85 protein-coding genes (2 of these 85 cut by a window edge) are annotated in these 115,343 nt (G+C 73.2%); 35 read left to right on the plus strand and 50 right to left on the minus strand.

Annotated features, from left to right (window positions below; translation table 11 throughout):
* Together SAM23877_RS04365 and SAM23877_RS04370 are read left to right on the plus strand one after the other, a co-directional pair.
* Window positions 1-1,910, plus strand: the 3' portion of a protein-coding gene (locus tag SAM23877_RS04365) for a penicillin acylase family protein (RefSeq protein ID WP_053127125.1). 508 nt of this gene lie to the left of the window's left edge; the window shows 1,910 of its 2,418 coding nt (coding positions 509-2,418); its start codon lies off the left edge, out of view; its stop codon occupies window positions 1,908-1,910.
* Window positions 1,911-2,073: 163 nt separating this feature from the next.
* Window positions 2,074-3,849 (plus strand): serine hydrolase domain-containing protein, encoded by a 1,776-nt coding sequence (locus tag SAM23877_RS04370; protein WP_053127128.1) that lies wholly within the window; start codon window positions 2,074-2,076, stop codon window positions 3,847-3,849.
* A gap of 30 nt (window positions 3,850-3,879) precedes the next feature.
* Here the strand turns inward: SAM23877_RS04370 and SAM23877_RS04375 are convergent, their stop codons facing one another.
* The 5 genes from SAM23877_RS04375 to SAM23877_RS04395 form a co-directional block, all read right to left on the minus strand.
* Complete coding sequence (locus SAM23877_RS04375) at window positions 3,880-4,071, minus strand: DUF2795 domain-containing protein (protein WP_053127130.1); 192 nt, start codon at window positions 4,069-4,071, stop codon at window positions 3,880-3,882.
* A gap of 108 nt (window positions 4,072-4,179) precedes the next feature.
* Window positions 4,180-5,778 carry a phytoene desaturase family protein gene (locus tag SAM23877_RS04380; RefSeq protein WP_079030016.1) on the minus strand — a complete coding sequence of 533 codons (1,599 nt, stop codon included), beginning with the start codon at window positions 5,776-5,778 and terminating at the stop codon, window positions 4,180-4,182.
* Between the two features lie 347 nt (window positions 5,779-6,125).
* Window positions 6,126-8,342, minus strand: a complete 2,217-nt coding sequence (locus tag SAM23877_RS04385; protein WP_053127134.1) for a serine/threonine-protein kinase — start codon at window positions 8,340-8,342, stop codon at window positions 6,126-6,128.
* A 61-nt stretch (window positions 8,343-8,403) separates the two neighbouring features.
* Window positions 8,404-9,264, minus strand: a complete 861-nt coding sequence (locus SAM23877_RS04390; RefSeq protein WP_053127136.1) for an oxygenase MpaB family protein — start codon at window positions 9,262-9,264, stop codon at window positions 8,404-8,406.
* Between the two features lie 40 nt (window positions 9,265-9,304).
* Window positions 9,305-9,682, minus strand: coding sequence for a four-helix bundle copper-binding protein (locus tag SAM23877_RS04395; protein WP_053127138.1), 378 nt, complete (start codon window positions 9,680-9,682; stop codon window positions 9,305-9,307).
* 129 nt (window positions 9,683-9,811) lie between these two features.
* Here SAM23877_RS04395 and SAM23877_RS04400 point away from each other — a divergent pair, with 129 nt between their 5' ends.
* Entirely contained in the window at window positions 9,812-10,168 is a 357-nt protein-coding gene (locus SAM23877_RS04400) for a DUF6479 family protein (protein WP_053127139.1), read from the plus strand.
* Window positions 10,169-10,253: 85 nt separating this feature from the next.
* Here the strand turns inward: SAM23877_RS04400 and SAM23877_RS04405 are convergent, their stop codons facing one another.
* The 4 genes from SAM23877_RS04405 to SAM23877_RS04420 all read right to left on the minus strand — a co-directional run bounded on the left by SAM23877_RS04405 (window position 10,254) and on the right by SAM23877_RS04420 (window position 16,005).
* Entirely contained in the window at window positions 10,254-13,052 is a 2,799-nt protein-coding gene (locus tag SAM23877_RS04405) for an alpha/beta hydrolase family protein (RefSeq protein ID WP_053127142.1), read from the minus strand.
* 144 nt (window positions 13,053-13,196) lie between these two features.
* Window positions 13,197-13,811 (minus strand): hypothetical protein, encoded by a 615-nt coding sequence (locus SAM23877_RS04410; RefSeq protein WP_244902915.1) that lies wholly within the window; start codon window positions 13,809-13,811, stop codon window positions 13,197-13,199.
* Entirely contained in the window at window positions 13,808-15,304 is a 1,497-nt protein-coding gene (locus tag SAM23877_RS04415) for a sensor histidine kinase (RefSeq protein WP_053127144.1), read from the minus strand. Before SAM23877_RS04415 ends, SAM23877_RS04410 begins: the two co-directional genes overlap by 4 nt.
* An 11-nt stretch (window positions 15,305-15,315) precedes the next feature.
* Entirely contained in the window at window positions 15,316-16,005 is a 690-nt protein-coding gene (locus tag SAM23877_RS04420; protein ID WP_053127146.1) for a response regulator transcription factor, read from the minus strand.
* A 113-nt stretch (window positions 16,006-16,118) separates the two neighbouring features.
* Here SAM23877_RS04420 and SAM23877_RS04425 point away from each other — a divergent pair, with 113 nt between their 5' ends.
* Window positions 16,119-17,036, plus strand: a complete 918-nt coding sequence (locus tag SAM23877_RS04425; RefSeq protein WP_079030634.1) for a DUF3152 domain-containing protein — start codon at window positions 16,119-16,121, stop codon at window positions 17,034-17,036.
* Window positions 17,037-17,093: 57 nt separating this feature from the next.
* Here SAM23877_RS04425 and SAM23877_RS04430 read toward each other — a convergent pair whose 3' ends face one another.
* From SAM23877_RS04430 to rhaI, 12 genes are all read right to left on the minus strand, one after another.
* Window positions 17,094-17,288: a hypothetical protein gene (locus SAM23877_RS04430; RefSeq protein ID WP_053127147.1), complete on the minus strand. Its 195-nt coding sequence runs from the start codon at window positions 17,286-17,288 to the stop codon at window positions 17,094-17,096.
* A 98-nt stretch (window positions 17,289-17,386) separates the two neighbouring features.
* A complete protein-coding gene (locus SAM23877_RS04435; RefSeq protein WP_053127148.1) occupies window positions 17,387-18,397 on the minus strand; it encodes a TerC family protein in 1,011 nt (336 codons plus the stop codon).
* 65 nt (window positions 18,398-18,462) lie between these two features.
* Window positions 18,463-19,500, minus strand: coding sequence for an SPFH domain-containing protein (locus tag SAM23877_RS04440; protein WP_053127149.1), 1,038 nt, complete (start codon window positions 19,498-19,500; stop codon window positions 18,463-18,465).
* Window positions 19,501-19,502: 2 nt separating this feature from the next.
* The gene (locus tag SAM23877_RS04445) at window positions 19,503-19,934 is read right to left on the minus strand and encodes an NfeD family protein (protein ID WP_053127150.1); all 432 of its coding nucleotides are present in this window, start codon (window positions 19,932-19,934) and stop codon (window positions 19,503-19,505) included.
* Window positions 19,935-20,151: 217 nt separating this feature from the next.
* Window positions 20,152-21,156: a LacI family DNA-binding transcriptional regulator gene (locus SAM23877_RS04450; RefSeq protein ID WP_244902916.1), complete on the minus strand. Its 1,005-nt coding sequence runs from the start codon at window positions 21,154-21,156 to the stop codon at window positions 20,152-20,154.
* A 413-nt stretch (window positions 21,157-21,569) separates the two neighbouring features.
* Window positions 21,570-22,163, minus strand: coding sequence for a VOC family protein (locus SAM23877_RS04455; RefSeq protein ID WP_053127152.1), 594 nt, complete (start codon window positions 22,161-22,163; stop codon window positions 21,570-21,572).
* 155 nt (window positions 22,164-22,318) lie between these two features.
* A complete protein-coding gene (locus tag SAM23877_RS04460) occupies window positions 22,319-22,960 on the minus strand; it encodes a LutC/YkgG family protein (RefSeq protein ID WP_053127153.1) in 642 nt (213 codons plus the stop codon).
* Complete coding sequence (locus SAM23877_RS04465; RefSeq protein ID WP_053127154.1) at window positions 22,957-24,381, minus strand: lactate utilization protein B; 1,425 nt, start codon at window positions 24,379-24,381, stop codon at window positions 22,957-22,959. Before SAM23877_RS04465 ends, SAM23877_RS04460 begins: the two co-directional genes overlap by 4 nt.
* Window positions 24,378-25,133, minus strand: a complete 756-nt coding sequence (locus SAM23877_RS04470) for a (Fe-S)-binding protein (RefSeq protein ID WP_053127155.1) — start codon at window positions 25,131-25,133, stop codon at window positions 24,378-24,380. Before SAM23877_RS04470 ends, SAM23877_RS04465 begins: the two co-directional genes overlap by 4 nt.
* Window positions 25,124-26,632, minus strand: a complete 1,509-nt coding sequence (locus SAM23877_RS04475; protein WP_053127156.1) for a rhamnulokinase — start codon at window positions 26,630-26,632, stop codon at window positions 25,124-25,126. The genes SAM23877_RS04470 and SAM23877_RS04475 overlap by 10 nt, the downstream gene beginning before the upstream one ends.
* Before the next feature lie 286 nt (window positions 26,633-26,918).
* Window positions 26,919-28,964, minus strand: a complete 2,046-nt coding sequence (locus SAM23877_RS04480) for a bifunctional rhamnulose-1-phosphate aldolase/short-chain dehydrogenase (protein ID WP_053127157.1) — start codon at window positions 28,962-28,964, stop codon at window positions 26,919-26,921.
* 68 nt (window positions 28,965-29,032) lie between these two features.
* Entirely contained in the window at window positions 29,033-30,199 is a 1,167-nt protein-coding gene (rhaI, locus tag SAM23877_RS04485) for an L-rhamnose isomerase (RefSeq protein WP_053127158.1), read from the minus strand.
* Between the two features lie 283 nt (window positions 30,200-30,482).
* Here rhaI and SAM23877_RS04490 point away from each other — a divergent pair, with 283 nt between their 5' ends.
* The 6 genes from SAM23877_RS04490 to SAM23877_RS04515 all read left to right on the plus strand — a co-directional run bounded on the left by SAM23877_RS04490 (window position 30,483) and on the right by SAM23877_RS04515 (window position 36,762).
* Window positions 30,483-32,012 carry a sugar ABC transporter ATP-binding protein gene (locus tag SAM23877_RS04490; protein ID WP_053127159.1) on the plus strand — a complete coding sequence of 510 codons (1,530 nt, stop codon included), beginning with the start codon at window positions 30,483-30,485 and terminating at the stop codon, window positions 32,010-32,012.
* Complete coding sequence (locus SAM23877_RS04495) at window positions 32,009-33,064, plus strand: ABC transporter permease (RefSeq protein ID WP_053127160.1); 1,056 nt, start codon at window positions 32,009-32,011, stop codon at window positions 33,062-33,064. The genes SAM23877_RS04490 and SAM23877_RS04495 overlap by 4 nt, the downstream gene beginning before the upstream one ends.
* Window positions 33,057-34,088, plus strand: a complete 1,032-nt coding sequence (locus SAM23877_RS04500; RefSeq protein ID WP_053127161.1) for an ABC transporter permease — start codon at window positions 33,057-33,059, stop codon at window positions 34,086-34,088. Before SAM23877_RS04495 ends, SAM23877_RS04500 begins: the two co-directional genes overlap by 8 nt.
* A gap of 89 nt (window positions 34,089-34,177) precedes the next feature.
* Entirely contained in the window at window positions 34,178-35,263 is a 1,086-nt protein-coding gene (gene rhaS, locus SAM23877_RS04505; protein WP_053127162.1) for a rhamnose ABC transporter substrate-binding protein, read from the plus strand.
* A gap of 64 nt (window positions 35,264-35,327) precedes the next feature.
* The gene (locus SAM23877_RS04510; RefSeq protein WP_053127163.1) at window positions 35,328-35,648 is read left to right on the plus strand and encodes an L-rhamnose mutarotase; all 321 of its coding nucleotides are present in this window, start codon (window positions 35,328-35,330) and stop codon (window positions 35,646-35,648) included.
* An 85-nt stretch (window positions 35,649-35,733) separates the two neighbouring features.
* A complete protein-coding gene (locus SAM23877_RS04515; protein ID WP_053127164.1) occupies window positions 35,734-36,762 on the plus strand; it encodes a LacI family DNA-binding transcriptional regulator in 1,029 nt (342 codons plus the stop codon).
* Window positions 36,763-36,787: 25 nt separating this feature from the next.
* Here the strand turns inward: SAM23877_RS04515 and SAM23877_RS04520 are convergent, their stop codons facing one another.
* The 3 genes from SAM23877_RS04520 to SAM23877_RS04530 all read right to left on the minus strand — a co-directional run bounded on the left by SAM23877_RS04520 (window position 36,788) and on the right by SAM23877_RS04530 (window position 41,217).
* On the minus strand, window positions 36,788-39,466 hold the full coding sequence (locus SAM23877_RS04520; protein ID WP_053127165.1) for a SpoIIE family protein phosphatase: 2,679 nt from the start codon (window positions 39,464-39,466) through the stop codon (window positions 36,788-36,790).
* 190 nt (window positions 39,467-39,656) lie between these two features.
* Window positions 39,657-40,709 (minus strand): DUF6215 domain-containing protein, encoded by a 1,053-nt coding sequence (locus SAM23877_RS40000; protein WP_053127166.1) that lies wholly within the window; start codon window positions 40,707-40,709, stop codon window positions 39,657-39,659.
* 133 nt (window positions 40,710-40,842) lie between these two features.
* Window positions 40,843-41,217: a winged helix-turn-helix transcriptional regulator gene (locus tag SAM23877_RS04530; protein ID WP_053127167.1), complete on the minus strand. Its 375-nt coding sequence runs from the start codon at window positions 41,215-41,217 to the stop codon at window positions 40,843-40,845.
* A gap of 78 nt (window positions 41,218-41,295) precedes the next feature.
* Between SAM23877_RS04530 and SAM23877_RS04535 the strand changes: the two genes are divergently transcribed.
* The 5 genes from SAM23877_RS04535 to SAM23877_RS04555 all read left to right on the plus strand — a co-directional run bounded on the left by SAM23877_RS04535 (window position 41,296) and on the right by SAM23877_RS04555 (window position 45,617).
* Complete coding sequence (locus SAM23877_RS04535; protein ID WP_053127168.1) at window positions 41,296-41,706, plus strand: RidA family protein; 411 nt, start codon at window positions 41,296-41,298, stop codon at window positions 41,704-41,706.
* 240 nt (window positions 41,707-41,946) lie between these two features.
* Window positions 41,947-43,242: an MFS transporter gene (locus SAM23877_RS04540; RefSeq protein ID WP_342342856.1), complete on the plus strand. Its 1,296-nt coding sequence runs from the start codon at window positions 41,947-41,949 to the stop codon at window positions 43,240-43,242.
* A gap of 303 nt (window positions 43,243-43,545) precedes the next feature.
* Window positions 43,546-44,538, plus strand: coding sequence for a dihydroxyacetone kinase subunit DhaK (dhaK, locus tag SAM23877_RS04545; protein ID WP_053127170.1), 993 nt, complete (start codon window positions 43,546-43,548; stop codon window positions 44,536-44,538).
* 76 nt (window positions 44,539-44,614) lie between these two features.
* The gene (gene dhaL, locus SAM23877_RS04550; RefSeq protein ID WP_053127171.1) at window positions 44,615-45,214 is read left to right on the plus strand and encodes a dihydroxyacetone kinase subunit DhaL; all 600 of its coding nucleotides are present in this window, start codon (window positions 44,615-44,617) and stop codon (window positions 45,212-45,214) included.
* Window positions 45,207-45,617 (plus strand): PTS-dependent dihydroxyacetone kinase phosphotransferase subunit DhaM, encoded by a 411-nt coding sequence (locus SAM23877_RS04555; protein WP_053127172.1) that lies wholly within the window; start codon window positions 45,207-45,209, stop codon window positions 45,615-45,617. Before dhaL ends, SAM23877_RS04555 begins: the two co-directional genes overlap by 8 nt.
* Before the next feature lie 213 nt (window positions 45,618-45,830).
* Here the strand turns inward: SAM23877_RS04555 and SAM23877_RS04560 are convergent, their stop codons facing one another.
* On the minus strand, window positions 45,831-46,475 hold the full coding sequence (locus SAM23877_RS04560) for a TetR/AcrR family transcriptional regulator (RefSeq protein WP_053127173.1): 645 nt from the start codon (window positions 46,473-46,475) through the stop codon (window positions 45,831-45,833).
* A gap of 135 nt (window positions 46,476-46,610) precedes the next feature.
* Between SAM23877_RS04560 and SAM23877_RS04565 the strand changes: the two genes are divergently transcribed.
* Window positions 46,611-47,372, plus strand: coding sequence for an SDR family NAD(P)-dependent oxidoreductase (locus SAM23877_RS04565; RefSeq protein ID WP_053127174.1), 762 nt, complete (start codon window positions 46,611-46,613; stop codon window positions 47,370-47,372).
* Window positions 47,373-47,401: 29 nt separating this feature from the next.
* Here SAM23877_RS04565 and SAM23877_RS04570 read toward each other — a convergent pair whose 3' ends face one another.
* The gene (locus SAM23877_RS04570; RefSeq protein ID WP_053127175.1) at window positions 47,402-48,250 is read right to left on the minus strand and encodes a glycoside hydrolase family 75 protein; all 849 of its coding nucleotides are present in this window, start codon (window positions 48,248-48,250) and stop codon (window positions 47,402-47,404) included.
* A 446-nt stretch (window positions 48,251-48,696) separates the two neighbouring features.
* Between SAM23877_RS04570 and SAM23877_RS04575 the strand changes: the two genes are divergently transcribed.
* The gene (locus SAM23877_RS04575; RefSeq protein WP_053127176.1) at window positions 48,697-49,701 is read left to right on the plus strand and encodes a fibronectin type III domain-containing protein; all 1,005 of its coding nucleotides are present in this window, start codon (window positions 48,697-48,699) and stop codon (window positions 49,699-49,701) included.
* Window positions 49,702-49,865: 164 nt separating this feature from the next.
* The gene (locus tag SAM23877_RS04580) at window positions 49,866-50,414 is read left to right on the plus strand and encodes a hypothetical protein (RefSeq protein ID WP_053127177.1); all 549 of its coding nucleotides are present in this window, start codon (window positions 49,866-49,868) and stop codon (window positions 50,412-50,414) included.
* A gap of 27 nt (window positions 50,415-50,441) precedes the next feature.
* On the opposite strand, the gene SAM23877_RS04585 is transcribed toward SAM23877_RS04580, so the two are convergent.
* From SAM23877_RS04585 to SAM23877_RS04600, 4 genes are all read right to left on the minus strand, one after another.
* On the minus strand, window positions 50,442-50,993 hold the full coding sequence (locus tag SAM23877_RS04585) for a PadR family transcriptional regulator (protein ID WP_053127178.1): 552 nt from the start codon (window positions 50,991-50,993) through the stop codon (window positions 50,442-50,444).
* A gap of 40 nt (window positions 50,994-51,033) precedes the next feature.
* Entirely contained in the window at window positions 51,034-53,049 is a 2,016-nt protein-coding gene (locus SAM23877_RS04590) for an NADPH-dependent 2,4-dienoyl-CoA reductase (protein WP_053127179.1), read from the minus strand.
* 122 nt (window positions 53,050-53,171) lie between these two features.
* Window positions 53,172-53,540, minus strand: a complete 369-nt coding sequence (locus SAM23877_RS04595; RefSeq protein ID WP_053127180.1) for a hypothetical protein — start codon at window positions 53,538-53,540, stop codon at window positions 53,172-53,174.
* Between the two features lie 86 nt (window positions 53,541-53,626).
* Window positions 53,627-54,580, minus strand: a complete 954-nt coding sequence (locus SAM23877_RS04600; RefSeq protein WP_053127181.1) for a hypothetical protein — start codon at window positions 54,578-54,580, stop codon at window positions 53,627-53,629.
* Between the two features lie 254 nt (window positions 54,581-54,834).
* Between SAM23877_RS04600 and SAM23877_RS04605 the strand changes: the two genes are divergently transcribed.
* Window positions 54,835-56,913, plus strand: a complete 2,079-nt coding sequence (locus SAM23877_RS04605) for a SpoIIE family protein phosphatase (RefSeq protein ID WP_053127182.1) — start codon at window positions 54,835-54,837, stop codon at window positions 56,911-56,913.
* A 325-nt stretch (window positions 56,914-57,238) separates the two neighbouring features.
* Here the strand turns inward: SAM23877_RS04605 and SAM23877_RS04610 are convergent, their stop codons facing one another.
* Window positions 57,239-58,060, minus strand: a complete 822-nt coding sequence (locus SAM23877_RS04610; protein ID WP_053127183.1) for a putative protein N(5)-glutamine methyltransferase — start codon at window positions 58,058-58,060, stop codon at window positions 57,239-57,241.
* Between the two features lie 317 nt (window positions 58,061-58,377).
* On the opposite strand from SAM23877_RS04610, the gene SAM23877_RS04615 reads away from it, so the two are divergent.
* The 6 genes from SAM23877_RS04615 (at window position 58,378) to SAM23877_RS04640 (ending at window position 63,600) form a co-directional block, all read left to right on the plus strand.
* Window positions 58,378-58,866, plus strand: a complete 489-nt coding sequence (locus SAM23877_RS04615; RefSeq protein ID WP_053127184.1) for a MarR family winged helix-turn-helix transcriptional regulator — start codon at window positions 58,378-58,380, stop codon at window positions 58,864-58,866.
* A 110-nt stretch (window positions 58,867-58,976) separates the two neighbouring features.
* Window positions 58,977-59,582, plus strand: a complete 606-nt coding sequence (locus SAM23877_RS04620) for a sulfite oxidase-like oxidoreductase (protein ID WP_053127185.1) — start codon at window positions 58,977-58,979, stop codon at window positions 59,580-59,582.
* 49 nt (window positions 59,583-59,631) lie between these two features.
* Window positions 59,632-60,351 carry a ferredoxin reductase gene (locus tag SAM23877_RS04625; protein ID WP_053127186.1) on the plus strand — a complete coding sequence of 240 codons (720 nt, stop codon included), beginning with the start codon at window positions 59,632-59,634 and terminating at the stop codon, window positions 60,349-60,351.
* Between the two features lie 324 nt (window positions 60,352-60,675).
* Window positions 60,676-61,260, plus strand: a complete 585-nt coding sequence (locus SAM23877_RS04630; protein ID WP_053127187.1) for an Rv1733c family protein — start codon at window positions 60,676-60,678, stop codon at window positions 61,258-61,260.
* A gap of 227 nt (window positions 61,261-61,487) precedes the next feature.
* Complete coding sequence (locus tag SAM23877_RS04635; protein WP_053127188.1) at window positions 61,488-62,456, plus strand: acetylxylan esterase; 969 nt, start codon at window positions 61,488-61,490, stop codon at window positions 62,454-62,456.
* Window positions 62,457-62,856: 400 nt separating this feature from the next.
* A complete protein-coding gene (locus SAM23877_RS04640) occupies window positions 62,857-63,600 on the plus strand; it encodes a GntR family transcriptional regulator (RefSeq protein WP_053127189.1) in 744 nt (247 codons plus the stop codon).
* A gap of 12 nt (window positions 63,601-63,612) precedes the next feature.
* On the opposite strand, the gene SAM23877_RS04645 is transcribed toward SAM23877_RS04640, so the two are convergent.
* Window positions 63,613-64,338, minus strand: a complete 726-nt coding sequence (locus SAM23877_RS04645) for a class I SAM-dependent methyltransferase (protein ID WP_053127190.1) — start codon at window positions 64,336-64,338, stop codon at window positions 63,613-63,615.
* Between the two features lie 4 nt (window positions 64,339-64,342).
* A complete protein-coding gene (locus SAM23877_RS04650; protein WP_053127191.1) occupies window positions 64,343-64,930 on the minus strand; it encodes a PadR family transcriptional regulator in 588 nt (195 codons plus the stop codon).
* 87 nt (window positions 64,931-65,017) lie between these two features.
* Here SAM23877_RS04650 and SAM23877_RS04655 point away from each other — a divergent pair, with 87 nt between their 5' ends.
* The 4 genes from SAM23877_RS04655 (at window position 65,018) to SAM23877_RS04670 (ending at window position 69,474) form a co-directional block, all read left to right on the plus strand.
* Window positions 65,018-65,428: a nuclear transport factor 2 family protein gene (locus SAM23877_RS04655; RefSeq protein WP_053127192.1), complete on the plus strand. Its 411-nt coding sequence runs from the start codon at window positions 65,018-65,020 to the stop codon at window positions 65,426-65,428.
* Between the two features lie 351 nt (window positions 65,429-65,779).
* Window positions 65,780-66,919, plus strand: a complete 1,140-nt coding sequence (gene rho / locus SAM23877_RS04660) for a transcription termination factor Rho (protein WP_053127193.1) — start codon at window positions 65,780-65,782, stop codon at window positions 66,917-66,919.
* A 176-nt stretch (window positions 66,920-67,095) separates the two neighbouring features.
* Window positions 67,096-68,274: a D-alanyl-D-alanine carboxypeptidase family protein gene (locus SAM23877_RS04665; protein ID WP_053127194.1), complete on the plus strand. Its 1,179-nt coding sequence runs from the start codon at window positions 67,096-67,098 to the stop codon at window positions 68,272-68,274.
* 141 nt (window positions 68,275-68,415) lie between these two features.
* Window positions 68,416-69,474, plus strand: a complete 1,059-nt coding sequence (locus SAM23877_RS04670; protein ID WP_053127195.1) for a fatty acid desaturase family protein — start codon at window positions 68,416-68,418, stop codon at window positions 69,472-69,474.
* Window positions 69,475-69,508: 34 nt separating this feature from the next.
* Here the strand turns inward: SAM23877_RS04670 and SAM23877_RS04675 are convergent, their stop codons facing one another.
* From SAM23877_RS04675 to SAM23877_RS04685, 3 genes are all read right to left on the minus strand, one after another.
* On the minus strand, window positions 69,509-70,345 hold the full coding sequence (locus tag SAM23877_RS04675) for an undecaprenyl-diphosphate phosphatase (RefSeq protein ID WP_053127196.1): 837 nt from the start codon (window positions 70,343-70,345) through the stop codon (window positions 69,509-69,511).
* A gap of 87 nt (window positions 70,346-70,432) precedes the next feature.
* A complete protein-coding gene (gene crcB / locus SAM23877_RS04680) occupies window positions 70,433-70,807 on the minus strand; it encodes a fluoride efflux transporter CrcB (RefSeq protein ID WP_053127197.1) in 375 nt (124 codons plus the stop codon).
* Complete coding sequence (locus tag SAM23877_RS04685) at window positions 70,804-71,307, minus strand: fluoride efflux transporter FluC (RefSeq protein WP_053127198.1); 504 nt, start codon at window positions 71,305-71,307, stop codon at window positions 70,804-70,806. Before SAM23877_RS04685 ends, crcB begins: the two co-directional genes overlap by 4 nt.
* 258 nt (window positions 71,308-71,565) lie before the next feature.
* On the opposite strand from SAM23877_RS04685, the gene SAM23877_RS04690 reads away from it, so the two are divergent.
* The gene (locus tag SAM23877_RS04690) at window positions 71,566-71,958 is read left to right on the plus strand and encodes a MarR family transcriptional regulator (RefSeq protein WP_053127199.1); all 393 of its coding nucleotides are present in this window, start codon (window positions 71,566-71,568) and stop codon (window positions 71,956-71,958) included.
* Window positions 71,959-71,971: 13 nt separating this feature from the next.
* Here the strand turns inward: SAM23877_RS04690 and SAM23877_RS04695 are convergent, their stop codons facing one another.
* A complete protein-coding gene (locus SAM23877_RS04695) occupies window positions 71,972-72,373 on the minus strand; it encodes an SseB family protein (RefSeq protein ID WP_053127200.1) in 402 nt (133 codons plus the stop codon).
* A 211-nt stretch (window positions 72,374-72,584) separates the two neighbouring features.
* Between SAM23877_RS04695 and SAM23877_RS04700 the strand changes: the two genes are divergently transcribed.
* Window positions 72,585-74,039: a glyceraldehyde-3-phosphate dehydrogenase gene (locus tag SAM23877_RS04700; protein ID WP_053127201.1), complete on the plus strand. Its 1,455-nt coding sequence runs from the start codon at window positions 72,585-72,587 to the stop codon at window positions 74,037-74,039.
* 151 nt (window positions 74,040-74,190) lie between these two features.
* On the plus strand, window positions 74,191-76,422 hold the full coding sequence (locus tag SAM23877_RS04705; RefSeq protein ID WP_053127202.1) for a PI-PLC domain-containing protein: 2,232 nt from the start codon (window positions 74,191-74,193) through the stop codon (window positions 76,420-76,422).
* Window positions 76,423-76,522: 100 nt separating this feature from the next.
* Here the strand turns inward: SAM23877_RS04705 and SAM23877_RS04710 are convergent, their stop codons facing one another.
* From SAM23877_RS04710 to SAM23877_RS04725, 4 genes are all read right to left on the minus strand, one after another.
* Entirely contained in the window at window positions 76,523-79,906 is a 3,384-nt protein-coding gene (locus tag SAM23877_RS04710; RefSeq protein WP_053127203.1) for a CARDB domain-containing protein, read from the minus strand.
* 374 nt (window positions 79,907-80,280) lie between these two features.
* The gene (gene argG / locus SAM23877_RS04715) at window positions 80,281-81,726 is read right to left on the minus strand and encodes an argininosuccinate synthase (RefSeq protein WP_053127204.1); all 1,446 of its coding nucleotides are present in this window, start codon (window positions 81,724-81,726) and stop codon (window positions 80,281-80,283) included.
* A 46-nt stretch (window positions 81,727-81,772) separates the two neighbouring features.
* Window positions 81,773-83,212, minus strand: coding sequence for an NAD-dependent succinate-semialdehyde dehydrogenase (locus SAM23877_RS04720; protein WP_053127205.1), 1,440 nt, complete (start codon window positions 83,210-83,212; stop codon window positions 81,773-81,775).
* A gap of 59 nt (window positions 83,213-83,271) precedes the next feature.
* Entirely contained in the window at window positions 83,272-84,540 is a 1,269-nt protein-coding gene (locus tag SAM23877_RS04725; protein WP_053127206.1) for an aspartate aminotransferase family protein, read from the minus strand.
* Between the two features lie 226 nt (window positions 84,541-84,766).
* Here SAM23877_RS04725 and SAM23877_RS37115 point away from each other — a divergent pair, with 226 nt between their 5' ends.
* On the plus strand, window positions 84,767-86,575 hold the full coding sequence (locus SAM23877_RS37115) for a PucR family transcriptional regulator (RefSeq protein ID WP_053127207.1): 1,809 nt from the start codon (window positions 84,767-84,769) through the stop codon (window positions 86,573-86,575).
* Between the two features lie 5 nt (window positions 86,576-86,580).
* Here SAM23877_RS37115 and SAM23877_RS04735 read toward each other — a convergent pair whose 3' ends face one another.
* On the minus strand, window positions 86,581-87,213 hold the full coding sequence (locus SAM23877_RS04735) for a DUF6629 family protein (RefSeq protein ID WP_053127208.1): 633 nt from the start codon (window positions 87,211-87,213) through the stop codon (window positions 86,581-86,583).
* A gap of 391 nt (window positions 87,214-87,604) precedes the next feature.
* Here SAM23877_RS04735 and SAM23877_RS04740 point away from each other — a divergent pair, with 391 nt between their 5' ends.
* On the plus strand, window positions 87,605-88,177 hold the full coding sequence (locus SAM23877_RS04740) for a dihydrofolate reductase family protein (RefSeq protein ID WP_053127209.1): 573 nt from the start codon (window positions 87,605-87,607) through the stop codon (window positions 88,175-88,177).
* A 96-nt stretch (window positions 88,178-88,273) separates the two neighbouring features.
* Here SAM23877_RS04740 and SAM23877_RS04745 read toward each other — a convergent pair whose 3' ends face one another.
* Genes SAM23877_RS04745 through SAM23877_RS04760 form a run of 4 tightly spaced genes read right to left on the minus strand, consistent with a single transcriptional unit; the run spans window position 88,274 to window position 93,738 of the window.
* Window positions 88,274-90,655 carry a beta-xylosidase/alpha-l-arabinosidase gene (locus tag SAM23877_RS04745; protein ID WP_079030023.1) on the minus strand — a complete coding sequence of 794 codons (2,382 nt, stop codon included), beginning with the start codon at window positions 90,653-90,655 and terminating at the stop codon, window positions 88,274-88,276.
* Complete coding sequence (locus tag SAM23877_RS04750; protein ID WP_053127210.1) at window positions 90,652-91,470, minus strand: carbohydrate ABC transporter permease; 819 nt, start codon at window positions 91,468-91,470, stop codon at window positions 90,652-90,654. Before SAM23877_RS04750 ends, SAM23877_RS04745 begins: the two co-directional genes overlap by 4 nt.
* Window positions 91,467-92,423, minus strand: a complete 957-nt coding sequence (locus tag SAM23877_RS04755; RefSeq protein WP_053127211.1) for a carbohydrate ABC transporter permease — start codon at window positions 92,421-92,423, stop codon at window positions 91,467-91,469. Before SAM23877_RS04755 ends, SAM23877_RS04750 begins: the two co-directional genes overlap by 4 nt.
* A 10-nt stretch (window positions 92,424-92,433) precedes the next feature.
* Window positions 92,434-93,738 (minus strand): ABC transporter substrate-binding protein, encoded by a 1,305-nt coding sequence (locus SAM23877_RS04760; RefSeq protein ID WP_053127212.1) that lies wholly within the window; start codon window positions 93,736-93,738, stop codon window positions 92,434-92,436.
* Window positions 93,739-94,301: 563 nt separating this feature from the next.
* Here SAM23877_RS04760 and SAM23877_RS04765 point away from each other — a divergent pair.
* A complete protein-coding gene (locus SAM23877_RS04765; RefSeq protein ID WP_053142164.1) occupies window positions 94,302-96,704 on the plus strand; it encodes a glycoside hydrolase family 84 protein in 2,403 nt (800 codons plus the stop codon).
* A gap of 172 nt (window positions 96,705-96,876) precedes the next feature.
* Here the strand turns inward: SAM23877_RS04765 and SAM23877_RS04770 are convergent, their stop codons facing one another.
* The 4 genes in view from SAM23877_RS04770 to SAM23877_RS39620 are tightly spaced (at most 20 nt apart) and all read right to left on the minus strand, a layout consistent with a single transcriptional unit that may run on beyond the window.
* Entirely contained in the window at window positions 96,877-111,315 is a 14,439-nt protein-coding gene (locus tag SAM23877_RS04770; RefSeq protein WP_053127213.1) for a lonely Cys domain-containing protein, read from the minus strand.
* Entirely contained in the window at window positions 111,316-111,663 is a 348-nt protein-coding gene (locus SAM23877_RS04775) for a hypothetical protein (RefSeq protein ID WP_053127214.1), read from the minus strand.
* Between the two features lie 2 nt (window positions 111,664-111,665).
* Window positions 111,666-112,178, minus strand: coding sequence for a YbaB/EbfC family nucleoid-associated protein (locus SAM23877_RS04780; RefSeq protein ID WP_063796769.1), 513 nt, complete (start codon window positions 112,176-112,178; stop codon window positions 111,666-111,668).
* Window positions 112,179-112,198: 20 nt separating this feature from the next.
* Window positions 112,199-115,343, minus strand: the 3' portion of a protein-coding gene (locus SAM23877_RS39620) for an AAWKG family protein (RefSeq protein WP_053127216.1). Its footprint extends 254 nt past the window's final position; the window shows 3,145 of its 3,399 coding nt (coding positions 255-3,399); the start codon falls outside the window, past its right edge; it ends in the stop codon at window positions 112,199-112,201.

The following is a 115,343-nucleotide window of genomic DNA, read 5'->3' on the forward strand; positions in this document are numbered from 1 at the left end:
GTGGCGCCGCCTGGGTGCGCCCGGTGACCTCGCTGGACGTGGCCGTGCGCGGTTTCGCCCTCTCCGTGCTCGGCGGTCAGGGACGGGCCGTGGACGGCATCACGGCCGCGCGGCCGCCGGCCGGGAACGCGGCGGCCGCCCCCGGCCCCGACGCGGAATCGGCGGCGCGTGCCGCCCGGGAGCTCTTCGCCGCCGACGGCGCCGACATGGGTTCCAACGCCGTCGCCTTCGGTGGACGCACCACGGCCGACGGCCGCGGGCTGCTGCTCGGCAACCCGCACTACCCGTGGCACGGCGGACGCCGCTTCTGGCAGTCGCAGCAGACGATCCCGGGCCGGCTCGACGTCGCGGGCGGCTCCCTGCTCGGCTCCGCCACGGTGTCCATCGGCCACAACGCGCACGTCGCCTGGAGCCACACCGTCGCCACGGGCGTGCCCCTCAACCTCCACCAACTGGCGCTCGATCCGGCCGACCCGACGGTCTACCTGGTGGACGGCAGACGCGAGCGGATGACGAAACGGTCCGTGACCGTCCCGGTGAAGGACGGCGCACCGGTGACCAGGACCCAGTGGTGGACCCGGTACGGCCCGGTGGTGACCTCGCTCGGCGCCTCGCTGCCCCTGCCGTGGACCGCGACGGCCGCGTACGCGCTGAACGATCCGAACGCCGCCAACCTGCGCGCCTCCGACACCGCGCTCGGCTTCGGCCGGGCCCGCGGCACGGGTGACGTACTGGACTCGCTGCGCCGCACGCAGGGGCTGCCGTGGGTGAACACGATCGCCGCCGACTCGCGGGGCCGCACCCTGTTCACCCAGTCGCAGGTCCTCCCCCGCATCACCGACGAACTGGCCGGGCGCTGTTCCACACCGCTCGGCAGGGCCACCTATCCGTCCTCCGGGGTCGCCGTCCTGGACGGATCGCGCGGCGACTGCGCACCGGGCCGGGACCGGGACGCCGTACAGCCGGGGATCTTCGGTCCGGCGCGGATGCCGACACTCGAGGACGCGCCGTACGCGGAGAACTCCAACGACAGCGCCTGGCTGGCCAACGCGGACCGGCCGCTGACCGGTTACGAGCGGGTCTTCGGCACCGTCGGCACCCAGCGGTCGATGCGGACACGGGGCGCGATCGAGGACGTGGCGGCGATGGCCGGACGGGGCGGGCTGACCGTACGGGACCTTCAGCGGCAGCAGTTCGCCGACCGCGTGCCCGCCGGCGACCTGGCCGCCGCCGACGCGGCACGGGCCTGCGCGGCGCTGCCCGGCGGCGCGGCGACGGACAGTAAGGGCGGTGCGGTGGACGTGCGCGAGGCCTGCGGCGTCCTCGCCCGCTGGGACCGCACCGTCGACACCGGCAGCCGGGGCGCGCTGCTCTTCGACCGGTTCTGGCGGGCCCTCACGAGGACGGTGCCGTCCGATCGGTTGTGGAAGGTGCCGTTCTCGCCCGCGGACCCGGTCCGCACCCCGCACACCCTCGACACCGCCGCGCCCGGCTTCGCCACCGCCCTCGCGGACGCGGTCGGCGAACTGCGGGCGGCGGACATACCGCTCGACGCCCGGCTGGGTGAGCACCAGTTCGTGGTGCGGGGCGGCAAGCGCATCCCCGTGGGCGGCGGCACGGAGTCGCTGGGCGTCTGGAACAAGATCGAGCCCGTCTGGGACCCGGCCGGCGGCGGCTACACCGAGGTGACCACCGGCTCCAGCTACATCCAGGCGGTCGGCTGGGACGGGAGCCGGTGCCCGGTGGCCCGTACGCTCCTGACCTACTCGCAGTCCGCCGACCCCGCCTCCCGGCACCACGCCGACCAGACCCGGCTGTTCTCCGGCGAGCGGTGGGTGACGTCCCGCTTCTGCGAGCGCGACATCCGGGCGTCGCCCGCTCTGCGCGTCGTCCGGGTGCGCGAACGCTGAGACCGCGCCCGTCCCGCGACCCGCCCGGCGCCGAGCCGGGCGGGTCCGGTGTCTCGCCGGCTCCGTACGCCCCATTGACACGACCCGTCACTGACAGGAAAGTTTCACTCCGCACGGCGATCCGGGAAAGATACTTTCAGCTTCGGCGGCGGGAGACCCTTCGATGGCCGGACAGGCGACCAACGGATTCACACGGCGTCAACTGGGCGCCGGTGCCATGGCGCTCGGGGGCGCCCTGGCCATCGCCCCGTTCGCGGCCGGACCGGCCGAGGCCGCTGCGGACGCCGGCCGCCGCCCCACCCTGCGCCGTGGCACGGCCGAGCGCGCCGGACTGCTCCCCGGCCATCTGCGCCGCCTCGTCACCGACGCCGAGACCTACCTCGGCCCCTCCCCCGAGCACCCGTGGTACGCGGGCGCCGTGCTGCTCGCCGGGCGGGGCGGCACGGTGGCGCTGCACGAGCCGATCGGCATGGCGGTGCGCTACCGGGGCTACGACGAAGCGACCGACACCGGCGTCGAGTTCCCCGCGGAACAGCAGATCCCCATGGCCGAGGACACCGTGTTCGACCTCGCGTCGATCTCCAAGCTCTTCACCTCCATCCTCGCCGTCCAGCAGCTGGAGCGGGGCGCCCTGGAGCTGGAGGAGCCGGTCGCCTCGTATCTGCCGGACTTCGGACGGGCCGGCAAGCAGGACGTGACGGTCCGGCAGCTGCTGACGCACACGTCGGGGTTCCGGGCGTGGATCCCGCTGTACGGCGCGCCGACCCGCGAGGAGAAGATCGAGCTCGTCTACGACCAGGCACCGGTCAGCCCGCCCGGCACCGCGTACCTCTATTCGGACCTGAACCTGATCTCCCTCCAGCTGGTGCTGGAGGAGGTCACCGGCCGCCCCCTGGACGTCCTGCTGCGTGCGGAGATCACCGCTCCGCTCGGTCTCCGTCGCACCCGCTACAACCCGCCCGCGTCCTGGAGACCGCGCATCGCCGCCACGGAGGACGCGCGCCTGCCCTGGTCCGGCCTGGACCGGGGGCTGGTGTGGGGCGAGGTGCACGACGAGAACGCCTTCAGCCTCGGCGGCGTCGCCGGGCACGCGGGCGTCTTCTCCTGCGCCTGGGACCTGGCGGTCCTCGGCCGCGCGCTGCTCAACGGCGGCTCCTACGGACGGGAGCGCATCCTGCGGCCGGAGTCGGTGGAGCTGATGTTCACCGACTTCAACACCGACTTCCCGGGGGACGAGCACGGCCTCGGCTTCGAGCTCTACCAGCACTGGTACATGGGCGCGATGGCCACCCCGCGCACGGCGGGGCACACCGGCTTCACCGGTACCTCGCTGGTGCTCGACCCGACCACCGACTCGTTCCTCGTCGTACTGGGCAACTCGGTTCATCCGGTGCGCAGCTGGCGTTCCGGATCGGCTCCCCGGGTCGCGGCCGGCACCAACATGGCGCGGGCGGTGCCGGTGCGTCCCGCGCACGGCCGTACGGCCTGGTTCTCCGGGACGGCGAGTTCCACGACGGCGACGCTGACGCTGCCCGCGCTGGACACGTCCGGCGGCGGGGCGCGGCTGGGCTGCGCGCTGTGGTGGGACGTCGAACCCGGTTCGGACACCCTCGTCCTGGAGGCCACGACGGACGGCGGCGCCACCTGGACGAGCGTCCCGTTCACCACGACGCGCCGCGGCGAGGAGCCGCGGGAGCACCCGGCGGGCTCGGCCACCGGCTGGTCGGGCCGCGTCTGGCACCGGCTGACGGCCGCCCTCCCGGCAGCGCGTGGACTGACGTTGCGCTGGCGGTACACGACCGACCGGCTGTACGTGGGCCGCGGGGCGTACGTCGACGGGTTGCGCGTCGAGGCGGCCGACGGCGTCCTCTTCCACGACGCGCGCCCCGCGGACGCGGCGCGGATCGCGGCGGTGGGATGGGCGGCGTCGGCCGACTAGACGTCGTGCGCGTCGGCAGGGGCAGTACGGCTAGCCGTTGAAGACGGCCTTCTGCACCTCGTTCGGTCCGTCGAAGCTGTCCTCCTTCAGGCCGTCGAGACGGCTCACGACCTTGTCGTCCGCCTGGTTCTTGCGGGCGCGGTCGACGAGCGACTTGCGGTCGGCCGGGTAGTCCGCGCCGCTGAGGGCCTTCTGCAGGTCTATGGGGCTGAGGTCCGCCATGGCAGGCTCCCTGTGGTGTCGGTTCTCGGGGTCGTGGCACTGATCCACGAGTGCGGAATGTCCGCTATGTCGCGGTACCCGGCCCCGGCCGGCGCATGCGCCCTCAGCTCACCGTCCGGTCAGCACGGCCATCGCCGCGTTGTGCCCCGGCACCCCGCTGACCCCTCCCCCGCGGACCGCGCCCGCTCCGCACAGCAGGACGTTCGGTTGCCCCGTCTCGACGCCCCAGGGACCGGTGCCCTCCTGGGTGTGCGGCCAGGCCGGCTCGCGGTGGAAGATGTGGCCGCCGGGTAGGCGCAGGTCGCGCTCCAGGTCGAGCGGCGACCGGGCCTCGATGCAGGGCCGCCCGTCGGCGTCGGCCGCCAGGCACTCCGCGAGGGGCTCGGCCAGGTGGGCGTCGAGTCGGGCGAGGGTGGACGCGAGGAGCTCCTCGCGGACCGCGTCGTTGTCGCGGGCGAAGAGCCGGGCCGGCGTGTGCAGACCGAACAGGGTCAGCGTGTGCATGCCCTTCGCGGCCAGGTCGGGTCCGAGGATGGTGGGGTCGGTCAGCGAGTGGCAGTAGATCTCGGAGGGCGGTTCGGCGGGCGGCTCGCCGGCCGCGGCGCGGGCGTACGCGGTCGCCAGTTGTTCGTAGCCCTCCGCGATGTGGAAGGTCCCGGCGAAGGCCTCGCGCGGGTCGGCCTCGGGGTCGCGCAGTGCGGGCAGCCGCGTCAGCAGCATGTTCACCTTGAGTTGCGCGCCCTCGGCGGGCGGCGGGGGCGTCCGTCCCGTGAGCGTCGCCAGTTCCCGCGGTGAGGCGTTCACCAGGACGTGGCGTGCCGCGGCGACGCCCTCCCCGTCGGCGCAGCGGTAGGTGACCTCGGCCGCGCGCCCGTCCGTGTCGATCCGCACCGCCTCGTGCCCGGTGGCCAGCACCGCGCCTGCGGCGCGCGCCGCGTCGGCCAGGGCGTCGGTGAGGGCGCCCATGCCTCCGACCGGTACGTCCCAGGCGCCGGTGCCGCCGCCGATCACGTGGTAGAGGAAGCAGCGGTTCTGGCTGAGGGCGGGGTCGTGGGCGTCGGCGAAGGTACCGATCAGGGCGTCGGTGAGGACCACTCCCCGTACCAGGTCGTCCGCGAAGTGCTCCTCGATCGCGACACCGATCGGCTCCTCGAACAGCGCCCGCCAGGCCGTCTCGTCGTCGACCCTGCGACGCAGTTCGTCCCGGGTGGGCAGCGGCTCGGTGAGGGTCGGGAAGACCCGCTGGGCGACGCGGCCGGTCATGCCGTAGAACCGCTGCCAGGCCGTGTGCTCCCGGTCCGAACCCGTCAGCCGGGCGAAGGACTCCCGGGTCCGCCGCTCGCCCCCGCCGACGAGGAGCCCGGTGGGCCGGCCCTCCCGCTCGACGGGCGTGTACGAGGAGACGGTGCGCCCCCGCACCCGGAAGTCGAGGTCCAGGTCTCGCACGATCTTCTTCGGCAACAGGCTGACCAGGTACGAGTAGCGCGACAGCCGCGCGTCGACCCCGGCGAAGGGGCGCGTCGACACCGCCGCGCCCCCGGTGTGGTCCAGGCGTTCCAGCACGAGCACGGAGCAGCCGGCGCGGGCCAGGTAGGCGGCGGCGACCAGCCCGTTGTGGCCGCCGCCGACGATGACGGCGTCGTAGGCGTGGGAGGCGTGGGACACGTGGGATGCCCTGGCTGCGTGGGGCGGGGTGGGCGGGGTCATGGCTCTTGGTAACACGGGGCCGCGACGGGCTGCCAGAGGCGCGGTGGGCCGGGTGGGCGAGCACCTGCGAGGGCTGCGACGCCCGGGCACGGCCGAGGCGTCGCGGCGACCAGGACCGCCCGCCGCACTCGGCACCCGACTCCGGGCCCCGCCTCCGGCTCGGGTGCGGGAACAGCCCGGCACGGGAACCGCCCGGCACGGGAGCTGGCCAGCACGGGAGCAGGCCAGCACGGGAGCAGGCCGGCGCTGAAGTGCCCCGGCGCGGAAGCACCCCCGGCGCAGAAACAGCCCGGCGCGGACGCACCCCGGCGCGGGAGCCCCCCGCCCGGGTTCCGTGGCGCCTCGGTTCAGTGTGCTTCCGCTCTGCGCTGTACCGCGACCCTGCGGTACAGCTCCACCGCCTCGGCGCCGCGGCCGAGTTGTTCCAGGCAGTGGGCCTCGTCGTCGCGCGCGGCGAGGGTGTCGGGGTGGTCGGGGCCCAGGACGCCCTCGCGGGCGCGTGCGACCCGGCGGTACTCGGTGAGGGCGGCGGACCAGCGGCCCAGCCAGCCGAGTCCGACGGCGACCTCGCGGCGGCTGACCAGGGTGTCCGGGTGGTCCGGGCCGAGAACGCGCTCGCGGAGGGCGCACACCTCGCGGGACTCGACGAGGGCCTCCTCCCAGCGGCCGAGCCGGCCCAGGTTGACGCCCAGGCCGTGGCGGGCGCGCAGGGTCTCGGGGTGCTCGGGGCCCTGGGCGCGGGTGCGGTCGCCGATCAGCGTCTCGTAGAGCGCCAGGGCCTCGGCACTGCGGCCGAGGCGGCCGAGGCTGATGCCGATCTCGTGGCGGGCGGCGAAGGTGTCCGGGTGGTCCGGGCCGAGTGCGCTCGCGCGGGCCTCGGCGACCTCCCGGTAGGTCGACAGGGCCTCCTGCCAGCGGTCCAGCCGGCCGAGCTCGTAGGCCACCTCGAAGCGGGTGACCAGGGTGTCCGGATGGTCGGGGCCGAGCACGCGGGCGCGGGCCGCCGCCACCTCGCGGGCCATCCGGTGGGCGTCCTCGGGGCGTCCGAGCCGGCCGAGGTTGAAGGCCAGGTTGTGGCGGCAGCGCAGGGTGTCGGGGTGGTCGGGCCCCATGACACGCTCACGGGCGGCGAGGACCGAGGTGTAGACCTGGTGCGCGTCGGCGTGCCGGCCCAGTCGGCCCAGGACGTACGCCATCTCCTGGCGGACGGCGAGGGTGTCGGCGTGGTCGGCGCCCAGCACCCGGATCCGCGCCTCGGCGACGCGTTTGTACGCGCGCAGCGCGTCGGCGGCATGACCGGTGCGGCTGAGCGTGAAGGCGGCCTCGTAGCGGCTGGCGAGCGTGTCGGGGTGGTCGGGGCCGAGCAGCCGCTCGCGCTCGCATGCCACCGCACGGTGCACCTCGCCCGCCTCCGCCCAGCGGCCGAGCCGCCCCAGGCTCAGTCCCGCGTGGTGCCGTTGTGCCAGCGCGCCGGCCGTCGTGGGCGCGGGGCCGGGCCGCTCGCCCGGGGCGGGTGCGATCCCGTCGTCGGGCCGCGCGACCCACTCGCCGGACAGGCCGGCGGCGGGGTCCGGGGGCGTGGAGCGCGGCCCGGTGCCGGTCGCCTTGTGACCGGTGGTCATGCCGTGGGTCCACAGCGGCAGCGCGGCCCGTCCTCCTGTGGGCCGGGGCGTCCGCGACCGGGGCACCGCACCGGCCGGCACAAACCCCGGTGCGGTGCGGCCGGCGGCGATGCGGCGGCCCAGTTCGCGGGCGTCGTCCGGACGCTCCTCGGGCCGCTTGGCCAGCAGGTCCAGGATGATCCGGTCCAGGTACCCGGGCAGCTCGGCCCGGTGGGTGCGGGGCGGCTCGGGCGCCGTGTCGCGGTGGCCGACGAGGACCGCCCAGGCGTCGTCCAGGTCGAACGGCGGTACGCCGGTGGCGATCTCGTAGAGCACGCAGCCCAGCGAGTACAGGTCGCTGCGCCGGTCGACCTCGTCCCCGCCGATCTGTTCCGGCGACATGTAGTGCGGGGTGCCCATCGCGATACCGGTGCCGGTCAGCCGGGCGGTGAAGCCGACGTCGTGGCCGAGCCGGGCGATGCCGAAGTCGCAGATCTTCACGGTGCCGTCGGCGAGCCGCACGATGTTCGCGGGCTTCAGGTCCCGGTGCACGATGCCCTGGTCATGGGTGTAGGCGAGCGCGGAGGCGACCTGTTCGGCGATGTCGACGACGTCGGGAACCGGCAGCGGATGGTGCTTGGCGTCCTCCAGCAGCCGGCTCAGGTCGCGTCCCTCCAGCAGCTCCATGACCAGGAAGAGCACGCCGTCGCTTTCGCCGAAGTCGTGCACCACGGTCACCCCGCGGTGCTGGAGCGCGGCGGCCACCCGGGCCTCGCGCCGGAACCTCTCCCGCAGGACGCGGGTGAAGGAGTGGTCGTGGTGCGTGCCCAGCGGTTTGAGGCACTTGACGGCGACACGACGGCCCAGTGACTCGTCGCGTGCCCGCCACACCTCGCCCATACCGCCGCGCCCGATCCGCTCCAGCAGCCGGTACCGGCCCTGGATCAGCGTGCTGTCCCCCATCGCGCTGCCCGCCCCCGTAGCAGTCCGATACGCCCTCCCCTGGCCGGTCCAGTATGGCGGTCTACGGTCCGAGTTTGTATGGCGCCGGGCGCGCGGCCGGCCCGAGCCGGGCCATGGCACGCAGGATGTGTTTGGGCGGCAGCTGCCAGCGCAGACGTGCGGGAACGCCGCGCAGCAGGGTGCCCGTGGCGCGCAGCCGCCGGGTGACGGTGTCGGGCGCGGGGGCCGGTCTGCCGTAGAGCTCGTGCGCGTACGGCGGTAGGGAGTCGTACGCCAGATGTGCCACTCGGCGCCACAGCAGCTCGCGTGCGGGGACCAGGAGGGGGTGCGTGGGCGGGTGGAGCAGGAAGTCGTCCACCTCGCGTGCCTCGGGTCCCGCGGCCAGTTCGGGCCGCACCCGCGCGAAGTAGGCGGCCAGCTCGGCCCGGGTCGCGGGCACGGTGCCGGGGTCGAGGCCGACCAGACGGGCGCTGTGCCGGTGTTCGGCGAGGTAGCGGTCGGCGTGGGCGTCCGTGAACGGGAACCCGGAGCGGCGCAGGACGTGGAGGTAGGAGCCGATCTCGGCGCAGTGCACCCACAGCAGCAGCGCGGGTTCGTCGACGCCGTACCGCTCGCCGGTGGCGGGGTCCGTCGCGCCGAGTCGGCGGTGGATCTTCCGTACCCGGGCGCCGGCCCGCTCCGCCGCCTCGGTGGTCCCGTACGTCGTCGTGCCGACGAAGCTCGCGGTGCGCATCAGCCGGCCCCAGGCGTCGCGCCGGAAGTCGCTGTTCTGCATGACGCCGCGCACGGCGCGCGGGTGCAGTGCCTGGAGGTACAGGGCGCGGATGCCGGCGATCCACATCATCGGGTCGCCGTGCGCCTGCCAGGTCACCGAGTCCGGGCCGAACAGCCCCGGATCACCGGTCGTCCGCGTCGCCGTCATACCGGCAGGCTAACGCGCCGCACCCGGCGGCCCCAGGGCCTCAGCGCAGGGTGTCGAGGAACTCGCCGCAGGCCCGGGCGCAGTCCCGGCACGCCTGGGCGGCCTCCTCCGCCCCGGGGTGCCCGTCGAAGACGTGCGCGCTCTCCAGGCACACCTGTCGGCACCACTCGAGCTGGACGCGGATCGCGCCCTCGTCCACCTGGTTCTGCTCGGACAGCACCCGGCAGGTCGCGTCGCAGACCTCCGCGCACATGATGCCCTTGCGCCGTACGAGCTCCTGGTTCTCGGTCCCGTCCGGGTCCACGAGGCTCGCCCGCAGCGCGCACGCCCTCGCGCACTCGGTGCACGCCTGTGCACAAGCGAAACGGTCCTCCAGGAAGCGGAACAGTTCCTGCTGGGAAGTCGTCGTCGATGTCACACCGCGCGGGTTGCCGCTGCGGTCGCCGCCAAACCGCCGGGCCGCCGCGGGGCCCGTGATCCGGCGGTGGCGGGAGGTGTGTTGCCGCTGAGCAGGTTGGTCGCGCGAAGCCGGGGGTACCCGCGCTGCATGACCAACGCATGGATGGACCTGGCCGCGGGCTCCGGTGGGATCGGCATCGGTATCGGCGTCGCGGCCGTCGTGGTGGTGGCCCTGCTGATCGGCGCGTTCGCTTTCGGGAGCCGGCAGAAGCGCAAGGAGTCGCCGCCGCCGCGCCCGGAGGAGCAGCCCCGTATGCCCGAGGGCGGGCCCGTTCGGGAGACCCGGGAGCGCCGGGAGCCCGACGAGATGCCGCAGAGCGACGACCGGACGCTGCCGCACGACCTCGGTCATCAGGGCAGCCGCCCCTCCTCCGGGCAGGAGCGGCCCCGCTGGGACGAGGGCAGCAGCGGTTCCTTCGGGAGTGGCGGACCGGGCGGACGCTGACCCGAACATGCCGTGACCGCACGTGGCCGCGCACGTGGGCCCGGACCGGAGTGACTCCGGTCCGGGCCCACTGCCGTGTCCGGGGCTACGACGCGTCGCGCACGGTGCCGGTCAGCACCGGGCCCTGGGGCTCGCCCTCCTCGTCGGTGAGCCGGAAGCCGATGTGCTCCGCGGGCTCGGTGACCTCGTCCCGGACGGTGGGCACCGTCGCCTCGGCGCTCGTCCCGCCGGGCGGCACCGAGGTCCACAGGGAGAAGTACTCCAGCCGGGAGAGCGGAACCTCTCCGTCGGGGACCTCCCCCACGGTCTCCAGCAGCCAGTCACGGTCGACGTCCTCGGTGGACAGCTGCGGGCGGGTGTCGTCCGGCACCGGCACGAGCGCCGCGCCGAGGTCCACGTCGGCCGGCTCGGACAGCGAGATCCGCCAGCGCAGGGGCTTCCCCTCGGTGACGGTGCCGGCGACCGGGGTCACGCTGACCGCGGGCATCGGGTCGTCGTTCGTCACGGTGACGCCACCGGCGTACGTGCCCACGACCGAGCCGCGGACCGCCTTCACGAGGACGTCGTGGGAGACGTCCCAGGCGTAGCGCTCGTTGCCGGCCACCTCGACGGTGACGTCGATGCCGGGGCTGCCGGGACGGACGGAGACCAGACGGGTCTCGGTCGCTCCCGTGGCCGGATCCGTGACGTACGTGCGGACCGTGCCCCCTCCCTTGCCGGAGACCCGCACCGGGACCGTGTACGTACGCACCCCCGAGTCGCCCTCCTCGACCTTCGTCCGGCCGACGTCGACACGGGCCAGCGGGGCCGGCCGGACGCCGGGCGTGCCCGGCTGCCAGGCGTGGGCGTCCATCAGCCATGCCCGGCCCGTGCGGGTGCGGGGCGTCAGTTCCAGCGAGGCGACGCGGCGCAGGTCGACTCCGGCGCGGCCCGCCGCGGTGAGCGGTACGCGCACCTCCTGCGCCCAGTAGGACGCGGTGCGTTCGCTGCCCGGCAGTCCGTCGACGCGGACCGCGCCGAGTGTGGCCCGCCTGCCCGCGGTGTCGGTGACGGAGACGTCGAGCCGGGTGCCGGTGCTGTTGGGCGGCACGATGACGCGCAGGGCCAGACTCTCCGCTCCCTTCAGGGACAGGGGCGCGCCGGTCCGGATCCGGGTCGCGGTGCCCGGTGCCGACCAGTTCAGGGCGATCGCGCTGCGGCCGGCCTCGCGCTCCGGCTGCCAGTACGCGAAGTGCGGTGCCCAGCCGACGGCGTCCTCGCCGAGGCAGGCGGTGGCCGGGTCGGGATCGACCGCCGAGCACAGGCGTCCGCCGGTCACCTTCACCCCGTCGTCCGGCAGGAGTCCGGCGCCGCGGCCGGCGCCCACCGCGTGGGTCAGGACGCGTGCCGGGTCCGCGGAGGGGGCCCGGCGGCCCGTTCCGTCGACCAGCTCGCGCACCCGGTCGTCACCGGCGACGAACAGCCGTGCCGCGGCGGCGACGTAGGTCGCGCCCGCGCGGTGCTGCTGTTCCGCGGTGAGCCGGGTCGGGCTGCCGGGCGAGCACACCGGGTCGCGGTCCTCGGGGTCGTCCCAGAAGTCGTCACTGGCGGGCGCCTGCGCCAGGCCGGGCGTCCACTCGCTGTTGAAGTAGTTGTGGTTCGCGCCCGTGATGTGGACCGCGCTGTGCAGCGCCCGGCCGCGGCTCACCCCGCGGGTGCCGTCGACGTACAACTGCCCCTGGAGGTCGGAGACGTCACCGTCACAGCCCGGCAGGATCGTCAGCGACGGCACGTCGGGCACCGGGTTCTGGCCGAAGGCGGTGGGGCCGACGAGTACGGTTCCGCGGATCTTCCAGCGGGCTCGTGCCGGGTGGCCGTCCTGGCTCGCGGGCGGCGGGTAGAGGCTGTCCATGGCGGCCCGGTCGACGCCTTCGCCGCCGCGCGAGTGACCGACGAGCAGGACGCGCGACAGGTCGGCCCGCGGGCCCCGGCGAACGGCCGTCGGCGCCGCGGCGGGCCCGGTGGACCAGTCCGCCCAGCGGGCCAGGTGCGAGCGCACCAGCGACGAGCGCGCCTGGGCACCGCCGTCCTCCAGGTCGCCGTCCTGGCCGTTGATGCCGTTGGCGGAGATCGAGACGGTCACGTAGCCCTGGGAGGCCAGTAGCTTCTGGTCCTCGAGATAGCCGCGGTGGCTCGGGATCGGCTGGGTGCCGCGGGCACAGGGCCAGTCGATCGTGACGGCATCCTCGCCCTCGCCGGGGACGTAGCAGGTGGCGTGCCGGCCGTGCAGGAAGAGCGCGAGCGGGCGCTTGCCGGTCGCTCCCTTCGGCGCGACGACCAGGCCGCGCATCTCGACCGGGGCGGCGAGGCCGGGCAGCCGGACCGGGTCGAGCGTGTACGCGCCGGTCGTGGTGGCGAACCGGCCGGGTCTGCCCGGGTCGACCGCGCCGGCCGGGAGGCGGGCCGGGGGTTTCGCCGGGGGCGTGTCGTCGGGGCGGCGCTCACGGGCGGCGGCGCCGGCTTCCCGGTCCAGCCGGCGGCCGGCCGCGAGGACCTGGAGGTCCGTCAGGCCGTGCCCGGCGGCCGGATCCGTGTCGTCCAGGGGTAACCGGAACGTCCGTCCGTCCGCGTCCTGTTCGGGTATGCCGAGCAGGCGGCCGGTGGCGTGGAACTCCACCCGGGCGTCGCCGGGCGGCACGGTCCGCGGGGAGCGCCACTCCAGGGCCTTCGTCTCACCGCTGCCGGTGAGACGCCAGCCGGGCGGCAGGTCAGCGGTGGTGTGCGGGGTCGTCGGGGCGGAAGCGGCGCCGGGCGGTTGCGGCCGGGCGTGGGCGGCGGCGGGCGCCACTCCCACCAGGGTCAGCGCCGCTGCCACGGCGGCCCACGTCTTTCGCGCACGTATCAAGAACTGCTCCTCAACACCTCGGTCGGGGCTCCGCCCGTGCGGACGCCCCCTCGTTCGAGGAGGAGGGAAAGCCGGACCTCGCGGTTGCCTGGGGGAGGTGAGGCGCCGCCCGAAGCGCCCGCGTCGGCGCCGCCGTTCGGGCGTTCACCGGTTCCCGCGGGCCGCGTCGGCCGGGCAGTCCTCGCTGGACCGGCCCGCGAGTCGGCCGCCGGGCTGTTCCACCGTCACCTTCGCGCTCGTGAGTGCCGGGTCCTGGCGCAGCCGGGCGACAGCGACCGTGCAGGCGAGCTGGTCGACGGCCAGGGCGCTGAGGCTCCCGGCGTCCTCGGGGAGCTGGACGCCGACCGCCGCTCCGTCGGTCCGGATGGTGGGTGCCGCCATGGAGGGCGGCAGTTCGGTCGTCAGCCCGTTCCTGCGTTCCTCGGCGTCCGGCCCCTCGAACAGCATGAGGACGGTGCTGCTGAGGTCGGCCCCCGCGCCGGGCACCGCACGGGGAACCGTGGTCAGCTCGCCGTCGGCGACGAAGTACAGCGGCACCACGGTGTCGGGAACGGCCTCGGGCCGGGTCTGTGCCGGGCTGGGGCCAGGACCGGGCTCGAGGACCCCGGTCGCGGGTTCGCCCGCCTCCACCACGCCGGTGGCGGGGATGCCGCAGGCGGCGAGCGGGAGCAGGGCGGCGAGCAGCAGCGGGCGCCGGCGGTGGGCGCGCGTGCCGCTGCGACGGCAGGCTTTGGCGGGGTCCGGGGCCGGCGGTCTCATGGGCGGTGATCCTTCGCGGAGTGCGTCGTCGGTTCCTGTGCGTCGTCCGGTCGCAGGGGGAGGACGACCGTGAAGACGGCGCCGCCTCGCGGATGGTTGGCCGCACGGACGGTGCCGCCGTGCAGCGCCACGTTCTCCGTGGTGATGGCCAGCCCGAGGCCGCTGCCCTCGCTCCGGGTCCGGGCGCTGTCCGACTTGTAGAAGCGGTCGAAGACGTGCGGCAGGACGTCGTCGGGGATGCCGGCCCCGCCGTCGGCGACCGTGACGACCGCCCGCCTTCCGGCACGGGGGTCGTCCTCCTGGCGCAGGCTCAGCCGGACGGGGGGCGCCCCGTGGCGGAGGGCGTTGGCGACGAGGTTCGCGACCACGACGTCGAGGCGGCGCGGGTCCACCCGGCCCCGCAGCGTGCCCGGTTCGGGAAGGTCGGTCTCCACGGTGTCGAGCCAGCCGCGGGAGGCGAGCGTGCGCCGCAGGGACTCCGCGAGGTCGATCTCGTCCAGGTGCAGGGCGGCGGCGCCCGCGTCGAAGCGGGAGATCTCCATCAGGTCGTCCACCAGGCCGGCCAGCTTCGTGGTCTCCTCGCTGATGAGGCGTACGGCCATGGCGGTGTCGTCGTCCAGGCCGGCCGCGTCCTCGTCCAGCACGTCCGTCACCGCCGACATCGCCGCGAGCGGGGTGCGCAGTTCGTGCGAGACGTCCGCGGCGAAGCGCCGGGCACCGGCCTCCATGCGCCGCAGTTCGGCCACCGAGCCCTCCAGCGCGGCGGCCGTCTCGTTGAACGTGCGGGACAGATCGGCGAGTTCGTCGGAGCCCTGCACCGTGAGCCGGGTGTCCAGCCGGCCCTCGGCGATGCTGCGGGTGGCCCGCCGCAGGGCCCGCACCGGCCGCAGCACCCCGCGCGCGGCCAGGAGGGCGATCAGGACGGCCAGGGCCAGGGCGGGCACGGTGGCCCGTTCGATGGCGGTGACCAGCGCGTCGACGTAACCCTGCTCCTCCTGCTGCGGCACGGTCAGGTAGACCTCCAGGCCGGAGGCGGGCCGCGAGGTCGTGTACGGGCCGGCGAAGGTGACCGGCATGCCGACGACGAGCGCGGAACGGCCGTCGCGCGACACCCGCTGGAACACCGTGGCCAGGCGGGTGCGGACCGACTCGCGCATCGCCGGGGACAGTTCGCGGAACGCGTCCCCGGGGGCGGACGTCGCGCTCGCCTCCCCATAGGTCACCAGGACCCGCCAGGTCTGGGAACGTCCGCCGCGCGACACATCGGCGGCGAACGACCGCAGGTCGGACTCGCCGGGTGGGAACCGGTAGTGGGGGACGATGGTGTCGACCCGGTGCCGGAAATCCTCGATCACCGTGTCCTGGCTCTGCTGGAGGACCCTGGTGCGGGCCTCGCGGAAGGTCAGCGCTCCGGTGGTCACCGTCGCCACGACCGCGACGAGGGTGAAGGCCATCACCAGCCGCACGCGCAGCCCGTTCAGGGCGCGCGGCACCCGGGGAGCTCTCACCGGGTCCCGAACCGGTAGCCGAAGCCGCGCACGGTGTGCACGTAGCGCGGTCGGCCCGCGGGCTCGCCGATCTTGGAGCGCAGGCGTTTCACACAGGCGTCCACGAGGCGTGCGTCCCCGTGGTAGTTGTGCTCCCACACGGCTTCCAGGAGCTGCTGGCGGCTGAAGACCTGCCCGGCCGAGGCGGACAGGGTCAGCAGCAGCCGCAGTTCGGAGGGGCCGAGGGCGACGGGCCGCCCCTGGTGGGTGACGGTGAGACCGGCACGGTCGATGACCAGGTCGCCGTGGTGTTCCGGACGGGTCGTGCCGTGGTCGTCCGGGGCGCCGCCCACGCGGCGCAGCACCGCGCGGATGCGTGCGTCCAGTACCCGGGCACGGACCGGTTTCACGACGTAGTCGTCCGCTCCGGCCTCCAGTCCGACGACGATGTCGGTGTCGTCGCCGCGGGCCGTGGCCATGATGATCGGCACCTGGTGGTGGGCGCGTATCCGTCGGCACACCTCCAGTCCGGGCATGCCCGGCAGCATCAGGTCGAGGATGACGGCGTCGGGCCGGAAGGACCGCAGGAGCTCCAGTCCGTCCTCGCCCGTCGCGGCCGCGGCGACCTCGTGCCCCTGACGGCGCAGGGCCAGCCGCACGCCCTCCCGGACGGCGCGGTCGTCTTCGATGATCAGGACCCGTGGCATGGATCTCAGTATGCGTATGAACGTGCGAACACCGGCTCCTGGGGCAGGGCTGTTACACAGCGGTCCACATGCGGTCCCCGGGCGATCACACGGCGGGGGCACGCTGCGTGATCATGAACGAGCATCGATCGACGTCCTCGCCGGTCCCCGAGAGGGGCCGCCGACGCCGCGGCAGGAGCCGCGTCCGCCGCGGGCGGGGCGGGCCTCCACCGCTGCTGTGGGCCGGGATCCTGGCGGGTGTCGTGCTGCTCATCGCCGGCGGGCTGGTCCTGAGGGAGCGGACGGAGCCGCCCGGCCGCTCCGCCGACGCCGGCGGACGGTCGGCGGCTCCCGGGCGCCCGGCTCCGCGCGAGGTCGTCGAGACCGACGGGGCCCTGCGGGAGGGGCGGGTGACCGGGGGCGAGCAGGGGGTCGAGGTCGAGGAGGACGGGCAGGAGGAGAAGGCCCCGGATCCCGGTTCGATCCCGTCGTCGGGACCGGGCACGTTCGCCACCGCGCCGGGCGGCGGCGCACGGGTCGGGGGGCGTGAGCGGACGCTGACCTACGTCGTCCAGGTCGAGGACGGCATCGGGATTCCGGCGCGGGACGTCGCCGCCGAGGTCGAGCGCGTCCTCGCCGGCCCGCGTGGCTGGACGGCCGACGGGAGGGTGGGGTTCCGGCGGGTGTCCGGCGGAGCCGCCGACTTCCGGGTGCGGCTCGCCACGCCGGCGACGGTGGACGACATATGCGGCCGGTACGGCCTCGACACCGGCGGTGAGGTCAACTGCAACGTGGGGCAGGACGTCATGGTCAACCTCAAGCGGTGGCTGCTGGCGACCCAGTACTACGCGGACGACGTGACGTCCTACCGGGCCCTCGTCATCAACCACGAGGTGGGGCACTTCCTCGGCCACGGTCATGTGGGCTGCCCGGGCGCGGGGCGGCCCGCGCCGGTGATGATGCAGCAGATCAAGGGGCTGCACGGCTGCCGCACCAACGTCTGGCCCTACGACGCCGAGGGCCGGCTCGTCACCGGGCCGGCCCTCGGCTGAGCGGCTCGGGCGGCGTCCGCCGCACGGACGCCCGCGTCGTCGCCCCGGGGCGAGCGGTCACGGGCGCCGGTCGGGTACGGCCGCCGCGCAGTCCGGGTTGTGGCAGGTGCCCCGGCGCCAGACCGGGACGTAGATCCCGAGGGTCTTGTGCCGGGTGACCTCCGCGGGGACGGTGTGGCCGCAGGACGGGCAGACGTCCTCGCGCTCCGCTGTGGTCTGCGGTGTCTTCGTTCGCTGGGTGTGATGGATCATGATGCTCACGTCCGCGGCGATAAGGGGCTTTGGTAACTCTTTGCCCGTAATTGACGTGCGTATGTGCGAGGGAGCGGGCCAATGCCGTGCCGGCCGTTTCACTGGTCGTCCCGCTCGCCTCGCGGTGAGGTGAGCGTCTCCTCCCGGGAGTCACCGCCCGTGTCCCCCTCCGGCGCGTCCGCGGGCCGTCTCAGGCTCAGGATCACGGACCCCGCGAGCACCACCACGATCACCGCCAGGCTCACCGGTGACGGGATCTCCGGCACGGACGGACTGACCAGCTTGTGCGTCGCCTGGAGGATGAGCTTGACGCCGATGAACCCGAGGATGATCGCCAGGCCCTTGCTCAGATAGTGGAAGCGGTCCAGCAGCCCGGAGAGCATGAAGTACAGGGCCCGCAGGCCGAGGATGGCGAAGGCGTTGCTGGTGTAGACGATGAAGGCGTCGTCGCTGACGGCGAGCACGGCCGGCACGCTGTCGACGGCGAAGATCAGGTCGGCGGCCTCGATGGCGGCGACGACGGCGAGCAGCGGCGTCGCCACGAGCTTGCCCGCCTCTTTCACGAAGAACTTCGGGCCCGCGTAGGTGTCCCGGACGGGGATCACCTTGCGCAGCAGCCGGACGGCGAAGCTCCGGCCGGGGTCGAAGCTCTCCTCCTCGCCCTTGAGGATCTTGTAGACGCTGTAGAAGAGGATGGCCGCGAAGACGAACAGGACGGCGGTGAACCGGCTGACCACGGCCACGCCGGCGGCGAGGAAGACGCCCCGGAACACCAGGGCGCCGATGACACCGAAGAAGAGGACCCGGTGCTGGTAGGCGCGGGGCACCTTGAAGTAGGCGAAGATCAGGGCGAAGACGAAGAGGTTGTCGACGGAGAGGCTCTTCTCCAGCAGCCACGCGGTGGTGTACTCGGTGCCCGCCGTCCCGCCGAGCACGAGGAAGACGACCGCACCGAAGGCCAGAGCGAGTCCGACCCACAGTCCGCTCCAGGCCGCCGCTTCCTTGAAGCCGATGACGTGGGCGTGGCGGTGGGCCAGCAGGTCGACGGCGAGCGACACGACCACGGTCGCGGCGAAAACCGCCCAGAGCCAGAACGGCACATCGAACATGCGGGCCTCGCAGTGGTGTGCGGAGAGATCCCCCTACACCCGAGTGTGCACCACGTCGTCGTTCCTCACCGGTCCTCGGGCACGGGGGCGGGACGCGGCGTCGTCCCGTCGGCCTCGGCGGCGTCGGCGAGTGCCTGTGCGGCGGCCTCCGCGGCCTGGGCCGTGTCGTTGGCGGCCTGTGCGGCGCCGTCGTCGGAGCGGGTCTCGCGGGTGGCGGGCGACTGCGGCAGCGCCTCGGTGAAGGCACGGGACACGCCCTGCAGGGCGGAGGTGACCTCGCTGGGGATGACCCAGAAGGTGCTGCCCGAGCCCTGCGCGAGCTGCGGCAGCACCTGGAGGTACTGGTAGGCGAGGAGCTTGGGGTCGGGGTCGTTGCGGTGTACGGCCTGGAAGACCTCGTCGATGGCCCGGGACTGGCCCTCGGCCTTGAGGATCTCGGCGGTGCGGTTTCCCTCCGCGCGCAGGACCGCGGCCTGCTTGTCGCCCTCGGCGGTGAGGATCTGCGACTGGCGCTGCCCTTCCGCGCCGAGGATCGCGGCCCGCTTGTCCCGCTCGGCACGCATCTGCTTCTGCATCGCGTCCTTGATGGACTGCGGGGGGTCGATGGCCTTGATCTCCACCCGGTTCACCCGCAGTCCCCATTTTCCGGTGGCCTCGTCGAGTACCCCGCGCAGTTGGCTGTTGATGGTGTCCCGTGACGTGAGCGTCTTCTCCAGGTCCATGGACCCGACGACGTTGCGCAGGGTGGTGACGGTGAGCTGTTCGACCGCCTGGAGGAAGTTGGCGATCTCGTAGAAGGCCGCGCGCGGATCCGTGACCTGGAAGTACAGCACGGTGTCGATCTCGACGACCAGGTTGTCCTCGGTGATCACGGGCTGCGGTTTGAAGGAGACGACCTGCTCCCGCAGATCGATCACCGGGTACACGCGATCGATGTACGGGATGACGAGGCTCAGGCCGGGTTTCAGGGTGCGGTGGTAGCGGCCGAGCCGTTCGACGTTGCGGGCGCGGGCCTGGGGCACGATGCGTACCGCTCGCACCACGGTGAAAACCGCGAGAAGCGCGACGATCACACCTGCGACGAGGAACGCCGAGACTTCCATGGTCACTCCCGGGGGTAGACGAGGGCGGTGCTGCCGCTGATCTCCATGACGTCGACGGTCGCCCCTGGGGGGATCACCAGCGTCTCGTCGTAGGAACGGGCCGTCCACTCCTCACCGCCGATGCGCACCCTGCCCTCCCTGCCCGTCACCTCCGAGACGACGTAGGCGGCCCGGCCGACGAGCGCGTCCACACCGAACCGCTCCGTCTGGGGCTGGAGGAGGTGGCGCAGGGCCACGGGGCGCACGAACAGGAGGGTGACCGTGGCCACGGCGGTGAACACCGCGAACTGGAGAGGCCCGGCCAGTCCGGCCGCGGCGGCTCCGGACGTGATCAGCGCGGCCGCTCCCAGCATTCCGAGCGCGGCGGTGAGAGTGAAGATCTCCGCCACGATCAGAACCGCCGCGACGATCAGCCAGATCAGCCACGGGTCCATTACGACCCCCTCCGTGACGGTGCGGGTGCGTGCATGGCAGGACGCCTGCTTTGAAGCGATTTTACCTGCTTACCGGAGAAGAGAACCCCCTCGGTCGGCGAGCAGGGCGCCCTTGTGCCGGCTCCGGGAACGAGCCTCCCGTCCGCCCGTTCCCGTCTCTCCCGTCCGTCCGTTCCGTCTCTCCGGTGCGCGCCCGCCGCCGCCGTACGCGGAGCGCTCAGGCCCGCGTACGGGCGCGTCCGCCGAGCGGCGCGGTGCTGGCGCGGACGATCAGCGCGGGCTCGACGGAGGCGGGTTCCGGTGCCGCGCCCGGATCCGCGATGTGCCGCATCAGGTGGGCGACCGCCAGGGCTCCCATCTCGGCGAAGGGCTGGGCCACCGTGGTCAGTGAGGGCGAGCAGTACTCGGCCAGCGCGATGTCGTCCACCCCCACGACGGAGATGTCCTCCGGGACCCTGCGGCCGAGTTCGTGCAGCGCCCGGATCACCCCGAAGGCCATCTCGTCACTCGCCACGAACACCGCGGTGACGTCGGGGATGTTGCCCAGGATCAGCCCGTTCCGGTAGCCGGAGGCGGGTGTCCAGTCGCCCTCCAGCACCGGGGGCACGGACAGTCCCGCCGACTCCAGTGTGTCGCGCCACCCGGCACGGCGGCTGGCGGCGTCGAGCCACTCCTCGGGCCCTGACACGTGCCAGACGGTCTCGTGGCCCAGGTCGATCAGGTGACGTGTCGCCAGGCGGGCCGCGAGGCTCTGGTCGACCGCGACGACCTCCGTGGCCGGCGTCCTCGATCCGTCGACGGTGACGGTGGGCACCGAGCGGGTGAGCTGCTCGATCCTCGGGCTCACATGGACCAGCGGCACCGACAGGATGACGCCCTCGACGCCCTGCTCCGCCAGCCGCGACAGCGCCCCCTCGATCGCCGCCGTGTCCAGCGAGGCGGTGGTCGCCGTGCTCACCGCGTACCCGGCCCCGCGCGCCGCGGTCTCGATGCCGAAGGTCAGGTTCGTACGCGAGGAGAAGTTGGTCTGCAGGGTCACCACACCGATCGTCCGGCTCCGTCCCGAGGACAGCATCCGCGCCGCGTTGTTCTTGCGGTAGCCGAGTTGTTCGACGGCGGCGAGCACCTTCGCCCGGGTCTTCGGCTGCACGTGGGGATGACCGGACAGGGTGCGGGACACCGTCTGCGCGGAGACCCCGGCGAGCCGGGCGACGTCGGTCATCCCGGGCTGTCGCCCGGCGCCGTCTGCTCCGGTCCCCTTCACCGTGGGCCGGTTGCCCGCTCCCTGTGTTTCCGATGACATCGCTCGCCTCTCCGGAGAAACCGGGGTCCGGGCGTGTCGCCGCAGCTGGTGCCCTGCGGGCAGTCTAGCCAAGCGAGGACCACTGGCATCGATAACAAGGTCTGCCAATAGTTCTCGCCATCTGGACCGACAACCTGCCGACCGCGTTCCCCCAGCACTACCAGCTGACCGAACTGGGGCCGCGGCAGATCCGCGCGGCTCACCGGTGGCGTCCGCGTCGAGTCCGTCGACGGCGAACGGCGGATCTCCACGGGGGACACCGTCGCCTCGAGGGCGACACCTACCTGTTCTGGGGGAGGCATCGCGTCCGGTGAGGAGGCGGGCCGCCGGAGTCAGTGCACGACGTGGAACTCGTTCCCGCCGGCGTCGAGGTACTCGCCGGGCGTCCGGTCGCGTCGGGTGACCTCCGGCCGCAGTCTGTTCCGCGCCGTCTTCCGCGCCGCCGGCGGCCCCATCACCAGCGAGACGGTACTGGTCGGCCCGCGCCGCAACCGGACTCCCCAGTCCTCGGACTCGGTCACCTGCCAGCCGGCCCGGTCCTGCCAGAAGGCGGACTGCGCGCGGCGATCCTCCTCGGCGACGTCGAGACAGACGGCGACGAGGCCGGAGTCGGCGAGCACGCCGGGGTGACCGGGGCGCAGCACACAGAACTCGTTGCCCTCCGGGTCGGCCAGCACGTCCCACGGGACGCTCCCCTGACCGATGTCGGCCCGCGTCGCTCCGAGCGCGAGCAGGCGCGCCACCTCGGCCTCGTGGTCCGGCCCTCCGGCCAGATCGAGGTGGAGCCGGTTCTTGCGCGCCGTCTTGGGCCCCGCGGCCCGCTCGAAGCGCAACCGCAGGCCGCCCGCGCGACCCCGCGTGGCGTCCAGCCAGAAGCGTTCCATGCCCGCCGCGTCCAGTGCGTCGATCACGATCCCGGTCAGCATCCCGTCGCCTCTCCCGTGCCCGTGCCCCGTGCCCCGTGCCCCGTGCCCCGTCCCGTCGTATCTGTCGGGGGCCATTGTCGCTGTGCGCGTCGGCACGGTGGCCCGCCCGGGCGGGCCGGGCGCCGGACCACCGCCGGACCGCGGCTCGTCCGGTCTCAGTCCACCACCAGCACGACCTCCAGGGTCCGCGGGCCGTGGACGCCCTCCACCCGGTCGAGTTCGATGTCGCTCGTGGCGGACGGGCCGGAGATCCACGTGGTCGGGCGGGTGGGGTCGAGGCGCGGCAGGGCCTGCGGAAGGGAGGCGACCACCTGGCCGGGTACGTCGACGACGCAGATGTGCAGGTCCGGGATGAGGGTGAGGGCACGACGGCCCTGCCCCGGGCCGGCGTCGAGGACGACGGTGCCGGTCTCCGCTACGGCGAGGGCGCAGCCGGTGACCACGGCGTCGGCGGAGTCGAGCTCGGCGGGGGTCAGGGGGACGTCGTCCGGCAGTCGCCGGGTGTCGGACGCGGCCAGCCAGGCCTCGGGCAGTCCCGGGGGCACGACGACGGAACCCGCGCCGTGCCCGGCGAGGAGGCGGCCGATGACGGCCGGCAGGTCACGCCGGGTGCTGCGCTGCACGCCGGCCCGGTAGTCGGCGAGGTTCCCGTGGAGCAGGTCGAGCACCGTGGCCGGGTCGTCGGGCGTGTGGCTCGCGCGGTAGTCACGCGTGATCTCGGGGGCCTCGGGCGCGTCGGCGAGTGCCCTGCGCACTCGTCCGAGGACGCGGTCGCGGGAGGAGGACTCGGGCGTCATGCGCGGTTCTTCTTCCACCAGTCACGGAAGGGTTCGGCCGGCAGGTCCGGCAGGTCACGGCTGTTGGTCCACTGGCGCGCCCCGGGTCCGGGGAGCCGTTCGGGATGCAGCTTGCGGGTCTTGGAGGCGAGACGTTCGCCGGCGGTCAGGGCGGCGGGATGGTCCAGGAGCCAGGTCGCCGCCCGCATCGCGGCCCGTTCCAGGCGGTGCCCCTTCCCGCCCTGGTCGGCGACCTTCTCCCGTAGGTGGACGAGGACTTCGGGGATGTCGATGGCGACCGGGCAGACGTCGTAGCAGGCGCCGCACAGGGAGGAGGCGTAGGGCAGGGAGGCGTCGATGGCGCTGGCCGTGCCCCGCAGCTGGGGGCTGAGGATGGCGCCGATCGGGCCGGGGTAGACGGAGCCGTAGGCGTGGCCGCCGGCCCGCTCGTACACCGGGCAGACGTTCAGGCAGGCCGAGCAGCGGATGCAGCGCAGGGCCTGGCGGCCGACCTCGTCGGCGAGGGTGTCGGTGCGGCCGTTGTCCAGCAGGACCAGGTGGAAGGCGCGGGGGCCGTCGCCGTCGGTGGTGCCGGTCCACATCGTGGTGTAGGGGTTCATGCGCTCGGCGGTCGAGGAGCGGGGCAGCAGCTGGAGGAAGACCTCCAGGTCGCGCCAGGTGGGGATCACCTTCTCGATGCCGACCACCGAGATCAGTGTCTCGGGCAGGGTCAGGCACATCCGGCCGTTGCCCTCGGACTCCACGACGACCAGCGTGCCGGTCTCGGCGACCATGAAGTTGGCGCCGGAGATACCGACCCGGGCCCGCAGGAACTTCTCCCGCAGGTGCAGCCGGGCCGCCTCCGCGAGTTCGGCGGGGGTGTCGGTCAGGCCCTCGGGTGCCGGGCGGCCCCACTCGCTCATCTCGGAGCGGAAGATGTCCCGGATCTCACCGCGGTTGCGGTGGATGGCCGGGACCAGGAGGTGCGAGGGCCGGTCCTTTCCCAGCTGCACGATCAGCTCGGCCAGATCGGTCTCGTAGGCGCGGATGCCGTGTGCCTCCAGCGCCTCGTTGAGGCCGGTCTCCTGCGTGGCCATCGACTTGACCTTGACCACCTCCGACTCGCCGGTCTCCTGGACCAGCCGGGTGACGATCGCGTTGGCCTCGGCAGCGTCGGCGGCCCAGTGCACCGTCCCGCCGGCCGCCGTGACCGCCTCCTCCACCTGCACCAGATACCGGTCCAGATGACGCAGCGTGTGGTCCTTGATCCGCTTCCCGGCCTCCCGCAGCCGCCCCCAGTCGTCCAGCTCCGCGACCGCGCCGGCCCGCTTGTCCCGGATCGTGTGCGTCGCACGGCGCAGATTGCCCCGCAGCGTCACATCGCGCACCGCGTCCCGCGCCGCCTCGGGAAAGGACGGCATCCCCAGATACGTCCCGCTCATCGCAGCGGCTCCTCTTCCGTGCTCGCGAGAATCTCCGCGAGGTGCAGTGCCCGCAGCGGGGCGTCCTGGCGGCGCAGCATCCCGCCGATGTGCATCAGACAGGAGTTGTCGGCGCCGCACAACACGTCCGCGTCGGTGGACAGGGCGTTGCGGATCTTGTCGTCGCCCATCGCCTCGGACACGTCGGCGTTCTTCACGGCGAACGTGCCGCCGAAGCCGCAGCACTCCTCCGCGCCCGGCAGCTCGACCAGCTCCAGTCCCCTGACCGCTTCCAGCAGCCGACGCGGCCGGTCGCCCAGGCCCAGCATGCGCAAGCCGTGGCACGAGGGGTGGTAGGTGACGGTGTGCGGGAAGTAGGCCCCCACGTCCGTCACCCCGAGCACGTCGACGAGGAACTCCGTCAGCTCGTACGTCTTCGGCACGAGGGAGGCGGCGGCGCCCGACAGTTCCCGGCCCCGGCCCTCGGCCAACGCCTTGGCGCCGATCCTGGGGTAGTTGTCGCGGACCATGGCGACACAGGAACCGGAGGGGGTGACGACATGGTCGTAGCCCGCGAAGGCGCGGGCCGTGCGGCGCACCAGTGGCTCGGTGGCGCGCCGGTAGCCGGTGTTGTACTGCGGCTGGCCGCAGCAGGTCTGCTCGGCCGGGAAGTCCACCTCGACCCCGAGGCGTTCGAGCACCTTGACGGTGGCGACGGCCGTGGACGGGTAGAGGGCGTCGTTGACGCAGGTGGCGAAGAGGGCTACGCGCATGGGGGTTCCGTTCGGGCGGGGGTGAGCCTGGCGGCTGCCGCGTCCCAGGCGGCGCCGTCGCCTCGCGGGGTGTAGCGCCTGAGGTGCTGGGTGGCGGCGACGAGCCGGCGCATCGCGGCCAGGTCGGCCACCCGTCCGGCGGCTCTGGCCTGGACGAGGATGTTGCCCAGGGCGGTGGCCTCGGTGGGCCCGGCGATGACGGGCAGTCCGGTGGCGTCGGCGGTGAACCGGCAGAGCAGGTCGTTGCGCGAGCCACCGCCGACCAGGTGGATGTGGGTGATGTCGCGGCCGGCGAGTTCGGCCGCCTGCCGCAGCGTACGGCGGTGTGCCAGGGCCAGGCTCTCCAGGATGCAGCGGACGAGGGCACCCTGGCTGTCGGGAGCCGGCTGGCCCGTACGGCGGCAGTACTCCCGGATGCGTCCGGGCATGTCGCCCGGGGCGAGGAACACCGGGTCGTCCGGGTCGACGACCGCACCGAACGCCTCACACCGGGCGGCCTCGGCGAGGAGCCGGGGAAGGCCGGTGGGCAGGCCCTGCGCCTCCCAGGTCCGACGGCACTCCTCCAGCAGCCACATGCCCATGATGTTACGGAGGTAGCGGACGGTGCCGTCCACGCCCAGTTCGTTGGTGAAGTTCGCGGCCCGGGACGCCTCGGTCAGCACCGGGGCGTCCAGTTCGAGACCGGCCAGGGACCAGGTGCCGCACGAGATGTAGGCGAAGTGCGGTGCGGTGGCCGGGATCGCGGCGACGGCGGAGGCGGTGTCGTGCGAGGCGACGGTGACGACCGGGGTGCCCGCGTCGAGACCGGTGTGGGCGGCGACGTGGGGCAGGAGGGTTCCGGCCGGGTCGCCGGGGTGGCGCAGGGGCGGGAGCAGGCCGGGGTCGAGGGAGAGCCGTTCGAGGAGTTGCGCGGACCAGGTACGGGTGCGGGCGTCGAAGAGGCCCGTGGTGGAGGCGTTGGTCGCCTCCGCCCCTACGGTGCCGGTGAGCCAGTGGACCAGCAGGTCCGGTATGAGGAGCAGGGTGGCGGCCGTACGCGACTGGCTGGTGCCGGCCGCCGAGGCGAGCTGGAAGACGGTGTTGAACGGCAGGTGCTGCAGCCCGGTGGTCCGGTACAGCTCCTCGGGCTCGACGTGGGGCCAGACCCGCCGGGCGGCGTCGTCGGTGCGGCCGTCCCGGTAGTGGTAGGGGGTGCCGAGCAGTACGCCGTCGGCGTCGAGGAGCCCGTAGTCGACCGCCCACGTGTCCACTCCGATGGAGGTGACCGAGCCGGCCCGGGCGGCCTCCCGCAGCCCGTCGACGGTTTCCTGGTAGAGCGCGAGCACGTTCCAGTGCAGTCCGTCGGGCAGGCGGACCGGAGTGTTCGGGAACCGGTGGACCTCGGTCAGGTCGAGGTCGTCCGGGCCGACCCGGCCGAGGATCACCCGTCCGCTGGTGGCCCCGAGGTCGACCGCGGCGAACGCCGAGGGGGAGACCGAGGAGGCCGGGGTGGTGGTCACGTGGTGGTACCTCCGCTGTGCGCGGCGAGGAGTGGCGAGGCGCCGGAGGACGACGCCGGGGCGGCGAGGTGCCGAGGGGCGGCGCCGAGGGGACATGTGCGGGGGCGGGGGACGTGTGAGGGGGCGCGGGGGGCGCCGAAGTGCGGGTCGGCTGGTGTGCCGCGGCACTCACCGGGGACGCGGACACGGCGCCGCGCCCGCCCCCGGCGCCCTCGGGTGACGTTCCGTGAACGCGCCCTGATGCCGTCGTTCGGGGCGCGCCGGCATCAGGGCCCCCGCCTCGGGCTCAGCGCAGGAAGGCCGCGGCGACACCCGCGTCCACCGGTACGTGCAGTCCGGTGGTGTGGGTGAGGTCGCCCCCGGTGAGGGCGAAGACCGCGTTCGCCACGTGCTCGGGCAGCACCTCGCGCTTGAGCAGCGTGCGCTGGGCGTAGAACTCGCCCAGCTTCTCCTCCTCCACGCCGTACACGGCGGCCCGTTCGGCGCCCCAGCCGCCGGCGAAGATGCCGGAACCGCGGACGACCCCGTCGGGGTTGACGCCGTTGACGCGGATGCCGTGCTCGCCGAGCTCGGCCGCCAGCAGCCGCACCTGATGGGCCTGGTCGGCCTTGGTCGCCCCGTAGGCGATGTTGTTGGGGCCCGCGAAGACCCCGTTCTTGGAGGCGATGTAGACGATGTCGCCCCCTAGCCGCTGGGCGGTCATCACCCGGGCTGCCTCCCGGGAGACGAGGAAGGAGCCGCGGGCCATGACGGCGTGCTGGAGGTCCCAGTCCCTGGCCGTGGTCTCCAGCAGCGGCTTGGAGATGGAGATGCCGGCGTTGTTGACGACCAGGTCGACGCCGCCGAAGGCGAGTACGGCCTCGGCGAACGCGGCGGCGATCTGCTCCTCGCTGGTGACGTCCACCGTCACGGCGACCGCCCGGTCCGGACCGCCGAGTTCCTCGGCGACGGCGGCGGCCCCCCGGGCGTCGAGGTCGGCGACCACGACGCAGGCGCCCTCGGCGACGAGCCGGTGGGCGATGGCCTTGCCGATGCCCGAGCCCGCGCCGGTGACCAGGGCGACCCGGGTGGCGAGCGGCTTGGGGGCCGGCATCCGGCGCAGCTTGGCCTCCTCCAGCTCCCAGTACTCGATGCGGAACTTCTCCGACTCCTCGATGGGGCTGTAGGTGGAGACGGCCTCGGCGCCGCGCATCACGTTGATCGCGTTGACGTAGAACTCCCCGGCGACGCGGGCCGTCTGCTTGTCCTTGCCGAAGGAGAACATGCCCACGCCCGGCACCAGGACGATCGCGGGGTCGGCGCCGCGCATGGTGGGCGAGCCCGGGACGGCGTGCCGTTCGTAGTACGCCCGGTACTCGGCGCGGTACTCGGTGTGCAGCTCCGCCAGCCGGGCGATCGCCCGTTCCAGCGGCGCGTCGGCGGGCAGGTCCAGGACCAGCGGGCGGACCTTGGTGCGCAGGAAGTGGTCGGGGCAGGACGTGCCCAGGGCCGCGAGGCGCGGGTGCTCGGTGCGGGAGAGGAAGTCCAGCACCGCCTCGGAGTCCGTGAAGTGGCCGACCTGCGGCAGGTCGGCGGAGGCGAGGGCGCGGACGTACGGGGCAAGGGCGGCGGCACGGGCGCGCCGCTCCTCGTCGGGCAGCGGCGCGTAGCCGTCCCGCACCGGTCCGAACGGCTCGGGGCGGCCCCTGTCGGCGAGGAACGCCTCGGCGGTGCGGATGATGTGCAGCGAGTTGGCCTCGCACTCCTCGGAGGTGGTGCCCCATGCGGTGACACCGTGGCCGCCGAGGACGCAGCCGATGGCCTGCGGGTTGGCCTCCTTGATCGCGGCGATGTCCAGGCCGAGCTGGAATCCGGGGCGCCGCCACGGGACCCAGACGACCTGGTCGCCGAAGCACTCCGCGGTCAGCTTCTCGCCGTCGGCCGCGCAGGCCAGCGCGATACCGGAGTCGGGGTGCAGGTGGTCCACGTGGGCCGCGTCGACCAGGCCGTGCATGGCGGTGTCGATGGAGGGCGCGGCACCGCCCTTGCCGTGCAGGCAGTAGTCGAACGCGGCGACCATCTCGTCCTCGCGCTCGACGCCCGGGTAGACGTCCTTCAGGGCGCGCAGCCGGTCGAGCCGCAGGGCGGCCAGTCCTTCCGCCTTGAGCGTGCCCAGATCACCGCCGGAGCCCTTCACCCACAGCAGGTCCAGCTCGCCGCCGGTGACGGGGTCGGTGGCGGTGCCCTTGGCGGAGGTGTTGCCGCCCGCGTAGTTGGTGTTGCGCGGGTCCGCGCCCAGCCGGTGCGAGCGCGCCAGGAGCTCGGCGACTTCGGGATGAATGGCGGAGGCCATGATGATCTTTCCTTCGGGATGAATTGACGACGGAGGGTGCCCGGGGCCGTGCGCGCCCGGAGCGGCGGCTACGCGCCCCAGCCGGCCTGCTCGCCGCCGACGCGTTCGGCGACGATCCGCTCCTGCCAGCCGCTGGCGCGGTAGGCGGCGATCGGGTCGGGGTCCAGGCCCTTCTCCTCGCGGACCTGGGCCAGCAGCGGTCGGACGTCGGTGTTGTACGCGTCCATCAGAACGGCGTTGGACGCCAGGACGTCGCCCTCCGCCTGGGCCGCGGCCAGTGCCTCGTCGTCGATCAGCAGTGCCTTGGCGGTCGCTTCCTGCACGTTCATCACGGAGCGGATGATCGCCGGGATCTTGGCCTCGATGTTGTGGCACTGGTCGAGCATGAAGGCGACGCCGGCGGCGGGGGCCAGGCCGCCGTTCTTGATGACCTCGTGGAGGATGCGGAAGAGCTGGAAGGGGTCCGCGGCGCCGACCATCAGGTCGTCGTCGGCGTAGAAGCGGGAGTTGAAGTCGAACCCGCCGAGCTTCCCCTCGCGCAGCAGCACCGCCACGATGAACTCGATGTTGGTGCCGGGCGCGTGGTGGCCGGTGTCCACGACGACCTGCGCCTTCGCACCGAGCTTCAGGCAGTGCGCGTAGGCCGTGCCCCAGTCGGGGACGTCGGTCGTGTAGAAGGCGGGCTCGAAGAACTTGTACTCCAGGAGCATCCGCTGGTCCTCGCCGAGCCGCTCGTAGGCGGCGTGGAGCGCCTCGGCGAGCCGGTCCTGGCGGGCCGTGATGTCGTCCTGGCCGGGGTAGTTGGTGCCGTCGGCGAACCACAGCTTCAGGTCGCGGGAACCGGTGGCGTCCATGATGTCGACGCACTCCATGAGGTGCGCCAGCGCCTTGCGCCGGACGGCGGCGTCCGGGTGGCAGACACTGCCGAGCTTGTAGGAGTCGTCCTGGAAGACGTTGGCGTTGACGGCGCCCAGTTCCAGACCCAGATCCTTGGCGTGCGCGGCCAGAGCGGCGTAGTCGTCCACCTTGTCCCAGGGGATGTGGAGCGCCACCCGGGGCGTGACCCCGGTGAACTCGTGCACCTTGGCCGCGTCCTCCAGCTTCTCGCGCGGCGTCCGCGGCACGCCGGGCTGCGCGAACACCTTGAAACGCGTTCCGGAGTTGCCGTAGCCCCAGGAAGGCGTCTCGACCCGCTGGTCGGCGAGTGCGGTTCTCACGGCAGTGATGTCAGGCATGTCCACCTCTGGATGCGCAAGCCGCCCCGTCGCGGGGGACTTGGAGGACCTGTTCATATGAATCGATTCAGGCTGACGCCGAAGCTAGCCCGTGGCGCACCTTCCGTCAAGGGTCCCGGCACGGGTCGGCCCGGCTGCCGCCTGCTCCCTCGGCCACCCGCCGGGCAACTGCACGGGCTCCGGACCCTTGACGCCCCGGACGGGCTGAAGCTAGCTTCCCGGCAACCCCATTGAAACATTTCACAGCGGGGTTCCCGCTCGGCACACGTACTGGAGAGAACCCATGACCCATCCCGAACCGGAGACCACTCCGGTGCTCGCGCTGGAGGGGGTGAGCAGATCCTTCGGTGCCGTCCGGGCCCTGCGTGACGTGTCCCTGCGGCTCTACGCGGGCGAGGCCCATGCCCTGGCGGGCGAGAACGGCGCCGGCAAGTCCACCCTGATCAAGACTCTCGCAGGCGTGCACCGTCCGGACACCGGAACGGTCCTCCTCGACGGCCGGCCGGTGGAGTTCCACAGCCCGGCGGACGCCCGCGACGCGGGGATCGCCGTGATCTACCAGGAGCCGACGCTCTTCCCCGACCTGTCCGTCGCGGAGAACATCTTCATCGGACGGCAGCCCCGCCGTTCCCTGGGCAGGGTGGACCACCGCACGGTCAGGACGGCCGCGGCCGGACTCTTCGCCCGGCTCGGTGTCGCCCTCGACCCGGACCGGCCGGCCCGCGGCCTGTCCATCGCCGACCAGCAACTGGTGGAGATCGCCAAGGCCCTGTCCTTCGAGGCCCGGGTCCTGATCATGGACGAGCCGACGGCGGCACTCACCGGCAGTGAGGTGGCCCGGCTGTTCGGCGTGGTCGAGACCCTGCGCGCGCAGGGTTCCGCGGTGCTGTTCATCTCGCACCGTCTGGAGGAGATCTTCGAGCTGTGCCAGCGGGTCACCACCCTGCGGGACGGTGCCTGGATCGCCAGCGAGCCCCTCTCGGACCTCGACGAGGACGGCCTGGTGCGCCGGATGGTGGGCCGCGAACTGGAGGAGCTGTACCCCAAGCAGGAGACGCGGATCGGCGAGGTCGCCCTCAGCGTGCGCCGGCTGACGCGGGAGGGCGTGTTCACCGACGTCTCCTTCGACGTCCGGCGCGGCGAGATCGTCGGTCTCGCCGGGCTGGTCGGGGCGGGCCGCAGCGAAGTGGCCCGGGCCGTGTTCGGGGTCGACTCGTTCGACGGCGGCGAGGTCGAGGTGCTCGGCCGGAAGCTGCCTCCGGGGGCTCCCAGCCTGGCCATGGCCGCCGGTGTCGCCCTGGTGCCCGAGGACCGCCGCGCCCAGGGCCTGGTGATGGAGATGTCCATCGAGCGCAACATCGGGCTCACCGGCTTCGCCGCCACCTCCCGCGCCGGGCTGATGAACCGGCGGGCGGAGCGCAGCCGTGCCGTCGACTGGGCGACCAGACTCCAGGTGAAGTACGCCCGCCTGGCCGATGTGGTGGGAACGCTGTCGGGCGGCAACCAGCAGAAGGTCGTCCTGGCCAAGTGGCTCGCCACCTCTCCTCAGGTGCTCGTCGTGGACGAGCCGACCCGAGGGATCGACGTGGGGACCAAGGCGGAGGTGCACCGGCTGCTGTCCTCGCTCGCCGCCGACGGCGTGGCCGTGCTGATGATCTCCTCCGACCTGCCGGAGATCCTCGGCATGGCCGACCGGGTCCTGGTGATGCACGAGGGCCGGCTGACCGCCGAGATCCCCCGGGCGGAAGCGACCGAGGAGACCGTGATGGCAGCCGCGACCGGCCGCACCGGCCGGGGGAGGGAGGCGGCATGACCACCACCGCGGGACCGGTGCGGCAGGAGGCCGCCCCCGAGTCCGTCGCCGCACGGCGGCTCGTGGACCGGATGTTCAAGGCGCGCGAACTGGCCGTGATCGCCGTGCTGGTGGTGATGCTCGGCGCCACCCAGCTGTCCAACTCCGAGTTCCTCTCGCAGCAGGGCATCAGGGACCTGATGCTGAACGCGACCATCCTCGTGCTGGTCGCGATCGGCCAGGCGATGGTGGTCATCACCCGCAACGTCGACCTGTCGGTCGGCTCCGTGCTGGGCATCTCCGCGTTCGCCGCGGGTCTCCATCTCCAGGACGGCGGGCACCCGCTCGTCGCCGTCCTGCTGGCCGTTTCCGTCGGCGCGGTGTTCGGCGTGGTCAACGGCGCCCTGGTGAGCCTCGGCAAGGTGCCGGCCCTGGTGGTGACCCTGGGCACCCTCTACATCATCCGCGGCATCGACTCCCTCTGGGTCGGCTCCCGGCAGATCACCGCGAGCGCCCTGCCCGACGCGTTCGTGGACTTCGGCAGCGACGGCATCTTTGTGGTGCCCTATCTCGCGCTGCTCACGCTGGCCGTCCTGGTCGTCGTGGCCTACTACCTCCGCAGCTACGGCAGCGGACGGGACATGTACGCCCTCGGGTCCAACCCGGAGGCGGCCCGGCTCGCCGGCGTCCCCCTCCGCGCCCGCATCATGACGGCCTACGTGGTCTGCGGGGCGCTCGCCGGACTCGCCGGCGCCCTCTACCTCGCCAGGTTCGGCAACGTCGACTCCAACACCGGCAACGGGTACGAACTCGTCGTGGTGAGCGCCGTGGTCGTCGGCGGCGTCGCCTTCACCGGCGGTTCGGGCACCGTGTACGGCGCCGCGCTCGGCGCGGTACTGCTCACCTCCATCAACGGCGTGCTCCCCGCCCTCGGCGTGAGTTCGGTCTGGGTCACCGCCATCAACGGGTGCCTGTTGCTGCTCGCCATCGCCGTCGACCGGGTCCTGGCGCTCCGGGTCTCCGGAGCCCTGCGCAAGAAGGCCGCACAGTCGAGGAGTGCCCGCCATGCCTGACACCACCGTCACGTCGCCCGTGCTCTCCCGTCTCGGCGGCGCGGTGCGCTGGGACACCTCGGTCGGCGTTCTGCTGGTCGTCCTGCTGATCTGCTCGTTCTCCTTCGTCGAGAATTTCGGCAACGCGCTGAACCTGTCGTTCCTCATCGGCAACACGCTGCCCATCGCCCTCATCGCCCTGCCGATGGCGATGCTCGTGGTCTCCGGCGAGGTGGACCTCTCGGTGGCCTCCACCGCCGGCCTCTCCAGTGCGGTGATGGGCGCGCTGTGGAACGCCGGAATGGCCATCGAGACGATCATCCCGCTCTGCGTCCTGCTGGGTGTGGTCTGCGGCCTCGTCAACGGTCTGCTGGTCACCCGGCTCGGGCTGCCCTCGCTGGCCGTCACGATCGGCACCCTCGGCGCCTACCGGGGCATCGCGCAGATCGTGCTCGGCTCCGACTCGGTGACCGACTTCCCGGTGCAGTACCTGGACTTCGGTTCGGGCCGGTTCGGGGACACGTTCCTGCCGTACGCCGCGGTCCCCTTCGTCGTCCTGCTGGCGATCGCGGTCGTCGTGCTGCACGCCACGCGCTTCGGGCGGTCGCTGTTCGCCGTCGGCTCCTGTGAGGAGGCCGCCCGCTTCGCCGGCGTCCGGGTCAAGCGGCTCAAACTGGCCATGTTCGTGACCACGGGGGTCGTCTCGGCGCTCACCGGCGTCTTCTGGACCCTGCACTACGCCAGCGCCCGCTATGACAACGCCACCGGACTGGAACTGTCCGTGATCGCCGCGGTGCTGCTCGGCGGCATCGACTTCGACGGCGGCAAGGGCACCCTCGGCGGTGCCGTCGCCGGTGTGTTCCTGCTCGGCACGATGCAGAACGTGATGAGTCTGCTGAACGTCACCGCCCAGTCCCAGACCGTGGCGACCGGGGTCCTGCTGGTGATCTCCGTCCTGGCTCCGCGGATCGGCCGCCAGATCTCCCGGGCACGGGCCCGGGCGAGAACGGCCGCTCCCCCGCCGGTGACGGCCCCGAGCCCGTAGCTCCCCCGCCCCGGTCCCCCGCGGCCCGGCCGGCCCGCGCGGCCGGTCCCGCCGCCCTTCCCCCTCCCGTCCAGGCAAAGGAACGTCCCATGTTCGGCACCACCACCGGATCGCGCCGCCTGACCCTCGCCCTGGCCACCGCCACCGCCCTCGTCCTGGGTGCCACCGCCTGCGGCGGCACCACCAAGGACGACGCGTCCAAGGACGGCGCCGGCGCGGCCGCCGGCAAGGCGGACCCCAAGGCCGAGACCAAGAAGGGCCTCACCGTCGCCTTCCTGCCCAAGCAGGTCAACAACCCCTACTTCACCACCGCCGACAAGGGCGGCGAGAAGGCGCTCGGGGAACTGGGCTCCACCTACAAGGAGGTCGGCACCAGCAGCGGCACCGACACCGCCGGCCAGGTCAGCTACGTCAACACCCTGACCCAGCAGCAGGTCGACGCCATGGCCGTCTCCGCGCAGGACCCCGGTGCCCTGTGCACCGCCCTCAAGCAGGCCATGCGGGGCGGTGTCAGCGTCGTCACCTACGACTCCGACACCAACAAGGACTGCCGCCAGGTGTTCGTCTCCCCGGCCTCCGCCGAGGACCTCGGGCGCACCCAGGTGGAGCTGCTGGCCCGGCAGATCGGCGGCAAGGGCGAGATCGCGATCCTGTCCGCGGCGCAGACCGCGACGAACCAGAACACCTGGATCGACGTCATGCAGAAGGAGCTGAAGAAGCCCGCCTACAAGGACATCGAGCTCGTCAAGGTCGCCTACGGGGACGACGACGCGCAGAAGTCCTTCCAGCAGACCCAGGGCCTGCTGCAGGAGTACCCGAACCTGAAGGGCATCATCTCCCCCACCACCGTGGGCATCAAGGCCGCCGCCCAGTACCTGTCCGGGTCCAAGTACAAGGGCAAGGTGAAGCTCACCGGGCTCGGCACCCCGAACGACATGCGCGCCTACGTCAAGAACGGCACCGTCGAGCAGTTCGAGCTGTGGGAGCCGGCCAAGCTCGGTGCTCTCGCCGCCCGCGCCGCCGTCGCGCTCGAGTCCGGCCAGATCACCGGCAAGGAGGGCGAGACCTTCGCCGCCGGCGACCTCGGGACGATGACCATCGGCGCGGACGGAGTGGTCTCTCCGGGTGAGCCGACCGTCTTCGACAAGGCCAACATCGACGAGTACGACTTCTGATCCGCAGGACAGCCGTGGGGCCCCGGCGGTGCCGGGGCCCCACGCTCGACAACAGGGTGGTCCGATGCAACGCGTCTGCTTTCTTCTGAAGGTCCGCTCCGAGAGGGTCGCCGAGTACCGCGAGCGTCACCAGGACGTGTGGGCCGACATGCTCGCCGCCCTCTCCGGGGCCGGCTGGCACAACTACTCCCTCTTCCTGCGGGAGGACGGTCTGCTCGTGGGCTATCTCGAGACCGAGGACTTCGAGGCGGCCCGGGCGGCCATGGCCGCCACCGAGGTGAACGCGCGCTGGCAGGCCGAGATGGCGGGGTTCTTCGAGGAACTCGACGGGGAGGCGCCCGACGCCGCCATGCGCCCCCTCACCGAGGTCTTCCACCTGGCGTGAGCCGGAGCGCCGCCTTCGTACGACGAACGCTTCCCCGGACCGGCCAGAGGACCCGGACGGGGACGGAACAGCAGGGGACACACGCATGACGCACTCCACGCCGGCCGTCGGCATCAAGGACGTGGCTCGGGAGGCGGGCGTCTCCGTGGGCACCGTCTCCAACGTGCTCAACCGGCCCGGCCGCGTCTCCCAGCGCACGCGGCGTCACGTGGAGCAGGTGATCGCGCGCCTCGGCTACGTGCGCAGTGAGTCCGCCCGTCAGCTGCGAGCGGGCCGCAGCCGTGTCGTGGCCGTGCTCGTCCTCGACATGGGCAACCCCTTCTTCGTCGACCTGGCCCGGGGGGCCGAGCGGACGGCCCGGGAGGCGGGCCTCGCCGTCACGCTGTGCAACAGCGCGCAGAGCGCGCGGAAGGAGGCGGAGTACCTCGAACTCTTCGCCGAACAGCGGGTCCGCGGGGTGCTGGTCACCCCCGCCGATCCCAGCGGGCGCAGCCTGGGTGACTTCCGGCGGCACGGGATCCCGTTCGTTCTCGTGGACCGGGTGGCCGTCGGCACGGAGGGCTGTTCCGTCTCGGTCGACGACGTCACCGGCGGCGCCCTGGCCGTCCGCCACCTCACCGGTGCGGGACACAGCTCCCTCGCCTACGTCAGCGGACCGCCCCACCTCAGGCAGGTGCAGGACCGCCGGACGGGGGCGCTGGAGGCCGTCGCCCAGGCCGGTCTGCCGCCCACGGCGTTGCGGGAGATCCCCACCGAGCGCCTCGACGTGGCCGCCGGACGGGACGCGGGGGCGAGACTGCTGGGTCTGGCGGAGCGGCCCACCGCCGTCTTCTGCGCCAACGACCTGCTGGCCCTCGGAGTGCTCCAGTTCATGTACACGGCCGGGGTCAAGGTCCCCGACGACCTGGCCATCGTCGGGTACGACGACATCGAGTTCGCCGCCGCGGCGACCGTACCGCTGACCTCCGTCCGCCAGCCCGCGCGCACGATGGGGACCATGGCCGCCGACCTCCTCCTCCAGGAGGCCGGTGACCGGGCGGACGAGCACCGTCACGAGCACGTGGTGCTCCAGCCCGAGCTGGTCGTACGCGGGTCGAGCCTTCCCGGGCGGTGAAAGCCGCCGCCGGGTCGGGCACCGGTCACAGACCGGGCGGCGTCCCGGACGACGGGGTCTGCTCCGACCAGATGACCTTTCCGGTCTCGGTGTAGCGGGTCCCCCAGCGGTCGGCCATCTGGGCCACGAGGAAGAGGCCGCGCCCTCCCTCGTCGGTGGTGGCCGCGTAGCGCAGGTGCGGCGCGGTGCTGCTGCCGTCGCAGACCTCGCAGACCAGGGTCCGGTCGTACAGCAGGCGTACCCGCACCGGGTCGGTGCCGTGGCGCACCGCGTTGGTCAGCAGCTCGCTGAGGATCAGCTCGGTGACGAAGGCTTCCTCGTCCAGGCCCCACTCGGCGAGCCGGTCCGTGACCTCGCGACGGATGCGGGAGACGACCGCCGGGTCGCGTTCGACGTCCCACACGGCCACCCGGGACGGGTCGAGGACGTGCGTGCCGGCCACCAGGAGCACCACGTCGTCGGTGGTGCGGTCGGCCGGCAGTTGGGCCAGCACCTGGGCGCACGTCGCCTCGGGGGTGCGTCCGGCCCGGGTGAGGCCCTGCCGCAGCAGCTCGATGCCCTCGTCGACGTCCCGGCCACGGCTCTCCAGCAGGCCGTCGGTGTACAGCACCAGCCGGCTGCCCTCGGGCACGTCGAGCTCGACCGCCTCGAACGGCAGGCCGCTGCCGACGCCGAGCGGCAGTCCCACGGGGCTGTCGGGGAAGCGGACCGATCCGTCGGGCAGCACCAGCGCCGGGCCGGGGTGTCCCGCCCGGCTCAGGGAGCAGCGGCCCGCCACCGCGTCGTAGATCGCGTAGAGGCAGGTCGCCCCGGCGATCTCGGCGCGGTCCGGTCCGGCCTCGTGATCGAGCCGGGAGACCAGTTCGTCGAGACGCGCGAGGAGTTCGTCGGCGGGCAGGTCGAGAGCGGCGAAGTTGTGCACGGCGGTCCGCAACCGTCCCATGGTGGCGGCGGCGTGCAGACCGTGCCCCACCACGTCGCCGACCACCAGGGCGACGCGGGCGCCCGGCAGCGCGATGACGTCGAACCAGTCCCCGCCCACCCCGGCTTCCGCCGGCACGTACCGGTAGGCGACGTCGAGGGCGTTCTGCTCGGGCAGTCCGCTCGGCAGGAGGCTGCGCTGGAGGGCCACGGCCGTCTCGTGCTCGCGGGTGTAGCGGCGGGCGTTGTCGATGCACATCGCCGCCCTGGCGGCCAGTTCCCGGGCGAACGCCTCGTCGTCCTCGACGAAGGGCTCCGGGTTCTGCGAACGCCAGAAGTTGACCATGCCGAGGACCACGCTGCGCGCGTGCAGCGGGACGGTGAGGACGCTGTGGAAGCCGTGCGCGACGATGCGCTCGGCGTGCTCCGGGTCGCTGCCGTACCAGCCGAGCGCCGTGTCCACGTCCGCCTCGGGCAGGGAGTGCCGCGCGGTGCCGCCCAGGGAGCCGGGGCTGGTGGGCACCGTGCCGGTCACCCGGCCCGCCGGGTGCAGGGGGTGGTCGTCGTGCAGGCCGGCGACGGCGGCCCGCCGCAGCCGGGCGAGCGGGCCGTCCGACTCCCGCGGCTCGTCCCCGCGGAACACCGACTCCGCCAGGTCCACGGTGGTGAAGTCCGCGAACCGCGGGGTGGCCACCCGGGTCAGCTCCTGCGCGGTGGTGGTGACGTCCAGGGTGCTGCCGATCCGCGCGCCGGCCTCGTAGAGGAGCAGGAGACGCTCGCGCACCGCCTCCACCCGGCCGAGGACCGCACGCAGGTCCGTCGTGTCCCGCAGGGTGGCGACGGCGCCGGGCGGCCCGCCGTGGTCGCCGGTGATCCGCACGTTGACCGCAAGGAGCCGGTCCTCCACCGGCACCACCTCGTCGGTGGTGGGCCGGCCGGACGCCAGGAGCTCGGCGATCCGCGGGTGCAGTCCGGACCCGGCGAGCGGGCGCCCCTCGGCGTCCGCCGGGAGTCCGAGCAGTCTGCGGGCCTCGTCGTTGGCCAGCACCAGCCGCTGCCTGCCGTCGGCGATCACGACGCCTTCCCGCACGGCGTGCAGCACCGCGTCGTGATGCTCGTACATCCGCGTCATCTCGTCGGGACCGAGGCCGCGGGTCTGCCGGGACAGGCGCCGGTTCACCAGCGCCGAGCCGCCGACGGCCAGGAGGAGGGCGGCTGCGGTGCCGGCGAGGATGACCGGCATCTGGCGCTCGGCGGACTCGTCGACGTCGCTGGTGGTGATCTCGACGGCCACGAGTCCGGCGACCGAACCGTCGCTCCGGAAGACGGGCACGACCGAGTCGACGGCCGGACCGACGCTGGCACTGAGCTCCCTCGTCACGGGAACACCCTGCGCCGCCTCCTCGTACGGGCCCAGGACGCGCTTGCCGATCAGGTCCGTGTCGGGGTGCGTGTACCGGATTCCCCGGGTGCTCGACACCACGACGAAGGCCACGTCGGCCGCCTGGCGGACCGCCTCGGCACGGGGCTGGAGCACGGCCGTCGGGTCGGGGCCGTCCAGCGCCTCGGCGGTCCCCGGGGCGTTGGCGAAGGTCTGCGCGACCGACAGCGTCCGGTCCCGGGCCGCCTGGGTGCTGTCCCGCCGGACCTGGAGCACCAGGGCCACCACCGCCGCGACGGCGAGCAGCACGACGAGCACCAGTTGCAGCAGGAACACCTGTCCGGCGACGGTCCGTACCTTCGGCCCGCGGGCCGGCACTCGTCGCGCGCGAATAACGGACATATCCGTCATTATGGGCGCGGTTGCACGGCCCCACTCCGCGACACCGCGGGCGAGCGGTCCTCTGTGTCGCGGCGAAAACCGCCTCCGGGCCGCCGCGCACCGTCTCGCGTCCTACGACACGACCGTCGTCGACGCCCTCCGCGTTCCGCGGCCGGTGACGCACCGAAGGCCGGGTTCTGCGAGCGCCTCGTCACACCGCCCGTTCGGGGATCGCGGGAAGAACCTTCTCGGCGATGTCCAGCAGCGCGCTGTCGTCCGGGAGGGCTCCGGACTCGCTCCACACGGTGAGGTCGTAGTAACCGCCCCGGTCCTTCCCGTCGAAGGCCACGGAGAGCGTCCTGGCCAGGGGTCCCTGCTCGACCGGTCCGCCGGTTCCGCCGCTCCCGAGATCGAACTCGATCCTCATGGTGTGGTCCGAGGCGAGGACCGCGGGCCGGCCGAGGACCGTGAGCGTCCTGACGTCCGTCTCCTCACCGAACTCCATGAGTTTCACGTACTGGGCGATCGACAGCTTGTTGTACGTGGCCGAGACGTTCACGGTGTAGGTGTCGAACTGGACCTCGGCCTCCGGCTGGGCGACCCTGCCGTCGGTCAGCGGAGCGGTGTTGCTGGTGCCGGACGCCACGGTCGCGGTCTCCGCGGGCGTGCCGAGGAGCTGGGCCAGGTCGGGCCTGTTGAGCGCCTCGCACAGCTCGTCGCCGGTCGCGGCCCGGGGCGTCTTCTCGTAGGCGCTCGGCAGCTTCTCGTCCTCCCCGCTCGCACACGAGGCGGCCTGCGGCGTGCCGGTGTCGTCGGAGGGGAGCAGCTCGGGGCCCAGCCACAGCGTGGCCCCGATCGCCGCGAACACGGCCACGGCCGCGGCGGCCTGGCCCCAGGCGTTGGGCTCCTTCTCGGCCGCGACCGGGGCGGGAGGCCGCACCGCCGGGGCCGGAGCCGGAGCCGGTACCGGTTCCTGGGACTGGGACTGGGACTGGGATTGCGGCTGCGACTGCGGCTGCGCGTCGGACACCGTCCCGTCCGCGGCGACCGTCGGACCGGGGTTGCGACGGGCACGGAAAGCCCGGACCACCGCGTGGACGCGCACCGCCGTGAACACCAGGAAGACCGTCCCGATCCCGGCTGCCGCCCATTCGCCGTCGTGCAGGGCGAGATACATGATGCGCACGCCGAAGACGGACCCGACCAGGATGAACAGAGGCTCGCGGACCCAGAAGGGCAGGAGGCGGAGGAGGAAACCGAGCATCCGGCGATCTCACCAGCACAAGATCGCGTTGGCTGTGGTGGAAGCCACAGTTCCGGCCCGGGACCGAACTGTGATGGAACAGGGCGCCACGGCGCTCCCGATCACCCTCGTGCGCCCACCCGCCGATCCCCCGTCAGAGGCCGTCCGTTTCGCCTCGCGCCTCGAAGTCTCGGCGCGCTCGTTCGACCGCGGGCATGTTCTGCGAGGCCCACGCCAGCAGAACGTCGACGGGGTGGCGAAGGGTCTTGCCGAGGGGCGTAATCAGGTACATGACCGCCACGGGGCGCGTGGAGACGACCTTGCGTTCGATCACGCCGTTGCGTTCGAGTCGCCGGAGCGTGGCGGTCAACGACTTCTGCGTGACCTGGGGGATGGCCCGGCGCAGCTCGTTGAAGCGACACGGACGTTCGCAGAGCTCGTTGAGGATGCCGAGCGACCACTTGTCGAGTATCTGGTCGAGCAGTTCGCGGTGCGGGGCGTCGATGACGAGTTCCTCGTCGGTATCCATGACGAAACCTGGTCTCGTTGAAGTGCCTTTCTCCTACTAGGTAGCTTACAGATACCTGCTCTGGAGGAGAGAAAGACCATGACAGTTCAGTACTTCACGCCGGACGGCATGCTGAGGCCGACCCCGTACCACCACGTCGCCGTGGGCACCGGGACGCGGCACGTCCACGTCAGCGGGCAGATCGCGCGCCGGGCGGACGGAACTCCGGTCGCTCCCGGCGATCTGGCCGGGCAAGTCGCCCAGGCACTGCGCAACACCTCCGTCGGGCTGACGGGCGCGGGGGCGTCGTTCGCCGACGTTCTGCGCCTGACGTTCTACGTGACGAAGTGGAGCCCGGAGAAGATCGGCGACTTCATGGAGGGTGTGCAGGCCGTCGCCGACGAGATCGGACTCGGGCTCCCCTTGCCGCCGGCCTCCCTCATCGGTGTCGAGTACCTCTTCGAGCCGGACGTCCTCGTCGAGGTCGAGGCAACCGCGCTCCTCGACTGAGCCCCATCGTCAGGTGCCGCAGCGGTGGATCTCCGAGACCGGTCCAGCCGCGCTCCAGCCCCCGTTGGCGGCATTCGGCCGGGAGGAGCGGAGAGCAGTCGGGGCGGGCAGCGAGGAACGTGACCGCGAGGTCGGACGCAACCGTTCCCGGACGTTGCCACCCCCTCGCCCGAGGAGTCATGACACCTGGGCGGTAATTGCGTTGTACGGGCCCGACGTCGTGGGAGAGCATGCGCGTTCGTGACTTCGCGAGCAGATGAGCCCCTCCACGAAGCGGCCCCGCACGCCCCCGCCGTGGCCCTCACCCCCTCCACCCCGGCGCACCGTGACGGCAACGTACTGCGCTGGCTGATCGCCTACACCTTCTCCGTGGTCGGCGACGCCGCCTACTTCGTGGCGCTCGGCTGGGCCGCGCAGAAGGTGGCCGGGCCGGCCCAGGTCGGCCTGGTGATGGCGGTCGGCGCGATACCCCGGGCGATCCTCATGCTCGGCGGCGGTGTGATCGCCGACCGGTTCGGCCCGCGCAGGGTGGTCATCTCCTCCGACGCGGTCCGCGCCGTAGTGATCCTCGCGGCCGCCGCGGCGCTCGCGTTCAGCACGCCCGGCCTCTGGTTGCTCGTCGCGCTCGCCCTCGTCTTCGGCGTCGTGGACGCCCTGTTCATGCCGGCGGTCGGAGCCATGCCGCCCCGGCTCACCGGCCGCGACCAGCTGATGCGGGTGCAGAGTCTGCGCAATCTGGTGCAGCGGTCCGGCCACATCGCCGGTCCGCCGCTCGCCGGGTTCTCGATGGGGCTCGGCGGCCCCGCCGCCGCGTTCGCCGTGACCGGCGTCCTCTTCACCCTCTCGCTGTTCCTCCTGGTCGCGGTCCGGCTCGCCCCGCTGCCGCCCGAGGAACAGCCCGCCGCGGACTCCACCGCCCGCCGCGACCTGGTCGACGGCATCGTCTACCTGCGCCACGAGCCCGTCGTCGGCCCGCTCGTCCTCTCCGGACTGCTCTCCATGATCGGCTGCATCCCGCCGATGGCGATCGGCGTCATCATGCTCGCCGAGGAACGCGGCTGGGGCCCCTCCGGCGGTGCCTGGGTGAACGCCGCCCTCAGCACCGGCGTCTGCACGACCTCGCTCCTGCTCGTCGTGCGCGGCCGCTTCCCCCGGGCCGGCCACTGGCACAACATCACCCTGCTCGTCGCCTCCGCCGGCATCGGCCTGATCGGCGTCATGCCGAATCTCGTTCTCGCGGTCGCCGTGGCCCTCGTCTCCGGCCTGGTCTCCGGCCTCTGCGGCGGTCTGGCCATGGCCCTGATGCAGGCCAACACCGTCCTCGCCTTCCAGGGCCGGGTCGCCTCCGTCCAGGCGCTCAGCGCGGTCGGCATCACTCCGGTGATGTTCCCGCTCTTCGGCCTCCTGGTGGAAGGATGGGGCGTCGGCCCCACCTTCCTCCTCTTCGGCTGCATCAGCATGCTCGGCGCCACGGTCTCCACCGCCTCCCACGCCGTCCGCCACGCCGACCTGGACTTCACGAGGACCACGGACTGACTCCGGCCCCCGGCCGGGGCCTCCGGCCGCAATCACCTCCACCGTCGCGTGACGGGCCCGCCGGCAACGTGACCTTCGCTGCCGCAAGGCCGATACTGCCGTGTACAGGAGCCGCAGTCGTCGACAACCGATCACCACAGAACCTGACGGGCCATCACAGAAGTCGGCATCAGGTCGTCATCAGCACCGCCGGGGCCCGCCCCGGGCCGTCAGGAACGTCAAGATCGAAAACTGACCCTACCCACTCTGATCTGGGACAACGCAATTCCAGAGCCTGCCTGCCCATCTCTCCAGGAGGTACCCGTGAAGATGCTCATCAACGTCCCCGAGACCGTGGTCGCGGACGCGCTGCGCGGGATGGCGGCGGCCCATCCCGAGTTGGCGGTCGATGTCGAGAACAGGGTGATCGTGCGGCGGGACGCTCCCGTCTCCGGGAAGGTCGCCCTGGTGTCGGGGGGCGGCTCCGGGCACGAGCCGCTGCACGGTGGGTTCGTGGGGCCCGGCATGCTGTCCGCGGCCTGTCCGGGTGAGGTGTTCACCTCGCCGGTGCCGGACCAGATGGTGCGGGCCGCGGCGGCCGTGGACAGCGGCGCGGGGGTGTTGTTCATCGTCAAGAACTACACCGGTGACGTGCTCAACTTCGACATGGCCGCCGAGCTGGCCGAGGACGAGGGCATCCAGGTGGCCAAGGTGCTCGTCAACGACGACGTGGCGGTGACGGACAGCCTCTACACGGCCGGGCGGCGGGGCACCGGGGCGACGCTGTTCGTGGAGAAGATCGCCGGCGCCGCGGCGGAGGAGGGCCGGCCGCTGGAGCGGGTGGAGGCGATCGCCCGTCAGGTCAACGACCGCTCCCGCAGCTTCGGCGTCGCGCTCAGCGCCTGCACCACACCGGCCAAGGGCAGCCCCACCTTCGACCTGCCGGCCGGTGAGCTGGAACTGGGCATCGGCATCCATGGGGAACCCGGCCGGGAGCGGCGCCCGATGATGACCTCCGGCGAGATCGCCGAGGCCGCCGTGGACGCGGTGCTGACGGACCTCGCTCCGCGCAGTCCCGTGCTCGTGCTGGTCAACGGCATGGGGGCGACGCCGTTGCTGGAGCTGTACGGCTTCAACGCCGAGGTGCAGCGGGTACTCGGCGAGCGCGGCGTCGCCGTCGCCCGCACCCTCGTCGGCAACTACGTCACCTCGCTGGACATGGCGGGGGCCTCGGTCACCCTGTGCGAGATCGACGAGGAGCTGCTCGGACTGTGGGACGCTCCGGTGCGGACGCCGGGCCTGAGGTGGGGCATGTGACGGTGGACGGGGAAGGGATCGCACCGTACCTAGACGGGGAAGGGATCGCACCGTACCTACCAGGCAAGGAGATCCAGTGCTCGACGCCGACTTCTTCCGCCGTTGGATGACGGCGACCGCCCTCATGGTCGACCGCGAGGCGGAGCGGCTCACCGCCCTCGACTCGCCCATCGGCGACGCCGACCACGGCAGCAACCTCCAGCGCGGCTTCAACGCCGTGACGGCCACGCTGGAGAAGGAGGCACCCGACACCCCCGGCGCGGTGCTGACCCTCGCCGGACGGCAGCTCATCTCCACGGTCGGCGGCGCGTCCGGGCCGCTGTACGGGACTCTGCTGCGCCGCACCGGCAAGGCCCTCGGGGACGCCGCCGAGGTGAGCGCGGAACAGCTGGCCGACGCGCTGCGCACCGGAGTGGACGCCGTCCGGACCCTCGGGGGCGCCGCACCGGGTGACAAGACCATGATCGACGCCCTGGTGCCGGCCGTGGACGCTCTCGGCGAGTCGTTCGCCGCGGCCCGTGCCGCGGCCGAGGAGGGGGCCGAGGCGACCGTGCCGTTGCAGGCCCGCAAGGGCAGGGCGAGTTATCTCGGCGAGCGCAGCATCGGCCACCAGGACCCCGGGGCCACCTCGGCGGCGCTGCTGGTGGCCGCACTGGAGGAGGCCGCCGGTGAGTGAGGGGAAGCTGGTCGGGATCGTGCTGGTGTCGCACAGCGCCGAGGTCGCCGCGTCGGTGGCCGAGCTGGCGAAGGCCCTGTCGGGCGGTGGCACGGCGGTGCCGGTCGCGCCGGCGGGCGGCACCGCGTCCGGGGGCTTCGGCACCAGCTCCGAGCTGGTGTCCGCCGCCGCCGCGTCCGTGGACCGGGGCGCGGGGGTCGCCGTCCTCACCGACCTCGGCAGTGCCGTACTCACCGTCAAGGCACTGCTCGCCGAGGGGGACGAACTACCGGAGGACACCCGTCTGGTGGACGCGCCGTTCGTCGAGGGTGCGGTGGCCGCGGTCGTCACCGCCGCGACGGGCGCCGACCTCGCGGCCGTCGAGGCGGCGGCCGCGGAGGCGTACTCCTACCGGAAGGTGTGACCGGGCGGCCGGTCCTCCGGGAAGGGGAGGAAGGGGCAGCCGATCCTCCAGGAAGGAGGGGCAGCTGGTCCTCCAGGAAGGGCGGCGGCTCCGGCCCCGCCGCCCGGCCGCCCCGGTCGGCCCGTCGTCCTTCCCGGCCGTCCTGGCGCCCCGCCGGCCCGTCGTCCCTCCCCGCCGGCCCGTCGTCCCTCCCCGCCCCCGGCCGGCGGGGTGTCAGGTGAGGCCTGCCGCCGCGGTCCTCAGGGCGGTGCGCAGCGTCGTGGTCAAGCTCGCGCGCGCGGACGCGGCGTCGCCGTCGGTGCCGGCCGTCTCCCAGGCGTGGTGTTCGACCGCCGCGCGCAGTGCCGCGTTGAACATGGCCGCCTGGATGGCCGGCCGCAGGTCGTCGGCGGGCAGCCCGGCCCGTTCGGCGAGGGCGCGGGCGAACACCGGTTCCGCCTCGTCGTAGGTCTGGAGCCAGACCGCGCGCAGGCCCGGTTCGGTGCGGGTCAGCCGCACCAGGGCCCCCACGGTGGTGTGGGCGGGTCCGGCGAGCAGCCGCCCGTCCCGCTCCGTCCCCTGTTCGAAGTCGAAGGCCTCGTCGAGGGGATGGCCGGGCCGCCACCGCCGCAGCGAGTCGGCGATCAGTTCGGCACCGGCCGTCAGCAGCGGGCGTACGCAGCTCTCCTTGGTCGGGAAGTAGCGCCACACCGTGCGTGCCGAGATGCCGGCCGCCCGGCCGATCTGGTCCCCCGTGGTGGCGGCGACCCCCTGCGCGACGAAGAGGTCCACGGCGGCGCGGGCGATCTCCAGCCGGATCTCGGCCTTGCGTTCCTCGGTCAGGGGCGGTCGTCCTGTGCGTCCGCGAGTTGCGGCCATCTCTTCCTCCGGCGCCGGTGGTGTGCTCCGGGGAATTCTCCACGAGCACTTTTTGTCACTCAGCGACATTAAGTCGTAGAGTGGCGGACCGGCGGGCTCCGCGCCCACCTCCGGACCTCACAGAAGGAGCACCACATGACCGGTCGACCGGACGGGCGCAGTGTCATCGTCACCGGGGCGGGATCGGGCATCGGGCGTGCCGCCGCCCTGGCCTTCGCCGCACAGGGCGACCGCGTCGTCCTGGCGGACCTCGACGCCCAGGGCGCCGAGGCGGCCGTCCAGGAGATCGAGCGGGCCGGCGGGACCGCCGTGGCCGTGGCGGGCGACCTGAGTGAACAGGCCGTCGTGGACCGGGTGACGGCGACCGCGCTCGAGCGGTTCGGCGGGATCGACGTGCTGGTGAACAACGCCGGGATCATGGACCGGATGTCGGCACTGGCCGACGTGAGCGACGCCGAGTGGGAGCGGGTCCTCAGGGTGAACCTCACCGCTCCCTTCCTGCTGACCCGCGCGGTACTGCCGCACATGCTGGCGGCGGGCCGGGGTGCCGTCGTCAACACGGCGTCGGAGGCGGGTCTGCGGGGCAGCGCGGCGGGCGCCGCCTACACGGCCTCCAAGCACGGTGTGGTGGGACTGACCAAGAACCTGGCGGTGATGTACCGGGGACGCGGCATCCGCGCCAACGCCATCTGCCCGGGCGGTACGCAGACCGCCATCTCCGTCGACGTCGAGCAGGGCGCCCACGGGCCGGCCGCGCTCGGACCGCACTTCGTCAACCTCGGCCGGGTGTCGCAGCCCGAGGAGCAGGCCGCGGCGATCGTGTTCCTGGCCTCCGAGTCGGCGAGCAACATCAACGGCGCCATCCTGCCCGTCGACGACGGCTGGTCCGCCGTCTGAGGCACCGGCGCCGGTGACGGGCCCGCGGGTCACTCGCCGCCCAGGAACGCGCGCGCCAGCCGCTTCCCCGCCTTCTCGGCGGCGGCCTCGTCGTCGATGGGCTCGGCCTCGCTGTCCTTGAAGACGATGTACGTCACGCCGGAGTCGGTGCCACCCCCGTGCGGGTCGGCCGGGATGCCGAGCGTCTTCGCGGCGGCGTAGGAGGCCTCGCCGATGATGTCGCGCGGGCCCACGTCGCCGACGACCGCGTACCGCACCCGGTCCCCGTGGACGAGGGCCGCCACCGATCCGCCGTGGACTCCGTCCGCCCGGTGGTCCCAGATGCGGCTCGGCTGGGGTACGACGACGTACGGCAGACGTTCGGCGTCCAGGGGCGTGCCGTCCGACCGGGTGTACGCGGTGGCGGGGGTGAAGTGCGGGTCGGTGCGGGTGTTGCAGCGGTCGCCGGGCCGTCCGTCGCAGTCGACGTCCAGGTCGGCCTTCCAGTACACGGCGTCCTCCGTGCCGCAGACCGGGATGTCCGCCGGCGTCCCGGCGTCGCTGCGGTAGCGGCCCTTCGAGACGGGGTCGCAGTCCCGCATCCGGGCCAGCAGGTCGGCCGCGCGGACGGGCTCCTCGCCGGGGGCCTCCCGCGCCCCGCGGCCGGTCTCGGACCGCGGCCGGTCCCGGTACGGTCCCACGGGTCCGCCCGGGCCGGGTGCGACCGGTCCGATCCGGGGGCCGGACCGGTCCGCGCGGACGGGCCCCGCCTGGAGCTGGTGACCGGAGCGGAGCTGGGCCTGGGGACCCGGCCGGGGCGCGGCCGGGGCGTCGGGGAACGTGGTGGGGGCGAGCAGGGCGGCGCTGGCCGCGACCAGTGTCAGCGACTGGACACGCACGATGGGGCCTCTCCCGGGGAGATGGACGAACACTCGGCCACATCTGTCCCCGAATCGGCCACCCGGCCACCTTTTGTGGGCCAGACGGTGCATGCCCGGCGCCGGAACCGGGTGGTGCGCGCCCGGGTGCCCGGAGCGCCGCGAGGGAAGGGCGCGAGCGGGGCGGGCGGGCCGGGCCCGTGCCGGCTCCGGTCCGCCCGGCCGCTCGCGCCGGCGCGGGATCAGCGACGACAGCGGCCCGCACCGCGGCCCGAACTCCCCCGATCCTCCGGGTACTTCGGGCGCGAGGGTCCTCAGCATACGGACCCGTCCGGACGGCCGCCGTGACCCACCCCCTTGATGTGATCGCGTCACGCCGTCATATTGGTCCGGACCATTGCCGTCGCGTCGAGGGCGTCCCGAAGGCCGGGCCGTCGTCGCACCGAAACCACCCTGGAGGCAGAGCCGTGCGAGAGGTTCCCGTGCCCGCTGTCCCCGCCGCCACCGCCTCCCTCCTGCGCCGCTGCGCCCTGCTCTGCGGGGCGCTCGCCCTGGTCACGTCCTGCTCCTGGGGCGCGGGCGGTGACGGCGACGAGGGCGGCGCACCGCCCGGCGCGCCGACCGGGGTCACCGCCGAGGCGGGCAGCGCGACGACCGTGCACGTGATGTGGAACGCGGTCGACGGGGTCGACGCCTACGAGGTGTACCGCGGCGGCACGCTGGTGAGAAAGGTGCCGGCGTCCGACCGCATGGTGGACGTCACCCGGCTGCGCCCGTCGACGGCCTACGCCTTCACCGTGCGGGCGCGCGCCGAAGGGCGGCTCGGGCCGCGCAGCCAGGAGGTGCGGGCGACCACCCCCGCCGCCGTGGCCGACGACTCGGCCCCGACCCGCCCCGGCGGTGTCCGGGGCCGGGTGGTGGGCAGCCGGGCGGTCCAGCTCACCTGGTCCGCGGCCACCGACGACCGCGGGGTGGTCTCGTACGACGTCCACCAGGGCGACACCAAGGTGCACAGCGTCGGGGGTGGCCAGACGGCGGCCGTGGTCACGGGGCTGCGCCCGGGGACCCGCTACTCCTTCACGGTCCGGGCGCGGGACGCCGCCGACAACGTCTCCGCCGCCGGCGAGGCCGTCCGGCTCACCACCCCGGGCGCCGACGACGGCCGGGCCACCGCGCCCACCGAACTGCGGGCCGTCTCCCGTCACGCCGACGGGGGCTACCACATCGACCTCACCTGGGTGCCGCCGCGCACGGACGGCGTGGTCACCGAGTACCAGATCCACCTGGACGGCCGCCCGGCGACCTCGCTCGTGTTCGGCGGCGACGCGCCGCGCGACCGGGCCGAGTACAGCTTCTACGCCGGGCGGGAGGCCGGCGTCACGCACCGGGTGCGCGTCCGGGCGAGGCTGTCGGACGGCACCTGGGGCGGTCTCTCGGCGGAGCGGAAGGTGACCACGGGCGAGAGCGGCTGACGTCCCGCCGCCGAGTGCCGGGGCGGGGCGCGTCACCTGGGCGGTCGCGCTCGGCATGCGGTGGCCGCCGCCGCCCTGTTGGCTGCGCTTGAGGCAGCACGGGCGTTTCCGTTTCGGCGGCGCAAGGGACGTACCGCCGACCGTGCCGCCGGAGGGCAGTCCACATGCGCATCTCATCGCCATTCCTCCGCTCCGGCCTGACCGTGGCAGCCGCCGCGCTGCCCGTCGCCCTGGCCGCCGGGCCGGCCTCCGCCGGCCCGGGGATCTCCGTGAGCACCACGGGGACCACGGTGTCCGTCACCACCACCGCCTGCGCCCAGCTCAACGGCAGTTGGGGCACCGCCTCACTGCTCACCGGCAGCCAGGGCGACTTCGCCCAGGGAAGGCAGGTGGCCCTGTCCGGGACGAGTTCGGGGCAGTCCGCCGGCTGGTCGGGGATCAGCCCGGGCACCTACACGGTCATCGTCATGTGCTCCAACAACAGCACCGCGGGCAGCCAGACCGTCATCGTCTCCGCGGCGCCCACCCCCTCGCCCAGCCGCCCGGCCTCCCCCTCGCCGTCCGCGTCGCCGCGCGGCGTCATGGGCGGTCTCGGCGGCGCCGTCGAGGACTACGGCACGGCCACGCTCGTGGCGGGCGGCGCGCTGGTCGGCGCCGGCGTCATCGCCGCGACCTGGTTCCTGCGCCGCCGCGCGAAGCCGTACCGCTTCTGAGCCGCTCCGTCCGTCCTCGCACGCCCCTCAGGCGGGCTCCTCGCCGGGCAGCTCGGCGAACTCCGCCAGCGCGTGCCTCAGCCACTGGGTCCAGAAGGTCTCCAGGTCGATGCCGGCGCGCAGCACCAGGTGCCGCAGCCGGTCCTCGGCGCTGTCCTTCCCCGGCGGGAAGTCCCGCTCCTCGATCTCCTCGTACTCGGCCAACTGCCGCTCGTGCAGCTCCAGATGGCGGCGCAGATCGGCCTCGACGCCCGTGGTGCCGACGACGGCCGCGGCCCGCAGGCGCAGCAGCATCGTGTCGCGCAGGGGCTTGGGGTCCTGCGCGGCGGCCGTCCAGCGGGCCAGTTCGGCGCGGCCCTCGGGCAGCACCTCGTAGGACTTCTTCTGTCCGCGCGCCGGCTGCTGTCCGGGCAGCGCGCGGATCAGACCGTCCGTCTCCAGCTTCCCCAGTTCACGGTAGATCTGCTGGTGCGTCGCCGACCAGAAGTAGCCGATCGACCTGTCGAACCGGCGGGTCAGCTCCAGCCCCGACGACGGCTTTTCGACCAGGGCGGTGAGGATCGCGTGCGGGAGTGACATGGGCTCATCCTAGGGACGGCCGGTACCTCCCGGACGCCCCCTACAGCGCCGCCGCCAGCTCGGTGCCCTGCTTGATGGCGCGCTTGGCGTCCAGTTCGGCGGCCACGTCGGCGCCGCCGATGAGGTGCGCGCTGCGCCCGGCGGCGACCAGTTCCTCGTACAGGCCGCGGTTCGGTTCCTGGCCCGTGCAGAGGACCACGGTGTCGACCTCCAGCACCGTGGACTCGCCGCCGACGGTGACGTGGAGACCGGCGTCGTCGATCCGGTCGTAGCGGACGCCCGGGACCATGGTGACGCCGCGGTGCTTCAGCTCGGTCCGGTGGATCCAGCCGGTGGTCTTGCCGAGGCCGGCGCCGACCTTCGAGGTCCTGCGCTGGAGCAGGTGGACGGTGCGCGGCGGCGCGGGGCGTTCGGGCGCGGCGAGGCCGCCGGGCGCGCGGTAGTCCATGTCGACGCCCCAGAGGCGGAAGTACGTCCCGGGGTCCTCGTGCGCCTTGTCGCCGCCGTCCGTGAGGTACTCCGCGACGTCGAAGCCGATGCCGCCCGCGCCGAGGATCGCGACCCGGTCTCCGACGTGTGCGCCGTCGCGGAGCACGTCGAGGTAGCCGACGACCTTCGGGTGGTCGACGCCGGGGATGTCCGGGGTGCGCGGGGTGACGCCGGTGGCGACGACGACCTCGTCGTGGCCGGCGAGGTCGTCGGCGCCGACCCGGGTGTTCAGGCGTACGTCGACGCCGTGCGCCTCCAGCTGGGTGCGGAAGTAGCGCAGCGTCTCGTCGAACTCCTGCTTGCCGGGGACCTTGCGGGCCACGTTGAGCTGCCCGCCCGTCTCGCTCGCGGCGTCGAACAGGGTGACCTCGTGACCTCGTTCGGCGGCGCTGACCGCGCAGGCCAGCCCGGCGGGGCCCGCGCCGACGACCGCGACGCGCTTGCGCCGCCGGGTCGGGGCGAGGACCAGCTCGGTCTCGTGGCAGGCGCGCGGGTTGACCAGGCAGGAGGTGATCTTGCCGCTGAAGGTGTGGTCCAGGCAGGCCTGGTTGCAGCCGATGCAGGTGTTGATCGCCTCGGGGCGGCCGGCCGCGGCCTTGGCGACGAAATCGGGGTCGGCGAGCATCGGGCGGGCCATCGACACCATGTCGGCCGAGCCCTCGGCGAGCAGACGCTCGGCCACTTCGGGGGTGTTGATGCGGTTGGTGGTGACCAGCGGCACCGACACCTCCCCCATGAGGCGCTTGGTCACCCAGGTGTAGGCGCCGCGCGGCACGGAGGTGGCGATGGTGGGGATGCGGGCCTCGTGCCAGCCGATGCCGGTGTTGATGATGGTCGCTCCGGCGGCCTCGACCGCCTTGGCGAGGGTGATCACCTCGTCGAGCGTGGACCCGCCCGGCACCAGGTCGAGCATGGACAGGCGGTAGACGAGGATGAAGTCCTCGCCCACCGCCTCGCGCACCCGGCGCACGATCTCGACCGGGAAGCGCATGCGGTTCTCGTACGAGCCGCCCCAGCGGTCGGTGCGGTGGTTGGTCCGCGCGGCGATGAACTCGTTGATGAGGTAGCCCTCGGAGCCCATGATCTCGACGCCGTCGTACCCGGCCTCACGTGCGAGGCGGGCGGTGCGCACGTAGTCGTCGATGGTGCGCTCGACGTCCGCGTCGGTCAGCTCGCGGGGCACGTGCGGGCTGATCGGCGCCTGGAGGGGGCTGGGCGCGACCAGGTCCGCGTGGTAGGCGTAGCGGCCGAAGTGCAGGATCTGCAGGGCGATCCGGCCGCCCTCGCGGTGCACGGCGTCGGTGACGGTCCGGTGCTGCCCGGCCTCCGCGTCGGTGGTGAGCCGGGCCCCGCCCGGGTAGGGCCGGCCCTCGTCGTTGGGGGCGATGCCGCCGGTGACGATCAGCCCCACTCCCCCGCGGGCCCGGGCGGCGTAGAAGGCGGCCATGCGCTCGAAGCCGCGCTCGGCCTCCTCCAGGCCTACGTGCATGGAACCCATCAGGACCCTGTTGGGCAGCGTGGTGAAGCCCAGGTCCAGCGGGCTCAGCAGATGGGGGTAAGGGCTCATCGGGGCCTCCGTGCGCGGTGTCGTGCCTCTGTTGTAGAGGACCGCCGCCTCTTTGTGCAACTAGTTGCACAAAGAGGCGGCGCACACCACACCGGCCGTCGGCGCGAGCCGGGCGGCCCCGGTCAGTGACTCTCGAGCCGGACGTGCAGTTCCCGCTCCTGGTCACCGGAGGCCGCGCTCAGGTCGTGCACCGTGAACAGGGAGTCGAGCGTCGTACGGAAGCGCTCGATCGCCCAGTAGCCTCCCTGCACGTCCGCCTCGACGGAGGCCGCGAGCCGGACGGGGTCGCACCCGCCCTGGGCGTCGGCCACGTCGAAGGTTCCCAGCCACACCGTGGGCCGCACCTGGTGGTAGTCCCGGGGCACCTCGTCCGCGCGCCGGTCGGACGAGAAGCACGCGCCCAGGACGTCGAACACGGTCCGCGCGTCCTCCTTGCTGCACCCGCTCAGCTCCACGGAGACGGACTCCGGGTGCAGTCGCTCACCGTCCATCGTGATCGCTCCTCTCATCGCCCACATCCCAGATCACCCATGTCACCAGAAAAGCACCACCTGGGGTGCGGCGCGAAGGGGGCGGCTCAGCCCCGCGTGAAGCGGTAGGTCTTGCTGTCCGTCAGCACACAGAAGCCCGGCGAGACGACGATCACGCGCAGGGTGCCGGTCCGGCGGTCGTAGTCGACGCCCTCCGTCTCGAAGCCGCCCGAGCAGGCACTGCGCAGCGGGAGCTGACGCAGGGCCGTGACGTGGCCGGTGACGTCCGCGGTGCCGTTCGGCGCGGCGGACAGGTCGACGCGCAGCAGCGGCTTGGTGATGCCGAAGAGGGTGCCCTCCGGATCGTCGGAGGAGCACAGCAGGGTGGTCGCGTCGAGGAAGTCGCAGCCCTGCACGTCACGCACCGCGTGGTCCAGGCGGACGGTGGCCGCCTGGGGGAGGTTCGCCGAGGGCGAGGTGGCCGGGTTGACGCCGGGCGTCGGGAAGACGAGCAGCCGGGTCATGGTGCCCCACTCGCCCGCCAGCATCCACTGGCCGTCCGGTGAGACGGCGGACCAGGAGTTGTTCCGGGCCTCGCCCGGGCTCAGCGTGTGCACGTACTCCGACCAGCGGCCGTCCGGCGCCTGGACGCGGAACATCTTCGTGTTCCCGTCGTCGCGCTGGTACGGCTCGATGTAGTGGCCGCCGTACGAGGCGTCGGGGTCGCCTACGTGGTTCCACCCGCGAGTGCTGAGCCCGAGGGGGATCGTGCCGATGCCGGTGTACCGGTTGGGGCTGCCGGCCGGGACCTCGACGGACGCCAGACCCTGGCTCTCGGTCAGCGGGTCGGCGCGGTCGGAGCCCACCTCGTTCCAGGTGCCGGCGGCCGGGGAGGCCGCGGGCACCCCGGTCCGGGCTCCGGCCGGGGAGGCCGCCGCGGCCGGAGCGGCGAGGCCGAGGGCGAGAGCGAAGACGGCGAGTCCGGCGAGTCCGGTGCGACCGGTGCGACCGGTGCGACCGGTGCGAGCGACGTGACAACGTTGCCGGGCGTGCAGGGGCATGGGCGGGCTCCTCGGTGGGGGGATCGGGCGACACGAGGGTGCGCGTTCGGCGCACAGTCTGGCCCGGCCAGAGCAGTCATGTACAGACCAACCCCGGCCGTGCTCCGTGCGGCGGTCGCCGCCGTGCCGGGTGATGCTGGAAGGGCACCACTCAGGCCGCGGAGAAGCGGCCCTGTACGCGGTGGAACGCGGTAGAACAAAGGAGTCGGCATCAAAAGGGCGTGCCGCGGCGAACGGCGAAGGCGGGGCTTGGGATGAGCGCAGCCGGGTCTGCCGGGTTCGAGGGCGACGCTTCGCCACGCGGACCCGTGGGGCCGAGCGGGCTGCTCGACGTGCTGAACGTGGCCTCGGTGGTACTGGACACCGAGGGCAGGATCGTGCTGTGGAGCCCGCAGGCCGAGGAGCTGTTCGGGTACCCCGCGCCGGAGGCGCTGGGACGGTACGCGGCGCGCGTCATGGTGCACGAACGCCATTTCGACCTGGCCGTGCAGCTGTTCGCCGACGTCATGAAGACCGGCCGGAGCTGGGCCGGGGCGTTCCCCGTCCGCCGCAAGGACGGCGGCACCCGGCTGGTGGAGTTCCGCAACATGCGGCTCCTGGACGACCGGGGGGACGTCTACGCGCTGGGCCTGGCGGTCGACCGGTCGACCGTGCGCGAGCTGGAGCGCGACGTGGCGCTGTCCACCCGGGTGATCCGGCAGTCCCCCATCGGGCTGGCCGTCCTGGACACGGAGCTGCGGTACGTGTCGGTCAACCCCGCCCTGGAGCGGATGAACGGGATGTCCGCCGAGGAGCACTTCGGTCGGACGGTCCGCGAGGTGCTGCCGCAGGTGGACGCGGGCCCGCTGGAGGCGACGGCGCGCCGGGTGCTGGAGACCGCGCGGCCGGTCGTCGACCTGTCCGCGACCGGACGGACACCCGCCGATCCGGACGAGGAACACGCCTGGTCGTTCTCGCTGTACCGGCTGGAGGACGCCGCCGGAGCGGTGCTGGGCGTGGCCGTGTCCGTCGTGGACGTCACGGAGCAGCACCGCGCGGGTGTCGAGGCGGAGGCCGCGCGGCACCGGCTGGCCGCCGTGGCGGACGCCTCGGCCCGGATCGGCACCACGCTGGAGCTGGACCGCACCGCGCACGAACTGGCCGAGGTGGCCGTGCCCGGTCTCGCCGACATCGCGGCCGTGGATCTGCTGGAGGCCGTGGTGAAGGGCCGGCGCAGCAGTCTGGGCCCGGCCGAGCACGCCGTGATACGGGCGCTGGCCGTGGAGGCCGACCGCGCCCCGCTGGCCCTGCGTGCGGCCGACCCGCCCGGAGAGGTCGCCCGGTACGGGCCCGAGCGCCTGGTCACCGAGTGCGTGCGCACGGGTAGGCCGGTGATGGTGGCGCAGGTGACGGGCGAGGACCTGCCGCGCATCGCCCGCTCACCGGAGGCCGCCGAGCTGCTGCGACGGGCGGGCGTGCACTCCTACCTGGCCGTACCGCTGATCGCGCGGGGCGAGGTGCTGGGCGCCCTGGACCTCAAACGGACCGGCAACCCGCTGCCGTTCGACGAGGACGACCTGCTGCTGGCCCGGGAACTGGCCGCCCGCGCCGCGGTGCAGATCGACAACGCGCGCTGGTACCAGAACGCCCGCAGCGCGGCCCTCACCCTCCAGCGCAGTCTGCTGCCGCGCCATCCGCCGGTGACCGGCGGCCTGGAGGTCGCCTCCCGGTACCAGCCCGCCGAGGCCACCAGCGAGGTCGGCGGCGACTGGTTCGACGTGATCGAACTGGAGGGGTGCAAGACCGCGCTCGTGGTGGGCGACGTGATGGGCAGCGGCATCGCGGCGGCGGCCTCCATGGGACGCCTGCGCACGGCGACGAACACCCTGGCCGCCCTCGACCTCGACCCGGCGTTCCTGCTCGAACACCTCGACCGGACCACCGCCGGCCTGGACCAGGCCATCGCGACCTGTGTCTACGCCGTCCACGACCCACACCGGCGGGAGTGCCGGATCGCGAACGCCGGACACCTGCCGCCCGTCCGCCTGCGGGCCGGCCGTCCGCCGGAGCTGCTGGACCTGCCGACCGGGGTGCCGCTCGGGGTGGGCGGTGTCGCCTTCGCCACCACGACGGTCGACCTGGATCCGGGCGACCGGCTGGTGTTCTACACCGACGGCCTCGTGGAGACGCGCCGGCAGCCGCTGGACGAGCGGCTGGACGCGCTCCTGGCCCTGCTGGAGGGCCCGGACCGTCCCCTGGAGGAGGTCTGCGACCTGCTTCTGCGCACCCTCCACGAGCCGGAGAACTCCGACGACGTGGCCCTCCTGATCGCCCGGGCCACGCCCCCGTCGTAGCCGGACGGCGGGGCCCGCCGCCACCACGCGGGGCCCGTCGCGGCCGGGCGACGACCCCGCCGTGGCCGCCCGGAGGCCCGCTCGTCGCCACGCGGGGCCCGTCATCGCCCCGCGTGGCCCACCGCGGCCGGGCAAAGCCCCGGTCATGGCCGCACAGAGGCCCGGTCGCCGCCGCACGGAGGGGCCCCGACGTAGCCCCGCGGGGCCCGACATAGCCCCGCGAGGGCCCGACGTGGCCCCGCGGAGCCCCCGACGTCACCGGGCGAAGGCGTCGACGGCCGCCGGGTCGCCGGGCGACGTGCCGGCCCTCGTCGGGCGGACGCCCTTACCGCGCGACGCCGGTCACCACATGGGCGTACAGCTCCTCGCTGACCGCCAGCCGGGGCGTCAGGCCGGCCCGGGCGAAGGCGTCGACGGCCGCCGGTGCCTGGCGTTCGCTCGTCTCGACCAGCAGGCAGCCGCCGGGCGCGAGCCAGCGGGGTGCCTCGGCGGCGACCCTGCGCAGGACGTCGAGGCCGTCGGCGCCGCCGTCGAGGGCGACCAGCGGCTCGTGGTCGCGGGCCTCGGCCGGCAGCAGGGCGACCTCGCCGGTGGGGACGTACGGCACGTTGGCCGCGAGGATGTCCACCCGGCCGCGCAGGGCGTCGGGCAGCGCGTCGAACAGGTCACCGGTGTGCACCTGACCGCCGGCGTCGGCGAGGTTGCCGAGGGCGCAGCGCACGGCGGCCGGGTCGACGTCCGCGGCGTGCACCTCGGGCCGGTCGAGCGCAGCGGCCAGGGCGGCGCCGACGGCGCCGGAGCCGCAGCACAGGTCCACGACGACGGCCGCGTCCGGCGCCTGGGCGAGCGCCTCGGCCACGAGGAACTCGGTACGGCGGCGCGGCACGAAGACACCGGGGGCGACGGCGATGCGCAGACCGCGGAACTCGGCCCAGCCCAGGACGAGTTCGAGCGGCAGTCCGGTGACACGGCGGTCCACCAGGGACATGAGCTCCTGGCTGGTACGGGCCGCCGTCGACATCAGCTCCGCCTCGTCCTCGGCGAAGACGCAGCCGGCGGCGCGCAGTGCGGCCACGACGGAGTCCCGCGAGGGCGCGGAGGAGGAGAAGGCGGAGGGAGAGGGGGAAGCGGGAGACGAACGGGGCATGGAGGCCGAGAGCCTTTCGAGAACCGAAGGGCGCTTCCACGGTCACCCGTTGCCGGTGACCGCACTGTCGTGCGGGGAGAGCACCCTGGCCGACACAGCGGTAATGGGTCCCACCTCCCAGGCGTCCGGCGGCCGGGGCTGTCCACGGCCGTCGGTCACCCTACCCCAGCGCCGCCCTCACCACAGGGGACCGATCAGCAGCCGGGCGTGAGGCGCGCGGGGGCCGCGGCCCGGGTCCGTCACCGGCGAAGCGCACGTGGTTGACTTATACAACCACTTTCCGGTTTGCACTCCGCAACCAGTGACGAGGAGGAACCGTGCCGGCAGCCGAGACGCCCGACGAGAGGACCGTCACCACCGGCGGCGGCCCGGCCGACACGGCCGTGGAGACCATCCAGCGGGAGATGACGGCCTTCGCCCGCCGCGCCCGCGCCTCGGCGGGCCGCATGCACCCGGAGCTGTCCCTGGTCTCCTACACCCTGCTCGGCCATCTGGAGGAGCGGGACGGCTGCCGGGCCACCGACCTGGCCGCCCACTACGCCCTGGACAAGTCCACCGTCAGCCGCCAGGTCTCCGCCCTGGAACGCACCGGGCTCGTCGAGCGGCGTGTCGACCCGGTCGACCACCGTGTCCAGGTCCTGCACCTGACCGAGGCCGGACGGCGCATCCTGGCCCAGGTCACCGAGAGCCGCCGAACGGCTTTCCGGGGGCGGCTCGCGGACTGGCCGGAGGAGGACCTGGTCCGCTTCGCCGCGTATCTGGAGCGGTACAACGCGTGGTCAGGGCCACAGCGCGACGACACCTGAGCCACCGGGGCCGGTCCCGGCCGGCGTGCGACGGCACGTACGGTGGGGGTACGCACTGATCACGCCGGCCGCGGGCACCCCCCTCGCGGCGGCCCGAAAGGCCCCACCGCATGAACACCACCCGAGGCTTCACCGGACGCCCGCGCGCCACCGGACCGCAGCTGCCGCCCGGCCAGTACGACGCCGGCGACGACTGGCCCGTGCTGTCCGCGGAGGTCACGCCCGACCTGTCGCCCGCCGACTGGACCTTCCGCGTGGGCGGGCTGGTGGCCGAGTCCCGCATCTGGGACTGGGCCGGGGCCCGCCGGCTGCCCGCGTCGGCGTACGCGGGCGACATCCACTGCGTGACCGGCTGGTCGAAGTTCGGGGTGCGCTTCGGGGGCGTGTCACTGGACACCTTCCTGGAGGAGGCGGGCCCGCTGCCGTCCGCCACCCACGCGGTCGCCTACGCGCACACCGGCTACTCGGCGAACCTGCCCCTCGCCGACCTGACCGGCGGCCGGGCCTGGATCGTGTGGGAGTACGACGGGCGGCCACTGGCTCCGGAGCACGGCGGCCCGGCGCGGCTGGTGGTGCCGCACCTGTACTTCTGGAAGAGCGTGAAGTGGGTCGCGGGCCTGGAGCTCCTCGACCGCGACGAGCCGGGCTTCTGGGAGCAGAACGGCTACCACGCGCGCGGCAACCCCTGGGAGGAACAGAGGTACTCGGGTGACTGAGACGGCGAGCCGCCCCGCGGGGGGCTTCACTCCCCCGACACGTTTCGCGGTGCCCGGACGCATCGAGGTGGACGGCCGGGTGGCCGGGACGTGGCAGACGGCCACCCTCACCGAGATCCGCCGCGAGACGCCCCGCGTGTCCACCTTCCGGTTCGCGGTGCCCGGCTGGGCGGGCCACGTGCCCGGCCAGCACCTGATGCTGCGGCTGACCGCCGAGGACGGGTACGTGGCCCAGCGCCACTACTCGCTGGCGTCCGCGCCCGACGACTCGGGCCACATCGAGCTGACCCTCGACCACGTCGAGGACGGCGAGGTGTCCGGCTGGTTCCACACGGTCGCCCGGCCCGGCGACCGGATCGAGGTGCGCGGTCCGCTGAGCGGCTTCTTCGCCTGGCCGGGCGACCGGCCCGCCCTGCTGCTCGGCGCGGGCTCCGGCGTGGTCCCGCTGATGTCCATGGTGCGGCACCACCGGGCGCGGGGTCTGACGGTGCCGCTGCGGCTGCTGGTGTCCGCGCGCAGTCCCGGGGACCTGATCTACGCCGGTGAGTACGGCGCGGAGACGACGCCCGTGTTCACCCGGAGCGCGCCCGCCGGAACCCCCGTGGGCCGGATGACGGCCGCGCACCTGGCACCGCTCCTGTCCCGGCCGCCCGCCGACGGCTGGGAGGCGTACGTGTGCGGCTCCAACTCCTTCGCGGAACACGCCTCGCGGCTGCTGGTGGCGGCCGGCCAGCCGGTGGACCGGATCAGGATCGAACGCTTCGGCTGACCCGCGCTCCCGGGCGGGCCGGGGCGGGGCGGCCGAGGCCGGGCGCCTCCCTCCCTTTCCCGGGCGCCTCCCCGCCGGGGAGGCGTCTCCGCCGGGGCACGCCGGGCACCTGACCCGCGGCGCGGATCGCGTGGGTCAGGTGTTCCGGGCCGGGCGACGCGTGAGCGGGGGCCGCCGGACGGGGTACCCAGACCTGTGCGGGCACTCGCACGCGTGGCGCGACACGGAGACACTCGAACACCGGGACGCGGCGGCCCGGCCCTCGCACGGCCGCCCGTCCGGCCTTCCGGCCCTCCGGTCGTGACGATCCGCGAGGAGGTCGAGATGCGAACCCGGATGTGGGGCCGTCGCCTGCGGCGCAATCCGCTGCGCCGGCGGTCGGACGTCGTCGAGGCGTGGACCGTGCTGGCCGTCGCCGTCCTGCTCCTCCTGGGGGCCCCGCTGCTCGGCGCCGCCACCGCCTGGTGGAGCCACGGCGAGGCCCGGGCGACCGCGGCGGAACAGCAGGCGGAGCGGCACCGTGTGCGCGCCGCGGTGGTCGGGACGGCTCCCGACGCGCTGCCGTCGGTGCAGACCGGCGGGGAGTACTCGTACCGCGCGACCGTCCGCTGGAGCACGCCGGACGGTGACGAACGGAGCACCACCGCGCGGGTCCCGGCGGGCACCCGGCACGGTGACACGGTCGAGGTGTGGCTGGACTCCCGGGGCCGGGGCGTGCCCCCGCCGGTGGCCGATGCCGCGGTGTGGCAGCACAGCGTCACCATCGGCGCGTGCACCACGCTCGGCACGGCGCTCACGGTGCTGCTCGCGCACTGCGCCGTGCGCAAGGTGGCCCTGCGGCACCGGATGGCCGAGTGGGAGCGGGACTGGGCCCTCACCGAGCCCCGGTGGACGCACCGCCGGGCCTGACACGGCACCGGTGACCCGACCACCCCGGCGGACTCCCCCGCGGGCCACCGCCGCCCTCGTCCCCTCACCAGGGGCTACCGCACCATCCTGACCTGCGGTTCGACGGACCGAACGCCAAGGAAATCAACATCGTCGCCGCTCAAGGATATGGCGAGACCTCCGATCACTCCCGTACGGTGTGATCATCCGTACGGTCCGGCACCGACTCCCCGCAAAGGCGGTTCTCGATGGCCCTGTTCGACCTCCCGCTCGACGAACTCCGCCACTGCCGGAGCGAGTCGGCCGAGCCCGAGGACTTCGACGCGTTCTGGGGCAAGACGCTGGAAGAAGCCCGCGAGTACGACCTGGACGCCCGCTTCGAGCCGGTGGACACGGGGCTGTCCACGGTGCGGGTGCACGACGTGACGTTCGCCGGGTTCGGCGGCCACCCGGTGAAGGGCTGGCTGATCCTGCCGGCCGCGGCGGCCGAACCGCTGCCGCTGGTCGTGGAGTTCGTCGGGTACGGGGGCGGGCGGGGGCTGCCGCACGAGCACCTGCTGTGGGCGTCCACCGGCCGGGCGCACTTCGTGATGGACACCCGCGGCCAGGGCAGCGCCTGGGGCGGCGGTGGCGGCACCGCGGACCCCGTCGGCGGCACGCCCGCCTACCCGGGCTTCATGACCCGTGGCCTGGACGCCCCCGAGAACTACTACTACCGCCGCGTCTTCACCGACGCCGTACGGGCGGTCGAGGCGGCCCGCTCCCACCCGCTGACCGACCCGGCCCGCACGGTCGCCCTCGGCGGGAGTCAGGGCGGCGGCATCACGATCGCCGTCGGCGGACTCGTGCCGGACCTGACGGCCGTCGCGCCGGACGTGCCGTTCCTGTGTGACTTCCCGCGCGCCACCCGGCTCACCGACCGGCACCCCTACCGGGAGATCGGCCTGTACCTCAAGACGCACCGGGGCCGCACCGAGGACGCGCTGCGCACGCTGTCCTACTTCGACGGCGTGCACTTCGCGGCGCGCGGCCGGGCACCCGCCCTGTTCTCGGCGGCCCTGGAGGACCAGACCTGCCCGCCGTCGACGGTCTTCGCGGCGTTCAACGCCTGGGCACACGAGGACAAGGCGATCGAGGTGTACGACTTCAACGACCACGAGGGCGGCGGCCCCTTCCAGGAGGCCGCAAAGCTGCGCTGGCTGCGCTCGTACGTCTGAGTCGGGCGGGGCGGGCCGCACCTCACCCCCGGCCCGCGAGGCCCCGCACCGCCCGCCGGGGCAGCAGGCGGGCTCGGGGCCGCCCGCCCCTGCGGCCCGATCCGCGCGCTTTCGGACACGACGGACTTCGGGGGTTCCCCGGACCCGGCGGGGCGCGGCGCCGGGTCCGCCGGGCCCTGTCATCCACCGCTCGGGGCCGCGCATCGCCCACGGCCCGCGCAGTACGGCGCCGGCGGTGGCCTGTACCGCGGCTTGTGACGAGGTGACGGCCGGTCGACGCCCGGGTGAGGTTTCGGCCGAACCGGCGGGCCGCACTTCACAACTGGTTTAGACCAATGGTACTCCTGGTGGCGCACCGAGCCCGCGCGGCTACCGCACGTCACCAACAGGAGGGCGCGGCATGGCCCGCACCAGCCCGCACGACCACCCCCTCACCGGCGCACAGCCCCTGTACCTCCGGGTGGCCACCCGGCTGCTCGGCGAGCTGCGCGACGGGACCGTCCCACCGGGCGAACGGCTGCCCGGCGAACGCCGACTGGCCGAGCACTTCGGGGTGAGCCGGGAGACCGTCCGGCAAGCCCTGGAGGTGCTCCGCCGGGACGGTCTGCTCGCCACCGACCGGCGCGGCAGCCACGCCGCCCTGCCCGGCCGGCCCGCGAGGAGCCCGGCGGCCCTCACCTTCCCGGTCGGCGCCCGGGCCGCTGAACCGTGCACCGGGGACCGGGCCACCGTCACCTGGGAGGCGCCACCGCGGGAACACGCCGCGGCACTGGGACTGGCGCCGGGCCGGCCGACCCTGGTCCACCGCTACACGTCCGAGACCGCCGACGGCGGCGGCCGGCGCACGGCCGTGACCTCGTTCTCCGCCGTGGCGCTCGCCGAGGTCGAGGAACTCGCCCGGTACCGGGACCGCGCCGACGGCGCCGCCTCGGCGCAACTGCGGCGGGCCTACGACTGGATGCGCAGGGCGGGTCTGACCCTGCACCACCGGGACACCATCACCCCACTCACGGAGTCGCCGTCGGTCCGGGTCGTCCGGCGGGTGCACGACCAGTACGCGCGGCCCCTGGAGATCACGGACCTCCTCGTGGACGCACGGCAGGACGTGCTGGTCTACGAGTTCACCCTGCCGGCGGCCGGCTGATCCCGCCCACCGTCACGAAAGCCGCCGGGCCACCACCAGCCGGGCACGCGGGGCGCCGTCGGGCCGGCGCCCGAACTCGGGCAGGGCGTGCAGCTCCGCCCGGAAACCGGCACGGGCCAGCTCCCGGCCCACGTCGGCGAGCCGGAAGGTCCGGTAGTACATGACGAACGGCGGCCGCCACAGCGCGTTGCGCACCCGCATCGCGGTGTCGAAGCCGAGCAGGGTCCAGTACGCCGACGAGCCGGGTCGGGGCGGCGCGGCGACGGGGAAGGCGAAGCAGCCGCCCGGCCGCAGCACGGAGCGCACCTGGGCGAACAGGCCCGGCAGTTCGCGGGGCAGGAAGTGCCCGAACGCCCCGAAGCTGACCACGAGGTCGAAGGCCGGGCCGAACGGCAGCGCGCGGGCGTCCGCGCGCACCCAGGAGACCGCCGGCCCCGCGGGCACGGCGCGCTTGCGGGCGACGTCCAGCATGCCCGCGCTGAAGTCGACCCCCGTGACGCTCTCGCCGCACAACCGGGCCAGCACGTCCATGCCCGCACCGGTGCCGCAGCACAGGTCGAGGCCGGCACCGAAGGGGCCCGCGGGCGCCAGCGCCGAGGCCACGGCGTCGAGCACCCGGTCCGGCGTCCGGTACGGGGTGTGGTCGAACTTCGGGGCGAGCAGGTCGTAGCCGCGCTCGACCGACGACAGTGCCTGGACGGCGAGTTCGCGCAGGGTGGGGCCTTCGGGGCTGAACATCCGGTCAGCCTAGGGCCTGCCCCGCGGGCCCCGCGGGGGCGCGCCGCTCCCGCAGGACCGCGAGCACGCGCTCGCACCAACGGGCGTTCTCCTGCTCGAAGGTGATGCCGGCGAGCAGCGTGAGGTAGGGGCCGACGCGGTCGGACTCCCGCAGGTGCTGCTCCTCGCTACGGCCGTCCAGCAGCCGCTCACGGACCCGCTCGTAGCGGGCGAGCTTGCCCAGCGCCCAGGCCCTGCGCTCCTCCACCAGGGCGCGGACCTCCGCGGGGTCGACACCGTCCATGGCCTGCATCTTGATCAGGAACTCGTCCCGAATGGCCGTGGGGCGCCGGGTCGGCTCGGCGGCGAAGGCGCTCAGCCGTTCCCGGCCGGCCGCCGTGAGCCGGAAGAGCCGCTTGGTGGGCCGCCGTTCCTGCGGCACCGTCCGGGCCTCGATGAGTCCGTCGCCCGCGAGGCGCTCCAACTCCCGGTAGAGCTGCTGGGGCGTGGCGGGCCAGAAGTTGGCGAGCGAGACGTCGAACACCTTGGACAGCTCGTAGCCAGAGGCCTCACCCTCCAGCAGGGCTGCCAGGACGGCGTACTTGAGAGACATGTCGACACGCTAGCAAGAAGTGAATACCCTACTCGACACCTACTCAAATAGTTTAGTACTCACGGTACTGACACCCAGGGAGCCGCGATGCAGGCATTCCGCACGGCGGTCGAGACGCACGACCTCGACGCCCTCGAAACACTGCTGGCCGAGGACGTGGTCTTCACCAGCCCCGTCGTCTTCAAGCCCTACCGGGGCAAGGCGATCACGGCGGCGATCCTGCGCGGGGCGGCCCGCGTGTTCGAGGACTTCCGCTACCGGCGCGTCATCGGCGCGGCGGACGGCCGCGACCACGCGCTGCTCTTCACGGCCCGCGTGGGGGACCGGGAGATCAGCGGCTGCGACTTCCTGCACCTCGACGAGTCCGGCCGCATCGACGAGCTCACGGTCATGGTGCGCCCGCTCTCCGGCGCGCAGGCGCTGCAGGCGGCCATGGCCGCGCAGTTCGACCGCATCGCCCAGGAAGCACAGGAGGCCGCTGCCCGTTCGGGCGCCTGAGCACGGCCCGGTTCCTGCGGAAGACACAGGGGCGACGCACCGGCCGCCCCGGTGGGGCGGGAGACGGGACACGTCTCCCGCCCCACCGCTCCGCGCCTCGACGCGTGGTACAGTTCCCTCAGCACTTGTGTACGCCCTACTCGGGCGCCGGTGCCAGTTCCCTTTGTTCGCGACCCGCCCGTCCTGATGTGACCGGCGCGTCCGCTTCTCAGCGCAACCTCGCGAGCGGGGCCCTCCCCCGCCGTGTCCGAGGCGCTCTTCTCGCCGTCCGGAGGCGTGTCGTCCGACCCCTCGCGCGGCTTCTCCCCTTCCGCATGTCCCATGCCCGTGTCCTCGAAAGGACCGAACACCATGACCACCACACTCCAGAACCCCCCTTCCCAGCACGCCCCGGCCGAGATCGCGAGCGGTGTCCTCGACCTCGACGCGAGCGGGAAGGGACATCTGCGGGGCAGGAGCCTCCAGGCCGAGCCGGCCGACCTCACCCTCTCCCCCGCCCTGATCCGCCGGCACGGTCTGCGCAAGGGCGACCTGGTGGAAGGCGTGCGCGGCGACCGGCGCACCCTGTCCGACGTCGTCCGGGTCGGCGGCCGCACACCCGACCGGCAGGCCGGCCGACGGCACTTCCACGACCTGACACCACTGCACCCGCACGAGCGCCTGCGCCTCGAACACCCGGCGGCCGGCCTGACCGGACGGGTCGCCGATCTCCTCGCCCCGGTCGGCAAGGGTCAGCGGGGCCTGATCGTGGCACCGCCGAAGACCGGGAAGACCGTCCTGCTCCAGCAGATCGCCGCCGCGGTCGCCGGCAACCACCCGGGCTCCCGCCTGATGGTGGTGCTGCTCGACGAACGGCCCGAGGAGGTCACCGACATGCGGCGGGCGGTGCGCGGCGAGGTGTACTCCTCGACCTTCGACCGGAGCGCCAAGCAGCACATCGCGCTCGCCGACCTGGTGATCGAGCGGGCCAAACGGCTCGTCGAGGCCGGCGAGGACGTCGTCATCCTCCTCGACTCCCTCACCCGGCTGTGCAGGGCGCACAACAACGCCGCCTCCTCCGGCGGCCGCACCCTCAGCGGTGGTGTCGACGCCGGGGCACTCCTCGGGCCCAAGCGGTTCTTCGGCGCCGCCCGGGCGGCCGAGGAGGGCGGCTCGCTCACCATCCTGGCCACCGTCCTGGTGGAGACCGGGTCGCGGGCCGACGACTTCTTCTTCGAGGAGCTCAAGGGCACCGGCAACATGGAGCTCCGGCTGAGCCGGGAACTCGCCGACCGCCGGGTCTTCCCGGCCGTCGACGTGACCGGCTCCGGCACCCGCCGCGAGGAACTGCTGCTCTCGGCCCCCGAGTCGCACACCGTGCGAGGGCTGCGAAAGGTCCTGGTGAGCCGGGAGGGGCACTCCGGCCTGGAGACACTGCTGGAGCGGATGCGCCGGACGCCGGACAACGCCACGTTCCTGCGCCACGTCCAGCCGACCCTGCCCACCGGCTGACACCGCCCCCGCCGACGAGACACCACCCGGCTGACATCACCCCGCCGACGAGACACCGCCCGGCTGACGCCGCCCACGGGTCACCGCCCGGCTCCCCCTACGGCATCCGGGTGCTTCCGGGGGCTGCTCGGCCCGGTCAGCGTGGCGGTCCGGGGGGCCATTCCTACGTTTGCGGTATGACTATCGGATTCTCATCCCGGGCGGTTCGATCCACCTGTGTGCTCTGTGTGGCGGGGCTGCTGACGCTCATGCCCGCCGCCGCGGCCGCCCGTGCGGGGCGCCCGGACCCCGGCCCGCCCGGCGGGGCACGGCCGGCGGCCCAGCCGTCGCTGCTGTACCGCTCCGGTACGCAGGTCCGGCTCCGGCCCGGGGCACCCGGGGTCCCCGATGTCTCCGCGCTCTCCTGGGTGGTGGCCGACGCCGACTCCGGCGACGTCCTGGCGGCGCACGACGCCCATCGCAGACTGCCGCCGGCCAGCACGCTGAAGACCCTGTTCGCCCTCACGGTGCTGCCGGTCCTGCCGGGCGGCATCCGGCACGAGGTGCGCGGGGACGAACTGAACGGCATCGGTCCGGGCAGCAGTCTGGTCGGGATCGTCGAGGGCCACACGTACCGGGTCTCCGACCTGTGGAACGGCGTCTTCCTCAACTCCGGCAACGACGCCGTGCACGTCCTCGCCTCGCTCACCGGCGGCTGGGACGCCACGGCCGCCCGGATGCAGGCCGAGGCCCGCGCCCTCGGCGCCCGGGACACCCATGTGCGCTCCCCCGACGGCTACGACGCGCCGGGCCAGGTGTCGTCGGCGTACGACCTGGCCGTCTTCGGCCGGGCGGGGTTGCGCAATCCCGACTTCGCGCGGTACTGCGCCAAGGTCGACGCCATGTTCCCCGGCCGGAACGGGGACGCCTACGGGATCCGGAACACCAACCGGCTGCTCACCGGGGAGGACGGCGTGGAGCCGTACCCGGGGCTGATCGGCATCAAGAACGGCTACACCAGCAACGCCGGCAACACGTTGGTCGCCGCCGCCCGCCGTGACGGGCGGACCCTGGTGGTGACCGTGATGAATCCTCAGGAGGGCGGCGGCCACGCCGTGTACGAGGAGGCCCGCTCGCTGCTCGACTGGGGCTTCGAGGCGTCCGGCCGCGTCCTCCCGGTGGGCTCGCTGGCCTCCGGCGGCGCCCGGCCGCGGTCGGGCCCGGAGGCCCTCCCCGCGGCGGTCGCTGCCGCACGGCCGTCACGGCACGACCCGGGCTGGCGGGAGACCGGCGCGATCGTGGGTGTGGCCGGGCTCGGCGCCGGCGCCGTGGCACTGGTTCTGCGACTCAGGCTCGTACGGATCCGGAGCAGTTGACGCCCTGCCTCCGCGACCGTCCGGTGGGCCGGTCCGCCCCTGCCAGGGGCGGACCGGAGGGCGGGGGGTGGTGCTAGCCGCACCCCGCTCCGGGGGCAGCCGTCATTCTGCGGCCGGGCGGCCGTTCACATACTGAGGTGCATGGCGAATTCAACGGTGCTCATCGAGAGCCTCCCCCCGCGGGAACAGGAAAAGGGACGCGCGAAGGGGAGCGACTTCTCCGAACTGTCGAGGCGCATCACCGACGCGGGGCTGCTGCGGCGGCGCCCGCTGTACTACACGCTGCGTTTCGGTGCCGTGGCGCTCGCGCTCGCGGGCGGTGTCGCCGCTCTGGTCGTGCTCGGAGACAGCTGGAGCCAGTTGTTCGTCGCGGTGGCGCTGGCCGTGGTCTTCGGCCAGCTCGGGCTGGCCGCGCACGACCTCGCCCACCGGCAGGTCTTCTCGCGCCGCCGTCCCAGCGAGGCCGGTGGCCTCCTGGTGGCGAACCTGCTGCTCGGGATGAGCTACGGCTGGTGGATGAACAAGCACACCCGCCACCACGCCAACCCCAACCACGAGGAGAAGGACCCGGACGTCTCCCCCGACATCCTGGTCTGGTCCCGGCGCCAGGCGAGCAGGGCCACGGGGCTTCCCCGGTTCGTGGGGAGGCATCAGGCCGCCCTGTTCTTCCCGCTGCTGACGCTGGAAGGACTCAACCTGAGCTTCAGCAGCTTCAAGGCGCTGCGCGGCCCGTCCATGAAACGGCCGGTCCTGGAGGGCACGCTGCTCGTCGCCCATTTCGTTCTCTACTTCGGCGGCCTGTTCACGATCCTGTCCCCCGGCAAGGCACTCGCCTTCATCGCCGTGCACCAGGGACTGTTCGGCATCTACCTGGGCTCGGTCTTCGCGCCCAACCACAAGGGCATGCCGATGATCGAGGAGGGCATGCGGCTCGACTTCCTGCGCCGCCAGGTCCTCACCTCCCGCAACGTGCGGGGCGGCGTGCTCGTCGACGCCTTCATGGGCGGCCTCAACTACCAGATCGAGCACCACCTCTTCCCGAGCATGCCGACGCCCGCCCTGGGCCGGGCCCAGGCGATCACCGAGCGGTACTGCGTCGAGCTGGGCGTCCCCTACCACCAGACGGGGCTGCTCGCCTCGCACCGTGAGGCGCTGCGGCACCTGCGCGCCGTCGGGGAGCCCCTGCGCGCCGGCCGCTGACAGCCACGCCTCGGTGCTGGGGGGCGGGCGACGGTCAGCTGTGCAGTACGCCCGCGCCGAGCAGCGCGAACAGCAGGACGCCGACCACGATCCGGTAGACGACGAAGGCGTTGAAGGTGTGCTTGGCGACGAACTTCAGCAGCCAGGCGATGGAGGCGTAGGCGACCACGAAGGAGACGAGGGTGCCGACCGCCAGGGGGGCGGCGCCGGCCCCGGTGCCCAGGGCGTCCTTCAGCTCGTACACGCCGGCACCGGTCAGGGCCGGGATGCCGAGGAAGAAGGAGAGCCGCGTGGCGGCCAGCCGGTCGAGGTCGAGCAGCAGGGCGGTGGACATGGTGGCACCGGAGCGGGAGAAGCCCGGGAAGAGCAGGGCGAGGATCTGGGAGCCGCCGACCAGCATCGCGTCCTTGAACGAGGTGTCGTCCTCGCCCCGCTTGTGCCGGCCCCTCCGGTCCGCCGCCCACATGACGCCGCTGCCGACGATCAGGGAGCCCGCGACCACCCACAGCGAGGCGAGCGGACCCTTGATCAGCGGTCTGGCGGCCAGGCCGACGAGCACGATCGGGATCGTCGCGCAGATGACCCACCAGGCGAACTTGTAGTCGTGGTGGTAGCGCTCCTCCCGGTCGGTCAGGCCGCGCAGCCACGCGGAGACGATCCGCACGATGTCCTTGCGGAAGTACACGAGCACCGCGGCGATCGCTCCGACCTGGATGACCGCCGAGAAGCCGATGACGGCGTCGTCGTCGACGGGGATGCCCATCAGCCCCTCGACGATCTTGAGGTGGCCGGTGGAGGAGACCGGAAGGAACTCGGTCACCCCTTCGACGGCTCCGAGGACGACGGCCTGACCGATGCTGATGGCGCTCATGGAATCCAGTTCTGCTCGGGGCGGGCGGACTCGCGGACGGCAGTGGCGGAGGGGCCAGTCCTACTACACGCGGGTCGGCGCCGTGCGTCACGCCCAGAGCGCGTCGGCCAGTGTCACCCCCGCGAACGCCGCCCCCACGCCGGCCGCCACACTCACCACCACGTTGACGACCGCCCGCGGACGGGCGCCGGTCTCCGCGAGGCGGAGGGTCTCGTAGGAGAAGGTCGAGTACGTGGTGAGGGCCCCGCACAGCCCGGTGCCGAGCAGCAGTTGCAGGCGGGACCCCGTGGCGCCGGCGAGCGCGGCGCCGGTCAGCAGGCCCAGGACGAGGCTGCCCACGACGTTCACCGCGAGGGTGCCCCAGGGGAAGTCCGTGTCGTACCGGGACCGCACCGCGCGGTCGGTGAGGTAGCGCAGGGGGGCACCGACCATGGCGCCCGCGGCGACCAGCAGCCAGTTCACGAGGGCTCCGCGCCCCTCGGGTCCGTGCCACCGGTTCCGGTGGGCGCCCCTTTCAGGAGGCGGCGCGTCGCCCATGCGGCGGCCCACACCGCCGTGAGCGCCGCGAGCGGGGTCGCCGCCAGGTAGGCCAGGGCGGTGCGGGCCTGGTCGGCGGCGAACAGCTGCCGGCCGTCGACGGCGTAGGTCGAGAAGGTGGTGAAGCCGCCGAGCACCCCCGTCGCGAAGAAGGGCCGGGCCAGGCGGTGGGCGGTCCACACCTCGGTGACGAGCACCATGAACGCGCCGATCACGGCACAGCCGGCGACGTTGACGCAGAAGGTCGTCCAGGGGAAGCCGCCGGTCCGCGTCGGCCACCAGAGGGCGGCGGCGTACCGCGCACAGGCGCCGGCGGCGCCGCCGGCGGCCACGGCCGCGAGGACCGGCACCTGCGCACGCCACCGCGGCCGCACGGGGGCGGCGGTTCGGGCGCCGTCGCGGCCTTCGGGGATCGGGGCTGTCATGGTCGTACGTCTCCTACTCGCCGGGCAGGGGGAGTCCCCGTTCGCAAGTAGGGACCGTCGGCGGCGTCCGTGCCGCGGTTCGGTCACGGCGGGCCCCACCGCCGCGCCGCGCGCACACGGCCGCGGCTGACGGCCAGCCTAGCGCCGGGGCGGTCCGGGGGTCGCGTCCGGGCACGACGGCCCATGCCTGTGTCCGGTCCTTGCGCGCGCACAATTTGCACGGTCAACGAACGACCGTTTCGGTGCTACCGTGCAGGTATGGCAGTCAAGACGGCCGGTGCGCGGCTCGAGGAACGGTGGCGGGACATCCTCTCCGTGCACGCGCGCACGATGTGCGAGATCGACCGCGCCCTGCACCCCCACGGTCTGGGCGCGAGCGACTTCGAGGTGCTCGACATCCTCGCGACCGAGGGGCCCGAGGAAGGCGCCCAGTGCCGGGTGCAGAACCTGGTCGGCCGCGTCCACCTGAGCCAGAGCGCCCTGTCCCGGCTCATCGCCCGGCTGGAGAAGGACGGGCTGGTGGAACGCTCGATGTGTGCGGAGGACCGGCGCGGTGTCTACGTCGCGCTGACCCGCAGCGGGCGCGCGCTGCACAGCGAGGTTCTGCCGCTGCAGCGGGCCGTACTGGCCCGCATGCTCGGCGACGCGTAGTACCGCTACCCCCTCAGGGGCGGGCCAGCAGGGTGCGCACGCCGTCCGACGTGAGCGTGAGCCGGTGCTCCGAGCCGGCGTCGATGGACAGCGACAGGTCGTCGGCCGGCCACTGCGCGGCGAGGGCGCCCAGCGGCACCATGCGGTAGCGGGAGACGTACGGCAACAGGTCGGCCATCTCCAGCTCCGAGGTGAACACGGGCACCACCTGACGGCCGCCCTGCTGTTCCAGCACCGGCAGCGCCAGCATCCCCGGGTCGGCGGCGTCCTGGTCGTTCGCGTCGTCCGGCACCGGGACGAGGACGTCGCTGCCGGCGAGCGTGTCGAGCGCCGCCGTGTCCTCGGTGTTCTCGGCGAGTGTGTCCAGTGCCCGCTGGGCGGGCGAGACGGAGTTGTCGTTCGCGGGTGTTTCCATGACAGATCCCTGGTCGCGGCGGTGGTGGACCCGCCCCGATGATCCGGCACGGGGCGGTTCAGGCTCGCGTACCCGATCGCCCCGGGGGCAATCATCTCCGGCGCCCCGCCCGAGGCGGGGGCGATCATCTGATCGGCAGGGGGCCCACTTGATCGATCAGAAGTGCGGTCGGGTTAGCATATGAGCGCCGCCTAGCTCGAAAGACAAACTTGTGACTGTCAATGACGACTCGTTCACCAGCTGGAAGAACCGCGAGGAGATCGCGGAGTCGATGATCCCGATCATCGGGAAGCTGCACCGGGAGCAGGACGTCACCGTCCTCCTCCACAGCCGCTCCCTGGTGAACAAGTCGGTGGTCAGCATCCTCAAGACCCACCGCTTCGCCCGGCAGATCGCCGGCGCGGAACTGTCGGTCACCGAGACGCTCCCCTTCCTCCAGACGCTCACCACGCTCGACCTCGGCCCGTCCCAGATCGACATCGGCATGCTGGCCGCCGACTACAAGACCGACGGACGCGGTCTGACGGTGGCGGAGTTCACCGCCGAGGCCGTCGCCGGCGCCATCGGCGAGAACAAGATCGAGCGCCGCGACGGACGCGACGTCGTCCTCTACGGCTTCGGCCGCATCGGCCGCCTCGTCGCCCGCCTCCTCATCGAGAAGGCCGGTTCCGGCAACGGCCTGCGTCTGCGCGCCATCGTCGTGCGCGGCGGCGGCGAGCGGGCCGGGGAGGACCTCGTCAAGCGCGCCTCGCTGCTGCGCCGCGACTCCATCCACGGCCAGTTCCAGGGCACCATCACGGTCGACGAGGCGAACGGCTCCATCGTCGCCAACGGCAACACCATCAAGGTGATCTACGCCGACGACCCCTCCGAGGTCGACTACACGGCGTACGGCATCGACAACGCCATCCTGATCGACAACACCGGCAAGTGGCGCGACCGCGAGGGCCTCTCCAAGCACCTGCGCCCCGGCATCGACAAGGTCGTCCTGACCGCGCCCGGCAAGGGCGACGTGCCGAACATCGTGCACGGTGTCAACCACGAGACGGTGAAGCCGGACGAGCGCGTCCTGTCCTGCGCCTCCTGCACCACCAACGCGATCGTCCCGCCACTGAAGGCGATGGACGACGAGTACGGCGTGCTGCGCGGCCACGTGGAGACCGTCCACTCGTTCACGAACGACCAGAACCTCCTGGACAACTACCACAAGGCCGACCGCCGCGGCCGTTCCGCGCCGCTCAACATGGTGATCACCGAGACCGGTGCCGCCTCGGCCGTCGCCAAGGCGCTGCCGGACCTCAAGGCGCCGATCACCGGCTCCTCGATCCGCGTCCCCGTCCCGGACGTGTCGATCGCGATCCTGAGCCTGCGCCTGGGGCGCGAGACCACGCGCGACGAGGTCCTCGAGTACCTGCGCGACGTGTCGCTGCACTCGCCGCTCAAGCGCCAGATCGACTTCACCACGGCCCCCGACGCCGTCTCGATGGACTTCGTGGGCTCGCGCCACGCGTCGATCGTCGACGCCGGGGCGACCAAGGTCGACGGCGACAACGCGATCCTCTACCTCTGGTACGACAACGAGTTCGGCTACTCCTGCCAGGTCGTCCGCGTCGTGCAGCACGTCTCCGGGGTGGAGTACCCGACCTACCCGGCACCGGCGGTCTGATCCGGAGTCCGGCGCGTGCCCGCGGGGGCGGGGGGACACGGTGTCCCCCCGCCCCCGTCGACGTATCGCCCCGCCCGGCCGGGGCATGCGTGGGGTGGCGTTCCCGTGAACGCCGTGTCGCACGACGGCAGGCCGGAACGAGAATGGGGCCATGGACGGACTGGTTCGGCGCTCCCCCTGGGCCGGGGTGCTGATCTGGTGCGTGGCGGTGCTGAGCACGACCGTGCTGGCCGCGGCCGCCGTGGTGCGCAGCACCGTCCTCGATCCGGACTTCTACGGCCAGGTGCTGGAGGACGAACGGGCCTATCAGCGGTTCTACGACGAGGTGCTGGTCGACCCGGTCAGTACGCCGCTGACCAGCGACCTGCTGGACCGGCTGCCGGTTCCGCAGTCGACCATCACCTCGAACCTCAAGGTGGTGATCCCGCCGGAGACGCTGCGGGTCATGACGGACCGGCAGATCGCCGAGGTGATCCACTATCTGGAGGGCGATCGCGACCGGCTGCGGGTCACGGTCGACCTCGAACCCGTCGTCGCGAACGTCGAGCGGCTCAGCCAGGCCTACTTCGGTGATGCGGTCGCCGCCCTCCAGCAGCGTTCCGAACCCGACTTCCAGGCCTTCGTGCAACGCCTGTCCGAACTGGCCGCGCAGGTGGTGGCCGGCGAGGCGCCGCTGGAGGGCCTGCCGTCGCTGCCGCTCTCCCACGGTCAGGCGGTCGCGGCCACGGACGCGCTGATGCGCCTGGTGCCGGACGCCGCGCGGGCCGGCCTCGGTCCCACCGTGCAGACGGCGCTGGACCGGGGGGACGTGGCCTCGGCCCTGGCCGCGGTCGCACCGGTCGCCCTGAACGACCGGGTCCGGACGACCGCGGCGGAGCTGCTGCGGGAGGCGAGGCAGGGCACCTGGATCGTCACCGTCGACATCGACCCCGCGCACGAGGCGCTCGCTCCGGTGGACCGGGCCCGCTCCGTCACGCGCCTCTTCCAGGAGGTGGTGGAACCGGCGGCCGCGGTGCTCTGCGCCGCTGCGCTCACCCTGCTGTGGCTGACCACGCCCTCCCCCGCCAGGCGCCGGCTGATGCCGCTGGGCTGGGTGCCGGCGGCCGCCGCCGCACTGATGGCGCTGACGGTGCTCCTGCTGCGCCTCGCCCTCGACAGCGCGTTGTTCGGTTCTCCGTCGTCATGGCCCCCGTCCGCGTCGGATCTCCTCGGCGACGTCCAGGCCACCGCCGTCGACCGGCTGCTGACCACCGCCACCGTCGTGGCGGTGATCCTGCTCGCCGCCGGAGCCCTGCTGATCACCGTCAGCTGGGTCTGGCAGACCAGGCCCGGCATGCCGGTCCTCACCGATCCGCGGCACGGCCCCACCCTGACCTTCGCGGTCACGGCGTGCGCGCTCGTCGGCACCATGGTGGCCCCGGTGGCGATCACCGGCTCCTCCCCGCGCATCTGCCAGGGCAGTGCCGAACTGTGCGACGCGCGCTACGACGAGATCGCCCAGCTCGCGTCGCACAACGCGATGGCCACGACGGCGGACCGCTTCATCGGCCCCCTCCAGGACCCGGACATCGTCGGCCAGCTGGACGCCGGGGTGCGTGTCCTGCTCCTCGACACCCACCACTGGGAGCGGCCGAAGGAGGTCGCGGACCGTCTGAGCAGTTCGGACTTCCCCCCGGAACTGCGGCGGCGGCTCACCCGGATCCTGGAACGCGTGAACCCTCCCCACCCCGGTCTGTGGCTGTGCCACTCGGTGTGCGGCGCCGGAGCCCTGGATCTGGTGCCCACGCTGCGGCAGATCGGTGACTGGCTGCGCGCCCACCCCACGGAGGTCGTCACCCTGGTCCTGCAGGACGGCGTCGGTCCCGTGCCGAGCCAGGGCGCCTTCGAGCGGGCCGGGCTCTCCGACCTGCTGTACGAGCCGGACGCGGACCCGGACCGCCCGTGGCCGAAGCTCGAGGACATGATCGACGGCGGCCGGCGGCTGGTCGTCTTCGCGGAGAAGGCCGACGGACCCGCGCCGTGGTACCGGAACTTCTACCGGTACGGCATGGAGACGCCGTTCGCCTTCCGCAGCCCGGACGAGATGTCCTGCCTGCCGAACCGGGGCGGCACGGACAAGCGGCTGTTCCTGCTCAACCACTTCGTCACGGCCGGCGGCGGGCGGCGGCTGGACGCCGGGCTCGTCAACTCCCGGCAACGGGTGCTGGAGCGGGCGCACAACTGTGAGCGGCGGCGCGGCAGACCGGTCAACTTCGTGGCGGTGGACTACGCGACGATCGGCGACGCGCTCGGTGCGGTCGAGGAGCTCAATGCCGAGCGGCGCCGGGACGACTCCCGCTTTCCCGTCGGACGGTCCCCGGGGAGGCTGCCGAGCGCGGGCTGAACGCGGCCCCGCGAGAACGGCGTGCCGCCCGGCGACGCGGTGGTGCTCCGCGTCGCCGGGCGGGTGCCTCCGGCGGCCCTGGGGCGGGCCGCCGGTCATCTCACCTGTCGATCCTGAACTGGGAGCCCGGTTCGATCCGGACGTCCTCCTCGGCCGAGCCGGTGATCGTGACGTCGGTCAGGGTGGCGCTGCCGCGGGCGCCGCTCATCGCGAGGATGCCGGAGCCGTTGTTCGACCGGTCGATGCGGACGCCGGAGATCTTCACGTCCGGCATCGCCCCGCCTCCCGTCTTGAACTGGATGCCGTCGTACGTCGAGTCGAGGATCTCCGTGTCCCGGATGGTGACGCCCGGGATGTCCTGGCCCTGCGCGAAGAGCGTGATGGCGCCGAACTCCTGCGCCTCGCCCCAGAACGCGCCCCCGGTGCGGTGCAGGGCGTTGCCCGCGATCAGGGTCTGCCCGGAGAAGGGCAGCGGGTCGTGGTCGGTGGCGAGCATGATGCCGGGGTAGTTCATGGTGTCGGAGATGACGTTGTTCTCGATCGTGTTGCCGTGACCGCCGTACACCGCGATGCCGTTGGCCCGCCACGGGAGCTGGATCGTGTTGTTGCGGAAGTGGTTGTCGTGGCCGACGTCCACGGAGGGGTCCTTCACGTACTTGCTGGCCCACACGGCGAGCGAATCGTCACCGGTGTTGCGGAAGGACGAGTTGTGGACCGTGGAGTTGCGGGTGCCGTTGGCGAAGTTGATGCCGTCGGCGTAGGTGTTGCGGACGCGCATGCCGGTGAACTCCAGGCCGTCACCGGGACCCCACAGCTCGGGGATGTTGGAGTAGTCGCGGCCGGCCCAGACGCCGACGTTGGCGTGCTCGATCCACACGTTGCTGATCTTGGTGCCCTTGCCGAAGCGGCCGTTGAGCCCGACGCCGCCCTCGTGGTTGCCGTCGCCGCCGCGGATGGTGCCGGAGCCGAAGATGGCGAGGTCGGATATCTGGGTGTTGTGGTCGATGTCGAAGCCGAAGTTGCCCTCGTGCGGGTGGTTGATGCCGCCGGCCTCGTGCGGCGGCGTCAGGGTGTGGAGCTGGGAGTGCCACATGCCCGCACCGCGGATGGTGACGTCCCGGATGCCGACCTGGTTGTGCTGGCCGCGGTTCTGCGGGTCGTCGGTGAGGATCTTCTGCTCCTGGCGCCACTGCCCGGCCGGGATCCACACGCAGGGGATCTGGCCGTTCTGGTCGGCGGTGACGGCGCGCTGGAGGGCGTCCGTGTCGTCGAGTCCGTCACCGGGGACGGCTCCGTACTCGGTGATCGAGACGCAGTTCGCCGGCTTGGGGGCCGGGGGCGCGACCTGCTCCAGGTCGATCAGGTCGATGACGTAGAAGGCGGCCGAGTCGCCCGCGTCCCGCTGGAGGCGGAACTGGGTGCCCTGCGGGAAGGTCTTCGTCAGCAGCGCGTGGGACTCGTCGAAGAGTCGTCGTGCGTCGCCGCCGGGGCGGTTGGTGAGGCCCTCGGGGTCGTCGGTGTTGCCGTACAGCCAGCTGTGCTTGGACGACAGGCTGAGCTTCTGCACGAAGGCGCCGTCGGCGTAGAGGCTGAGGGTGGCCTGCGTGCCCCCGCCGCCGGGGGCGTCCGGGACGGAGTTGCGTACGACGATGGAGTTGGTGGGCGTGGTGGAGGTGAACTCGACGTACTGGCCCGTGGAGTCGAGCCGTACGGACTTGCGGCCCGAGGACTCGGTTCCGAAGTTGGTGTGTCCGAAGGTGCGCTTGGCGTCGGTGGTGAGCAGGGTGCCGTTGTGACGGCCGTTCTCCGCCTCGTACTCGGTGTACGGCACGGCGGCGCCGCGTCCGACGACGAGGGACTTGGCGAGCACGTTGTTGTTCTCGTTGGTCTCGGTGACGACACCGGTCGCGTCGGCCGTGGCGGAGAGCGTGACCCCGCCGCCGGTCGCCGTCCAGGTGCCGCTGACCGGCACGTTCACCGTGGCACCGGCGGCCACCTGGCCGGTGGTGCCGTCGAGCGTGGTGGAGCCGGCCTGGAGGCGGGTCACCGAGCCCGCCGCCGCGGCGCTGGTGCCGCGGTTGTGCACGGCGACGGTGAAGGAGACCCGGGCGCCCACCGCCGGGTTGGCCGGGCTGGTGGTGATCGAGCGCACCTCCAGGTCGGGGCCGGGTGCCCGGTCGACGGTCAGTCGGCCCGTGGCGGTACGGCTGTTGTTGGTGTCGTCCAGTTCGGCGACGGTGTCGCGCGGGTCGGCCACCGCGGCGACCGCGTAGCTGCCGGCCGCGTGGGTGCCGGTGGAGACCGCCACCACGGCGGACCGGCCGGGGTCGAGCGCGGGGACGGCGGCGCTGCCGGCGGCCCGTCCCTCGACGGTGACCTCGGTGGTCGTGGCGGCCGAGCGCGCGGTTCCGGCGTTGCGGACCGTGGCGTTCACGGTGACCGCGTCGCGCTCCGAGGGCGCGGCGGGTGACCAGTCGAGGCCGGTGACGGTCAGGTCGGGCGCGGGCGCCGCGGTGCCGACCACCTGGAACTCGGCGACCTGGCCGCCGGGCGCGCCGGTGTTGGAGAAGAACCGGAGCCGTACGTCGGACACGCGGCCGGTGACCGGGAGGGTGACCGTGTTGCCCTGGCCGGGGCTGAAGGAGTAGTCGGCGCGGGCGCGCAGCGAGGTGAAGTCGCCTCCGCCCTGCTGCCGGCCGAGGACCTGGATGCCCTGGGTCCGGGCGGCCCAGACGGGGTCCGGGTTGAGCTTGACGACCACGGCGCTGACGTCCGCGTCGGCGCCGAGCTTCACGGTGAGGTCGGCGGGGTGGCCGGACGCCTCCCAGTAGGTGGAGGTGGAGTCGTCGGTGGCGTTGGCCGCGACGTAGGACTGCACGGACGAGGTGGCCTCGGCGGGCTTGTTGCGGGCCAGGTTGGTGCCGGCGGGCGGCGGCTCGGTGGCCACGTCGTCGCCGTAGACCTCCAGTTCGGAGAGTTGTGCGGCGTTCCAGCCGGTGTTGCCGGTGACGTGCACGCGCACGTAGCGCGCGTCGGTGGGCGAGGCGAGGTCCACGGCCACGGTGTTGGCCTGCGCCGGGCCGAACGCCCTCGCGGCCGAGGCGGCGAGCGTGCGGAAGGTGGAGCCGTCGGTGCTGCCCTGGAGGGAGAGGCTCTGGGTGCGGCTCTCCCAGCCGGCGGGCAGCTTGAGGACGACCCGGTCGACGTCGCGGGCGGTGCCGAGGTCGACCTGCACCCACTGCGGGAAGGAACCGGCCGGGCCCTCCCAGTAGGTCGCCTGGGTGCCGTCGGTGGCGTTGCCGGCCGGGTAGGCGCCGTGCGAGCCGCCCGCCGTGGCCGGGCGGCCGAGGGCGAGGTTGACGTCGGCGACGGCCGTCGCGGCCCGGGCGGTGGCCGCGAACGGCAGCGGGAGCAGCCCGACCGTCATCAGCCCGGCCACGACGGCGCCCGTCAGCGGCCGTCGGCCGAGGGATCTCCATCTCATGGGGGTCCTCATGTTCCGTGGGGAGGCGGGGAGCACGACAGGCCGGCGAGAAAGGGGAGACACCGACCATGCGCGCCAATTGAGCAGGACAGTCGATTCTTTGCGGAAAGCGCGTCATCAGGTTTCTAGTGCGTCACCGCTTTGTCAACGGTCCCCGCCACGACGGGATTTGGGCCGCAAAGAGCTTGCGCTGCTTGCGTTCTCCTTGCGTGGCTGTGAGCTGGGGAGTGGGCGTCGCAGCCGGTTCACGGCGGGGCGGCAACCACGTATCGAGCGCAAGTCGTGCACGGACACGAGAAACAGAAGGGCCGGCCCGACACCCTCAGGTGTCGGGCCGGCCCTTGCCGGTCGAGGAGCCCTCCAGGGGGCCTCGGTCAGTCCGTGCCGAACTCCATGGCGGCGCGGTCGAGCAGTTCGTCGTCACCGGAGACCTCGCCGCGGGAGGCGATGGCCTGGGCGCCGCCTTCGGGCATGGCGCCGATCAGCCCGGTCGCCGCGGCCTGGGCCGCGCCGATGGCGGGGTTGGCGCTGCCGATCAGACCGAGGCCGGCGTACTGCTCCAGCTTGGCGCGGGAGTCGGCGATGTCGAGGTTGCGCATGGTGAGCTGGCCGATCCGGTCGACCGGGCCGAACGCGGAGTCCTCGGTGCGCTCCATGGACAGCTTGTCCGGGTGGTAGCTGAACGCCGGGCCCGTGGTGTCGAGGATCGAGTAGTCCTCGCCGCGCCGCAGTCGCAGCGTGACCTCGCCGGTGACCGCCGAGCCGACCCAGCGCTGCAGCGACTCCCGGATCATCAGCGACTGCGGGTCGAGCCAGCGGCCCTCGTACATCAGCCGGCCCAGCCGCCGCCCCTCGATGTGGTACTGGGCGAGGGTGTCCTCGTTGTGGATGGCGTTGACGAGGCGCTCGTACGCCGCGTGCAGCAGGGCCATGCCCGGCGCCTCGTAGATGCCGCGGCTCTTGGCCTCGATGATCCGGTTCTCGATCTGGTCCGACATGCCCATGCCGTGCCGGCCGCCGATGGCGTTGGCCTCCATCACCAGGTCGACCGGGGAGGCGAACTCCTTGCCGTTGACCGTCACCGGACGGCCCTGGTCGAAGCCGATCGTGACGTCCTCGGCGGCGATCTCGACCGACGGGTCCCAGAACCGGACGCCCATGATGGGCTCCACGGTCTCCACGCCGGTGTCGAGGTGTTCGAGCGTCTTGGCCTCGTGGGTGGCGCCCCAGATGTTGGCGTCGGTGGAGTACGCCTTCTCCGTCGAGTCCCGGTAGGGGAGGTCGTGGGCGAGGAGCCACTCCGACATCTCCTTGCGGCCCCCGAGCTCGGTGACGAAGTCCGCGTCCAGCCACGGCTTGTAGATCCTGAGCTGCGGATTGGCGAGCAGCCCGTACCGGTAGAACCGCTCGATGTCGTTGCCCTTGAACGTGGAGCCGTCGCCCCAGATCTGGACGTCGTCCTCGAGCATCGCCCGGACCAGGAGCGTGCCCGTGACGGCACGGCCCAGCGGCGTGGTGTTGAAGTAGGCGCGCCCGCCCGAGCGGATGTGGAACGCCCCGCAGGTGAGCGCCGCCAGGCCCTCCTCGACCAGCGCCGCGCGGCAGTCGACCAGACGCGCGATCTCGGCGCCGTAGGTCTTGGCGCGGTCGGGCACCGAGGCGATGTCGGGCTCGTCGTACTGGCCGATGTCGGCGGTGTACGTGCAGGGGACGGCGCCCTTGTCACGCATCCACGCGACCGCGACCGAGGTGTCGAGGCCGCCCGAGAAGGCGATACCGACGCGCTCGCCGGTGGGAAGGGAGGTGAGGACCTTGGACATAGGAAGAGTATGCATGATGACGCATGACCATGCAAAGCCCGGGTGGTCACGGGCTCGGCATCGCGACGTACTGGTACTCCAGGAACTCCTCGATCCCCGCCTTTCCGCCTTCGCGGCCGAGCCCGGACTGCTTGACACCGCCGAAGGGCGCGGCCGGGTTGGAGACGAGGCCGGTGTTGAGGCCGACCATGCCGGTCTCCAGGCGTTCGCTGACGCGCAGGGCGCGGGCGAGGCCCTCGGTGAAGACGTAGCCGACGAGCCCCCAGGGGGTGTCGTTGGCGCGCCGTACGACCTCGTCCTCGTCGTCGAAGGTGAGGATCGCCGCCACGGGGCCGAAGATCTCCGTGCCCGTCAGCCGGCTGTCCGGACGGACGTCGGTGAGGACCGTGGGGGGATAGAACCAACCGGGGCCCTCGGGCGTACGGCCGCCGACGAGGAGCCGGGCGCCGCGTTCCACCGCGTCGGACACCAGATCCTCCACCTTCGCCCGCCCGGCGGCGTCGATGAGCGGGCCCACGTCGACCCCGTCCCGGGTGCCGGGGCCCACGACGAGCGCCGCCATCCGCCGGGCGAGACGCCGCGCGAACTCCTCGGCCACCGAGCGGTGGACGAAGAAGCGGTTCGCGGCGGTGCACGCCTCGCCCATGTTGCGCATCTTGGCGGTCATCGCGCCGTCCACGGCCACGTCCAGGTCGGCGTCGTCGAAGACGATGAAGGGTGCGTTGCCGCCCAGCTCCATCGAGGCGCGGACGACCGTGTCGGCGCACTGGGCGAGCAGGAGGCGGCCGACCTGGGTGGAGCCGGTGAAGGACAGTTTGCGGATCCGTCCGCCGCGCAGGAGCGGCTCGCAGACCTCCCCCGCCCGGGAGGTGGTGACGACGTTGAGCACCCCGTCCGGCAGCCCCGCCTCCTGGAGGACCTCGGCGAGGGCCAGGCCGGAGAGCGGGGTCTGCGGCGCCGGTTTGAGCACCGCCGTGCAGCCGGCCGCGAGCGCCGGGCCGATCTTCCGGGCACCCATGGCCAGCGGGAAGTTCCACGGGGTGATCAGCAGGCAGGGCCCTACGGGTCGCCGGGAGAGCAGCATGCGGTGGCGTCCGTCGGGGAGGATGCCGTGGCCGCCGTCGATGCGCACGGCCTCCTCCGAGAACCAGCGGAAGAACTCGGCGGCGTAGGCCACCTCTCCCCTGGCCTCCGCCAGGGGCTTGCCCATCTCGGACGTCATCAGACGGGCGAACACCTCGGCGCGGTCGAGAAGAATCTCGTGGGCGCGGCGCAGGATCTCGCCGCGCGCCCGGGGCGCGGTGCGGGCCCACTCCCGCTGCGCCCGCACCGCCGCGTCCTCGGCGAGGCGGGCGTCCTTGGGGCCGGCGTCGGCGACCCGGCGGATGATCTCGCCGGTGGCCGGATCGTCCACCGGCATGGTCGCGCCGTCGGCGGCGTCCGTCCAGGTCCCGCCGATGAGGAGCCGCGTCGGTGTGCCGGTCACGGCGCTCCCGCCATCCCCGCTCACCGGCCCACCGCTCACGGCACTCCCGCCATCCCCGCTCACCGGTCCACCGGTCCCGAGGTGCCGGCCTCGACGGCGGCCTCCCAGGCGCGGAGGCCGTCGTCGACGGCGGACTCGTCGATCACCAGGGCCGGGATCATCCGCACCACCTGGTTCCAGGCCCCGCAGAGCAGCAGGAGCAGTCCTTCGTCGACGGCGGCGCGCTGGACCCGGGCGGCGGTCTCCGGGTCGGGGCCGCCGTCCTCGGTGACGAACTCACTGGCCAGCATCAGCCCCATCCCCCGCACGTCCCCGATGGCCGGCGTCCGCGCGGCCACCGCCTCCAGCCCGTGCCGCAGCCGCGCGCCCATGGCCTCGGCGTTCTCGACGAGCTTCTCGTCCCGGACCACGTCGAGCGTGGCGCAGGCCGCCGCGCAGGCCACCGCGTTGGCGCCGTACGTGCCACCCTGCGAGCCCGGCCAGGCCCTGCGCATCAGCGCGTCGGGGGCGGCGATGCCGGACAGCGGGAACCCGCTGGCCAGCCCCTTGGCGGTGATGAGGATGTCGGGGGTGACGCCGAAGTGCTCGTGGCCCCAGAAGCGGCCGGTGCGGCCCACGCCGGTCTGCACCTCGTCCAGGATCAGCAGGAAGCCGTGCCGGTCCGCCCGTTCCCGCAGACCCTCCATGAAGGCGCCGCTCGCGGGCACGTAGCCGCCCTCGCCGAGCACCGGTTCCACGATGACGGCGGCGGTGTCGGCGGGCGCGGAGATCGTCTGGAGGGTGTAGTCGAGTTCCTGGAGGGCGAAGCGGGTGGCGGTGTCCTCGTCCCAGCCGTAGCGGAAGGCCGTCGGGAAGGGGGTGACGACCACGCCGCTCATCAGCGGTGAGAAACCGGACCGGAAGCGGGTGCCGGAGGTGGTCATGGAGGCGGCGGCGACCGTCCGGCCGTGGAAACCCCCGTGGCACACCAGCACGTTGGGTCGGCCGGTGGCCTGGCGGGCCAGCCGCAGCGCCGCCTCCACCGCCTCGCTGCCGGAGTTGGTGAAGAACAGGCTGTCCAGACCGGTGGGCAGCACCTCCCCGAGCCGGTCGACGAGCCGCCGCAGCGGCTGGTGCATGACGGTCGTGTACTGACCGTGGACCAGGGTGCCCACCTGTTCCCGGGCGGCGGCCACGACCCTGGGGTGGCAGTGCCCGGTGCTGGTGACGCCGATGCCGGCGGTGAAGTCCAGGTAGCGGCGGCCGTCCTCGCCATGGAGGTGGACGCCCTCGCCCCGGACGGCCACCACGGGCGTGGCCTGGCGAAGGTGCGGCGACAGTGCGGTCATGCTCGTCTCCCGGCCTGCTCGTCGGTCTGCTGCTGTGGCGTCCCGAGCCTTCCCTCCGCCCGGGGACCGGCACCGCGTGATCTGTCCGGCCGGGAGGCGGTATCCGGACGATGTGTCAACCACCCTGTCCCCGTCACGCCCCTCGTGTGCGCCCCGTCCGCCGCTCCGGCGCCCTTGCGCAGGTCAGCCACGGCTTGCCACAGTGACGGGGGCGCAGGGAGGCATCGTGAGCGAGAACCAGCGCAGGGCGCCGGCCCCGGCGGGCCGTCCGCTCACCGTGGCCGACGTGCTGGCGCTGCCCGTCCTGGCCCAGGGAGGTCCCCGGGTGGTCACCGGTCCGGACGGCGTCGACCGGCCGGTCCGCTGGGTCCACATCACCGAACTGACCGACCCGGCCTCCTTCCTCAAGGGCGGCGAACTCGTCCTCACCACCGGCATGCCCCTGCCCGACGACCCTGCCGGGGTGCGCCGCTACGTCGACGAACTCGCCGCCGTCGGTGCCGCGGCCCTCGTCCTCGAACTCGTCCGCCGCTACCACCGGCCGCCCGACGCCCTCGTGGCCGCCTGCCGGGCACGCGGTCTGCCCCTGGTCACACTCGCCAGGGACGTCAACTTCCTGGAGGTCACCCAGGTCGTCCACGCCCTGCTCCTGGGCAACCAGGCGGACGCGATGCGCAGGAGCCAGCGCATCCACGAGGCGTTCACCGCCCTCACCCTGCGGGGCGCCGGCCCCGAGGAACTCCTGCGCGCCGCGGCGGAGACGAGCGGACGCACGGTCGTGCTGGAGAACCTGGTCCACCAGGCGCTGGCCTGCGAGCCGTCGGGCGGCCCGGCGCAGGCCGCGCTCACCGGCTGGGAGCGGCGCTCCCGCGCCACCGTCTCCGGCGACGGTACGGGTGTCCGCGGCCCCGAGGGGTGGCTCGTGGCCCCGGTGGAGTACCAGGGCGAGCGGTGGGGCCGCGTGGTCATGCTCCCCGGTCCGGCCGGTCCATCCGGTCCATCTGGTGCGGCCGGTCCATCTGGTGCGGCTGGTCCATCCGGTGTGGCTGGTCCATCCGGTGTGGCTGGTCCATCCCGTGCGGCCGGTCCAGCCGGTGTGGCTGGTCCATCCCGCGCGGCCGGTCCATCCGGTGCGGCCGGTCCATCCGGTGCGGCCGGTGCGGCCCCTGCGCCGGCCTTCGGGCCCGAGGACGTCACCGTGCTGGAGCGGACCGCGATGGCCCTCACCATCGCCCGCCTCACCCACCCCACGTCCTGGGAACGCTCGGCACACCGCGGCGCCCTGCGCGATCTGGTGGAGCAGCGCTACCGCTCCCCCGCGGAGGCGCACGCCCGGATCACCGCCCTGGGGCTGCCCACGGAGCACTCCCGCTTCGTCGCCGCGGTCGTGGACGTCCCGGCGGCGCAGGACACCGCGCGGACCGAGGACCGCCTCTCGCGGGAGGCGGGCGTGACGGGCGCCCAGGCGCTCGTCGGCCTCCTCGCCCCCACCCGCCTCGGGGTGCTGCTGGCCCTGCGTCCGTCCCAGCCCTGGCGGCCGGTCGTGGAGCGGCTGAGCCGCGCCGCGCTCGGCCCGGCCCCGGGCACGGCCGTGAGCGTCGGCTCCCCGGCCTCCGACCTCGCCGGCGTCCCCCGCTCGTTCCGCGAGGCGACCAGGGTGGCCGAGGCCACCGAGCCCGGCCAGGCGCTCCCACCGGACCGCTCCTTCCACGAACGGTGCGACATCGGCCTGGGCCGGCTGCTGTTCGCGCTCCGCGACGACCCCCGCGTCCAGGAGTACGCGGAGCGGCAACTGGGCCGGCTCCTCGACCACGACGCCCGGCACGGCACGCACCTCCTGGCCACCCTGCGCGGCTACCTGGACGCCGCCGGCAACAAGACCGTCGCCGCCCGCGCCGGCGGTCTGTCCCGGGAGACCGTCTACCAACGGCTGCGCGCGATCGAACGGGTACTCGGCCGCGACCTGGAGTCCGGTGCGCAGCGCACCGAACTGCACGTGGCACTGCAGGCGCTGGACGCGCTGCGGGGCCGCTGATCACGTCAGGAAGGACGCCCGGCCGGCAGCGCCCGGCGTCCGTTCACCCAGCCGAGGAGGACCACCGAGCACACCGCGGCGAACGCGCACCAGGTGGAGACGAACTCCAGCCGCCACAGACCCCAGCAGACCAGCGCCCCCACGGCGATGACCATCCCCAGCCGGCGCAGGCCGCGGTCACCGGACAGCAGCAGGGACCCGACCGTGGCGACCAGGTAGCCCGCGACCAGCAGGGGGGCGTGCGGCAGATCCACCACGTAGCCCACGGTGTGACCGCGGACCTCCGCCCGTACCGGGCGGGTGGCGAGCGCGTACGCGAGTACCGTCGCCGTCGCGGCTCCCACGGCGAGCGGCACGAGCAGCCGGCGCCGCGCGTCGCGCGGGGCGGCGCACAGCACACCCGCCGGCAGCCACAGCGCGAGCAGGGGAAGGGCGATGACGGTCCAGGCCAGGGTGGCCGGACCGGTCCCGCCGTCCGAGGCCCAGACCGCCGCCTCGATCATCTGGTGCACTCCCAGCAGCAGGGGAAGCGCGGCCAGCGGAAGGTCACGGACCCGGCCCGCCCGCACCACACAGCCCACGCCGACGGCGGCGATCCCGGCACCCGCGACCAGGTCGGCCTCCGCGCTCCAGCACATCTCTGCGTCCTCGCTTCGGGCCGACGGGCCCTCCATCCTCACCGACCCGGTGCGGCACGGCCGCCCCGACACGACCGTCTCGCGCGGGCGAGGAGCTCCCTCACCGACGGCCGGCCCCGCCCGGACGCCGACGCGCGCCGGGTCGAGGCGGCCACGGCCTCCGTCACGCACGGTCGGTGGTCCGCGCGGGCGGTGCGCCACGTGGTGAAGGCGGCGGGCAACGCGCCGACGGCCGTCGTCGCGCTCACCGTGACGCCGACGGTCCTCCTGGGCGGTCGACGCCCCGCGGGCGGCACGAGCGGTGCAGGATGGTCGCGCGACGACCGATGAGTTTCTCCGCGACCGCCGGTCAGAGATGCGGAAGCCGCACACCAGACCCCGAGGACCTCACATGCGTACCCTGATCAGCACCGCCTTCGTCTCCCTCGACGGCGTGATGGAAGCCCCCGGCGGCGAGCCCGGCTACCGGAACTCCGGGTGGACCGTCAAACACGTGGACTTCCTCCCCGAGGCGTACGACCTCAAGGGCCGGGAGCAGAGCGAGGCCACGGCGATGCTGCTGGGCCGGGCTAGTTACGAGGCGTTCAGCAAGGTGTGGCCCGGCATGGAGGAGTTCACCGGGTACAAGGCGATGCCGAAGTACGTCGTCTCCACCGGCCTCTCCGAGGACGACCTGGTCCCGGACTGGAGCGAGACCACGATCCTGCGCTCGCTCGACGAGGTCGCCGCGCTCAAGGAGACCGAGGGCGGCCCGATCATCGTCCACGGCAGCGCCACGCTGAACCACGGGCTCTCGGACGCCGGCCTGATCGACCGCTATCACCTGCTCGTCTTCCCGGTGCTGCTCGGCGCGGGCAAGCGGCTGTTCAGCGCCACGGACAAGGACGCGCAGAGGCTGAAGCTGGTCGAGCACGAGGTCTACGCCAACGGCATGCAGAAGAACGTCTTCGACGTCGTCCGGTGAGGGGCGCCGGCCGGCCGACGGCTCGGTCCCCGGCGGCGCGAGCGGTGCTCCCCGCACGTTCCGGGAGCACCGCTCGTGGTCGCCTCGCTCGGACGGTCAGACGCCGGCGCCGTCCCCCTCCTCGAAGACCGCGTGCAGGCGCCGTGTGTGGTCCACATGGCGTTCCGGACCGGTGAGGGTGACCGTCGCCGTCAGGCGCGGGTCGGTGCTGGAGGCCGCGAGCCGCAGCTCCAGGTCGCCCGGTTCGACGACGCGCCGGCCGTCGCGGCCGGTGAAGGAGGCGAGGTCGGCCGGGACGGTGACGCGGACGCGCCGGGCCTCGCCGGGTGCGAGCGGCACCCGCGTGTAGCCGACGAGCCGCTGCACCGGCTGGACGACGGAGGCGACCGGGTCGTGCAGGTAGAGCTGGACGACTTCGGTGCCGTGCCGTCGGCCGGTGTTGCGGACGGTGAACGCCAGCGAGAACTCGCCGTCGGTGGCCGCTTCCCCGGTGTACGTCACGAGGTCGTCCCAGGCGAACGTGGTGTACGTGAGGCCGTGCCCGAAGCCGAAGGCGGGCGTCGGGTCGATGTTGGACACCTCACCGGCCTGCGCGAGCCGTGCCCCGAGGTAGGTGGCCGGCTGGGCACCCGCGCCGCGCGGCACACCGACCGGGAGCCGGCCGGAGGGGCTCGTCCGTCCGGCGAGCACCCCGGCGAGGGCGGCGGTGCCCTCCACTCCGGGGAAGAAGGACTGGACGATCGCGGCGGACTCCGCCACCGCCCGGCCGAGGGCGTAGGGCCGGCCCGCGAGCAGGACCGTCACGACCGGTCGGCCGGTGTCGAGCAGCGCCTCCAGGAGTTGCTGCTGGGCACCGGGCAGGGCCAGCGACTCGGCGTCGCAGCCCTCGCCGCTGGTGCCGCGGCCGAACAGCCCGGCACGGTCGCCCAGGACGGCGACGACCACGTCGGCGTCGCGGGCGGCCCCGACGGCCTCGGGGATGCCGAAGACGTCGCCGTCGTCGACACCCGTGCCGCGTACGACCGTGAACTCGGTGTCGGGGAACTCGGCGGCCAGGGTGTCGCGCAGGGTGGGCAGTTCGATGCCGACGGGGGTCTCCGGGTGGTGCACACCGATGTGCTGGGGGAAGGAGTAGCAGCCCAGTACGGCGGTGGGCTCGTCGGCGTTGGGTCCGACCAGGGCGATGCGGCGCGGCCGGTCGAGCGGCAGGGTGCCGTCGTTGCTCAGCAGCACGACCGCTTCCTCGGCGACCGTGCGGGCCAGTTCGCGGTTGGCGGGCCCGTCCAGGTCGATCCTGCCGCGCAGGGCGTCCAGGTCGTCCAGGTCGGCGCCGGCCAGCGCGGGGGGCACGGGGTCCCAGCCCGGGTCGAGCAGGCCGAGGGCCGCCTTCTGGGTGAGGACCCGGCGCAGCGCGCGGTCGATCAGCGTCTCCGGTACCCGGCCGGCCGTGACGGCCTCGACCAGGGGCGCGCCGAAGGTCTTGACGGTGGGCAGTTCGACGTCGACACCCGCCCGCAGCGCGGCGCCGGCGGCGCCGGCCCAGTCGGCGGCGATGCCGTGCAGCGTCCTGAGGAAGGCGATGCCGAAGTAGTCGGCGACGACCGTGCCCTCGAAGCCCCAGGTCTCCCGCAGCAGCCCGGTCAGCAGTTCCTCGTCGGCCGCGGCCGGCACCCCGTCGGTGTCGGTGTAGGCGTGCATCACCGAGCGGGCGCCGCCCTCGCGGACGGCCATCTCGAAGGGCGGCAGCAGGACGTCGGCGCGCTCGCGCGGCCCCATCGAGACGGGGGCGAGGTTGCGTCCGGCGCGGGAGGCCGAGTAGCCGACGAAGTGCTTGAGGGTGGCGACGATCCCCGCGTCCTCCAGACCGCGGACGTAGGCGGTGCCGATGGTGCCGACGAGGTACGGGTCCTCACCGATGGTCTCCTCGACGCGCCCCCAGCGGGCGTCGCGCACGACGTCCAGGACGGGCGCCAGACCCTGGTGGACGCCGACGGACCGCATGTCGCGGCCGATGGCGGTGGCCATCCGGTGGACCAGGTCCGGGTCGAAGGTGGCGCCCCAGGACAGCGGGACGGGGTAGGCGGTGGCGCCCCAGGCGGCGAAGCCGGCCAGGCACTCCTCGTGTGCCACGGCGGGGATGCCGAAGCGGTTCGACGCGGCGATGCGGGTCTGCGTGCGCAGCAGCGAGAGCGCGCCGAGCGCCGGGTCGACGGGGGCGGTGCCGAAGGGGCGGGTCAGCTGGCCCAGGCCGGAGGGCAGCAGCGCGTCGAGGTCGACGGCCTCCTCCATGTCGTGCTGATGGGGGGCCACGTCGCCGCCCTCGTCGGACGCGCCGACCCACACGCCGTACAGCTGGGCGATCTTCTCCTCGAGGGTCATCGCGTCGATCAGCGCGGACACCCTGGCGGTGACGGGGTGGGCGGGGTTCTTCCAGAGGGGGACTTCGGGGGCGGTCTCAACGGCCACGTTGTCGATCACTTTCCTCCGACGCCCATCAGGCCCTGGACCAGGGCGCGACGGGCGAACAGGTAGACGAGCAGGATGGGCACCATGGACAGCACCACGGCCCCCAGCAGACCGGGGATGTCGATGCCGTGCGCGGTCTGGAAGTTGTACAGACCCAGGGTGACCACCTTGGTGGAGTCGGACTGGGTCAGGACGAGCGGGAACAGGAAGCCGTTCCACGCCTGGAGCGCCGAGAACACCACGATCGTGGAGAGTCCGCCGCGGGACAGCGGCACGACCAGCTGGAAGAACATGCGCCTCGGGCTCGCGCCGTCCATCGCCATGGCCTCGTACAGCTCCGGGGAGATGTCACGCATCGCGCCGCTGAGGATCAGGGCGGACATCGGCAGGCAGAAGGCGGCCGTGGGCAGGATGACACCGAGGAGGTTGTCGTACAGCCCGGCCTCGCTGATCAGGTAGAACATCGGCACGATCACGGCCTGGGCCGGGATGGCGAGGCCGAGCAGGAACAGCCGGAAGATCACCGACGTGGCCCTGCCGCGGCTGCGGACGATCGCGTAGGCGAGCGGCGGGACGAGCAGCAGCACGATGCCGATGACGCAGGCGGTGACGACCAGGGTGTTGAGGAAGTACCGGCCGAAGCCCGAGTCGAAGGCGCCGGTGAAGTTGTCCAGCGTGAAGCTGTCCGGGAGGGAGACCGGGCCGTTCTCGGCGTAGTCCTGGCGGGTGCGCAGGGTCGCGGCGAGCAGCACGTACAGCGGCAGGCCGACCAGCAGGAGCCAGACGAACGAGCCCGCGCCGGCCAGGTAGTTCGGTCGGCGCCTCATGACACACCCTCCGCGGAACTGCGCATCTTGTCGTAGCCGGAGACCCGGACGACGATCAGCGAGATGATCGTGGACGCGACGACCAGGGCCAGGGCGATCGCGGAACCGGTGCCGTAGTCGAAGCTCTTGAACGCCTTGTCGTACATGTAGTAGGCGCTGATGGTGGTGTCGGTGCCGGGTCCGCCCTGGGTCAGGATGAGGACCGTCTCGAACGTGGTCAGGCCGCCGACGATCATCAGGATCATCGAGGTGATCATGGACGTGCGCAGCTGCGGCAGCGTGATGTGGAAGAACTGCCGGTAGCGGCCCGCCCCGTCGATCTCCGCGGCCTGGTACAGCACCGGCGGGATCGCGCGGGCGGCGCCCTGGTAGATCAGCGTGTGGAACGGGGTGAACTGCCAGGTGCTGACGAACGCCAGCACCCCGATGGCGGTGGCCTGTTCACCGAAGAGGTTGCCGTCGCCGAAGAGCCAGGTGGCGTCCGCCGGGATGCCGAAGTTCGGGTCGAGCAGCGCCCGCCACAGCACGGACACGGCCGTCGCGGACAGCAGCAGCGGGATGAAGTAGATGACCGACAGGACGGCGCGGTTGCGCTGGTGACCGGCGGCCCAGACGCCGAGCAGGATGCTCAGCGGGGTCTGGAGGACCACGCCGAGCACGGTCAGCAGCAGGGTCAGCCAGATGCTCTTGAGCATGACCGGGTCGTCGACGAGGCGCGACCAGTTGTCCGTGCCGACGAACTCGGGCGGGCTGATCCCGTCCCAGCTCATGAAGGACAGCACCGCCACCATGATCAGCGGGACGATCGCGAAGAGGGCGAAGAACAGGGCGGCGGGCAGCGCCCAGGCGAAGCCGGGGCGTCCCACCGTCGTCGCGGACGAGGCGGGCGGCCGCCGCCGGGACTCCTTGCGGGGTCCGGCGGCGGGCCGGGCGCTCGTGATCTGTGTGGTCATGAGCCGCTCGTCACTCGGTCGGGAGGGCCTGCATGGCCTTGACGAAGCCGTCCGTGTCGAGCTGTCCGTTGAAGAACTGCTGGACGGCCTTGTGCAGGTCCGAACTGGCCTTCTGCGGGTACGCCTGGTCCCAGGACAGCTGGAACGACGGGGCGTCGGCGACGAGGTCGTACTGGAAGCGCGAGTACTCGGGGGTGCCCGAGCCGTCGATGAACTTGTCGGTGTTGGTCGTGGTCGGCAGGTTGCCGATGTCCAGCTGCGCCTTGACGAACTCGTCGGAGTACATGAGCTTCAGGAACTCGGCGACGGCCTCGGGATGCTTGGTCTTCTTCATCACCGAGTAGTAGTTGTTGGTGTTGCCGGCGACGTTGGCCGGGTCGCCCTTGCCGCCCTCGACGGACGGGAAGGCGGTGTAGCCGAGGTCCTTCTCGGCGAACTCCTGGTGGTCCGTGAGCTGCTGGGAGTAGTACCAGGAGCCCATCAGCTCGAAGCCGGCCTTGCCCGAGGCCACGAGCTGGACCGAGCCGCCGTTGGTGTACTTGACGGAGTCGTAGTTCTTGCCGAAGGCGCCGGCGTCGACCAGCTCCTTGATCATGTCCAGGGCCTTCTTGCTGTCCGCGCTCTCCCAGGCGCTCTTGTCACCCCCGACGGCCTTCGCGAACAGCTCCGGACCGGCGATGCGGTCGTAGAGGTACTGGAACCACATCTGGGTGGGCCAGACGTCGCCGCCGCCGAGCGCGATCGGCGTGACGCCCTCGTCCTTGAGCTTGCCCACCGCGTCGAGCAACTCGTCCCAGGTCTTCGGCGGTTGGACGCCCGCCTCTTCGAGGACCTTCTTGTTGTGGAAGAGCAGGACCGGCTGGGTGCCGCGCATCGGGACGCCGTACGGCTTGCCGTCGACGACGGCGCTGTCGAAGACGGACGGCAGGAACTTCTCCTTCAGGTCCGGGTTCTTCTTGATGAAGTCGTCGAGCGGCAGCAGCAGGTCGCCCTTGACGAACGGCTTGATGCTGCCGCCGCCCCAGTTGAAGAAGACGTCCGGAGCCTGGGGGGTGTTGATGATCGTCTGGAGCTTCTGCTGGTAGTCCGCGCCGGGAATGGTGTCGAGGACCGCCTTGACGTCGGACGTCTTGTTGAACGTGTCGACGATCCGCTGCTCGACCTTGTTGCTGGCGTCCCCGTAGACCAGGACATGGATCTTGCCGTCGTCCGACGACGCCCCGCCGTTCCCCCCGCCGCAGGCCGCGAGACTCAGCCCCAGGGCGAGCGTCGCACCGGTGGCGACCAGTCTGGGCAAGCGCGCACGTGTCTTCATCGTTCGCCTTTCGAATGTTTCGGCGCCATCACCGAAAGTCCATGCTGACGGACAGTAAAGTCAGACGGGATTTGCGGTCAATGGCCGTGCGGGTGCCGACTCAAAACGTTATCGATCGCACGGCTCCCCAGCCCTCACGCACGAGGGGGCTGCGCTGGGCACTGCGGAGGGGGACCCGTCGAGACGGGCGGAACGAACGGCGCCCCTGTCCGGCGAAAGGAGCGGGAGCCTCGCCCGACAGTTTCGAAAGAGATCGTCGGTCGTTCGGATGCCCCGGGTCGGCCGGAGAGCGCGTCCGGGGTGCCGCCGGAGCGTCGGGCCCACGCGCTCGCCGCACGTCGAGCCCGTCAGCGCGAGCGGCTGCTCGACCCTGGCACGCCGTCGGCGGACTCCCTCTCGTGCGGGCACGACGGAGCGGCCGACGCGGGTGATCAGCGTTGGCCAGAGTAAACGCGACCCGGCGAGAGGTCTAGACCCCATACCTCTTACCCCTGGCCCGTCCGACACCTCATCATCGGTACGGCACAGGGAAGTCGATGGTCCAGACCATGCTTGGAGTCTTCATGGGTAGAAGCGCGAACACCGCGGCAGCGCTCGGCATGTGCTTCGCACTCGCAAGCACCATGATGCTCGGCGCACCGCCGACGTCCGCGGCCGAGGCCGCCCCCCGTGCGGCTCCGGCCCTCCCGCCGGTCTCGCCGGCCCCGCAGTCCCTCACCCGCGCCGGTGACGACGTCCGCGTGACGGGCCGGATGGTCGTGGTGGCGGACGAGGACACGGACGACACCGCCCGCGACCGTCTCGTCCGGGAGCTCAGGACGCACGGCGCCCACCGGGTCGACGTCGTCGCCCCCGGCGAGGTCCCGAGGGCGTCCGCCGGTCTGCTCACCGTGCGCCTCGGTCCGGCCGAGCGCCCCGACATCGCCGCGGCGCTCGGCGGCACGGCGGTGCCGGAGCGCGCGGAGGGCTACGCCCTGAGCGTCGCGGGCACCGGGCACGGCTCGCGGATCACCCTCGGCGGCAGGGACGCCGCCGGTCAGTTCTACGCGGTGCAGACCCTGCGCCAGCTGTTCGTCCGGGCGGGCGGCACGGCGTGGAAGGTCGCGGGCGCGCGGGTGAGCGACTTCCCGTCGATGCCGCTCCGGGGCACCATCGAGGGGTTCTACGGACAGCCGTGGACCCACGCCGAACGCCTCGACCAGATGGACTTCTACGGCGACGTCAAGGCGAACACCTACATCTACGCACCCAAGGACGACCCCTACCACCGGGGCAAGTGGCGCGAGCCCTACCCGGCGGACAAGCTGTCGGAGCTGGGCGAGCTGGTGCGGCGGGCCACGGCGAACCACGTGCGCTTCACCTTCGCCGTCTCTCCGGGGGAGTCGATCTGCTATTCCGACGCGGCCGACCGCGAGGCCCTCAAGGCCAAGCTCCAGGCCCTGTACGACCTCGGGACCCGGGCCTTCTCCCTCCCGCTCGACGACATCAGCTACACCCGCTGGAACTGCGCGTCGGACGAGGAGACGTACGGCGAACCCGGCCGCGGAGCCGCCGCCCGGGCACAGGTCGACCTGCTCAACGACGTCCAGCGCACCTTCGTGGCCACGCACGAGGGCGCCCGGCCGCTGCAGATGGTGCCCACCGAGTACGGGGACCTCACCGACACCGCCTACAAGCAGACCCTGCGGGAGGCCCTGGACCCCGCGGTCGAGGTGATGTGGACCGGCACCGACGTCGTACCGCCGTCGATCACCACCGAGCAGGCCGACAAGGCGTCGGCGCTCTTCGGACGCAAGGTCTTCGTCTGGGACAACTATCCGGTCAACGACTTCGGCAACACCAGCGGCCGACTGCTGCTCGCGCCGTACGACAAGCGCGAGGCCGGCCTGTCCGAGCACCTGTCCGGCATCGTGGCCAACCCCATGAACCAGCCGTACGCGAGCAAGGTCGCCGTCTTCGGCACCGCGGACTTCACCTGGAACGACCGCGCGTACGACGCGGGCGGGAACTGGCGCGCCGCCATGTCCTACCTCGCGGGCGGTGACCGGAAGGCGACGGACGCGCTGCTCGTCCTCGGCGACCTGGAGCACCTGGCCCCGACCTTCGGCGCCACCCCCTGGCAGCCCCAGGCTCCCGAACTCGCCCGGCGCACGGGGGCGTTCTGGCAGGCCTGGGACCGGGGGGACCGCGACGAGGCGGTCAGGGCCCTGCGTACCTACGCGAGCGCCGTCGAGAAGGCCCCCGCCACCATCCGGGACCGCTCGGTGGACGAGGGGTTCACCGTCGACGCGGCTCCCTGGCTGGACGCCACGGAGCTGTGGGGCAGGGCGATGGTGACGATGCTCGACGCACTCGACGCCCGGCAGGCCGGGGACGAGGAGGCCTCGGACCGGCTGCTGGCCGCCTCGCACGCACTGCAACGGCAGGCGCGCGCCGTCCGGGTCGATCCGCCGCGCAACTCCTGGGGGAGGGTCCAGCCCAAGGTCGGTGACGGGGTGCTCGACACCTTCCTCGTCCAGGCCGACGTCCGGCTGCGGCTGTGGGACGCGGCCGGTGGCGGGGAGAACCTGGCCCTCAAGGGAAGGGCGAGCGCGTCCAGCGTGGAACAGGACCTCGAACGACTGGCGCCCGGCCACGTCAACGACGGTCTGCCGGGCACTCGTTGGGCCTCCGGCTACGCGGACGACGAGTGGGTGCAGGTCGAACTCGCCGCCCCGGCGAGGGTCTCCGCCGTGACCCTCGCGTGGGAGAGCGCCTGCGCGAGGGAGTACACCGTCCGCACCTCCCGGGACGGCGTGGACTGGAAGACCGCGTCCACGCAGCGTCCGGACGACTGCGGCGACGACGTCGTGCGGCTCTCCGGAGACGAGAGCGTGCGGTTCGTCCGCGTGCAGGGGGTCGAGCGGAGGACCACCTGGGGCTACTCGATCCACGAGATGGGCGTCTACGGAGCTCCCGCCTCCTGACCCCCGCCGCCGAAGCCTCGACGCTGTGGAGGCGGGGCGGGGCGGTGAGGACCGGGACGACGAGCCTGCCGTCCTGCACGGCGGCCGTCACCGGTGCGCCGTCCGGCGTGCGGCCTCGACGATGTCCTCGGGGACGTGGGCGTCACCGCCTTGCTCTCTTCGTTCACCTCGTTCACCGCCGTCCGACTTCCCCCTCGCCCGCCTCTTCCTCGACCGGGTCGCTCGGACCGACCGCCCCGCGGGACGGCAGTCCGAGCTGCTGCCGGAGCCGTGCGGCGAGGCGCGCGACGGTCCGGGGGTCCGTTCCCTCCTCCGCCACGAGGACGGCGAGCCGGCGCACCGCGTCGCGGAACGCCTCCCCCGCGTACCGCCAGTCCGCCGTCGCCGCCTCGGCACCGTCGTCCGGAAACAGCAGGCCGACCACCGTGGCCCACGCCCGTGCGGCGTCCGGGGCCGGGACCGCGCTCGCGAAGGCTTCGAACGCGGACCTCCAGGTCCGGCGCGCCACCGTGGCGGCGACGGCGTCGAGGGCGTCCGGCCACGGGCCGGGGCGGGCCAGCAGCAGCCGCACCTGGTCGAGCGGTGCCAGTCCGCCGCCCCGCACGCCGCCGCCGAGTTGTGCCTCGACGTCCATGCCGGGGGTGATCTCGACACCCGCGTCCCTCAGTTCGGCCAGGGTGACGTTCCCGGTACCGGTCAACGCCGGCGGATCGCCGGGCAGGTCCTCCGCGCCCACCTGGCCGGCGAGCCACCGGCGTCGGCCCTCGTCGAGGGCGGTGGCCTCGGCGACGGGTGCCGACCGCGGTGCGAGGTGGGCCGGGTCGTCGTCGGGGTGCGGCGCCGTCGACCGCACCTCAGGCGGCTCGGGGGCGAGTCCGGGCCGCTCGGGGCCCGGAGCCGACGGGGGCGGGGGGACGGGTGCGGCGGTCTTCACCTGGTCGGTACGGACGACGACGCCCAGCCGGGCGCTGAACAGGGCCGCCACGTTGATCAGCCAGTCCGCGGCCTCCGCGGCGTCCAGGTCCGGGCGGACCGTCTCGCTCATGTAGCGGCCCGACTTGTCGTTCACCACCCAGGAGCGCAGCTCCGCGCTCCAGCGGAACTCGCCGGACACCCGGCTGCGTCCCGGCAGTGTCCGGCCGGGCGCCTCACCGCCGTCGTCGGCGAAAGCGGCGGCGATGCCGGTGTGGCCCAGGCCGTCCAGCGTCGCGCGCAGCGCCTCCGCCGTCAGGTCGGGGTCCTTCTGCAGCATCCCCGCCAGCAGCGCGTCGAACTGCTCGGGTGTGACGATCGCGCTCAGACCCTCCGTGCCCAGGATCACCCGCCCGTCATCGGTGACCGTGTACAGCCACACAGCGTCGCGGTTGCCGGTGATCAGCAGGCCGGGATCGACCTCGTCCAGCGGCACCCACAGGGGGTTGAGCCGTACGTCGCCGTCCTGGTCGCGTTCCTCGTCCTTGACGCGCTTCGGCCGAACCGGCGCGCCGAACCGGTCGTGGGCTGCGGCGTCGCTGCCGTCGTAGTGGTCGCTGCCGTCGTAGTAGACCTCTGTCCGCCGCGTGGCGTTGCCGGACCCGACGACGCCGATCCGCCGGGCGCCGGACGGGAGCGACCGCACCACGTCGACCCGCAGGTCGAAGGCGTGTGCCAGCAGGGGCAGGAAGACCTCCCCGGCCGGCGTCCCCCACCGCTCCGCCCAGTTGACGACGGCGTCCAGCAGGGCGGTGAGTTCCGTGTCGTCCAGCGGCGCGGTGCTCTGTGGGTAGGCGGTGGCGAGCAGACGCCGCAGGGCCGTGTCGTCGAGGTCGTCGGGCGTCGGCAGCAGACCGTGACGCGCGAGGTCCTCGAACATCTGGCGGGGGCTCAGTTCCTCGGCCTCCGCCTTCACGACGGCCCGGACGTCCCGCGGCGAGATGCCCGCGCCGGCGGGCGTCGAGGCGGTGCGGGCCGTGCGGGCGTCGACGTAGCGCCGCAGCAGGTCGGCGGGGTCGAGGGCTTCCGCGACGGGCACCTGCCGCACGCCGTGGTGCGTGAGGAGGGCGAGCATCGCGGCCCGGTCCGTTCCCTGTACGCGCGCGCTGAAGGCGTCGGCGACCGTCTGCCGGAACTGCCCGACGATCTGCGGGTGCAGCCGCCCGGCGCTGCGGCCCACGTAGTCCTCCACGTAGGTCCGCATGGCGTGGAGGGCCACCTGCGCGGGCCCGGCCGGGGGCTCGCCGGTCGCGGCGCGGAGCGCGGTGCGGCGGCGCAGTTCGGCGCGTACGGCGTCGGGGTCCCCGAGCAGGTCGTACGCGGCGCGGTCGGTGACGGCGAGGCCGGCCAGGTGTTCGCGGATGTGCACGGGGTCGCCGGCCAGGACGGAGTACAGGAGGCACTCCCCCGTGCCGGGCACCGGCACCCGGCGACCCCGCGCCCGGGCACCGTCGCCCTCCGGCTCGGAACCCTTCCCGCCGCCCCCGCGAGGAGGATCGTCCAGCGGCGTCGGCGTGTCCTTCGGCACGGGCGGGGTCCCCCGCGGCGGCAGCGGTACCGCGTCCTCGGGCAGCGGCCGCGAGCCCTCGGGCGGCAGCGGTCCCACGGCCTCGGGCGGCGCCTTCGGTGGTCCCTCGGGCGGCGGCGGCCCCACCGCCTCGGGCAAGGTGCGGGCGCTCGGCAGGGCCAGTCGGTAGTGGCGGTCGTCGAGGCTCAGCACCACGTGCGCGCCGGAGGGCGCCGCCGGTCCGACGAGGCCCCGGAGACCGCCCCTCGGGTCCTCGGGCGCGAAGTCCTGGAAGGCGCCGTCGCTCCCGACCACCGTGACGCGCACGCCGAAGGTCCGGGCGGCGAGCAGGGGAAGGAGGTCGGACGCGGCGTGGTTCCAGCCGGCCTCGGCGGCGGTGTCGCCCCGTCGCAGGAGCTGGGTGATCGCCAGTTCGGCCCGTACCTCGGGGGTCAGGTCGACGGCGTGCGGAACGAGGCCGCCGAGGGCGTCGAACTCGCGGCGGGCCGGTGTGCCCTCGGAGAGGTCCAGTCCCGCCGCGGCGATCTCCTCTGCGGTGAAGGCGTCGGTGACGTCGGGGGCGACGGCGGCCAGCAGGTCCTCGTCGGCGTGGTCGGTGAGCCAGGAGGCCATCCTCCGGCGCAGCCCGGACATCGTCCGGGGGTCGCCGGGGTCGACGCCCAGGGCGGCCGGCAGTCCTGGGGCGGCGTGTTCGAGGCCCAGGGCGAGCGCGTGGAAGAAGGCGTCGCCGTCCCTCGGCACGTCCTGGAGCGTGTACGTCTCGTTCGCGGGTGAGGTGAGGACGGTGTCGGGTGCGGTACCGGTCCTGGTGTAGCGGGGCGGGGCCGGGGGCTCGCTGAGGGGCGCCGCGGGCGGGGCCTGGTAGGTGACCGCGGGCGGCTCGGCCCGGCCGTCCAGTTCCTGACGGCCTTCCGCCGTGGCCGCGAGCCGGTGCCAGCGGGTGAGCTGGTCCGCACCGGCCCGCACGCGGTGGTACTCCGCCGCCGCCTTCTCCGCCGTGTCCCTGAGCGCGTCCAGCTCCGCGCGCCGGGTGCCGAAGGCGTCGCGTGCCGTGTCCCGGCGGGCGGTGGCCTCGTCGAGGGACCGGCCGGGCGCTCTCGCGGACAGCAGGGCCGCGTCGAGCCGCCCGTCGGCCGCCGCCTTCTCCTCGCGCGCGGTCCGCAGGCGCAGGTCGGCCGCCTTCCGCAGGTTCCCGGCGGCCTCCTCCGCGTCGGCCAGGCGGGCCGACGCGGCGTCCTGTTCCTCGCGCAGGAGCTCCGCCCAACCGTCGTGCTCGGGCGCGGCGTAGTCCTCGGCGACGGCGTCGGCTGCGGACCGGGCGGCGGCCACGGACGCGTCCGCGAGAGCGTGGGCGCGGCGCGCGCCGGCCTCGGCCCTCCGCAGGGCGCTGTCCGCGGTGTCGACGTCGGCCCGGGCCAGGTCGACCGGACGCGTGGCCGCGCGGAGGACCCGAGCGGCCGTGTCGAGCGAGGCCCTCGCGGCGTCGAGGTCCGCGCGCAGCCCGCCGGAGGCCCGGCGCTTCTTCCAGTAGGCCTTGTCCGCCTCGACCCACGCCCTGCTCGCCCTCTCGACCGCGTCCCACGCCTGCGCGACGGTGCCGGGGAAGTTCGCGTCGGTGACGAGGCGCAGGTCGCGGGCGACGTCCTCCCGGATCCAGGTGACGACGTACGCCTCGGACCTCATCGCCTGCGGGCCCGACCGGGCCTTGGCGAAGGTTCCGCCCCGGATGTGGTTCGCGAGCCGGGAGTCCACGACGCCGCGGTGCACGTCGCCGACGCTCAGCCAGGTGGCCGGGACGGCGAACAGGAAGGACCGGCCCGTCTTCGGCTTGAGGTTGCGCGAGGTCAGATGGTCGTCACCGACCGGCATGCCGTCGCCGTCGAGGTCGTTGGGGCCGGGGCCGAAGGCTCCGATCTGGTTGAGGCCCGCGTTGTGGGGAGAGTCGTACAGGAAGGCGCCGCCGAGACTCCCGGACTGGCCGTGCTCGACGGACGACGCGGTGCCGGCGTTCTCCCCGTACCGTCTGAGCACCTCCAGCTTCTTGCCGTCGACGACCGTCAGCAGCAGCGCGCGGCTGAAGTCGGGTGCGGAGCGCAGCGTCAGCCGGCCGGTATCGGTGCCCGCGAGGGACTTCTCGGTCAGTCCCGCCACCTGGTAGCCGTCCGGTTCGGTGGTGCGGGGGAAGAACGCGGTGACCGCCGAGGAGCTGATGCCGTCCTCCAGCGCCTGCGCCGAGCCGGTGCCCGGGCGGGTCAGTCCCGTCTCCCTGGTCCTGCGCAGGAGGTCGGTGAGGACGTCGTCGTCGGGGCCGGCCTCGCCCTCCAGTGCCCGGAGGGAGAAGCCGGCGTCGTACGCCTTGGTGAGCAGGAGGTCGCCGGCCATGCGGATGTTCTCGATGCCGATGATCCCGCGGGGGTGCATGCCGTTGTCAGGGAAGGTGAACGGCCGCGCGACACCGTCCCCGTCCCGGACCGCCGGTTCCTCTCCCGCCGCAGGTACGGGCACCGGGCGGGGCGGGCCGGCCAGAGCGGGGTCGGCTGCCGGATCGGGCGCGGGCAGCGGCCGGCCGGCTCCGGGCGTGCCGGTCCCCTCGGTCGGCGACGGCACCGGTTCCATCAGGCTGAGCGGCATGTGCTCGCGCAGTGCGCCGGCGTCCTCCTCCTCGACGATGCGCAGCCGGCCCCGGAGGCGGTCGAGGGCCGTGGGCGTCCCTTCGGTCGGCCTCGGGCCGGGCGGCGCGCCGGTGCCGGGGGTGTCGTCGGCCTCCAGGGTGATGCGCATCCGGTACGGGGTGACGACCTCCGCGTGCGGTTCGGTGGAGGCCGCCCGGTAGATGGTGACGGTGGTGACCGTGTGGCTCGACGCGACCGTCTTACGGTGGGTGCCGCCCTCGGTGTACGTGGGTCCGGCGGCCGGGACCTGCGTGTTGCCGGTGTGCACCAGCTGGCTGGTCAGGAGGCCCACGTCGGCGCCGGAGGAGGACTCCGAGTTCTGCTGGGCGGTCTCGATGGCCCGCCGGTTCTCCTCCAGCTCGACGCTGTGGTCGAGTCCCTCGAACACGGGGGTCCCCGGGATCAGCTCGACCCGCGCCCGCACCCGCCGGCTGCCGATCCGGACACTGTCCCAGCCCCAGCCTCCGGTCCTGACCAGGGTCGACGGACCGGTGGTCGTCATCTCCCCCTTCAGCGCCCGGGTGGCGCGGCCCGTCACCAGCTGCCGGATCCGCTCCCGGCTCTCGTCGTCGAGTCCCAGCCGCCGGATCCGCCGGTCGAACGCGAGCAGCACGTCCGTGGGGTCGAGCGCGTTCACCGCGTACGTGCCGAAGGCGGCGCCGCGCATCCAGGGCTGCGGTGTCCACATCCGCTCCGTGTAGCGGGGGACGTCGCCCATGCCGTCGTCGAGCAGCCCCATTCGGTGGGCGCTCTTCTCCGGGAGGTGGCCCAGCAGACCGCCGGGGGTGGTCAGTGCCGTGCCCGCCGCTCCGGCGAGGGAGCGCGGCACGAGGTCGCTCGCCGCACCGGCCGCTGCGGTCCGGCCCGTGCCCAGCCGACTGGAGAGCAGCGCGAACCAGTGCTGCACGTCACCGGCCACCAGCACCTGGTGGGTGAAGCCCTTGCGGTTCATGTCCGCGACGACCGTACGGACGACACTGACGCTGTGCGCGCGGGACGTCGAGACGGGGTTGGCGGCGATCCCGTACGCACCCATGAGGCCGTGTCCCGGCTGCTGGGCGACGGAGTAGACCAGCTGACCGCCGAAGACGAAGCCGGTGCTGTTGCTGACCTTGCCGGCCGCCTGCCGGGTGCCGCCGAGCGTCATCTCGGTGTCCATGGACATCGGCGGGGTGAGGGCGCGCAGGTTCCCGACCGTCGTCGCGTACCGGAAGGTCCCCCACAGTTCGCCGTAGGGCCCCTTGCCCAGCAGGCCGCTGCCGGCCAGGCCCAGCGGCCCCGAGCTCTGGTCGAAGCTCGACGCAAGGTACTGGGGGGTGAAGGTGCGCAGGATCGCGTCGCGGGTGGGGGCGCCCTCCTTGGCCAGTTGCCAGGCGCTGCCCGACGCTTCCCGCAGGACCCGGTCCACCGCCGCGACCAGCGCCGGGGAGAGCAGCACGTTCACGATGACGAACGGGTGCTGCCGGAACTCCTCGAACTGCCGTGACCCGCGGTCGGCGAGCCGTCCGGCGGGCCGCCTCGCCTCCGGAGCCCCGGGCAGCACGAGGTCGCCCCTCGCCAGGGCGAGGGCCCGCTCGGTGGTCATGGACTCGGGGGCGGGCTCTTCGGCCGCATAGGGGTTGAGCGTCCCGTCCGCGTGCGGATCGGCGTCGGGTGTGTGCTGCACCGGGACACCGATGAGCACTTGCCCGGTCACCGGGCCGCCGCCCCGTGGTCCGCCCGTCCGCGTCCGGCCGAAGAGCACGTTGACCGGCTCGTCCAGGACCAGCAGTCCGGGCAGTCCGAGGCCGAGCCCGCGGATCAGGCCGCGGGGCCGCCAGTAGCCGCCCAGGGACGCGGTGAGGGAGAGGTCGTAGCGGTACAGGTGGGTGGGCTGGTTGCTCACCGACATCGGTTCGTTGGTGACCGTCGAGCCGAAGGCGGTCTCCGCCTCCCACTGCCACCCCTGGCGCGCGCCCAGGGCCAGGCCGAGCGTGTTGCGGGGCAGGCCCGCGCTGTCGTCGACGCTGTTGTCGCGGCCCGAGAACGTTCCCTCGATGCCCAGGTCGAGGCCCCGCTTCGCGCTCGTCTGCCCGTCGAGCCGCTCGATGCCCTGCGCACTGAAGCGCATTCCCTCGTCGGCGTCCTTGCCCTCGTACCGCCGCCCGGTCAGCTTCCCGCGCACCCGGAGGGTGTAGTAGGTCTGTCCGACGGAGTCGGGGTCCGTGAGTCTGATCGGCAGGCCGACGGTGGTCAGCGCCTCCAGGTTCGCGGTGACGTTCTGCTGGGACAGCACACCGAGGACCTGCAGGGTGTTCTGGAGCGCGATCCGGTACTTGACGGGATCGGTCCACCGGGGCGGCACCGGCAGGCTCCGAGCGGCCCGGAGCGCCTGGTCCGGCCTGTGCCCGAGCAGCTCGTCGAAGCGGGCGCGCCATCCCTTCGGCAGGTCCGGCGGGAGCAGCTGGTCGAGGGGCACCACCAGCCCTCGGCGCAGCTGCGCGACGGCGTCCACCACACCGTCGGCGAACGCGTCCAGCAGGGTGCGGCCGACGCCGTCCGCCGTGTCCGGGGTGACACGGGTGCGCAGGCCGTCGTCGAAGGTGAACTCCTTCACCCGGTGCATGCCGAGGGTGCGCGGGCGGTCCGCGGTCAGATAGGCCGGCACGAACGGCGGTGCTGCGCCGTTGCGCAGGGCGAGTGCGGTCCCGTCGTCCCAACCGGCCAGCCGCCGCGCCTCGGAGCTGGTCATCCGGTCCAGGCTCCAGGTGAGGAAGCGCGTCGGGGGCGCGTCGTCGCCGGCCCGCCGCACCCGCACCGACTTCACCACCAGGTAGAGGGCGGTCCTGGGGCCCTTCACCTGTCCGGCCGACTTGAGGGTGCCGGCCGCCCCGAGTCCGACGGACCAGGTCTTCGCGTACGAGTACTGGGCGGTCGGCCCCAGTTGGAGTCGCAGGTCGAAGGGGGCGGTGCCGGGGTCGAGGAAGTTGAAGGCGGGTCCGGCGACGGCTTGCAGCAGGAGGCTCCTGCCGTGCGCTCGGCTGCGCTCGCTGCGGACCGTCGACGTGTTGATGTCCCGCATCTCGGCCTGGTCGGTCTCGCCGACGAGCACCGCCGTCCGCGGGATCAGCTCCTCCACCACGAAGACGCCCAGCGGTGACTTCTTCCTGTCGTCGGCGAACAGCGGCGGGGTGGTGATGCGGCCGCGCGCCATCGTGCCGCCGTGCCGTTGGAAGCTGTCGCCGGAGAAGAAGATGTCCAGTTCGGTGTAGGCGGAGCTGCCGGGCAGTGCTCCGATCCGTGCGGCGGCCCAGTCGCGGATGGCCGCGACGGGGCCGAACCCCTCGATGCGGACGAAGCGGTACTGGGAGTCGCGGTCCAGGTCGATCACCCGGGGGACGCGGCCCGGCTCCGGCATCCTCGTCACGCTGTCGGGCAGGCGCACCGAGAGCCCCCTGCGGACGCCGAAGGCGAAACGGGCGGGCGCTGCCGGGCCGGTGCCTGTGCCTGTGACGACCCGGCCGGTGGCGTCGGTGACACGTATCTCGTAGTGGACGTCGTCGAGGAAGGACCGTGACGTGTCCAGCGTCCGGGTCTCCATCTGGTTCATGCGCTGGTCGGTCAGGGTGTAGCCGACCTTGTCGATGAAGCCGAACCGCAGGGCGAGACGGCCGAAGCCGCCGAACGCCGCGGTGCCCGCCGGGCCGATCGGTCCGCCGAGCCCGTACTGGGAGTTGACCTGCATGTTCTTGGTCAGTCCGAAGGTCGCGGCGGCCCGGTGCATGCTGTCGATCTTCGTCGCGTCGCCGATGCCGTCGTCGAACGGGGCCCAGTTGCCGTGGTGACGCGCCCTGACCCACAGGACGCGGACCCTTCCGTCGGCGTTGACGTACGGGAACGGGCGCCCCTCGCCGTCCGCCAGGGTCTTCGGCTTGTCCCGGAGGGTCTGCCGGACGTCGTCCAGCAGCCGTGCGTCGTCCGCGGGCCGGGCGTCCGGACTGCTCGCCAGTTCGCGGTCGATGGCGTCCAGTGCCTGATCGACGCCGCGCAGGACGACCGTGCTCTGTCCGAAGGTGCTCGGGTTGGCTAGGAGTTGTTCGAGTTCGGTGGCGGTCAGGTCGGACGGCAGCAGCGACCGGAGGTCGTCGACGTACTCGGGCATCCGCCGGCCGTCCGCGAACCGGGCAGGAGTGCGGTGTGTCCGGGCGGGCGGTGCCATGGCGGGGTCGAGGCGCGGGGCGTCCGGAGAGGACGGACCCGACGTCCGGCGCAGCGCGCGCGTCGTCCGCAGCGTCCGCTCACGGGTCTCCCGCGGAGCCGGCCCCGCCGGGTCGGTGGGCGGGCCGGCGGGGCGGGCACGGCCGTCCAGCGGGTCGGTCGGAACGGATGGTGTGGGTGGCGCGACGGTCGGGACGGACGGTGTGGGCGACGCGCCGGTCGGCACGGGCCGTGTCGGCGGCTGGTCGGTGTCGGCGGTGTCGCCGAACACGTCGTCGTCGAGATGCTCCGGCAGGGGCGGGTCGAAGTGCTCGGGCGTGCCCGAGTCGCCTTCGCCCGGGCCCACGGCGCCGCCGTCGGGGTCCGCGAACGTGACGTCGTCCACTCCGGGACCGCCGCCGTCCGGTCCACGGGCACCCGGTGCGGTGAGATCGCCGGGGCGGACGACCGACCAGTCGGCGGCGGCCGGACGCCCGGGCGTGCCGGGAAGCAGGGTGGGGACATAGGGCCGCGACGGCCCGGTGGCGGCCAGGCCCACACCGCCCCGCGAGGCCCATACGGCCCGGCCGGTCCCGGCGCTGACGACGGCGCGCGGGTCCACGCCCCGGACGGCGGTGGACGTTCCGGCGAGCGTTCCGGTCGTCGGGGCGTCGGAGGGCCCGCCGGTCGGCTCGGTGGACCGGTCGGTGCTCGTGCCGCGGGACGCTTCGCCGGACGAGGCGGTCGCGGCCGCGTCGGGGGGTCCGGTGGGGGTCGGTCCGGTGGCCGGGGCCGCCCTCGAGAGGGCCAGGACCACGTCCGTGCCGTCCACCGGGCGGGCGTTCAGCACCGGGTCCCGCGCCAGCAGTTCGGCGACCTCCTCGTACGGCACCCGGCCGCGGAACCCCCCGGGCAGGTGCATGAGCAGGTGGTCCCGGCCGCCTCCCGCCCAGACCGTGTAGGCCGGGGGGCCGCCCGGCGTGCTCCACGGCGGTCGCTCCTGGCCCACGGGCCGATAGCCGCCGCCCGCCTTCGGCGCGGCGACGACGACGCGGTCGGTCGTCATGGTCGCGTGCGGCGGGGCCTGCGCCCAATGGCGGCCGACCGGTGCGCCGCCCGCGTCGCGGAGCTGCGTCTCGGGTGAGAGGGCGCCCAGCGTCTCCAGGTGGAAGGCGCCGAGTTCGGTCGGGTCGTCCACGTCGACGCCGACGGCCGCCGCCCGGGCGACCAGGTCGAGCAGCTCGGGCAGCCGAGCGGCGTCCGGCTGCTCCAGGTGCAGGACCCTGCCGGTGAGGGCGGTGGGGGCGGGGGTCTTGCTCTCCCACTCCAGGGCCTTCACCGTCGCCCAGAACAGCCGGTCCCGCTCGGGGCCGGCGACGCCCGCCGCGTCCGGGGCCAGGCCGAGGACCCGGACGGTCTCGGTGTCCAGGTCCCGGTCCGCGAGACCGCCCAGCCGCCGTGCCGCCGCGGTGACGTGGGGCAGGGCGACGAAGTCGGAGAGTACGGTGCCGGGTTGCCGGCGCAGGGCGTCGGTGGCCCGGGTGAGCAGGTCCCGGTAGGCGTCGGGGCCGGGGGCTCCCGGCCGGCCGGCGAGGACCGCGCGCTCGAACAGGTCCATGGAGAACGGGCCGCTGTCGCGCAGGACGGGGTCGGCCGCCCGCATGGTCTCCAGCGCTCCGATGCCGGCGAGGAGGTCGCCGTAGCGGCTGTCGTCCTCGATGGCCGCGCCGAAGGCCAGCCGCAGCGCGCGGACCAGGCGCAGGGTGCGGTCGCGGGCCGTGTCCGTGACCGGCCGCGAGAGGTCGGTGTGGAGACCCGCCGCGCGGGCGCGGTCGTCGAGCAGGTCGCCGGTGGGTTCGGGCCGGTGCTCCACCCAGGCACCGCGCCGCCCCCGGGAGTCCGTGTACAGGCGGTGGACGAACGTCCCGTCCGGCAGCGTCGCGAAGCTGACCATGTGCGTGCCGCCGTACGTGGTGCGGCCGGTCTCGTTGGCTACGTGCTGGCTCTCGCTGACGACCGCCAGGGGGTCGGGGACGAACGTGTCGTCGATGCCCCGGCGGGTGCGGACCACGCCCGGCGGCTTCGCGCTCGAACACGCCTCCATCAGGACGGCGTGGTCCCCGGGGAGCCGCGCGAGGCTCGGCCGCCGCTTGAGCATCCCGCCGGTCTCCCGCCCCCGGGAGTGGTGCGCCGGGTTCGACAGGGTCGGTACCCGGGTCGCGCCGGGCCGGGCGTGGGCGCCGAAGACGTACACCGGCTTGCCGGCGAACGGGACGGGGTCGTCGTCCTTGACCGACTCTCCGGTGGCCGGGTTGTGGTGCCACAGCTCCGACGACTCCGTCGCGAGCCTGAGTGCCGCGATCCGGCGCGGCGCCTCCGCGTCCTCGAACACGCCTCTGCCGATGGTGGTGCCGCCTTCGGTGACGACGCTGTGCGAGCGCACCTCGCGCTCCCAGTCCGGGGCGTTCTCGCGCTCCGCCGGGTCGGTGACCTGGCCGGGGGTGCTGCGGATCCAGTCGGCGCGCGGCAGCCCCTCCCCGTACAGCAGGGAGACGACGTACGGGTGCGACGGGTCCCGCTGCGGGGACACCTTCACGGTGCCGCCTGCCGACCAGACCTCCCTGCCGACCCGGTCCGCCGCCTGGCGCGGCAGATCCAGGCCGCGGGCCCCGGCGTCCGGTACGAGCAGCACCACGGGGGTGTCCGGAGGCAGGCCGGCCAGCCGGGGGTCGCGGGCCAGCAGCTCGGCGAAGACGTCGACCGGCACCTGGCGCGGGGCGCCGTCGTAGCCGCGTACGACGATCCGTTCGTGGTCGCCCTCCGCCATCACGACGTACGGCGTCGGCTCACCGGGCCGGTGCCAGGGCGCGGGCTGGACATCACCGCGCCCCAGGGTGCCGTCCGGCTGCCGGGCGACCTTCCCCACCTCGGTGAGGTCGAGGTGGGGGATCGCGGTGCTCGTCCAGTTGCGGCCCTGGAGGCCGCCGCCGTCGGTCAGCGCATGGGTGAGGGACAGGGCACCACGGAGCTCCAGATGGAAGGCGGCCAGGGCGGCAAGGCTGCCCGCCGATTCCACCGCGGGGTCCGAGACCACCCGGAACAGTTCGCTGCGCTGCGCGTCGGTCACCGGGTCGGCGGTGTCCAGGAGCAGCACCTGGCGGGTCAGGACGTCCAGGTCCAGGGGACCGTCGCGGAGCGCGGGGACGGTCTGCCGGAGCTGGTCGAGGTGCGCGAGGGCGTCCCGCAGGGCGGGGTGGACGGGGTTCGTCGCGATGCCGGGTCCGAACACGTCCGTCAGCAGCCGGTCGTAGAGGGCTTCGGTGGCGGGGTCCGGCCCGAGGTGCGTCCCGGACCCCGGCTCCGGCTCGGCCCCGGGCGAGGCCTGGCCGTCCTCCCAGTCCACGATCATGTCGATCGAGTCCACCGATCCGGGCGATCCGGGATCGGAGGAGGTCCCGGTCGGCAGGCCGGCCGGTGCCCGGGAGCTGAGCGGTGTCTCGTCGACGGAGGCGGACCGCGGGGGCGGCCCCTCGCGGGGGACGACCGGGGCGGGCTCGACCGTGCCGCCGATGGAGGCCGGCACGTCCTCGGACTCGGTGCGCACGGGACGGTGGGACGACGGATGGCCGTCGGACGTGGTGCGGCCGCCCTCGGCCCTCGGTGCCGCGGAGGAGGAGCGGGACCGGTCGACCTCCTCCGGGGCGTGGGTGCGAGGCGCGTCCGGGACGACCGTGTCCTGGGTCGCCGGACCTCCGGTGACCGCCGGGTCGTCGGACGGTGGGGTCCGGTGCCGTGGCGGTGGGGCCGCGGTGGGCGAGGCCTGGCTCTGGGACGTGGTGACCGACGGGCCCGGTGCGGCGTCCGGCACGAGGGGCGGCTGGGCATGCGGCTGCCGAAGGCTGTCGGTGAGGGGCCGGGGCGTGTCCTCGTCGACCGGCCGCGGGGCGGCGGAGCCGACGGTGGCGGGCCCGTTCGCCGGCAGCGCGTCGCCCCCGTCCACAGGCCGGTCGCCCCCCGGGCCCGGTGTCGCGGACGGGCTGAGGGCGGAGAAGACCGTCTCGGTGCCCGGATCGTCCACCAGGGAGTCCCGGTAGGGGTCCGTGTCCCCTACGCGGGGGCGGGAGGTGTCACCGTGTGGCGCGCCGTACGTCTCGTCGTACGTGTCGTACGTGTCGTACGTGCCGTCGTACGGCACGTCGTCGTACGTGTCTCCGTACGCGCTCCTGGAGGCGGTGCCGCCCGGGTACGGACGGCTCGAGGCGTCACCGTAGGTGTCCCGTCTGCCGCCGCCCGGCAGGTCATTGAGGTCATCGGGACCGAAGTCGAGGTTCCGGAGGAACTTGTCGTTCAGCCATGTGCCGCCGTACTCCGCGCCCGTGGCGGCCGCTTCGAAGAGGAGGCCGCTGAGACCGGCGCTGACGAACGTGCCGGGGTTGACGGCGAACGTGCCCAGGAAGACGAGGCCGGTGAAGGCCTCCGCGAAGGTCTCCGCCTGCCCCTCGTTGACGAAGGCGAGCGGAAGGTCGAGCACTTCCTTCCACGTACGGTTGTCCTTGACGAGGTTACGGACCACCGGCCCGCTGAACTGGGAGAACAGGCCTCCGAAGAGTCCCGCGAAGGCGCCGGCGACGGCCGACTGACCGATGTCCTTCCAGTCGAAGGCGTCGCGCCGGCGCTCGGGGTCGTCCGGCGCGGTCATGGAGATCAGCTGCGCGGCGAACGAGACGAACGCCTCCTGGATCGCCTCCAGCAGCACCGACAGCGGTGTGGGAACGGCACGGCCCAACCGCTGGAGGAGCAGCAGGATGGTGAGCGCGGTGCGTGCCTTCTGGAGGGCGATCTCGGTGAGCGACGTACCGCCGGTGAAGACGGCCAGCGCGGCGATCAGGGCCAGTTCGATGTTCATCAGGATGAACTCGATGAGGATCTGGTACTTGGCCTCGGACAGCTTGATGGAGCGGTCCACCTGTCGCGCGCCCAGGTCCCGCAGTTCGTCGGAGAACTTCTGCAGGTGGTTCTGGCCGTTGTCGTCGACGAAGAGCCTCATCGCGGCGACGAACTCGTCGGCGATGCGCGGGGGGAGCGAGTTCCCCGCGGTGGAGATCGCTCCCTTCATCGCGTCGGACAGGTCGCCGACGTCGTCGGCCAGACGCTTGTAGGGGGTGCGGCTGTCGAAGCCCAGGTCCTCGTTGCCGGTGGCGACGTTCGCGCCCACCCAGACCTCGATGAACTCCCGCAGGCCCGGCGGGAACATGATGGCCATTCAGCGCCTGTTCTCGCTCTCCGAGCCCTGCGCCTCGATGTCCTCCAGCGCCCGGGTCTGCGGTCGCTGCACGTGGTCGGCCTCCGCGGCGACGGCGTCGACCAGCGCCATGAACCCGCCGGTGATCGCCAGGACCGTGTCCGCCACCTGCTGCTGTTCGCGTCGAACCTGGTCGCCGACCGCGTCGGCGAACGCGTCGTCGCCGCCCTCCTCGCCCCACCAGCCCGAGTAGGCGGCGTTGCCGTTCTCGAAGCGGGGCAGCATCTCGTCGCCGTGGCGCACCGCGTCGGCGAGGTGCCTGGAACCCTGCAGAATCGCCTGGATGTCGGCGGAATAGTTGCCGGCCATGACTACGCGCCCTCCTGCCGTCCCCGTCGTCCGTCGTCCGTGCCGCGGGCCGCACCGGGCGGGGCCGCGGGTACTTCGTCATCCTCGACGATCTCGTCGCGGAACCCGCTCATCGCCGTGGGTGCCTGCGCCACGGCGGTCTCGCGGAGCAGCGATCCGAAGACGGACTCCCAGTCGACGCCCATCCGCTGCGGAGCGGCGCCCCGCGCGGTCATCCTGGTGAGCGGGTCGAGTGTGGCGACGACCCGGCGGGCCATCTCGGCCCGCGCCTTGTTCGCGGCCTCCAGTACCGCCGCGGAGAGCTGGGCGGCGGCCATGGTCCTGTACTTGCCGTCCAGGAACTCCAGGCCGGTCAGTTCCCCTTTCGCGCCGACGGAGACCCGCACCGACCGGTCCGCCGAACGTGCGCTGACCGACGCCGCGTCCAGTTCGGCGCGTGCCGAAGCAGCAGCCCGCTCCGCCGCCTCGAGGTGGGCCATCGCCTGGGCCACTCGGTCCTCCATGGGCTGACTCATCCGGGTCCCTCCCCTTCTCCTCAGCGCCCCAGGGCCTGCGGCGCGCCACCCTCGTCGGTGCCCCAGACGTCCTCGTCCTCGGCCAGCCATGTGGTCCGTTCCCTGTCCCCGCTCTCCGTCTGCGGCCTGCCCTCCCCCGCTCCGCCCATGGGTCCCATCGGCGGCATGAAGGGCGTGCTGCTGCTGGTCTGCGTGGACCTGGGAACGACGCGGTGCTCCTCGTCGTCGACGGTCGGCGTGACGGCGGTCGTCCGCCCGGGCCGTCCGACCCCGGGCTCGATGACGGTCCTGGTGCGCTCGCCCGAGCCGCCACCCGCCTCGCCGCCCGCGCCGCGCATCATCGGCGGGTACATGCCCGGCGAGCCCGCCCCGGCGCCGCCGGCGGAGGCGTCCGCCGGGACGTCGCTGCCCTGCGGACGCCCGAGCGCCGCGGTGAGGTCGTCCTGGTTGTAGAGGTTGTCGTCGAAAGCGGCGGAGTACCCCGAGCCGGCCGGGCCGGCCGAGCCCGCGGAGCCGCCCGGGTGGCCGACGGAGAGGTCGGGAGGCTCGGGAAGGTCGGCGATGCGCCGACGGATCTGCTCCTCGATGTCCTTCCCGTCGGCGTCGATCCTGTCGTACTCGGCCTGGATGCCGGCCATCTGCCGGTCGTAGTCGGCCTTGGCGTCCTTGCGCGCCTGCTCGGCCTCGGAGCGTGCCTGCTCGCGGTCCGCCTGGGCGTCGCTCTTCGCCCGGTCGTACTCGGTGCGGGCCTCGGTCTCGGCGGCGTCGGCACGTGCGAGGGCGTCCCGCTCGGCGGCGTCGATCTCCGCGATCCGCCGGTCGTAGGCCTCGCGGGCCTCGTTCCCGTCGGCGCCGGCGGCGGTCTCACGCTCGTACTCCCGGCGCGCCTCGGCCCGCTCCTGCTCGGCGTCCTGCCTCGCCCGGTCCCGCTGCTCCTGGGCTTCGGCCTTCTCCTGCTCGTACTCCCGGCGCGCCGCCGCCTCCTGGCGGTCGGTGTCCTGGAGGGCGGCGTCGCGCTCGGCGCGGGCCTCCGCCTTCTGCTGCTCGTAGTCGGCCTGCGCGTCGGCCCTGGCGTTCTGAGCGTCCAGCCTGGCCTGCTGCTTCTCCTGGAGGGCCTCACGGCGGGCTTCCTCCTGCTCGGCCTCCGCCCTGGACCGCGCGTCCGCCTGGTCCTGCTCGGCGGCGTCCCTCCCCGCGGCGGCCTCCGTCTTGGCCGCGTCCTGCTCACGCTCCGCCTCGGCCCTGGCCGCATCCTGCTCGGCCTTCGCCGCTTCCTTCTCCGCGGCGGCCTCCGCCTTCGCGGCCTCCTGCTCGGCTTTGGCGTCGGCCTTCTCCTGGTCGGCCTGTGCCTTCGCCGCCTCCTTCTCCTTATCCCCCTCCTCCTTGGCCGCCTCCTGCTCACGCTCCGCCTCGGCCCTGGCCGCATCCTGCTCCGCCTTGGCCGCCTCCTTCTCCGCGGCGGCCTCCGCCTTCGCCTCGGCCTGCTCCCGGTCGGCCTCCGCCTTCGCGGCGTCCTGTTCGGCCTTGGCCTCGGCGCGGTCGGCTTCGGCCTGGTCCGCGGCCCGTTCCCGTTCCTTCTTCGCCTCGTCCTGCGCCTTCTGGTTCTGCGCGAGAGCGAACGTCTGCTGCTCGGCGGCCGTCTGCTTGGCTTCGGCCTTCTCCCGCTCCTGCTCGGCCTTGGCCTCCGCCTTCTCCTTCTCCGCCTCCTCCTTGGCGGCCGCCTGCTCCGCCTTGGCCTCGGCCTTCTCCCGCTCCTGTTCCGCCTTGGCCTCCGCCTTCTCCTTCTCCGCCTCCTCCTTGGCGGCCGCCTGCTCCGCCTTGGCTTCCGCCTTCTCCCGCTCCTGTTCCGCCTTGGCCTCCGCCTTCTCCCGCTCCGCCTCCTCCTTGGCGGCCGCCTGCTCCGCCTTGGCCTCCGCCTTCTCCTTCTCGGCTTCGGCCTTCTCCCGCTCCCGCTCGGCCTTGGCTTCGGCCTTCTCCTTCTCGGCTTCCGCCTTGGCCTCCGCCTTCTCCTTCTCGGCCTCCGCCTTCTCCCGCTCCCGCTCGGCCTTGGCCTCCGCCTTCTCCCGCTCCGCCTCGGCCTTGGCGGCCGCCGCTTCCGCGTCCGCCTTCTTCTTCTCGGCGTCGGCCTCCGCCTCGGCGGAGATCTCGGAGAGGGGCCGATCGTCCTTGTCCGTGATGCTGGTGTCGAACGCCTTCTCCGCCGTCTTGAAGGCGTTGTGGATCGCGACGACGGCCTCGGCGCCCGCCGTGCCGAGCCAGTCCTGCACCGACTGCTCCCACCGGCGCACCGCCTCGTCGGCGATCGCCTTCCACGTGGTCATCTCACTCGGCTTGCCGTACGACTTGCCCTCGATCACGATCTCGTTCTGGAACCCGGTGGTCGACACCACGTAGTTGTGCCAGGAGGTGTACGCCCCGGACCCGCTGGACACCGTCTCGATGTCCGTCTTGTCGTACTGGGTGTCGAAGAGGGTCAGCCGGGCGTTCTGGAGCATGTCGTAGAGCCAGCGCTGCGGATTGCTCTCGGCCCTCCACGCGGCATGGGCGTCGGACAGCTTCTGTGCCTGGGCGAGGAGGACGCCCTGAGCCTCGGCCAGCGCCCGGGCGGGCGCGGTGGTCACCGTCACGTCGTCGATGGTGAGCGCGGTCTCCTCGCCGCCCTTGCCCTTGAGCTGGTCGGCGTACCCCTCGTAGTTGCGGGCCAGTTTGTGGATGAGCTCCTTGAAGATGGCGGCCGACGTGCCGTCCCAGGCGTCGCTGCCTTCTCCGATGTTTTCGGTGTCCCACTTGCCGACGGTGTCCGCACTGTCCTGGAAGAACTTCACCACCCGGTCGAACGCCTGGGCAGCCTCCGTGAACGTGCGCAGGTCGACGTAGTCGGCGTCGTTCACCGGGTAACCGCGGTTCGTGAACCCGTGGGTCGAGTAGGGCCACATGATGAGCTGCGAGAGGGCGTCCAGCGAGCCGTAGACGTACCGGACCAGCGCGTTGGTGTTCCAGTCGAGCTTCTCGCCCTCTTTGTTCCAGCCGCCCTTGTCCTTCAGGCGCTCACTCGTCTTCGTGTAGTCCGGGATGATGTCGTTGCCGCTCGGCGGCGAGTCCTGGCCGGACGCGAGGAAGGTGATGTGGGCGCGGTAGCGGTAGAGGTACTTTCCCGCGGACACG

Source organism: Streptomyces ambofaciens ATCC 23877 (genome assembly GCF_001267885.1).
Taxonomy (GTDB): domain Bacteria; phylum Actinomycetota; class Actinomycetes; order Streptomycetales; family Streptomycetaceae; genus Streptomyces; species Streptomyces ambofaciens.

Excerpts from the sequence above, each read along its gene's own strand:
- SAM23877_RS04370 (WP_053127128.1), top strand. The coding sequence starts at position 2,074 with ATGGCCGGACAGGCGACCAACGGATTCACACGGCGTCAACTGGGCGCC.
- SAM23877_RS04375 (WP_053127130.1), bottom strand. The coding sequence starts at position 4,071 with ATGGCGGACCTCAGCCCCATAGACCTGCAGAAGGCCCTCAGCGGCGCG.
- SAM23877_RS04380 (WP_079030016.1), bottom strand. The coding sequence starts at position 5,778 with ATGACCCCGCCCACCCCGCCCCACGCAGCCAGGGCATCCCACGTGTCC.
- SAM23877_RS04385 (WP_053127134.1), bottom strand. The coding sequence starts at position 8,342 with ATGGGGGACAGCACGCTGATCCAGGGCCGGTACCGGCTGCTGGAGCGG.
- SAM23877_RS04390 (WP_053127136.1), bottom strand. The coding sequence starts at position 9,264 with ATGACGGCGACGCGGACGACCGGTGATCCGGGGCTGTTCGGCCCGGAC.
- SAM23877_RS04400 (WP_053127139.1), top strand. The coding sequence starts at position 9,812 with ATGACCAACGCATGGATGGACCTGGCCGCGGGCTCCGGTGGGATCGGC.
- SAM23877_RS04410 (WP_244902915.1), bottom strand. The coding sequence starts at position 13,811 with ATGAGACCGCCGGCCCCGGACCCCGCCAAAGCCTGCCGTCGCAGCGGC.
- SAM23877_RS04420 (WP_053127146.1), bottom strand. The coding sequence starts at position 16,005 with ATGCCACGGGTCCTGATCATCGAAGACGACCGCGCCGTCCGGGAGGGC.
- SAM23877_RS04425 (WP_079030634.1), top strand. The coding sequence starts at position 16,119 with ATGAACGAGCATCGATCGACGTCCTCGCCGGTCCCCGAGAGGGGCCGC.
- SAM23877_RS04430 (WP_053127147.1), bottom strand. The coding sequence starts at position 17,288 with ATGATCCATCACACCCAGCGAACGAAGACACCGCAGACCACAGCGGAG.
- SAM23877_RS04435 (WP_053127148.1), bottom strand. The coding sequence starts at position 18,397 with ATGTTCGATGTGCCGTTCTGGCTCTGGGCGGTTTTCGCCGCGACCGTG.
- SAM23877_RS04440 (WP_053127149.1), bottom strand. The coding sequence starts at position 19,500 with ATGGAAGTCTCGGCGTTCCTCGTCGCAGGTGTGATCGTCGCGCTTCTC.
- SAM23877_RS04445 (WP_053127150.1), bottom strand. The coding sequence starts at position 19,934 with ATGGACCCGTGGCTGATCTGGCTGATCGTCGCGGCGGTTCTGATCGTG.
- SAM23877_RS04450 (WP_244902916.1), bottom strand. The coding sequence starts at position 21,156 with ATGACCGACGTCGCCCGGCTCGCCGGGGTCTCCGCGCAGACGGTGTCC.
- SAM23877_RS04455 (WP_053127152.1), bottom strand. The coding sequence starts at position 22,163 with ATGCTGACCGGGATCGTGATCGACGCACTGGACGCGGCGGGCATGGAA.
- SAM23877_RS04460 (WP_053127153.1), bottom strand. The coding sequence starts at position 22,960 with ATGACGCCCGAGTCCTCCTCCCGCGACCGCGTCCTCGGACGAGTGCGC.
- SAM23877_RS04465 (WP_053127154.1), bottom strand. The coding sequence starts at position 24,381 with ATGAGCGGGACGTATCTGGGGATGCCGTCCTTTCCCGAGGCGGCGCGG.
- SAM23877_RS04470 (WP_053127155.1), bottom strand. The coding sequence starts at position 25,133 with ATGCGCGTAGCCCTCTTCGCCACCTGCGTCAACGACGCCCTCTACCCG.
- SAM23877_RS04480 (WP_053127157.1), bottom strand. The coding sequence starts at position 28,964 with ATGGCCTCCGCCATTCATCCCGAAGTCGCCGAGCTCCTGGCGCGCTCG.
- rhaI (WP_053127158.1), bottom strand. The coding sequence starts at position 30,199 with ATGCCTGACATCACTGCCGTGAGAACCGCACTCGCCGACCAGCGGGTC.
- SAM23877_RS04490 (WP_053127159.1), top strand. The coding sequence starts at position 30,483 with ATGACCCATCCCGAACCGGAGACCACTCCGGTGCTCGCGCTGGAGGGG.
- SAM23877_RS04495 (WP_053127160.1), top strand. The coding sequence starts at position 32,009 with ATGACCACCACCGCGGGACCGGTGCGGCAGGAGGCCGCCCCCGAGTCC.
- SAM23877_RS04500 (WP_053127161.1), top strand. The coding sequence starts at position 33,057 with ATGCCTGACACCACCGTCACGTCGCCCGTGCTCTCCCGTCTCGGCGGC.
- rhaS (WP_053127162.1), top strand. The coding sequence starts at position 34,178 with ATGTTCGGCACCACCACCGGATCGCGCCGCCTGACCCTCGCCCTGGCC.
- SAM23877_RS04510 (WP_053127163.1), top strand. The coding sequence starts at position 35,328 with ATGCAACGCGTCTGCTTTCTTCTGAAGGTCCGCTCCGAGAGGGTCGCC.
- SAM23877_RS04515 (WP_053127164.1), top strand. The coding sequence starts at position 35,734 with ATGACGCACTCCACGCCGGCCGTCGGCATCAAGGACGTGGCTCGGGAG.
- SAM23877_RS04520 (WP_053127165.1), bottom strand. The coding sequence starts at position 39,466 with ATGTCCGTTATTCGCGCGCGACGAGTGCCGGCCCGCGGGCCGAAGGTA.
- SAM23877_RS40000 (WP_053127166.1), bottom strand. The coding sequence starts at position 40,709 with ATGCTCGGTTTCCTCCTCCGCCTCCTGCCCTTCTGGGTCCGCGAGCCT.
- SAM23877_RS04530 (WP_053127167.1), bottom strand. The coding sequence starts at position 41,217 with ATGGATACCGACGAGGAACTCGTCATCGACGCCCCGCACCGCGAACTG.
- SAM23877_RS04535 (WP_053127168.1), top strand. The coding sequence starts at position 41,296 with ATGACAGTTCAGTACTTCACGCCGGACGGCATGCTGAGGCCGACCCCG.
- SAM23877_RS04560 (WP_053127173.1), bottom strand. The coding sequence starts at position 46,475 with ATGGCCGCAACTCGCGGACGCACAGGACGACCGCCCCTGACCGAGGAA.
- SAM23877_RS04565 (WP_053127174.1), top strand. The coding sequence starts at position 46,611 with ATGACCGGTCGACCGGACGGGCGCAGTGTCATCGTCACCGGGGCGGGA.
- SAM23877_RS04580 (WP_053127177.1), top strand. The coding sequence starts at position 49,866 with ATGCGCATCTCATCGCCATTCCTCCGCTCCGGCCTGACCGTGGCAGCC.
- SAM23877_RS04585 (WP_053127178.1), bottom strand. The coding sequence starts at position 50,993 with ATGTCACTCCCGCACGCGATCCTCACCGCCCTGGTCGAAAAGCCGTCG.
- SAM23877_RS04590 (WP_053127179.1), bottom strand. The coding sequence starts at position 53,049 with ATGAGCCCTTACCCCCATCTGCTGAGCCCGCTGGACCTGGGCTTCACC.
- SAM23877_RS04595 (WP_053127180.1), bottom strand. The coding sequence starts at position 53,540 with ATGGACGGTGAGCGACTGCACCCGGAGTCCGTCTCCGTGGAGCTGAGC.
- SAM23877_RS04600 (WP_053127181.1), bottom strand. The coding sequence starts at position 54,580 with ATGCCCCTGCACGCCCGGCAACGTTGTCACGTCGCTCGCACCGGTCGC.
- SAM23877_RS04605 (WP_053127182.1), top strand. The coding sequence starts at position 54,835 with ATGAGCGCAGCCGGGTCTGCCGGGTTCGAGGGCGACGCTTCGCCACGC.
- SAM23877_RS04610 (WP_053127183.1), bottom strand. The coding sequence starts at position 58,060 with ATGCCCCGTTCGTCTCCCGCTTCCCCCTCTCCCTCCGCCTTCTCCTCC.
- SAM23877_RS04620 (WP_053127185.1), top strand. The coding sequence starts at position 58,977 with ATGAACACCACCCGAGGCTTCACCGGACGCCCGCGCGCCACCGGACCG.
- SAM23877_RS04630 (WP_053127187.1), top strand. The coding sequence starts at position 60,676 with ATGCGAACCCGGATGTGGGGCCGTCGCCTGCGGCGCAATCCGCTGCGC.
- SAM23877_RS04635 (WP_053127188.1), top strand. The coding sequence starts at position 61,488 with ATGGCCCTGTTCGACCTCCCGCTCGACGAACTCCGCCACTGCCGGAGC.
- SAM23877_RS04640 (WP_053127189.1), top strand. The coding sequence starts at position 62,857 with ATGGCCCGCACCAGCCCGCACGACCACCCCCTCACCGGCGCACAGCCC.
- SAM23877_RS04645 (WP_053127190.1), bottom strand. The coding sequence starts at position 64,338 with ATGTTCAGCCCCGAAGGCCCCACCCTGCGCGAACTCGCCGTCCAGGCA.
- SAM23877_RS04650 (WP_053127191.1), bottom strand. The coding sequence starts at position 64,930 with ATGTCTCTCAAGTACGCCGTCCTGGCAGCCCTGCTGGAGGGTGAGGCC.
- SAM23877_RS04655 (WP_053127192.1), top strand. The coding sequence starts at position 65,018 with ATGCAGGCATTCCGCACGGCGGTCGAGACGCACGACCTCGACGCCCTC.
- rho (WP_053127193.1), top strand. The coding sequence starts at position 65,780 with ATGACCACCACACTCCAGAACCCCCCTTCCCAGCACGCCCCGGCCGAG.
- SAM23877_RS04665 (WP_053127194.1), top strand. The coding sequence starts at position 67,096 with ATGACTATCGGATTCTCATCCCGGGCGGTTCGATCCACCTGTGTGCTC.
- SAM23877_RS04670 (WP_053127195.1), top strand. The coding sequence starts at position 68,416 with ATGGCGAATTCAACGGTGCTCATCGAGAGCCTCCCCCCGCGGGAACAG.
- SAM23877_RS04675 (WP_053127196.1), bottom strand. The coding sequence starts at position 70,345 with ATGAGCGCCATCAGCATCGGTCAGGCCGTCGTCCTCGGAGCCGTCGAA.
- SAM23877_RS04685 (WP_053127198.1), bottom strand. The coding sequence starts at position 71,307 with ATGACAGCCCCGATCCCCGAAGGCCGCGACGGCGCCCGAACCGCCGCC.
- SAM23877_RS04690 (WP_053127199.1), top strand. The coding sequence starts at position 71,566 with ATGGCAGTCAAGACGGCCGGTGCGCGGCTCGAGGAACGGTGGCGGGAC.
- SAM23877_RS04695 (WP_053127200.1), bottom strand. The coding sequence starts at position 72,373 with ATGGAAACACCCGCGAACGACAACTCCGTCTCGCCCGCCCAGCGGGCA.
- SAM23877_RS04705 (WP_053127202.1), top strand. The coding sequence starts at position 74,191 with ATGGACGGACTGGTTCGGCGCTCCCCCTGGGCCGGGGTGCTGATCTGG.
- SAM23877_RS04710 (WP_053127203.1), bottom strand. The coding sequence starts at position 79,906 with ATGAGATGGAGATCCCTCGGCCGACGGCCGCTGACGGGCGCCGTCGTG.
- argG (WP_053127204.1), bottom strand. The coding sequence starts at position 81,726 with ATGTCCAAGGTCCTCACCTCCCTTCCCACCGGCGAGCGCGTCGGTATC.
- SAM23877_RS04725 (WP_053127206.1), bottom strand. The coding sequence starts at position 84,540 with ATGACCGCACTGTCGCCGCACCTTCGCCAGGCCACGCCCGTGGTGGCC.
- SAM23877_RS04735 (WP_053127208.1), bottom strand. The coding sequence starts at position 87,213 with ATGTGCTGGAGCGCGGAGGCCGACCTGGTCGCGGGTGCCGGGATCGCC.
- SAM23877_RS04740 (WP_053127209.1), top strand. The coding sequence starts at position 87,605 with ATGCGTACCCTGATCAGCACCGCCTTCGTCTCCCTCGACGGCGTGATG.
- SAM23877_RS04750 (WP_053127210.1), bottom strand. The coding sequence starts at position 91,470 with ATGAGGCGCCGACCGAACTACCTGGCCGGCGCGGGCTCGTTCGTCTGG.
- SAM23877_RS04755 (WP_053127211.1), bottom strand. The coding sequence starts at position 92,423 with ATGACCACACAGATCACGAGCGCCCGGCCCGCCGCCGGACCCCGCAAG.
- SAM23877_RS04760 (WP_053127212.1), bottom strand. The coding sequence starts at position 93,738 with ATGAAGACACGTGCGCGCTTGCCCAGACTGGTCGCCACCGGTGCGACG.
- SAM23877_RS04765 (WP_053142164.1), top strand. The coding sequence starts at position 94,302 with ATGGGTAGAAGCGCGAACACCGCGGCAGCGCTCGGCATGTGCTTCGCA.
- SAM23877_RS04770 (WP_053127213.1), bottom strand. The coding sequence starts at position 111,315 with ATGGCCATCATGTTCCCGCCGGGCCTGCGGGAGTTCATCGAGGTCTGG.
- SAM23877_RS04775 (WP_053127214.1), bottom strand. The coding sequence starts at position 111,663 with ATGGCCGGCAACTATTCCGCCGACATCCAGGCGATTCTGCAGGGTTCC.
- SAM23877_RS04780 (WP_063796769.1), bottom strand. The coding sequence starts at position 112,178 with ATGAGTCAGCCCATGGAGGACCGAGTGGCCCAGGCGATGGCCCACCTC.